Source organism: Faecalibacterium sp. HTF-F, from assembly GCF_023347535.1.
Taxonomy (GTDB): Bacteria; Bacillota; Clostridia; order Oscillospirales; family Ruminococcaceae; genus Faecalibacterium; species Faecalibacterium wellingii.
The window spans coordinates 2694065-2776287 of record NZ_CP094473.1; the positions used below are offsets into that span (position 1 = coordinate 2694065).

General features: G+C 58.0%; 64 protein-coding genes, 4 tRNA genes and 3 rRNA genes (1 of these 71 cut by a window edge). 26 read left to right on the top strand and 45 right to left on the bottom strand.

Annotated features, from left to right (window positions below; translation table 11 throughout):
* The 8 genes from MTP37_RS12715 to MTP37_RS12750 all read left to right on the top strand — a co-directional run.
* Positions 1-592, top strand: partial view of an SLC13 family permease gene (locus tag MTP37_RS12715; RefSeq protein WP_249237583.1) — the end only. The gene continues 677 nt to the left of window position 1, outside the view; the window shows 592 of its 1269 coding nt (coding positions 678-1269); its start codon lies beyond the left edge, outside the window; its stop codon occupies positions 590-592.
* 68 nt (positions 593-660) lie between these two features.
* On the top strand, positions 661-1560 hold the full coding sequence (gene ttdA / locus MTP37_RS12720) for a L(+)-tartrate dehydratase subunit alpha (protein WP_044953528.1): 900 nt from the start codon (positions 661-663) through the stop codon (positions 1558-1560).
* On the top strand, positions 1560-2186 hold the full coding sequence (gene ttdB, locus MTP37_RS12725) for a L(+)-tartrate dehydratase subunit beta (RefSeq protein ID WP_005940583.1): 627 nt from the start codon (positions 1560-1562) through the stop codon (positions 2184-2186). The genes ttdA and ttdB overlap by 1 nt, the downstream gene beginning before the upstream one ends.
* A gap of 359 nt (positions 2187-2545) precedes the next feature.
* A complete protein-coding gene (locus tag MTP37_RS12730; RefSeq protein WP_120080847.1) occupies positions 2546-3820 on the top strand; it encodes an SLC13 family permease in 1275 nt (424 codons plus the stop codon).
* Between the two features lie 674 nt (positions 3821-4494).
* Positions 4495-5742, top strand: coding sequence for a hypothetical protein (locus tag MTP37_RS12735; protein ID WP_249237584.1), 1248 nt, complete (start codon positions 4495-4497; stop codon positions 5740-5742).
* A gap of 53 nt (positions 5743-5795) precedes the next feature.
* The gene (locus MTP37_RS12740) at positions 5796-7088 is read left to right on the top strand and encodes a virulence-associated E family protein (protein ID WP_249238727.1); all 1293 of its coding nucleotides are present in this window, start codon (positions 5796-5798) and stop codon (positions 7086-7088) included.
* A 211-nt stretch (positions 7089-7299) separates the two neighbouring features.
* Entirely contained in the window at positions 7300-7614 is a 315-nt protein-coding gene (locus tag MTP37_RS12745; protein ID WP_156071667.1) for a helix-turn-helix domain-containing protein, read from the top strand.
* A 12-nt stretch (positions 7615-7626) separates the two neighbouring features.
* Positions 7627-9024 (top strand): site-specific integrase, encoded by a 1398-nt coding sequence (locus tag MTP37_RS12750; RefSeq protein WP_249237585.1) that lies wholly within the window; start codon positions 7627-7629, stop codon positions 9022-9024.
* Positions 9025-9180: 156 nt separating this feature from the next.
* Here the strand turns inward: MTP37_RS12750 and MTP37_RS12755 are convergent.
* From MTP37_RS12755 to MTP37_RS12770, 4 genes are all read right to left on the bottom strand, one after another.
* Positions 9181-9256, bottom strand: a tRNA-Lys gene (locus MTP37_RS12755).
* Between the two features lie 38 nt (positions 9257-9294).
* Positions 9295-9411: ribosomal RNA gene (gene rrf / locus MTP37_RS12760) — 5S ribosomal RNA — on the bottom strand.
* Between the two features lie 127 nt (positions 9412-9538).
* A 23S ribosomal RNA gene (locus MTP37_RS12765) occupies positions 9539-12373 on the bottom strand.
* 279 nt (positions 12374-12652) lie between these two features.
* A 16S ribosomal RNA gene (locus MTP37_RS12770) occupies positions 12653-14163 on the bottom strand.
* Together the 16S, 23S and 5S rRNA genes with 1 tRNA gene alongside form the textbook arrangement of a ribosomal RNA operon.
* A 571-nt stretch (positions 14164-14734) precedes the next feature.
* Between MTP37_RS12770 and MTP37_RS12775 the strand changes: the two genes are divergently transcribed.
* Complete coding sequence (locus MTP37_RS12775) at positions 14735-15511, top strand: type III pantothenate kinase (protein ID WP_249237586.1); 777 nt, start codon at positions 14735-14737, stop codon at positions 15509-15511.
* A gap of 389 nt (positions 15512-15900) precedes the next feature.
* Here MTP37_RS12775 and MTP37_RS12780 read toward each other — a convergent pair.
* A tRNA-Arg gene (locus MTP37_RS12780) sits at positions 15901-15977 on the bottom strand.
* A gap of 165 nt (positions 15978-16142) precedes the next feature.
* On the opposite strand from MTP37_RS12780, the gene MTP37_RS12785 reads away from it, so the two are divergent.
* Positions 16143-17522, top strand: coding sequence for an MATE family efflux transporter (locus MTP37_RS12785; protein WP_249237587.1), 1380 nt, complete (start codon positions 16143-16145; stop codon positions 17520-17522).
* 53 nt (positions 17523-17575) lie between these two features.
* Here the strand turns inward: MTP37_RS12785 and MTP37_RS12790 are convergent, their stop codons facing one another.
* The 4 genes from MTP37_RS12790 to MTP37_RS12805 form a co-directional block, all read right to left on the bottom strand.
* Entirely contained in the window at positions 17576-18598 is a 1023-nt protein-coding gene (locus MTP37_RS12790) for an ATPase P (RefSeq protein WP_249237588.1), read from the bottom strand.
* Positions 18599-18824: 226 nt separating this feature from the next.
* Positions 18825-20330 (bottom strand): carbon starvation CstA family protein, encoded by a 1506-nt coding sequence (locus MTP37_RS12795; RefSeq protein ID WP_249237589.1) that lies wholly within the window; start codon positions 20328-20330, stop codon positions 18825-18827.
* Positions 20331-20759: 429 nt separating this feature from the next.
* Entirely contained in the window at positions 20760-22259 is a 1500-nt protein-coding gene (locus MTP37_RS12800) for a carbon starvation CstA family protein (protein ID WP_249237590.1), read from the bottom strand.
* Between the two features lie 312 nt (positions 22260-22571).
* Positions 22572-23489 carry a LysR family transcriptional regulator gene (locus tag MTP37_RS12805; protein WP_249237591.1) on the bottom strand — a complete coding sequence of 306 codons (918 nt, stop codon included), beginning with the start codon at positions 23487-23489 and terminating at the stop codon, positions 22572-22574.
* A gap of 137 nt (positions 23490-23626) precedes the next feature.
* Between MTP37_RS12805 and MTP37_RS12810 the strand changes: the two genes are divergently transcribed.
* The 3 genes from MTP37_RS12810 to MTP37_RS12820 are packed head-to-tail and all read left to right on the top strand — an operon-like array spanning position 23627 to position 25310.
* Positions 23627-23842: a hypothetical protein gene (locus MTP37_RS12810; protein WP_249237592.1), complete on the top strand. Its 216-nt coding sequence runs from the start codon at positions 23627-23629 to the stop codon at positions 23840-23842.
* Positions 23843-23857: 15 nt separating this feature from the next.
* Entirely contained in the window at positions 23858-24760 is a 903-nt protein-coding gene (locus MTP37_RS12815) for a ketopantoate reductase family protein (RefSeq protein WP_249237593.1), read from the top strand.
* Between the two features lie 10 nt (positions 24761-24770).
* The gene (locus MTP37_RS12820; protein WP_249237594.1) at positions 24771-25310 is read left to right on the top strand and encodes a histidine phosphatase family protein; all 540 of its coding nucleotides are present in this window, start codon (positions 24771-24773) and stop codon (positions 25308-25310) included.
* 240 nt (positions 25311-25550) lie between these two features.
* On the opposite strand, the gene MTP37_RS12825 is transcribed toward MTP37_RS12820, so the two are convergent.
* Entirely contained in the window at positions 25551-27257 is a 1707-nt protein-coding gene (locus MTP37_RS12825) for a coiled-coil domain-containing protein (protein WP_249237595.1), read from the bottom strand.
* A 5-nt stretch (positions 27258-27262) separates the two neighbouring features.
* Positions 27263-29320 carry an efflux RND transporter permease subunit gene (locus MTP37_RS12830; RefSeq protein ID WP_249237596.1) on the bottom strand — a complete coding sequence of 686 codons (2058 nt, stop codon included), beginning with the start codon at positions 29318-29320 and terminating at the stop codon, positions 27263-27265.
* Between the two features lie 338 nt (positions 29321-29658).
* Here MTP37_RS12830 and MTP37_RS12835 point away from each other — a divergent pair, with 338 nt between their 5' ends.
* Complete coding sequence (locus MTP37_RS12835) at positions 29659-31008, top strand: MATE family efflux transporter (RefSeq protein WP_249237597.1); 1350 nt, start codon at positions 29659-29661, stop codon at positions 31006-31008.
* Between the two features lie 130 nt (positions 31009-31138).
* Positions 31139-31876 (top strand): Type 1 glutamine amidotransferase-like domain-containing protein, encoded by a 738-nt coding sequence (locus tag MTP37_RS12840; RefSeq protein WP_249237598.1) that lies wholly within the window; start codon positions 31139-31141, stop codon positions 31874-31876.
* A 136-nt stretch (positions 31877-32012) separates the two neighbouring features.
* Here MTP37_RS12840 and MTP37_RS12845 read toward each other — a convergent pair whose 3' ends face one another.
* The 12 genes from MTP37_RS12845 to MTP37_RS12900 form a co-directional block, all read right to left on the bottom strand.
* On the bottom strand, positions 32013-35300 hold the full coding sequence (locus tag MTP37_RS12845; protein ID WP_249237599.1) for an ATP-binding protein: 3288 nt from the start codon (positions 35298-35300) through the stop codon (positions 32013-32015).
* A complete protein-coding gene (locus MTP37_RS12850) occupies positions 35297-35893 on the bottom strand; it encodes a DUF4194 domain-containing protein (RefSeq protein WP_249237600.1) in 597 nt (198 codons plus the stop codon). Before MTP37_RS12850 ends, MTP37_RS12845 begins: the two co-directional genes overlap by 4 nt.
* The gene (locus MTP37_RS12855; RefSeq protein ID WP_249237601.1) at positions 35880-37307 is read right to left on the bottom strand and encodes a Wadjet anti-phage system protein JetA family protein; all 1428 of its coding nucleotides are present in this window, start codon (positions 37305-37307) and stop codon (positions 35880-35882) included. The genes MTP37_RS12850 and MTP37_RS12855 overlap by 14 nt, the downstream gene beginning before the upstream one ends.
* A gap of 137 nt (positions 37308-37444) precedes the next feature.
* Positions 37445-37948, bottom strand: coding sequence for a hypothetical protein (locus MTP37_RS12860; protein WP_249237602.1), 504 nt, complete (start codon positions 37946-37948; stop codon positions 37445-37447).
* Positions 37949-38169: 221 nt separating this feature from the next.
* A complete protein-coding gene (locus MTP37_RS12865) occupies positions 38170-38700 on the bottom strand; it encodes a hypothetical protein (RefSeq protein ID WP_249237603.1) in 531 nt (176 codons plus the stop codon).
* Positions 38701-39066: 366 nt separating this feature from the next.
* Positions 39067-39561, bottom strand: coding sequence for a hypothetical protein (locus MTP37_RS12870; protein ID WP_249237604.1), 495 nt, complete (start codon positions 39559-39561; stop codon positions 39067-39069).
* A 226-nt stretch (positions 39562-39787) separates the two neighbouring features.
* On the bottom strand, positions 39788-40333 hold the full coding sequence (locus tag MTP37_RS12875) for a hypothetical protein (protein ID WP_249237605.1): 546 nt from the start codon (positions 40331-40333) through the stop codon (positions 39788-39790).
* Between the two features lie 658 nt (positions 40334-40991).
* Positions 40992-41501 carry a hypothetical protein gene (locus MTP37_RS12880; protein ID WP_249237606.1) on the bottom strand — a complete coding sequence of 170 codons (510 nt, stop codon included), beginning with the start codon at positions 41499-41501 and terminating at the stop codon, positions 40992-40994.
* A gap of 290 nt (positions 41502-41791) precedes the next feature.
* The gene (locus tag MTP37_RS12885; protein WP_249237607.1) at positions 41792-43039 is read right to left on the bottom strand and encodes a carboxynorspermidine decarboxylase; all 1248 of its coding nucleotides are present in this window, start codon (positions 43037-43039) and stop codon (positions 41792-41794) included.
* Positions 43039-44298, bottom strand: a complete 1260-nt coding sequence (locus MTP37_RS12890; RefSeq protein ID WP_249237608.1) for a saccharopine dehydrogenase family protein — start codon at positions 44296-44298, stop codon at positions 43039-43041. Before MTP37_RS12890 ends, MTP37_RS12885 begins: the two co-directional genes overlap by 1 nt.
* Before the next feature lie 151 nt (positions 44299-44449).
* On the bottom strand, positions 44450-45301 hold the full coding sequence (gene speE / locus MTP37_RS12895) for a polyamine aminopropyltransferase (protein ID WP_249237609.1): 852 nt from the start codon (positions 45299-45301) through the stop codon (positions 44450-44452).
* A 13-nt stretch (positions 45302-45314) separates the two neighbouring features.
* Positions 45315-46772 (bottom strand): aminotransferase class I/II-fold pyridoxal phosphate-dependent enzyme, encoded by a 1458-nt coding sequence (locus MTP37_RS12900; RefSeq protein WP_249237610.1) that lies wholly within the window; start codon positions 46770-46772, stop codon positions 45315-45317.
* A gap of 596 nt (positions 46773-47368) precedes the next feature.
* Between MTP37_RS12900 and MTP37_RS12905 the strand changes: the two genes are divergently transcribed.
* The gene (locus tag MTP37_RS12905) at positions 47369-48040 is read left to right on the top strand and encodes a hypothetical protein (protein ID WP_249237611.1); all 672 of its coding nucleotides are present in this window, start codon (positions 47369-47371) and stop codon (positions 48038-48040) included.
* Positions 48041-48114: 74 nt separating this feature from the next.
* On the opposite strand, the gene MTP37_RS12910 is transcribed toward MTP37_RS12905, so the two are convergent.
* Together MTP37_RS12910 and MTP37_RS12915 are read right to left on the bottom strand one after the other, a co-directional pair.
* The gene (locus tag MTP37_RS12910; protein WP_249237612.1) at positions 48115-48441 is read right to left on the bottom strand and encodes an acylphosphatase; all 327 of its coding nucleotides are present in this window, start codon (positions 48439-48441) and stop codon (positions 48115-48117) included.
* A 222-nt stretch (positions 48442-48663) separates the two neighbouring features.
* Positions 48664-50319 carry a putative manganese-dependent inorganic diphosphatase gene (locus tag MTP37_RS12915; RefSeq protein WP_249237613.1) on the bottom strand — a complete coding sequence of 552 codons (1656 nt, stop codon included), beginning with the start codon at positions 50317-50319 and terminating at the stop codon, positions 48664-48666.
* Between the two features lie 297 nt (positions 50320-50616).
* On the opposite strand from MTP37_RS12915, the gene MTP37_RS12920 reads away from it, so the two are divergent.
* From MTP37_RS12920 to MTP37_RS12935, 4 genes are all read left to right on the top strand, one after another.
* Positions 50617-51984, top strand: a complete 1368-nt coding sequence (locus MTP37_RS12920; RefSeq protein ID WP_249237614.1) for an MATE family efflux transporter — start codon at positions 50617-50619, stop codon at positions 51982-51984.
* Positions 51985-52093: 109 nt separating this feature from the next.
* Complete coding sequence (locus tag MTP37_RS12925) at positions 52094-53242, top strand: DNA cytosine methyltransferase (protein ID WP_249237615.1); 1149 nt, start codon at positions 52094-52096, stop codon at positions 53240-53242.
* A complete protein-coding gene (locus MTP37_RS12930) occupies positions 53229-53972 on the top strand; it encodes a PmeII family type II restriction endonuclease (RefSeq protein ID WP_249237616.1) in 744 nt (247 codons plus the stop codon). Before MTP37_RS12925 ends, MTP37_RS12930 begins: the two co-directional genes overlap by 14 nt.
* 324 nt (positions 53973-54296) lie before the next feature.
* Complete coding sequence (locus MTP37_RS12935; RefSeq protein ID WP_249237617.1) at positions 54297-54959, top strand: phosphatase PAP2 family protein; 663 nt, start codon at positions 54297-54299, stop codon at positions 54957-54959.
* Between the two features lie 46 nt (positions 54960-55005).
* Here MTP37_RS12935 and gluQRS read toward each other — a convergent pair whose 3' ends face one another.
* Positions 55006-55986, bottom strand: coding sequence for a tRNA glutamyl-Q(34) synthetase GluQRS (gluQRS, locus tag MTP37_RS12940; protein WP_249237618.1), 981 nt, complete (start codon positions 55984-55986; stop codon positions 55006-55008).
* Positions 55987-56306: 320 nt separating this feature from the next.
* On the bottom strand, positions 56307-57851 hold the full coding sequence (locus MTP37_RS12945) for a PTS transporter subunit EIIC (RefSeq protein WP_249237619.1): 1545 nt from the start codon (positions 57849-57851) through the stop codon (positions 56307-56309).
* A 252-nt stretch (positions 57852-58103) separates the two neighbouring features.
* Between MTP37_RS12945 and MTP37_RS12950 the strand changes: the two genes are divergently transcribed.
* Entirely contained in the window at positions 58104-58712 is a 609-nt protein-coding gene (locus MTP37_RS12950; RefSeq protein ID WP_249237620.1) for a hypothetical protein, read from the top strand.
* 77 nt (positions 58713-58789) lie between these two features.
* On the opposite strand, the gene MTP37_RS12955 is transcribed toward MTP37_RS12950, so the two are convergent.
* Both MTP37_RS12955 and MTP37_RS12960 read right to left on the bottom strand, forming a co-directional pair.
* The gene (locus MTP37_RS12955; RefSeq protein WP_120081270.1) at positions 58790-59914 is read right to left on the bottom strand and encodes a DUF362 domain-containing protein; all 1125 of its coding nucleotides are present in this window, start codon (positions 59912-59914) and stop codon (positions 58790-58792) included.
* A 318-nt stretch (positions 59915-60232) separates the two neighbouring features.
* Positions 60233-61084 (bottom strand): undecaprenyl-diphosphate phosphatase, encoded by an 852-nt coding sequence (locus tag MTP37_RS12960; protein ID WP_256469109.1) that lies wholly within the window; start codon positions 61082-61084, stop codon positions 60233-60235.
* 227 nt (positions 61085-61311) lie between these two features.
* Between MTP37_RS12960 and MTP37_RS12965 the strand changes: the two genes are divergently transcribed.
* The 5 genes from MTP37_RS12965 to MTP37_RS12985 are packed head-to-tail and all read left to right on the top strand — an operon-like array spanning position 61312 to position 64861.
* Positions 61312-61725: a potassium channel family protein gene (locus MTP37_RS12965; RefSeq protein ID WP_249237621.1), complete on the top strand. Its 414-nt coding sequence runs from the start codon at positions 61312-61314 to the stop codon at positions 61723-61725.
* 15 nt (positions 61726-61740) lie between these two features.
* Complete coding sequence (locus tag MTP37_RS12970; RefSeq protein ID WP_249237622.1) at positions 61741-62406, top strand: potassium channel family protein; 666 nt, start codon at positions 61741-61743, stop codon at positions 62404-62406.
* Positions 62403-62834, top strand: a complete 432-nt coding sequence (locus tag MTP37_RS12975) for a hypothetical protein (protein WP_249237623.1) — start codon at positions 62403-62405, stop codon at positions 62832-62834. The genes MTP37_RS12970 and MTP37_RS12975 overlap by 4 nt, the downstream gene beginning before the upstream one ends.
* Positions 62831-64183 (top strand): YdbT family protein, encoded by a 1353-nt coding sequence (locus MTP37_RS12980; RefSeq protein WP_249237624.1) that lies wholly within the window; start codon positions 62831-62833, stop codon positions 64181-64183. Before MTP37_RS12975 ends, MTP37_RS12980 begins: the two co-directional genes overlap by 4 nt.
* A gap of 21 nt (positions 64184-64204) precedes the next feature.
* Positions 64205-64861 carry an HAD family hydrolase gene (locus tag MTP37_RS12985; protein ID WP_249237625.1) on the top strand — a complete coding sequence of 219 codons (657 nt, stop codon included), beginning with the start codon at positions 64205-64207 and terminating at the stop codon, positions 64859-64861.
* A gap of 361 nt (positions 64862-65222) precedes the next feature.
* Here the strand turns inward: MTP37_RS12985 and MTP37_RS12990 are convergent.
* From MTP37_RS12990 to rpmH, 16 genes are all read right to left on the bottom strand, one after another.
* Positions 65223-65294: transfer RNA gene (locus MTP37_RS12990), tRNA-Glu, on the bottom strand.
* Positions 65295-65386: 92 nt separating this feature from the next.
* Positions 65387-65463: transfer RNA gene (locus MTP37_RS12995), tRNA-Met, on the bottom strand.
* 519 nt (positions 65464-65982) lie between these two features.
* Entirely contained in the window at positions 65983-67314 is a 1332-nt protein-coding gene (gene serS / locus MTP37_RS13000) for a serine--tRNA ligase (RefSeq protein WP_249237626.1), read from the bottom strand.
* Positions 67315-67400: 86 nt separating this feature from the next.
* Entirely contained in the window at positions 67401-68270 is an 870-nt protein-coding gene (locus MTP37_RS13005) for a ParB/RepB/Spo0J family partition protein (protein ID WP_249237627.1), read from the bottom strand.
* A gap of 18 nt (positions 68271-68288) precedes the next feature.
* Positions 68289-69122: a ParA family protein gene (locus MTP37_RS13010; protein ID WP_097774091.1), complete on the bottom strand. Its 834-nt coding sequence runs from the start codon at positions 69120-69122 to the stop codon at positions 68289-68291.
* 623 nt (positions 69123-69745) lie between these two features.
* Positions 69746-70543, bottom strand: coding sequence for a ParB/RepB/Spo0J family partition protein (locus MTP37_RS13015; protein WP_249237628.1), 798 nt, complete (start codon positions 70541-70543; stop codon positions 69746-69748).
* Positions 70544-70701: 158 nt separating this feature from the next.
* Entirely contained in the window at positions 70702-71409 is a 708-nt protein-coding gene (rsmG, locus tag MTP37_RS13020; RefSeq protein WP_249237629.1) for a 16S rRNA (guanine(527)-N(7))-methyltransferase RsmG, read from the bottom strand.
* A 17-nt stretch (positions 71410-71426) separates the two neighbouring features.
* Entirely contained in the window at positions 71427-71984 is a 558-nt protein-coding gene (locus MTP37_RS13025; protein WP_396344511.1) for a prolyl-tRNA synthetase associated domain-containing protein, read from the bottom strand.
* Positions 71985-72168: 184 nt separating this feature from the next.
* Complete coding sequence (gene mnmG / locus MTP37_RS13030; protein ID WP_249237630.1) at positions 72169-74037, bottom strand: tRNA uridine-5-carboxymethylaminomethyl(34) synthesis enzyme MnmG; 1869 nt, start codon at positions 74035-74037, stop codon at positions 72169-72171.
* 235 nt (positions 74038-74272) lie between these two features.
* A complete protein-coding gene (mnmE, locus tag MTP37_RS13035) occupies positions 74273-75643 on the bottom strand; it encodes a tRNA uridine-5-carboxymethylaminomethyl(34) synthesis GTPase MnmE (protein ID WP_249237631.1) in 1371 nt (456 codons plus the stop codon).
* Positions 75644-75863: 220 nt separating this feature from the next.
* Positions 75864-77675 carry a 5'-nucleotidase C-terminal domain-containing protein gene (locus tag MTP37_RS13040; RefSeq protein ID WP_249237632.1) on the bottom strand — a complete coding sequence of 604 codons (1812 nt, stop codon included), beginning with the start codon at positions 77673-77675 and terminating at the stop codon, positions 75864-75866.
* A gap of 304 nt (positions 77676-77979) precedes the next feature.
* A complete protein-coding gene (gene jag / locus MTP37_RS13045; RefSeq protein ID WP_249237633.1) occupies positions 77980-79134 on the bottom strand; it encodes an RNA-binding cell elongation regulator Jag/EloR in 1155 nt (384 codons plus the stop codon).
* A gap of 17 nt (positions 79135-79151) precedes the next feature.
* Positions 79152-80213, bottom strand: coding sequence for a YidC/Oxa1 family membrane protein insertase (locus MTP37_RS13050; RefSeq protein ID WP_249237634.1), 1062 nt, complete (start codon positions 80211-80213; stop codon positions 79152-79154).
* 547 nt (positions 80214-80760) lie between these two features.
* Entirely contained in the window at positions 80761-81075 is a 315-nt protein-coding gene (yidD, locus tag MTP37_RS13055; RefSeq protein ID WP_249237635.1) for a membrane protein insertion efficiency factor YidD, read from the bottom strand.
* On the bottom strand, positions 81072-81488 hold the full coding sequence (gene rnpA, locus MTP37_RS13060; protein ID WP_249237636.1) for a ribonuclease P protein component: 417 nt from the start codon (positions 81486-81488) through the stop codon (positions 81072-81074). The genes yidD and rnpA overlap by 4 nt, the downstream gene beginning before the upstream one ends.
* A 232-nt stretch (positions 81489-81720) precedes the next feature.
* Complete coding sequence (rpmH, locus tag MTP37_RS13065; protein ID WP_005924258.1) at positions 81721-81855, bottom strand: 50S ribosomal protein L34; 135 nt, start codon at positions 81853-81855, stop codon at positions 81721-81723.
* Between the last annotated feature and the right edge of the window lie 368 nt (positions 81856-82223).

An 82223-nucleotide genomic window follows, 5' to 3' on the forward strand; every position in this document is an offset into this window, starting at 1 on the left:
CTTCGTCATCCTCGTGCTCACCCTGCTGGGCATGATCTTTGAAAAGCAGATCGGCATCAAGCTCAACATCATCGGCTGTATCGGTGCGCTGGCTCTGATCCTCACCGGTGTCATCTCCGAGAAAGATGCCCTGAAGTCCATCGACCTCAAGACCATCTTCCTCTTCGGTGGTACGCTGTCTCTGGCCTCTGCGCTGGATAAGACCGGGGCAGGCGCAGAGATCGCAAACATCGTCATTGGTGCTCTGGGCAAGAATCCCTCTCCCTACGTCCTGACTCTGGTGGTCTTCCTGCTCTGCTGCGTCATGACCAACTTCATGTCCAACACCGCAACCACCGCTCTGATGGTTCCCATCTGCCTGAGCATCGCACAGGGCATGGGTGCCGACCCCCGCGCAGTCCTGATGGCTTGTGTCATCGGCGGCTCCTGCGCTTACGCAACGCCCATCGGTATGCCCGCCAACACCATGGTGGTTTCCGCCGGCGGTTACACCTTCAAGGATTATGCCAAGGCTGGCCTGCCCCTCATCCTCATCGCAACCGTCGTCAGCATGGTGATCCTTCCCATCGCATTTCCGTTCTTCCCGCAGTAAAGCGGACAGGAACGTTGAATATGAGTGAACCAACGCGCAAAATGTACCAAAGCTAAGGAGGCATTGGAATGAACAAACAGGAACAGGTGCAGCAGATGACGACCTATATGGCCAACTTTGTGAGCCATATCGCCAAGGTGCTGCCGGACGACATCATCAAAAAGCTGGATGAGCTGGGCGCACAGGAGGATGCTCCTCTGTCCAAGGTCATCTACGAGACCATGAAGCGCAACCAGAAGCTGGCCAAGGAGCTGAACCGCCCCAGCTGCCAAGACACCGGTGTGCTGCAGTTCTGGGTAAAGTGCGGCGTGGACTTCCCCCTCATCGGCGAGGTGGAGGGTCTGCTGAAGGAGGCTGTGGTCAAGTCTACCTTTGAAGCACCTCTGCGCCACAACAGTGTTGAGACCTTCGATGAGTTCAACACCGGTTTGAACGTGGGCAAGGGCACTCCCACCGTGTGGTGGGATATCATCCCGAACAGCGACAAGTGCGAGATCTACGCTTATATGGCAGGCGGCGGCTGCACCCTGCCGGGCAAGGCCATGGTTCTGATGCCCGGTGCAGGTTACGAAGGTGTGACCAAGTTCGTCATGGATGTCATGACCAGCTACGGCATCAATGCCTGCCCTCCGCTGCTGGTGGGCGTGGGCGTTGCCACCTCTGTTGAGACCGCCGCTCTGCTGTCCAAGAAGGCTCTGATGCGTCCTCTGGGCAGCCACAATGAGAACGAGCGCGCAGCCTATATGGAGAAGCTGCTGGAGGACGGCATCAACTCCATCGGCCTTGGTCCTCAGGGCATGGGCGGCAAGTACTCCGTCATGGGCGTGCACATCGAGAACACCGCCCGCCATCCTTCTGCCATTGGCGTTGCCGTCAACGTGGGCTGCTGGAGCCATCGCCGCGGCCACATCATTTTTGATAAAGACCTGAACTACACCATTGATACTCATTCGGGGGTGACTTTGTAATGCTGACCATCAAAGACGGAAAGAAAATTCTCACGACTCCGGTTTCCGCAGAGGACCTGAAGGACATCCATATCGGTGATGTCGTTTACCTGAACGGCGACCTGACCACCTGCCGTGATGTGGCGCACCGCCGCCTCGTGGAAGAGGGTCGCCCGCTGCCTGTGGACGTCAAGGACGCTGCCATCTTCCACGCCGGCCCCATCATTCGCCCTCTGGAGGACGACAAATTCGAGATGGTGTCTGTGGGCCCCACCACCTCCATGCGTATGGAAAAGTTCGAGTATGAGTTCGTGCAGAAGTCCGGTGTCCGCGTCATCGTGGGCAAGGGCGGCATGGGCCCCAACACCGAGCGCGCCTGCAAGGAGTTCGGTGCCATCCACTGTGTTTTCCCTGCCGGTAACGCCGTTGTGGCTGCCACCGAGGTGGAGGAGATCGTCGAGGCCCAGTGGCGTGACCTCGGTATGCCGGAAACTCTGTGGCACTGCCACGTTAACGAGTTTGGCCCCCTGATCGTTTCCATCGACGCTGAGGGTCGCAACCTGTTCGAAGAGAACAAGGTCATCTTCAATCAGCGCAAGGATAAGGCCGTCGAGGAAATTTGCAAGCACGTTGGCTTCATCAAATAAGATCCAACTGCGAAGCCAGCGTTGCCTATACCCTGCGGAGAGCAACCATCCATCAAAAGATTCTTCTCCTAAAATGAACTCACTATCACGTTAATTCTAACAACCATATTTGCTTTCACAGATCCAACAGACTTCTTATCATTTACTCCTATCTTCATTACCCTGTTTATCCTGCTTCTCCGCAAAACACCCCGGATGCTGTCTGCCATATCAGCATCCTGGGTGTTGCTATTTGCGGTCAAATATGTGCACGAAAAAAATGCAGACAAAGAAGATCTTGACCGTTCTTTTTGTTCTGCACACCTTTGCCACTGCTTTGCATCTGCAAGGTGGAAGTAATCCACAGGAGGACAACCCAAATGAGCCCATTGGAGATCACACTGGTCATCCTGCTTGTAACGATCATCGCCTTTGTATCCGGTAAAGTCCCGTTCTCGGTCATTTCTACCGGCATCATTCTGGCGCTGATCCTCACCGGCATCAAGACCCCTGCCGAGGCCTTTGGCGGCTTCATCAACACGAACGTGGTCATGTTCGTAGCCATGTTCGTCATCGGTGCAGGGCTGACCAAAACGCCCCTGATTGACAAAGCCCAGAGTCTGGTCATCCGCTACAAGGACAATATGCGGATGCTGATTTTTCTTTCCTGCGTGGCAGGTGCGTTTCTGGGCGCCATCACCAGTGCCACCGCAACTGCCGCTATCATGATCCCGCTGCTGGTAGGCATTGCGAACGACATCGGCGTGAGCCGCAGCAAGCTGCTGTATCCTTCTATGGCCTGTGCCAACATTGCCACCCAGATGACCTTTCTCGGTCAGGGTGCTTCCAACATGGCATGGAACGATGTCATGATGCAGGCCGGCGCACCGACACCGCTGCACATCTGGGATTTCACCATTGCGCGCATCCCGATGCTGACCATCGCCATCCTGTACATGACCTTTGTTGGCTATAAGCTGATGCCGGATATTCCCAACGAGCAGTTTTCAGATGCAGCACATACGGCTTCTGAGAGCGAAAAACTCAGCCCCTTCAAGCGCAAACTGGCTGTCCTGATTGTTCTGGTCTCCATTGCAATGATGCTGCTGGAAAATGTCATTGGTGTCAAGATGTATCTCACTTCCTGCATCGGCGCTGCCGCTCTGGTGCTGACGGGTGTGCTGACCGAGAGGGAAGCCCTCAACTCCATCCATCAGCCGACCATTTTCCTGTTTGCCGGTGTGCTGGCTCTGTCGGACGCCATCCAGACCACCGGTGCAGGCGATGTGGTGGCAGACTGGATGATCCGCCTGCTGGGCGATACTACCAATCCGTACATCATTATGCTGGTGTTCTTCCTTGTTCCCTTCATTCTGACACAGGTCATGTCCAATCTGGCTACCCTGACCATCTTCATCCCACTGGTCACTTCCGCCTGTATCCGCATGGGCGTAGACCCCCGTGCTGCCGTGGTCGGCGTGATCACAGCCAGCTGTGTGTCCATCATGACCCCCATGGCAGCTCCCTGCCAGATCATGATCATCGAGCCGGGCGGATACACCTTGAAGGATTATCTCAAGTGTGGTACCCCGCTGGCGCTCATCCTCATTGTCGTGTCCGTATTTTTCCTGCCGACACTTTATCCTTTTGCCTGATTCTATTTTCCCACCGCAGTAGTATCCGCAAACTGCATATCATAAATATGCCGTTCTGTTCGGCGCTATTTTTGAAAACCGCAATAAAAGCAGCAGAAGTTTTTGAGCATCTCATAATTCTGTCAAGAGGGCCGGCACCGTCCGGCCCTCTCTCTTTTTGCCAAAGTTTCCCTTGTGTTTTCTTGCAAGCTGCCGAAATCAGCGTGTTTTCAAAAGTTCGCGTTTGCGAAGCGTAGCGCAGCAATGAAAGCCCCAGTGGGGCTTTTAAGCGACAGAACGGTCTTGCGTAGCAAGATGGAGGGGCCTTGCCCCGACAAGTTCACGTTGACATGGCTCGATTTTTGTGGTAACCTATTCCAACAATTTAATATAACATATTTTACTTAGAGTTCCAGCTCGGCTCCCGAAGGAGTCGGAGCAAGTTTTTAACTTTCTGATCGCTACATAACGAACCCGAACCAAGGCCATCCCGGAAGGGATGGTCAGGTTCAGGTTGTTGTGTGGCGATTTTTTATTGCCAAATCCAGCACCGCACCTTGAAAATCGAAAGACCGTCTGCATGGGATACACGGCGATGACCCCGCAAGGGAGAGCCTGGAAACGCCGCCGAGAGGGGGCTGGAAAACCATGCAGGGAGAACGGCTAAACGTTGATTCCTCAGTTACCAGAAAACAATGTGGTCAAATCTGAAACTGACACGACACAACGGACGAGCTGGAGCACACGGCACTTACAACCCCAAGCACAATGACCGCAGTTTCAACCTTGCCAACAGTGAGCACATCGACCCGGAACGAGCCAAGGGCAACATCTACTGGGACTGCTTTCACGGTTTCCGTTCGGCTCTCGACCCACAAGACCCGGATAATCTGGCAGCGACCTTCTCAGATGTGGAACGGCAATTCTATGAGAGCCGCTATTCCAACTTTGTGGAAAGCCAGAACGAGCGCAACGCCAAAATCCGGCACACGGAGCGCAACCGCTCCATTCCCGACCTGTTGTCCAGCCGCAAGACCTGCCCGGAAGAAACTATCTATCAGCTGGGAACAATGGACGACCATGCCCCTGCAGAGGACTTGCTGAACATCGTCACCGAGTTCATTGAGGAGTTCAAGGCCAAGTTTGGCGAACACGTTCACGTGCTGGACTGGGCGCTGCATCTGGATGAAAGCACGCCCCACATCCACGAGCGCCATGTGTTCGACTGTGAGAACAAGTACGGCGAGGTTGCTCCCCAGCAGGAAAAGGCATTGGAAACACTGGGCTTCGAGCTGCCCGACCCGGATAAGCCCCTCAGCCGCCGCAACAACCGCAAAATCACCTTCGATGCCGCCTGTCGAAAGATGCTGTTCGAGATTGCCAAGCGGCACGGGCTGGAATTGGAGGAAGAAGCGGAATACGGTAACCGCAAATATCTGGAAAAACAGGACTTCATCCTCGCCAAGCAGAAGGAGCAACTTGCCGCCCAGCAGAGCAAGCTGAACGAGTTGACCCTGAAAGTTTTGGATATGGAGACCCTGCTGGAGAATGTTTCGACTGCAGCCTATGACAAGGCGGTGGAAATCGTGACAGACGTGGTACGCACCGAAACTCGGAAAGAGGATATGCGGATGATCGAGGACACAAAAAAGTGGGTGCTGTCCCCGGAACGCAAGGCTCCCAAAGCCACGAGGGAATATGCCGCCCACCGTTTGGACACCGTGCTGGACAAGTTCCTCAAGACCATGCAGACCACTGCTGCACGTCTGCAAGAGAAGCTGCTGAAGCCGGAAGTCCGACAGAAGGGTAAGGAGCAGGTCAAGGAGAAAGCACGGGATTCCGTTCTGCACCTGTTGAGCCGTTTGCAGGCGGAACAGGCGCAACGGAAGCCGTCTGCGCCGCCTATTGCCGAGAAATCAGAAACACGAGGTGATGTTTATTGAGCAAAGAAGTCAACGAAGAACGCACTCCCCGAACCGTTGAAGATGTGAAAGAGATGCTGACCAAGCACTCCAATGGAGAGATCCAGCGGACGATCCAAAACTGCATCACGATTCTGCAGAACGACCATGTGCTTGCCGATGCCATCCGGCTGAACCTGTTGAGCGAGCGCATCGACATTGTAAAGCCCGTGGGCTGGCCGAGATCTGGCAAGACGCTGAACGACACCGATATGAAGTATATCCTGCGGCGAATGGAGAAGTACGGCATCTCCAGCGAAAAGAAAATCGAATCCGCCATCCACATCGTAGCCAACGAGAACCGCTACCATCCCATCCGGGACTACCTGAACGGCCTGCAATGGGATGGGACTGAACGGATAGCCCACGTCCTGCACCACTTTCTCGGTGCTGCGGAGGACGAGTACACTTGCGAAGCCATGAAGATCTTCCTGCTGGGAGCCATCAAGCGCGTGTTCCAGCCGGGATGTAAATTTGAAACCATGCTCTGTCTGGTGGGCGGGCAAGGTGCGGGAAAGTCCACCTTTTTTCGGCTGCTGGCAGTCAAGGACGAGTGGTTCTCAGATGACCTGCGTCGGCTGGACGACGACAACGTGTACCGCAAGTTGCAAGGTCACTGGATCATTGAAATGTCGGAGATGATTGCCACCGCCAATGCCAAAAGCATCGAGGAAATCAAGAGTTTTCTCAGCAAACAGAAGGAAACCTATAAAGTCCCCTACGAAACCCATCCTGCCGACCGTCTGCGCCAGTGCGTCTTTGCTGGCACGACCAATCGACAGGATTTTTTGCCCCGTGACCGCACAGGCAACCGCCGCTTCATCCCTGTCCCGGTGGACGCGGAACTGGCCGAAGTCCACATTCTGGACAATGAAGCTGAATCCCGTGCCTATATCGACCAGCTTTGGGCAGAAGCCATGACCATCTACAACAGCGGCAACTACAAGCTGGCGTTCAGTCCCGCCATGCAGGAAACGCTGCAATCCCATCAGCAGGACTTCATGCAGGAGGATGCACAGGCGGGCATGATTTACGCCTTTCTGGAGGACTACACGGGTGACCGGGTGTGTTCCAAGCAGCTCTATGCGGAGGCACTGGGCAACACAAACATCCCGGCAGAGTGGGAGACCCGCGCTATCTGTGAGATCATGAACACGGGAATTTCGCGCGGCGATATACAAGGCTGGCAGGCGCACAAGACTGCCAAGCGTTACCCGGAGTATGGCGTTCAGAAAGGCTGGGAGCGCGTAACCAGCCCCGAAACCGGGGCTGAAAATTTCTCCGAAATAACGGATGCGGAAGCCAAGCAGCTGGGCTTTCCCTTCTGATGAACAGTGGTCACACGTCTGGTTACAGGTTCGGTTACGTTCTAGTTACGGCGAAAAAGCCGCACGACTGCTGCTTTTTCCGTTTTCTGTAACCATGTAACCTTAAAAAGGTAAGAAAAAGTATAAAGCCTACCGAATGCCCTGTGTGCAAAAAAGATAATTTTCCTGCCCGGTTACAGGCGTTCGGTTACAAGGAAACGGAGGTCTGCCTATGAATATGAATCGTCCTGACATGACCGAAGATGTGAAATCTAAAGATTATACGAATAAGTCCTTGCAAAAGGACTCGAACCCGGTTACAATGAAAGCGTCCAAATCCCCTGCCACAGAATCTTCTGACCAGACCAAAGCAGCCAAGCACGAACCGCTTGTTTACCGGGTGGAGGAAATCGCCCAACTTTTGGCGATTTCTCCCCGTGCGGCGTACAACCTGTGCAACACCACGAAGGATTTCCGGGTACTACGCATCGGCACCAGCATCCGGGTGAACAAGCAGAGCTTCGACAACTGGTTTGCAGCGGTCTGAGGGAGGTAATCTATGGCATCTATTATGAAGCGCGGAGATTCCTACTCCGTCCGTTACAAGTACAAAGACCATTCCGGCAAACCCTGCGAGGGATGGGAAAGTTTCAAGACTAGGAAGGAGGCGCAGGAGCGAAAGATCACGGTCGAAAAGGAATTGCTGGACGGCACATTCCTCGTCCCCGATACCATGACGGTAGAGGAAATGCTGTACAAGTGGATCCCGATCCAGTCCACCAAACACAAATGGTCTCCCAAGACCTACACGCAGTCGGTAGCGATGGTGCAGAACCTTATCGTGCCCTATATCGGCAATCGCAAGGTGCAGGAGCTGCGAACCTACGACATTGAGAAGTTCTATGCAACCCTTGCCAAGACCCCCTGCGGGCAGTATGTGCACGGCGTAAAGCAGAAGCTTTCCGAGAAGCAGAAAAAGCGGCTGCTGTCCAGCACCTCCATCCACGAAGTCCACACGCTGCTCAAGACCGCATTTTCCTATGCGGTGGAATGGGACTTGATCCACAAGATTCCCCTGCCCCGTGATGCCCCCAAGGTCAACATCGAAGAACGCACCATCTGGGACGAGAAAACCATGCTGGCAGCCTTGCAGACCATCGAGAACCCTGCCCTGCATCTGGCGGTGCACATGAGCATGATTCTTTCGCTCCGTGAGGGCGAAATTCTCGGCTTACAGCCGAGTGATTTGGATTTTGATGCCGCCGATGGTCGTGGTACCATCTCGGTCAGCAAAACCATGCAGCGAGCCAACAAGGACGCTCTGGAAAAGCTCGACCCCAATCAGGTGTATCACACCTTCCCGGACAGGCGTGAGGGAAGCAAATCCTCTCTCATCCTGAAAAAGCCTACGACCAAGAAGTCCAACCGTGTCCTGTATATGACAAAGCCCTTAAAGGAAGAACTGCTGGCATGGCTGGAAAAGCTGAAGCAGGACGAGAAGAACGCCTCGGAGAAGTACAGCAACTGCGGGCAACTGTTCCGGCTGCCGGACGGCTTGCCCATTGCACCGGAGCTGCTGACGAAATGGTACCGTCTGTGGAGAGCCGAGCACCCGGAGTTTGAGCAGATCGTGTTCCACGGTCTGCGGCACTCCAGTGCCACCTACCAGCTCTTGCAGTCGGATGGTGATTTTAAGTCGGTGCAAGGCAATACAGGTCATGCCACCGCATCTGTCCTGATGGACACCTACGCCCACACGCAGGACAAGCCCCGGCTGGAACTGACCGAGAAGATCGAAGCCAACTTCTATTCCCAAGACCTGGCCCCGGCAGCATCCCAGCCCCGGCAAAACGAAAAGCCGGCGGCAACAAAAATCTCCGGCAGGGAGATCCTTGAAGCCATCCGGCTGATGGATGCAGACGAACGCAGAGAATTGACGAGAGCCTTGTTCGCCTAAAATTTCTTCTTTTTATGCAAAGGAAAGCAGGCTGTGCAAACCTTGCGCAGAAAAGCCCCTGATTCAGGCAAATGTGCAAACGGTGTGCAGAAAGTGTGCAGCCGCTTTCTTACATAAAGAAAGAACGCCAAATCTTACGATTTGACGTTCAATATCTGGTGCACCTCCAGGGACTCGAACCCTGGGCCCACTGATTAAGAGTCAGTTGCTCTACCAACTGAGCTAGAGGTGCATATTATCAGAATGCGGTTTCTTCATTCTGATAACTCAAGTCGGCGACTACCTATTTTCACGCGCCGTTTCCAGCGAACTATCTTCGGCACAAGTGAGCTTAACTTCTGTGTTCGGAATGGGAACAGGTGGAACCTCACCGTCATCGACACCGACCGATCTGACTGGTTCAGTATACCATAACTGGTCTACTTTGTCCAGTGTTTCTTAGAAGGACGTGCCTTCAAAACTGAATAATCACTGCTTACATTTTTTCGTTGACTCTCAGAGTCTCAAGCGAATTGTGGTCAAGCCCTCGACCTATTAGTACACGCTTGCTGAATGGATCGCTCCACTTACACATCGTGCCTATCAACCTTGTAGTCTTCAAGGGGTCTTACTTGTTTGAAACAATGGGATATCTTATCTTTGGGTCGGCTTCACGCTTAGATGCTTTCAGCGTTTATCCGATCCGTACATAGTTGCCCAGCTATGCTCTTGGCAGAACAACTGGTGCGCCAGAGGTACGTCCGCTCCGGTCCTCTCGTACTAGGAACAGCTCCCATCAAATATCCTGCGCCCACGACAGATAGGGACCGAACTGTCTCACGACGTTCTGAACCCAGCTCGCGTACCGCTTTAATTGGCGAACAGCCAAACCCTTGGGACCGAATACAGCCCCAGGATGCGATGAGCCGACATCGAGGTGCCAAACCTCCCCGTCGATGTGGACTCTTGGGGGAGATCAGCCTGTTATCCCCAGGGTAACTTTTATCCGTTGAGCGATGGCATTTCCACTCACATACCACCGGATCACTAACTCCAACTTTCGTTACTGCTCGACCCGTCAGTCTCGCAGTTAGGCTCGCTTCTGCGTTTGCACTCTTTTGCTTGATTTCCGTTCAAGCTGAGCGAACCTTTGAACGCCTCCGTTACTCTTTAGGAGGCGACCGCCCCAGTCAAACTGCCCACCTAACAATGTCCCCCGCCTTGATTCAAAGGCGCAGGTTAGAATTCCAATATCGCAAGGATGGTATCCCAACGGCCACTCCACAAGCGCCAAAGCACCTGCTTCCCAGTGTCCCATCTATCCTGTGCATGCAACATCGAAACCCAATATTAGGCTACAGTAAAGCTCCATGGGGTCTTTCCGTCTTGTCGCGGGTAACCGGCATCTTCACCGGTACTACAATTTCGCCGGGCGGGCTGTTGAGACAGTGCCCAAATCATTACGCCTTTCATGCGGGTCAGAACTTACCTGACAAGGAATTTCGCTACCTTAGGACCGTTATAGTTACGGCCGCCGTTCACTGGGGCTTCGATTCAATGCTTGCACATCTCCTCTTAACCTTCCAGCACCGGGCAGGCGTCAGCTCGTATACGTCATCTTTCGATTTAGCACAAACCTGTGTTTTTGGTAAACAGTTGCTTGGGCCGATTCTCTGCGGCTGCATTGCTGCAGCACCCCTTCTCCCGAAGTTACGGGGTCAATTTGCCGAGTTCCTTAACAACCCTTCTCCCGTTGGCCTTAGAATCTTCTTCCTACCTACCTGTGTCGGTTTGCGGTACGGGCACCGCAGAAATACACACAGCTTTTCTCGCCATCTTCCATCCCGGACTTCGGTACTAACTTCCCTCGATCGCTACCGGAACCAACACCCGGCTCCGAGACTTCATATGTGTCCCTGTGCTTAACTCTTTTGGTGGTGACGGAATCTCTACCGTCTGTGCATCGGCTACGCCGTTAGGCCTCACCTTAGCTCCCGACTAACCTGGAGCGGACGAACCTTCCTCCAGAAACCTGAGGCTTTCGGCCATGCAGATTCTCACTGCATTCGCGCTACTCATTCCGGCATTCTCACTTCTATACACTCCACAGCCGCTTACGCTACTGTTTCACCGCGTATACAACGCTCCCCTACCCAATACATTGCTGTATTGCCTAAGCTTCGGTGTCAGGTTTAGCCCCGTTAAATTCTCCGCGCAAAGACGCTCGACCAGTGAGCTATTACGCACTCTTTGAATGAGTGGCTGCTTCTGAGCCAACATCCTGGTTGTCTGCGTATCTTCACATCGTTTTCCACTTAACCTGACTTTGGGACCTTAGCTGTAGATCTGGGCTGTTTCCCTTTTGACAATGACATTTATCTGACACTGTCTGACTCCCAAGCATCAATACTCTGGCATTCTGAGTTTGATAAGCTTCGCTAACCTCTCGGCCGCTAGGCTATTCAGTGCTTTACCTCCAGGTATCTAACTTGAGGCTAGTCCTAAAACTATTTCGGGGAGAACCAGCTATCTCCGGGTTCGATTGGAATTTCTCCGCTACCCACAGTTCATCCGCCGCCTTTTCAACGGAGGTCGGTTCGGTCCTCCATGGAATTTTACTTCCACTTCAACCTGACCATGGGTAGGTCACCCGGTTTCGGGCCCATTATATGCAACTTAACGCCCTTTTCAAACTCGCTTTCGCTTCGGCTCCAGACCTTAAGTCCTTAACCTTGCTGCATACAATCGCTCGCCGGACCGTTCTACAAAAAGTACCCTATCACGCTTTGACGCGCTCTAGGTGCTTGTAGGCACAGGGTTTCAGGTTCTTTTTCACTCCCCTCCCGGGGTGCTTTTCACCTTTCCTTCACAGTACTATACGCTATCGGTCACTGGGTAGTATTTAGGGTTGGAGGGTGGTCCCCCCGTATTCCGACCAGGTTTCACGTGTCTGGCCGTACTCTGGAATTCGCTCGGCTCTTGTCGTTTTCACCTACGTGGTTTTCACACTCTCTGACCGGCCTTCCCATGCCGTTCGGTTAACAACTTAAGTCCTAAATGCGCTCCGTACCCCGAAAGTATTTCTACTCTCGGTTTGCCCTCTTCCGCGTTCGCTCGCCACTACTTACGGAATCTCGTTTGATGTCTCTTCCTCGCCCTACTTAGATGTTTCAGTTCAGGCGGTTCCCTCGATATACCTATTTTGAAGTTCAGTATAACGTACCTGAGTATGAACCCAGGTGAGTTTCCTCATTCAGAAATCTCCGGATCAATGCTTATTTGCAGCTCCCCGAAGCTTATCGCAGCTTATCACGTCTTTCATCGGCTCCCAGTGCCAAGGCATTCGCCCTGCGCCCTTGTTCGCTTGACCTTTCAAACGTTCTCTTGGAACATTTGGTATCCTCTTGATTCTCTCTTGCCAACGAAGATTATTGTTACCCTTCCTTTTGAAATTGTAATATTTCTTAAAAAGAACTTACTATAATCTTTGTTTCGCAGTTATTATTCAGTTTTCAAGGTACGTCTTTGAAGGTTCTTTCAAGCTTTCGCTCTTCAGGGCCCTCAAAATCGAACAATATCTACTCTGCTTGTTTGTTACCTGTCCGAAAGATCGTCATCTTTGATGTCGCTCTTTCGCCTGACTCCTTAGAAAGGAGGTGATCCAGCCGCAGGTTCTCCTACGGCTACCTTGTTACGACTTCACCCCAATCACCAGTTTTACCTTCGGCGGCGTCCTCCTTGCGGTTAGACTACCGACTTCGGGTCCCCCCGGCTCTCATGGTGTGACGGGCGGTGTGTACAAGGCCCGGGAACGTATTCACCGTGGCATGCTGATCCACGATTACTAGCAATTCCGACTTCGTGCAGGCGAGTTGCAGCCTGCAGTCCGAACTGGGACGTTGTTTCTGAGTTTTGCTCCACCTCGCGGTCTTGCTTCTCTTTGTTTAACGCCATTGTAGTACGTGTGTAGCCCAAGTCATAAAGGGCATGATGATTTGACGTCATCCCCACCTTCCTCCGTTTTGTCAACGGCAGTCTGGCCAGAGTCCTCTTGCGTAGTAACTGACCATAAGGGTTGCGCTCGTTGCGGGACTTAACCCAACATCTCACGACACGAGCTGACGACAACCATGCACCACCTGTCTCCTTGCTCCGAAGAGAAATACTGTTTCCAGCATCGTCAAGGGATGTCAAGACTTGGTAAGGTTCTTCGCGTTGCGTCGAATTAAACCACATACTCCACTGCTTGTGCGGGCCCCCGTCAATTCCTTTGAGTTTCAACCTTGCGGTCGTACTCCCCAGGTGGATTACTTATTGTGTTAACTGCGGCACTGAAGGGGTCAATCCTCCAACACCTAGTAATCATCGTTTACGGTGTGGACTACCAGGGTATCTAATCCTGTTTGCTACCCACACTTTCGAGCCTCAGCGTCAGTTGGTGCCCAGTAGGCCGCCTTCGCCACTGGTGTTCCTCCCGATATCTACGCATTCCACCGCTACACCGGGAATTCCGCCTACCTCTGCACTACTCAAGAAAAACAGTTTTGAAAGCAGTTTATGGGTTGAGCCCATAGATTTCACTTCCAACTTGTCTTCCCGCCTGCGCTCCCTTTACACCCAGTAATTCCGGACAACGCTTGTGACCTACGTTTTACCGCGGCTGCTGGCACGTAGTTAGCCGTCACTTCCTTGTTGGGTACCGTCATTATCTTCCCCAACAACAGGAGTTTACAATCCGAAGACCTTCTTCCTCCACGCGGCGTCGCTGCATCAGGGTTTCCCCCATTGTGCAATATTCCCCACTGCTGCCTCCCGTAGGAGTCTGGGCCGTGTCTCAGTCCCAATGTGGCCGTTCAACCTCTCAGTCCGGCTACCGATCGTCGCCTTGGTGGGCCGTTACCTCACCAACTAGCTAATCGGACGCGAGGCCATCTCAAAGCGGATTACTCCTTTTCCCTCTGCTCGATGCCGAGCCGTGGGCTTATGCGGTATTAGCAGTCGTTTCCAACTGTTGTCCCCCTCTTTGAGGCAGGTTCCTCACGCGTTACTCACCCGTTCGCCACTCGCTCGAGAAAGCAAGCTCTCTCTCGCTCGTTCGACTTGCATGTGTTAGGCGCGCCGCCAGCGTTCGTCCTGAGCCAGGATCAAACTCTTTATAAATGATATTTATCACTTAAAAGTGTTAAATCTTGTTCGCTCAGCACGCAATCGCTTGCGTCCTGTGTGAATTACTTTTGGAATTGTTTTAAGTGTTTTTCCAAACACATAAAGGTTCCTTACAAGTTTTTCGATATTGTTCAATTTTCAAGGTCCTGTGCGCCTCAGCCTTGCGGCTGACGACCTGCTTATTGTACCACCGAAGTGGTTTTTTGTCAAGCCTTATTTTTTAGAAGCTTTTGAACTTTCTGAACTTGGAGCGCTTCAAACATCTCAGTGTCAGCTGGTATTTTCTGCGTCTATTGGTTCTTTTCAAGGGCTTCCTGCTAAGGCTTCGGAAGTCATTCTTTTGCCTCAGCGCTTGGCGCTCAAGTATAATACCACACCCCCGCCTCCTTGTCAACACTTTTTTACAGATTTTTTCCAATTTCTTCGCGATTTCTTTTGGAGGGGAGAAAGTCCCTCAATCGGAACGCCCCTCTCTGTCACCGCTGCACACACTTGCGTATCGGCGGCGGGTGCGCTATTATATATTATAATACATTATATTGTGCCGTGGAGGAGGGCTTTGTTTATGATACTCACCGTTAACATCGGCAACACCCATATCACTGTGGGCGGCTACGAACAGGACACGCTCCGGTTCTGTGGGCGGCTGCATTCTGATATGGATGCAACGGTGGATGAATACGCCATTCGTCTGGTGAATCTTCTCTCACTGCATGGTGCCGCCCCCGACCAGATCGAAGGCGGCATTCTGGGCAGCGTTGTCCCGGTGCTGAGCGGACGGGTGCTTTCGGCGCTGCACATCCTGTGCAAAGCCCGCATCCTGACGGTAGGGCCGGGCCTGAAAAGCGGCATCAAACTGCGGCTGGACAATCCCGCCCAGCTGGGTGCCGAACTTTTGTGCGGTGCCGTCGCCGCGCTGTCAGAGTGTTCCGGGCCGCTGGTAGTGATCTCTGCCGATACCGCCATTTCCATGATGGCTGTCAATGCAAAGCAGGAACTTGTGGGCGGGGTGATCCTGCCCGGGCCGCAGCTTTCGCTGAGCGCACTGGTAAAAAACACCGCTCAGCTGCCGCAGATCGACCTTGCCGCAAAGGCCCCTGCGTCCATTCTGGGCAAGAGCACCTCTTCCTGCCTGCAGAACGGCTTTGTACTGGGCACCGCCAGCCTTCTGGACGGTCTGGCTGAGCGTTTCTGTGCTGAGCTTGGCCCGCACACCGCCTTCTACGCCACCGGCAGCCTGCCCGCCGCCATCCGGGAAGCCTGCCGAACCCCCATTCTATACCGGGAGACCCTTATCACAGACGGGCTGTACCGCATCTGGATGAAAAACAAAAAGGGATAGCTTCATTTCGCCCGGATGAACGGCAGGCCTCTTGTTAGACATTCCTACGCGCTGGGCTGATTGCTTGCCCTGCTGCGCAGGGCCTGACGGGTTGCGTTTGCTGATTTTTCTGCAGTCCCTTGGCAGGGCTTTGAAAAATCAGAACGCGGCCCCAACAACTCCTCCCTGTTTCAGCCGCTGGCTGCGGTCGTCGTCGTTGCTGTTCGAATCCTCTCCGGTCGCACTGTAAATCGCAGCCTGTTGTTAGACATTCCTACAGGTTGGGAACCGCGGGCTATGCAAAGCCGCACTGTGGCTTTGCTTGCGGCGCTGTGCGCCGCCGCCCTGTTCGAATCCTCTCCGGTTGCACAAAAAGAATCCCCGGCACACGAAAGTGTGTCGGGGATTCTTGGTGCGACCGGGAGGATTCGAACCTCTGGCCTTCCGGGTCGGAGCCGAACGCTCTATCCAGCTGAGCTACGATCGCATACATTGACCTGTCGGTGTAATGTAGTATAGCACAGCCGCACAAAAAAATCAAACCTGAAATGTCGAAGCCATCTTGCAAAAGATGCACCGGTCCATATAATAGAGATGTGCCCCGGTGTGCGCGGGCACGGTTTTGTTTGGAACAAAGGATAAGAAAGAGAGTATGAGTTCGAATACCAAAACGCTGACCGAAGGGCCTCTGGCAAAGCAGATCCTTCTGGTCAGCCTGCCGCTGGCATTCTCCAACCTGCTGCAGGTTCTGTTCAACATGTCGGACGTGGCCGTGGTAGGCCGGTTTGCAGGCTCTACAGCGCTGGGCGCCGTGGGTTCCACCAGCATCCTTGTCAGCCTGTTCACCGGCTTTCTGATCGGCCTGAGCGGCGGCATCAACGTGCTGGTGGCCCGTTTTTACGGTGCGCGCCATGCCGGCGATGTGGAAAAGACGGTGCACTCGGCGGCCATCGTCAGCCTGATCGCGGGTGTGGTGCTGCTGTTCGTTGGCCTGCTGGGCTCCCCCTTCATGCTGCGGCTGCTGAACACCAAAGACGACCTGCTTCCCGGTGCCATTCTGTATCTGCGGGTGTACTTTCTGGGTATGCCTGCTCTGGCCCTGTACAACTTCGGCAACGCCGTGTTCAGTGCCATCGGCGATACCAAAAAGCCGCTGATCTACCTTTCCATCGCAGGTGCGCTGAACATCCTGCTGAACCTGTTTTTCGTCATCGTGTGCCAGCTGAGCGTGGTGGGCGTGGCGCTGGCCAGTGCCATCTCCCAGTGTGTTTCGGCCGGGCTCATCCTGCGCGCCCTGACCCGGGTGCAGGACTGCTACGTGCTGGACGTCCATAAGCTGCACCTTGACCCTGACCTGACCCGGAGCATTCTGGGGCTTGGCCTGCCTGCCGGGTTCCAGAACGCCATCTTTGCCATTGCGAACCTGTTCATTCAGGCAGGCGTCAATTCCTTCGACTCCCTCATGGTCAAGGGCAACAGCGCCGCCGCCAACGCGGACGCCATGATCTACGACTGCATGGCCGCGTTCTACATGGCCTGTGCAAGCTTTATGAGCCAGAACTACGGTGCTGGCAAGCCGGACCGCGTGAAAAAAAGCTTCTTCATCAGTCTGGCTTACTCCTTTGGTGTCGGCCTGATCCTGGGCGGGAGCCTGTTCCTCTTCGGGCGCAGCTTCCTTGCCCTGTTCACCACCGAGAGCGCCGTCATCGACGCAGGCATGAAGCGTGTGCGCGTGATGGGCCTTGCCTACTGCATCTCCGCCTTTATGGACTGCACCATTGCCGCGTCCCGCGGACTGGGCAAGACGATCGTGCCTACCATCATTGTTGTGATGGGCTCCTGCGTGTTCCGGGTCATCTGGGTCTACACCATCTTTGCCCACTTCCATACCATTCCCTCGCTGTATGCGCTGTACCCCTGCAGCTGGGCGCTGACCGCCGCCGCAGAGATCGTGTACTACGCGCACTGCTACCGGGAAGCCATGAAGATCTTCCAGCACCCCAAAGCGGAGCAGCTTCCAGATGCTCTGTAACACAAGAACCGGCAGCCCGCGGGCTGCCGGTTCTTGTTGTTTTATGAGGCTCTTTATTGATAATCGTGGTTGAGGAACATGGCCTTGATGACCACCACCTCGTCGTACTCCTCCTGTTCCACCTGCACATCTGCGTTCAGGGACTTCAGGCGGCTTTCCACGGCAGCAAGGGCTTCCGGCACCGTGACGGCGCGGCCCTCTTCAATGGCATCGCTCATCTGCTTGAGCACGATGGGATGGGCATACCGGCTGGGCACCGGGAACGCACCGCTGGGGTAGTGCTTCACGTACTCCGCCATGGCAGCTTCAGCCTTCTCGGCCCGCTTCATGATGGCGCTGTGGTTGTTGTGGGCGGTGGGCAGCATGTTGTAGCTGGAGAACAGGAAGATGGCTGCAAAGCCGAACAGCGCAAAGTAGATGCCATAGCCGCCGGTATGGGTGGTGACGGCATACAGGCCGTAGGCCGCAGAGACGATGCCCATGATAAAGATGGCCAGCGCCACATAGCGGTACACCGGCTTGCTCTGCAGCTGGGCGCGCTTGCGGCGCTCGGCTGCGCTGAGCTCATCGGAGAGGGCAGGCTTTGCTTCCAGATATTCCCTTGCCCTGCGCAGCACCGTGATGCTGTGGCGGGCTTCGTCGGTCAGCTCGCTTTCCGGCAGCTTGCGGGAGGCCTTTTCGGCTTCCTTCTTCTGCAGCATCTGCTCACCGGCTGCGCTGAGCAGATGGATCTGCGGCTGCTCTTTGGCCAGCACCTCCAGCAGCTTGTCCACGTCGCGCTCATCCTTGAAGTTGCACTGCTTCTGCTTGCCGCCGTCGTACTCTACCACAAGGTAGGCCATGGAGGCAAACATGCCCTTGCCGGTAAAGCCGCCGGAGCTCATAGCCACCCGCTTGAACACGCGGCTGATGCTGCCGTAGGGCAGATAATAGCGGCGGTCGATGTAAAAGCTGTTGAGGTACAGCGCCTTTTTGCCAACGCCGCAGGGGCCGATCTTTTTGCAGGACTTTTTGTCCTCCACCAGCTCCTGTTGATCAAGCTTTGCCATACCCAGCTGTGCAGGTTTGAAGATCATGGAAGTTCCCTTCTTTACTGTTAGTTTCCGGTCCGGCCGCAGATGCTGCAGCCATTCCAAATAAGATCACCGGTTCTATTTTCGCACCGCAGCCCTTAAAATGCAACCCCTCCGGCTGCTAAGATTTGCACAAAAGGTTTGTCTGTTATGTCAAAACACCCCCGTCACTGCAAGCACAGCGGCGGGGGTGTCAAAGTTTAAGGCTTATGCGGTGCGGCAGACGTCCTTATGCCTTCTGGGAAGCGGTGTGCTTCTTGGTAGCATGGATGAAGAGTGCCAGCATTGCGATTGCAAAGATGATGCCGATGGGGTATGCAACGGCGGTGTTGTAAGCGACCAGCTTGCCGTCTGCATAAGTATTGATCATCTTGCCCAGGCACTCAGGTGCCAGCACGAAGTAGGTGCAGGACACAGCGCTCATGAAGGTAGCGGGCACAGCGGTGATCCAGAAGTTCTTCTTCTCCTTGAACAGGTACATGGAAGCAGCCCACAGGACGATCATAGCCAGCGTCTGGTTGGTCCAGCTGAAGTAACGCCAGATGACGGTGTAGTTGATGAAGCCCAGTGCGTTGCCGATGCCCAGGAAAGCGCCGACACCCAGAACGGGGACACAGAGCTTCAGGCGGTTTGCGTAGCTGTCCTGATCGATCTTGAGCCAGTCGGACAGGGTCAGACGAGCGGAACGGAAGGCGGTATCACCAGAGGTGATGGGGCAGATAACGACACCGATCATAGCCAGTGCCACGCCAACCTTACCCATGGTCTTGAGGCAGACGTCGTAGATAGCGGCAGACTGACCGGCAGCCAGAGCCTCGGCCAGACCGACCATCTTGCCGTCGGTAATGGTGTACAGTGCGCAGCCAGCAGCAGCCCAGATCAGAGCGATGATGCCCTCGCTGACCATTGCACCGTAGAACACGAAGTGACCCTGCTTCTCACTCTTCATGCAACGAGCCATCAGAGGCGACTGGGTGGAGTGGAAACCGGAGATAGCACCACAGGCAACGGTGATGAACATGAAGCTCCAGATGGGGGTGTTAGAGGGATGCATATTGCTGAAGTTTGCCCAGATCTCGGGGATGGTGTAGGCGGGGTTGGTAAAGATGCCGAAGATAACGCCCACAGCCATGATGATCAGGCAGATGCCGAACAGGGGGTAGATCTTACCGATGATGGCATCGATGGAGATAAAGGTGGCGATGAAGTAGTACACCAGAATGATGATCAGCCAGAACAGGGTGGTGGTCACAACACCGGACATACCGCCGTTCTTGCACAGGGTAACGATCAGGCCTGCGGGGCCCACTGCGAACACGGTACCGACCATGATCAGCAGCACAACAGAGAACACACGCATGATGTTCTGCATGACAGGTCCGAGGTATCTGCCGGTGACCTCAGCGATGGATGCGCCATCGTTGCGCTCGCTCATCATACCGGAGAAGTAGTCATGCACACCACCTGCAAAGATGGTGCCGAAGGTGATCCACAGGAACACCACGGGACCCCACAGAGCACCCTGCAGTGCACCAAAGATGGGGCCCAGACCTGCAATGTTCAGCAGCTGGACGAGGAACAGCTTCCACTGGGGCATCACAACGTAGTCAACGCCGTCGTTGATGCGCACAGCAGGAGTTTCGCGGTCGTCCGGTCCGAACGTGTTGTCAACGATCTTGCCATAGACAAAGTAGCCGATGATCAAGAGCGCCAGACAGAGTAAGAAACTAATCATACCAGAAACCTCCTTTTTGATTCAAACCACAGCCAGCATTTTGCGTGCCCAGCTGCGGCTCTGACCAATCTCTGGCTTCATGTTAACACTTTTTTCATAAAGCAGTTAATATTTTTCTGGTATGGTTCCCATATCAAAAAGTATATGGCAAGATGCTTCCGCGGAATACCTGCAAAGAATTTTTATCGCATTTACGGCAATTTTTCTTAACTCTCCGGCAAAGACCTTTCCCGGAACCGGTCAAAACCGCTGCTGCCAAACTTTCCAGTCTGTTTTTGTGCAAGTTGCTCAATCGTTTTCGATTTTCTCCGCAAATCGTGATTTCTTTGCCTGAAACGCCGAAAAATACAAGGCACCCTCCGCCGAGCCGTTTCAGCGGAGGGTGCCTTATTCAGCAGATCATTTGTATATATGTTTGTATATATCGTGTCATGCCTTCTGGGCTGCCTTCTTCGTTGCGTGGAGGAAGACCGCCAGCATTGCAATGGCAAAGATGACACCGATGGGGTATGCCACTGCAGTGTTGTAAATGGTGGCGCCCTCTGCGGTCTTGCTGTTCAGCAGGCCGCCCAGGCATTCGGGAGCCAGAATGAAGTAGGTAGAAGAGACCGCACTCATGAAGGTGGCAGGCACAGCGGTGATCCAGTAGTTCTTCTTTTCCTTGAAGAGGTACATGGATGCAGCCCACAGAACGATCATGGCCAGCGTCTGGTTGGTCCAGCTGAAGTAGCGCCAGATCACAGTGTAGTTGATGAAGCCCAGCGCGTTGCCGATGCCCAGGAAAGCGCCCACGCCCAGAACCGGGACACAGAGCTTCAGGCGGTTTGCGTAGCTGTCCTGATCGATCTTGAGCCAGTCGGCCAGAGTCAGACGTGCGGAGCGGAATGCGGTATCGCCGGAGGTGATGGGGCACACCACAACGCCGACCATTGCCAGCGCGATGCCCACACCGCCCATGGTCTTGGAGCAGACATCATAAATGGCCTTGGATTGGCCCATGGCCAGCGCCTGTGCCAGACCGGTGTTCAATCCGCCGGTGACTTCGTACAGACTGCAGCCTGCAGCGGCCCAGATCAGAGCGATAACGCCCTCGCAGACCATTGCGCCGTAGAACACGAAGTGGCCCTGCTTCTCACTCTTCATGCAGCGGGCCATCAGAGGCGACTGGGTGGAGTGGAAGCCGGAGATCGCACCGCAGGCCACCGTGATGAACATGAAGCTCCAGATGGGGGTGCCCGATGGATGCATGCTGCCGAAGTGATCCCAGATCTCCGGGATGGTGTAGGCAGGGTTGGTGAAGATGCCGAAGATGACGCCGATGGCCATGATGATCAGGCAGATGCCAAAGATGGGGTAGATCTTGCCGATGACCGCGTCGATGGAGATAAAGGTGGCGATAAAGTAGTACACCAGAATGATGATGAGCCAGAACAGCAGCGAGGTGAGCACGCCGGAAGCACCGCTCTGGCTGCACAGCTCCACGATCAGGCCTGCGGGGCCTACTGCGAACACAGTGCCCACCATGATGAGCAGCACCACCGAGAACACGCGCATGACGTTCTGCATCACAGGGCCTAAGTATTTGCCGGTGATCTCAGCGATGGACGCGCCGTCGTTGCGCTCACTCATCATGCCGGAGAAGTAGTCGTGCACACCACCTGCAAAGATGGTACCGAAGGTGATCCACAAAAAGACCACCGGGCCCCACAATGCGCCCTGCATGGCACCAAAAATGGGGCCAAGGCCGGCGATGTTCAGCAGCTGAACGAGGAACAGCTTCCACTGGGGCATCACAACGTAGTCCACACCGTCATTGATGCGCACAGCAGGCGTTTCACGGTCGTCCGGGCCGAAGGTGTTGTCCACGATCTTACCATAGACAAAGTAGCCCACGATCAGGATCGCCAGACAGAGTAAGAAACTGATCATACCAGAAACCTCCTTTTTCTTTGTGCCGGAAGGATGGAAGCATTTTCCATATTTTCCATCCATCCCGGCCAGCTTTCTGGGTCTATGTTAACATATTTTTCATAAAAGTGATAATATGCTTCTGGTATGGGGGCATATCAAAGGCCATATACCAGCAAAGATTTTTAGCCGATGCTTCGTCTCTTTTTCGTGCGGTTTATCAACAAAAAGACAGCCGCGGCGCATAAAGCGCCGCGGCTGTCGGCCAAATTCCTTTGCTTTCCGGTTTTTCTGCATTCCGATGTTTTGCCAGTTCTTAACCGGTTTCGGCGGTCATTTCACGGTCAGCGCCGCCTGCTTGTGCAGCAGCTGCACAAAGGTCTGTTCCTCCGGGCGCAGGGTCCCCCTGTCCGGATAGACCAGAACATCCTTCATGCGCTGGCGCTGGGCCGGGCACTTCCTGAGCACCAGATGGTATTGTTCCAGCGCCCGCTTTGGCATGGGTGACGCCCACATATAGGCATTGGGCAGGTTCTGCAGGATGGAGAACTGGCTGCACCGCTCGTACACATGGATGCGGCGGTTCGGGTTCGTATGCCAGCGCAGGCCGCTGTCCTCGCCGCCGGGCAGTTGGAAATCACCGTGCAGGACTTCCATATAGCTGTTCAGCTGGGTGATATCGGTCACCTCGCACTTTGCCAGCGGGCCTTCGCGGTTGGTCAGCAGCCGGTATTCAAACTCCATTACCGGCTCCCGGTGCAGGCCGTGACGGTCGCAGTAGCGGCGGTAGTAATCCTCGTCCTCCTCCGCGTAGCGCAGCAGGGCCAGATGATAGCCCCGCCGCAGCACATGGTCCAGCGCTTCCATGGAGCCGGATTCCCGGATATGCACCCGCAGCTGCTGGCTTTCTGCCATCTGCTGCAAAAAATCCACCGTCGCGTAGGAAGCGTAGGTGGCGTGGGGCAGCACCACCCGCAGCTCCGCACAGCTGCTCTGCCGGCTGCGGGCGTCCAGATCCAGCCGGTCCACCTCGTCCAGCACCCGCTCTGCCTGCCGGATAAAATGCCGTCCCTGTTCGGTGGGGATCATGCCGGTGGACGAGCGCTCAAAGATACGGATGCCGTATTCCTCTTCCAGATTCTTGAGCGCCTTGCTCACATTGGGCTGGGCCGCATACAGCTGCTTTGCCGCCGCGCTCACCGAGCCCCACTTGCGGATGGCCACCAGATAACGCAGTTCCGTAATATTCATGTGACTGCCCCCTGTTCCAAAAATCATTCCTATTTTATCAAGCCGGGCGGCCGGCTGTCAAGCCAAATGCGGTTGACGCGCCCCGCGCAGAGCTTTATAATAAAAATGCTGTATTTACAAAAAGGAGTTTAGCTGCTATGGAGACTACCTACCGCGTTCTGCGCATTGACGAACAGCTGTACGGCTGTGAGGAGCTGCCCGCCGGTCAGCCGGTGCTGTGCGATGTCACGCTGGCCGACCCCGCCGGGGAGCGGCGCACCCTGCCCTACCCGGACAAAGAGCTCACCCGCCTTGGCATCGACGAGGGCAGCTCGGTCGTCCTGACCGCAGACGGAACGCTGAAAAAGGCATAAACACAGGAGGAACACATGAAAAAGATCAAAACCTCTGCCCTGATCGGTCTGGGTGCACTGGGCATCCTGTTCGGCCGCAAAATGCCCGGCGTGCAGGTCATCGCCGACGAGGACCGCATTGCCCGCTACTCTGCCGAACCGGTCGTCTGTAACGGCGAAGAATGCAAGTTCTCTTACGTCACCCCCGCCGAGGGCAGGCCGGTAGACCTGCTTCTGGTGGCCGTCAAGGCCACGGTGCTGGAGCAGGCCATTCAGGACATTGCAAAGTTCGTAGGGCCGGACACCGTCATCCTCAGCGTGCTGAACGGCATCACCAGCGAGGAGCACATTGACGCAGCCTATCCCGGCCACACCCTGTGGAGCGTTGCCATCGGCATGGACGCCACCCGCACCGGGCGCACGCTGGTGTTCAATCAGGCGGGCAAGATCCAGTTCGGCGAGCGCAGCGGCGAAATGACCGACCGTGTGCAGGCCGTGGCCGACTATCTGGACGAGTGCGGCATTGCCAACGAGCCCTGCGGGGATATCCTTTACAAACAGTGGAACAAGCTGATGGTGAACGACGGCCTGAATCAGGCCGCAGCCGCCTTTGACCAGCCTTACGGCGGCCTGCGCCAGCCCGGCGAGGCACAGGACATGATGCGCGCGGCCATGCAGGAGGTCATCCGGCTGGCGAACCTTGAGGGCGTGCCCCTGCCGCCGGACAACGATGTGAGATTCATCGACACCATGATGCCCACCTTCAACCCCGAAGGCATGCCCAGCATGCGGCAGGATGTGCTGGCAAAGCGCCCCACCGAGGTGGAGGAGTTTGCCGGTGTGGTGCGCCAGCGGGCCAAGAAGTACGGGATGCCCACCCCTGCCAACGACTTTTTCTACACCCGCATCCGCGAGATCGAGGCGGGATATGACCAGTAAGGAGCCGCCCATGCATACGCTTTATTTCACCCGCCACGGAGAGACCGTCTGGAACGTTGAGAACAAGATCTGCGGTATGACCGACAGCCCCCTCACCGAGCGGGGCCGCCAGCAGGCCCGGGAGCTGGGCGAAGCCGTCAAAGCCAGCGGGGTGCACATCGATGAGATCCTCTACTCTCCCCTGTCCCGCGCCGCCGACACCGCCATGGCCATTGCCGAGGCCACCGGCCTGCCCGCCCGGTGTGAGCCGCGCCTGCGGGAGCAGTGCTTTGGCAAATACGAGGGCACGCCCCGCAACGGCGGCGAGTTCCGCGTTTCCAAGACCCACTTCGCCGACCGCTACGACGGCGGCGAGAGCATGATGCAGCTGGCCCAGCGCATCTATAACCTGCTGGACGAGCTGAAGGCCGACACCGGCAAGACCTATCTGCTGGTGGCCCACAACGGCATCGCCCGGGTGGTGCAGTCCTATTTCTACGACATGACCAACGAGGAATACGCAGCTGCGGGCATCAGAAACTGCGAACTGGTGGAATATCATTTTGAATAAAGTTTCTTCAAAATCTTGCACGGCCTCGCCCTCTCCGTCACGCCTTGCGGCGTGCCACCTCTCCCAAAGTGAGAGGCTTTGGCATTACGGTCAACTTTCTGGTTCTGCCAAGGGCTCTCCCTTTGGGAGAGCTGTCGAACAAATGTGAGACTGAGAGGGCGAGCCCGTTAACAAAAAAGAATCTGCAACTGTCAGCCTGAACTTCGGGCATCACAATTGCAGATTCTTTCTTTTTATGTCTTATCCTTTATACAGCCCAAACAGCTTGAGCAGCTTCTGCCAGAAGGTCAGGGTCACAGCCGCCGGTTCCGGCTGGGCTGCCGGGGCCGGGGCTGTGATGGCGGTGGTCTGCAGCGCAAACTGCACCGCACTCACCTCAGTGTTCTCTGCCGAGGTGAAGCTCTGCACCTCCCCGCCGCCGGAAAGACTGTTCAGCAGGCTGTCCAGCTGGGCACCCATGTCGATGCTGGAAACGCTGCTGCGCAGCTCGCCGGTGCCGCCGGTCAGCTGAGATGCTCCCTCAGCCAGCTGCGCAACGCCCGCTTTCAGCTGGGCTACACCGTCGGTGTAGGCGTTCAGGCCGTCGTCCAGCTGGACGTACTGGGACGCCAGCTGGTTCACGCCGTCGGTGAGCACCGAGAGATTGCCCAGCATCCCGGTCAGCACACTGGCCAGCTGCCGCACCCCGGCGTCAAACTCGCCGTAGCTGCCGTTCAGGGTGCTGCTGCCCTCGTGCAGCTGGGCGATGCCGCCGTTCACGGTGTCCAGATAGGTCTGCATGGCGTCGATGTTGGCCGTAGACCCCTGCAAAAGCAGGATCACATCCTTGAGCTGGGGCATCATCCACACCATGCCCTGAAGCTGCTGGATGGCCTTGGCGTTGCCCTCCTTCACCACATCCAGATCAAGGCCGTTCTCCCGGAGGATGGCCTTGTAGGCTTCAAAGCTCACCTGCTGCTCCAGCTGTGCCGCGCCCTCATCCAGCCGGGCAATGCCGTCCCGGATCTGGGTGGAAGCATCCAGCAGGGTGTTCAGCTCGTCGGTGGAGGCCGAGATGCCATTCAGCGCGGTCTGCATCTGGGTGAGGGCGGCACGCACCCGGGCTGAGCCGCCGGTCAGAGCGGCAGAATTGCCGTTCAGGGTGTCGATGCCCGCCTGCACCTGCGCAATGCCGCCTGCCAGCGCGTTGGCACCATCGTCCAGCTGAACGGAACCGCTCTGCAGCTGTTCCAGCATCCCGGTCAGGTCCATATCCCCGAGGTCGAGGTTCAGGTTCAGCCGCACACCGTTCAGGGAAACGGCCTCCATGACAAAATCCGTCACATCGGCGGTGACGGTCACGTCGCTGTCCGCGCCCGGCAGCAGGATGTAGGAGAGCTGCTTTTTGCTGCCCACATTCGCCGCCGTAGCGCCCGGTGCGCTGATGTTCCGGGCAAGGCCGGTGTCCAGACTCATGGTCACCTGCAGCGCGTAGTCGTCAAAAAAGCTGCCGGTGCAGTCCGGGTTGCGGCTCACCTGCAGCCGGATGGAAAGCGCACCGCTTTTGCCGCCCAGCTCGTCGGGGCTGATCTCTGCCCCGTCCAGCGTATAGGTCAGCTTTACCACCCACGGCAGGGCCGTGGTGGCGTCCATAGTGCCCTCGTAATAGAGCTTGCCGTCCTCGGTCACATGCACCGTGACCGTATCGCCGCTCTGCTCCACGGCATCGCTCGTGGTCATGTTGCGCACGGCAGTGTAGCTGCCGTGGTCCGCAACGGTATCCCCCGCCTGCACGGAAAAGCTGTTCACGGCGTACACGCCGGTCACAGCACCGGAGGCCGTAAGGTTTGCATAAATGACCTCTTCCTTGGCAGCGGAGGCTGCTGCAAAAGCCGGCAGACTGCTGCCCGCCAGCAGGCAGCCTGCCAGTGCCAGCGCCGACACCCGGCGCACAAATCGATGTTTCATCTCGGTCAAGCCTCCTTCGGCTGTTTTTTCTTTTTTATAATGAGCGGGTCGGCCAGATACAAAAAGCCCGGCAGTGCCGAAAGCACGATGGCCAGCGACACCAGACTGCCCACGCCCAGAAAATTGCCCAGCTGGCCCAGCAGCTGGTTTGTGGAAATGGCTCCCATCAAAAAGCCCACCACCGCCATGGCGCTGCCGGTGGTACTGACCGAGGTGGTCACGGCAGACACCGTGGCCGCAACGGCTTCTTTGCGGCCCAGCGTCTCCCGGAACTCCTGATAGCGGTCGGAGAAGAGGATGGCGTAATCCACCGTAGCGCCCAGCTGCACCGAGCTGATGATGAGGTAGGCAATGTAGAACACGTACTGGCCCCGGAAGTACGGAATGGCCAGATTGATCCAGATGGCGGTCTCGATGCTGAGCACCAGAATGATGGGCAAAAGCAGCTGGCGCTTCATGAGGAGCAGGATCAGGAACACCGCGCCGATGGCCAGCAGGTTCACCTTGACCATGTCGGCCGTGATGGTGTCCATCAGGTCATAGGTGCTCACGCCCTGACCGGCCAGATAATAATTGTCCGGGTAATATTGCTGCACCGTGGCGCGCACCCGCTCCACCAGCGCAAAGGCCCCATCGCCCTCGGTGTCGGCGTCCACGGTCAGCACCATGCGGGTGTAGCCGCCGGAGACCAGCAGCCCCAGCGTGTCCCCGGGCACGAACTCCGGCGGGATGGACGCGCCTGCGTTGTCCACATAGGAAAGGATGCCGGTCACCTCCGGGATGGCGTGCAGTGCATCCGAAAGCTTTTGCTGCGTGGCGGTGTCGCCCTCCGGCACCAGTACAACGTAGGTGTCGCTGCGGCCAAAGGTCTCCTCGATGGCGGCGGTGTCCGCACCCAGACGGGTGTTCTCGCCAAACATGTGGGCGGCACCGTAGTAATACTGGTTCGAGTTGGAGGCCAGATAGCTGGGCACCATCAGGATGACCAGCACCAGTGCCATGGGCAGCATGATGCGGGCCACAAAGCGGCCGAACTTGTCAAAGCTGGGCAGCAGGGGCCTGTGGTGGGTCTTATCCATCCACTTGTAGCACGCCAGCGTCAGCGCGGGCATAAAGGTGAACACGGTGACAAGGCTCAGCACCACGCCCTTTGCCAGCGCAAGGCCCAGATCCGGGCCGATCTGGAACTGCATGAGCACCAGTGCCAGAAAGCCGATGACGGTGGTCAGGCCGCTGGACAGGATGGAGCCGGTGGATCTGCACAGGGCGTCCACCATGCACTCCTCCGGGCTGGCACCGGGGTTTTCGGCCCGGCACTCCGCAAAGCGGTGGATCAGGAACACCGAGTAGTCCAGCGAAACCGCCAGCTGCAGGATGCTGCCCGCCGCATTGGTGACAAAGGAGATGGTGCCGAAGATGAGGTTCGTGCCGTTGTTGAGCAGGATGGCCGCCCCCAGACCCGTCAGCACCAGCAGCGGCTCTGCCCAGGAATCGGTGGTCAGGATCAGGATGAACAGCACATACACCACCGCGATGGCGGCGATCTTTGCCACCTCGGTCACGGTGGAGTTGGTGGCAACGGCAGTGGAGACCGCCGCGCCCTCCAGCGCGTTGCCCTCCCCGATCAGATCCCGCACGGCAGCCACGGCTTCCAGACGCTTCTCGTCCTCCACCGTCACGGTGAACAGGGCGCAGCCATCCTTATAATAGCTCTCCACCGTGGCGGTGTCCTGCATCTGCAAAGGCACTGTCACATCCAGACTGTCGTCCAGCCATGCAACGGAGGACACTCCGTCGATGGCGGCAAGCTTTTCCTTGTACTCCAGCGCCTGCGGCACCGTCACATCCCGCACCATGACCCGCATGTTGGGGATGCCGCCGGTGAAAGCACCGTTCATCACCTCGATGGCGGTGGTGGAGGGGGATTCCGGCGGCAGATAGTCGTTGATATCATAATCCACCTGCACCCGGCTTGTGGCAGCCATGCTCAGCACAGCCGCCAGTGCAAACACCGCCAGCACCAGCCTGCGGCGGCGCACGATGGCGGTATAAAAACGTTTCATCAAAACAGGAGTTCTCCTTTCCGGATCTATGAAAAAACTTTTATCATTCTAACAGGTTTGATAAACGTTGGGAAGAGACAGTTTATGAATTTTGGCCCCGAATGCCGATTTTTTTGATTTTTCCGCCTTGACAACAAAAATAAATTCTGATATGCTCTTTTTTGGTTCATCGGAGGACCGTTTTCAACGTAATTTGAAACGGGCCGGATAAGATGCCGTGCAGACAGCGCCCCGCCGGAGGTTTCGTTGCCGTAGTGACGAAGCAGATCGAGGCAGGGCGTGCACTCGCGGACATTTATCCGGCCCGTTTTTGCACCTTGTGCAGAAAGGAGGACGCCATGTCCAAGCAGCGGATCCAGCTTTCCGATCACTTTACCTATTCCCGCCTTTTGCGGTTCGTGCTGCCCTGTATCGGCACCATGCTGTTCACCTCCATCTACGGCATCGTGGACGGCCTGTGTGTCTCCAACTTTGTGGGCAAGACGGCCTTTGCGGCGGTCAACCTCATCATGCCGCTGCCCATGCTGCTGGGCACCATCGGCTTTATGCTGGGCACCGGCGGCAGCGCCATCGTGGGCATCACGCTGGGCGAGGGCGACCAGAAAAAGGCCGACCGCTATTTCACCCTGTTCCTGCTGGCGGCTCTGGTCTCGGTCAGTGTGCTGGCAGTGCTGGGCATTGTGTTCCTGCGGCCCATTGCCGTGCTGCTGGGCGCAAAGGGAGAGCTTTTGGACTACGCGGTGCGCTATGGACGCATCCTGATGGTGTCCCTGCCCACCTTTGCGCTGCAGAATATGTTCCAGAGCTTTTTTGTCACCGCCGAAAAGCCGCACCTCGGCTTCTGGTTCACCGTGGGCGCAGGCTGCACCAACATGGTGCTGGATGTGCTGATGGTGGGCGTCTGGGGCTGGGGCGTGGAGGGCGCTGCCATTGCCACCTTTATCAGCCAGCTGGTGGGCGGCGTGCTGCCGGTGTTCTACTTCATCGACCGCAGCAACACCAGCCGCCTGCACCTGTGCCAGACGAAAGTTTATGGCGGCGTGCTGCGGGACGCCTGCATCAACGGCTCTTCCGAGCTGATGACCAACCTTTCCATGTCGCTGGTCAATATCCTGTACAACTTCCAGCTGCTGCGTCTGGCCGGTGAGAACGGCGTGGCCGCCTACGGCGTCATCATGTACGCGGCCTTCCTGTTCGTGGCGGTGTTCGTGGGCTATGCCGTGGGCAGTGCGCCCATCGTCAGCTTCCACTACGGTGCCCGCAACCACGCCGAGGTGCACAACCTCTACCGCAAGAGCCTGCGGCTCATCGCCGTGGTGGCTGTGACCCTGACGCTGGCTTCCATGTTCATCATCCCCTGTGTAGCGCGCGTTTTCGTGGGCTACGACGCGGAGCTGCTGGCCTTGACCAGCCGGGCCTTCCGGCTGTATGCGCTGAGCTTCCTCATCATGGGCTTCAACGTGTATGCGTCCTCCTTCTTCACGGCGCTGGGCGACGGCGTGACCAGCGCACTGATCTCCTTTTTGCGCACGCTGGCGTTTCAGGTGATCGCCATTCTCCTGCTGCCGATGCTGCTGGGCATCGATGGCATCTGGCTGGCCGTCACCGCCGCCGAGCTGGCGGCTCTGGCCGTGAGCGCCGCCATGCTCCTCACCAAGGACAAGGTGTTCCATTACCGAAAGGCCTGATAAAATCCCCTGCTTTCTGCGAAACGGCGAAAAGCAGGGGATTTTTTTGGTGATTCTGGCTCTGCCGCTGCAGGGCAAATCGTGTTAGAATGGACACAGCTTCTTATTCACTGTTTTACGAGGGATCATTATGACATTGTTTTTGACCAGCAGCCCCAGCGGCTGCCCCTTTGAGCCGGGGCCTGCAGTGCCGGTGCTGGACACCCGCAACCACTTTGTGGCGAACCTGCGGGCCGTCTGGCCGGACCACGCCGTGCTGGGCCTTGCCATTGCGGCAGACCCCCACGCCTACGAGCAGAACGACGAGATGTGCCGGGTGTTTGCCCAGAGCTTTGCGAATGCCCACCTGCCCCTGACGGCGCTCATTCCCTGCGACGCCCGCAACGCCGAGGAAATCGGTTCTCTTCTGTCCCAGAGCGGCTTTGTGATGCTGTGCGGCGGGCATGTGCCCACCCAGAACCACTTTTTTGCTCAGCTGGGCCTGCCGGGGCTTTTCCACAACTACCACGGCATCGTGCTGGGCGTGAGTGCCGGCAGCATGAACGCCGCCCACATCGTGTACGCCGCGCCCGAGGAACCGGGCGAAGCCGCCGACCCCCATTACTCCCGCTGGATGAACGGCCTTGGCCTGACCGAGACCCGCATCCTGCCCCACTACCAGTTCATCCGGGACCATCTGCTGGACGGACAGAAGGTGGAGGATATCGCCCTTGCCGACAGCAAAAAGCGGCATTTTCTCGCTTTGCCGGACGGCTCGTATATCCTGTGCGCCGACGGCAGCGAGGCACTGTACGGCAAAGGCTGGTACTTTGCGGACGGGATGATGGAAGAGATCAACGAAGATGAAGATGTGCTGCCCTTGCGGTAAAGCATGACAAAAAGAGAACACCCGCTGCATCCGCAGCGGGTGTTCTCTTTCTTGAGCAAGGGTGGGGTGACGCTTCCCACATCTCCTAACGCTGGGCGACGGCTGCCTGTTCCGTCCTCCGTTGCTCATATCTATATTACTCCAATTTGATAAACGGCGCGATGGCGTTGGCGTCGCCGTGGCGGACGATGGAGTAGGTGATGTCGCAGTAGGGCTGGATGGCGGTGCTCTTTTCCACGGTGGAGATGAGCAGCACCTGCAGCTGCAGGCGGCGGAACAGCTCCATCATGGGGCGGATGCGGTCGCTGGTCATCTTGCTGAAGGCTTCGTCCAGCAGCACAAGGCGGATGCTGTTCTCGCTCTTCTCATAAATTTGCAGCAGAGACGCGCAGATGGCCACATAGAAGGGGGCCTGATTCTCGCCGCCGGAGGAATCGCGGCTGACCCGGGACAGGTACGCCTGCTGGCCGGTGACCCGGTTGGTCACCTTGATGTCGTAGTCCAGATAGGTGCGGTAATCCACATAGTCCGAGAGGGTCACGCCGCCGGTGCGGCCCTCCTGCCGGGCGCGGGTGTTCTCGTCCACGTCCGCCATGATCTTTTCCATCAGCTCGTCCACCTGCCGCTCATAGGCCGGGTCGGCGGTGGCGGCAAGGTTGTCCAGCGAGTCGCCCTCGGTCATCTGCTGGTTGCCCTTGTCCACGATGACCTGATAGAAGGCCGCCAGTTGCGGGTCGCGGCTGGGCTCCAGCTCAAAGCGGTAGACCTCCTCGCCGTAGGTCAGCTGTTCCATCACCTTGTTCAGCTCCCGGAACTGCCGCCGTGCGTTGAAGATATCGTCCTTCATGCGGAACAGGATATCCTTGCGGAAGCGGTCCTTGCAGTCCCGCTGGGCCTGCTCCAGACGGGCGGCGTAGCGTTCCAGATCGATGCGCACAAGGCTCTCGTGCTGGGCGCGGTACTGGTCCAGCCCTGCAAGGCCCAGCGGATAATCGCACACATAGTGCTCGTTGTAGGCCTTCTGGGCCGGTTCCAGCGTACCGGTCAGATAGACGGCCAGCGCATCGTCCAGCTTGGCCTGCGCCTTTTCCGCAGCCTGTGCGGCGGCGCAGGGCTTATCTGCCGGGGCCAGCGCCAGCATCCGGGTGCGGGCCAGCGGCTCCACCAGCGGGTGCGCCGCAAAGAAGCTCCGGGCAGCATCGGCGCTCTGCTGTGCCGTCTCCCCTGCCTTTTTCTGCTCCGCTTCGCAGGAGGCGATCTGCTTTTCGCACACGCGGATGTCACCGCCCGCCTGCTCCACGGCGGCGCGGGCAGCCTCCCACGCGGCTTCGCGGGCTTCTTCCTCCTTGTAAAGTTGCTGCAGCAGCGGGTTCTCGCGGCACTCGGTGAGCTTTGCTTCCTGTTCGGTCACAGCATTCTGTGCAGCAGTCAGGGCGGCACGGGCGTCCCACAAAGCAGCCAGCTCATCCAGCGCTGTGCCCCGCAGCAGGGTCTGGTACTGGTTATAGGCGGCTTTCAGATTCTGTTCTGTCTGGGCGGCAGCACGGGCGCTTTCTCCCAGAGCTTCCAGCTCGGCCGACAGCGCACCGGCGCGGGCGCGGCGGGCGTCCAGACCGATGTACCGCTGGGGGGTGCGCAGCCGTTCCAGCCGGAAAGGATGGTGGCGCAGAAGGTCGCGGGTGGCGCTGTCAGGATGCTGTTCCAGCGTATCGGGGGTGTCGCAGCAGACGATGCGGCCCAGAATGGTCTGGGCATACTGTGCAGCCAGCGGATTTTCGCTGCTCACCTGCGCAGCAAGGCTGTCCGGGCCGTATTTGTCGGCGCGGCGGTTGGCCTTGCGGATGCCCGGGGTGTCCAGCAGGCTGATAGGCCCGACTTTATCCTTCAGGGCCACAAAGGCGCTCTTGGCGGCTTCGTAGTGGGTGGGCGGCACAAGGATATCAAAGCGGCGGTCCCCAAGGCAGGCTTCCACGCAGTCCTGCCAGCTCTCGTCCTCCACGTTCAACAGCTCGCAGAAAATTTTCGCGTCCGGCTGCATGCCCCGGCTCTTCAGTTCGGCGTTGACCGCATCCCGCACCCGGGTGGCGGCATCGTCGTGGGGGTAGACCCACTTGCCGCCGGACACGGCGTCCAGCTCCGCACGCTTGCCGGTCTGCTCCCGGTGCAGGGCGGCGGTGTTCTGGCGGGCGGCAAAATAGGCTTCTTCCAGCGGCTTTTCCTGCGCGGAGAGCCACGCCGTCAGCTGCGGCAGCTCCTCGGCGGTGAGCGTTTCGGCCCGGATGCCGGACGCAAAGCCGCTGCGGCGCAGCACTGCCAGCAGGCTCTGGGTGCGGGCAAGGGCGCTTTCTGCCTTTTCGGCTTTGCGTGCAGCGGCGTCCCGCGCCGTTTTGCGGCGGGAAAGCTCCTCGGTCAGGGCGTCCAGTGCCCGGCCCTCGCCGCTGGCGCTGGCGGCACCGTGGGCGGAAAGATAGGCCCGGCGGGCTTCCGCTTCGGCATTTTTGGCGTCCGCATAGCGGGCGTTCAGCTGTTCCAGCTGGCGGCGGCCTGCGTCCAGATGCTCCTGCCAGACCGTCTGTTCGCCGCCGTCGGCAGCGGCGCGGGCCAGCAGCGCCGCGCCCCGGTTCACAAGGGTCTGGGTCTGCTTTTCGGCAGCTTCGCGGCCAAAGTTCACGATCTCTTCCAGCGCGTCGGCGCGGGTCTGGGCCTCGGCCAGCACGGCGTGCAGATTTTCCAGCTCCAGCCGGTCGCCCTGCAGCGCGTCCAGATCCAGCTCCGGCTGGGGCAGGATGTACTGGTACAAAAACTCCCGGAAGTTGGGGATCTCGTCCATGCTGGTGCCCATCTGGAACACCTCGTTGAACTTTTTGCCCAGCGGGCTGGACGCCCGCCCGATGCCCAGCGCCCGGCAGATGCGGTCCCGCGCTTCGCTGGGGCTGCGGGTGTAGGAAAGGCGGCCTGTTTCGGGCTTGAAATCCTCCTTGGCGCTGGGTGCGCCGGTGCGCGGGTCGATGAAGGGCAGCTGTTCCAGCGTGATGCCGTCCTCGGAGAGGTACCAGGTCTGGTCGCCGGGGTGCAGCTCCTGCATGGGGCCTTCGGACTCCACCCGCACCGCGATGACAAAGGGGGTGCGCTTGACGCTGTCCCAGAACTCGGCCCCGATATAGGCCACGGTATGGCCCGGGCGGCGGTAGGCGTTCTCGCCGCGCTGCTTGGCGTGGACAGAGCCCTGCAGGGTGCGTCCGCTCTTTTTGTTGCCCAGCGCATTGAAATTGCGGTTGGTGGTCAGGCAGTAGCGGATGGCGTCCAGAATGGTGGTCTTGCCCACGGCGTTGACGCCGATCATATAGGTCAGGCGGGCGCAGTCAAAGGTGACGTTTTCAAAGTTGTGCCAGTTGATGAGTTTCAGCCGTTTGAGTTCGATCATTCTTCACCCTCCCCTGCTTCGTCTGCACGTTCGTATAAGCCAAGCTCTGTGCGGGTGCGGCCGCTCTCGGCGGCGGCATCCGCAAGGTCGGCGTCCGGCAGGGCCAGCAGCACAGTGGGAAATACTTCAATGCGGCTGTCCAGCCCGGAAAGCCGCCCCACAGGCCGCGCCAGATTGTACCGGCGCAGGGTGCGCATGAGGTTTTCCAGCGTTTTCTGGTCCAGACGGCGGGGCAGGTTCATCTTCTGCAGCTCGGTCTGCACCTCTTCCACCGTCACCAGTACTTCGTCTGCATTGACGGCAAGGCTCTCGCGCTTTTGCAGGTACAAGAGCCGCAGCACCAGCAGCAGGATGCTCTCGTATTTCAGCAGCCGGGCCTGACTGCCCTCGTGGCCGTTGACCAGAGCCGCCGCCTGCAGGGGTGCCGGGTACAGCAGCACCAAATAGCCCAGCGGCGCGAACACGGCGCGGACCTCGTCCAGATGGTCCTGCACGTAGAGATATTTTGCCCGCTGATCCTCCACGCTGCCCAGCAGAAAGCAGTGGTTCAGCAGGTAGTTTGCGGTTTCTTCCAGCATGTTAATGGTTGCCATTTTCTTCCTCCCTGCGGCGGGTGAGGACAAAGTCCTCAAAGCGGAAGCCGCCGCGCTCCACCCAATTGCCGGTGAGCTGAATGTCGTAGTCCCGGTGCGGCGACTGCGAGTAGGTGTGCAGGCCGATGATGCGGGCAAAATCGCCCGGGTATTCCTCTGCCAGCGACGATGCGTTCACCTGCGGGCGGGCGGCAAGGGCCTGCCGGGCCAGCAGGGCCACGTTCTCCTCGGTGACGGCAAGGCGGGCGTAGTCCAGCAGCAGCTGCTGTTCTCTGCGCAGCTGTTCCGGGTCAAAGGCTTCAGTGCGCACGGGGGCCAGCGGCTCAGCGGTGCGCTGGGCGGCGGGCGGATAGAGGAATTTCTCCCCGAACACTGCCGCCGGGTACAGGTGCAGCCGCTTTGCCACCGGGCCGTCGTCCGGCTCAAACAGCTGCTCCGGGGTGCGGATGTCCTCGGCGTAGCGGCGCAGCAGGGCGGTGACGCTGCCCTGCGACGAGCGGTCGCTCAGCAGCAGGAACTGTGCCCGCTGCACGGCCCGCTTGCGGTAGCGGATGTGGCTGGCATCGATCTGGCGCATGAGCAGGCTCATCTCTTCCAGCGCGTCCCGCTGCTTCTGCAGCAGGGCTTTCACCCGGGGCGTGGCCTCGTTCGGGGCGCAGCGCTCCACCCGGGCGTAGTCCAGCGCCAGCCGGGGCAGCTGGTTTTCCTCGCAGTCGTCCAGTTCTTCTTCCAGATAGGCGCGGTAGTTGAACAGGTTGTCGCTGGTCTTGAAGCGGTGGTAGGCCGCCGCCACCACCTTTTCCTCGTACTGGTCGAACAGTTCCAGCACCTCCTGCGGGGTGCGGTTGCGGGTGAGACGGTCAATGTAGTGGCCGATGGAGGCGTTGAGCGCCCGGAGAGAGCGGTTCAGGGCGTCAAGGTCGGAATCCACCTCCCGCAGAACGTTCTCATAGGGGCTTTTTTCCTGCCCGATGCCGCCCAGCAGCTGCCATGCCTTGTACAGCTTGCCGGTGTAGGTGACTACGCGGGGGTTCAGGATCTCTTCCAGCGCTTCCAGCAGCGGAGCCACCTCCGGCACAAAGGCAAGGGACGCTTCGCCCTCATAGCTGCCGGGGGTCTCTTCCAGCCAGCCGGTGCGGCGCAGCCGCAGCAGAAAGCCCACCGCCAGCGTGTGGGGGTCGCGGGTGGGCTGCTCGTCCTCATCGCCCGCACCGTCCGCGTCCAGCGCAAGGGGCTTTGCCAGCGCGGCAAAGTAATCTTCGGCACGGCTCACCGCCTCTGCCCGGGAGATGCTGTAGTCCGCCGTATGGCGGCATTCCTCCCAGAGCAGAAGCAGCAGCTCGGCATAAAACGCCCGGTTCGGCCCCGCCAGCGGGCGGAACAAGCGCGGGGACACCAGTTCAAACAGCTGCATGGAAACGTCCTTTCTGTCTTGGTTCGATACCCTTTTATTGTACCACAGCAGGCGGAGTTTGTCACAAAAAGGCGAAAAAAAGCCCCGGAGGGCGATTGCTCTCCGGGGCGGGTATGCAAGTTTTGAGAGGGTGCGCTTTATTCGCTGACCACGAAGAAAATCAGAGTGTAGTCCTTCTGCTCGGTAACGGTAACACCGAACTTGGTCGGTTTCTCAATGCCAGCCTTCATCAAAGCGTTCTGAATATCATTCATTTTCACCTGAACAACCTGGGCCAGAACCTCCTTGGTGAGTTCCGCTCCGTTCAATTCAAGCACCATATCCACCCGCGCAACCTTCGTTCCTACAGCAAAAACATCATCCAACTCATTCTGTGCGGCACCAAAAGCCTCCCAATCCTCAGCCATAATAGCATCCCGCCGCTTGACTTCGGTGGGCAGGTACTTAGCGCTCATCGCCATCAATTCATCATCAACGGTCAGCTCCAGATTTGCGTCCTTGCCCAGTTCCACAGTCCATTGGGCAACGTTCTTTCCCAGCGCTTCATCGCGCGTTACAGGAGTACCGTCGCAAGCGGTGAGCACTGCCAGTGCCATGATGCCGGCCAGAAGAACGGCCACAAGACGTTTCATCTTTTTCATGTTAGATTCCTCCATAATAAAATAAATTACAGGCCTTTCCAGCGCTCCAAACGCCCGGACGGCCTATGTTTATTTTACAACACACCCCCACCCCCGTGTCAATGTGCAGACTGCCTATATTTTCCAGTTATTTTCGGGCAGATAAGTCCGTTCCTTGGACACAAAAAGCCCCGGAGGGCGGGAGCTCTCCGGGGCGGGATGTGATTCAATTACTGTGCAGATCAACCTTCCACTCTAAAGCCGATAGCAACATAGGTCTTGCCGTTGATGGTCTTTGCGCCAACGCCCAGCGCGGTAAACTTGGCTGTATTACCAACTTGCCCTCTCTTCATCTGAGCAAGGTTCAAAAAGGCCTTAATGGTCGTCTCGTCCGGCGTGATCGTTTCTGCCTTACCCGCCTCATAGGAGGACTTCACATACGCTTTGCCGTTGCTCTGGCTCACATCGTAACAAATCATTACCCAATTCTGGGTCTTTTCAGTCAGTTTTTCTTCCGCCCAAAGTTCATCCATGCTCAGAGTTTCTTTGCTGGCCATTGCTTCAATATGCTTGACAGCCAAATTCTTAATGGCGTCATCGTTTTTGAACTCCTTACCAAAAGCATCATTCAGTTTTGCCATATAGACCTGCTCGGCCTTGGCTTCAAACTTCGCGGTGGCTGCATCGTTGCCGGTACCGCCGCACGCGGTGAGCATTGCCAGTGCCATGATGCCGGCCAGAAGCAGGGAGGTCAGTTTTGTAAGCTTCTTCATAGGGTACTTCCTTTCTTTGGCGCCGAATGCGCAACTGCTTTCTTATACTATAAGCATAACAGATATTTTTCCGGCGTGCAAGCGTTATTCACGCTGTTTTCAGGGGCATTCACGCAGAGCTGCCAAAGTTTTTTCGCCGTTTTTGTAAAGGGTGCACAAGGGTTGACCCTCTCCGTCATCGCTGCGCGATGCCACCTCCCCCGAAAGGGGGAGGTTTTACTCTGCTTACCGCCAGATAGCGAAAAGCTCCCCTTTCGGGGGAGCTGGCACGGCGTAAGCCGTGACTGAGAGGGTTCATGCAAAAAAGCCCCGGAGGGCGGGAGCTCTCCGGGGCGGGGCGTCAAATATTATCGGATACTTCTGTTTTTACTTCATCAGGTTCATATCCTTCGTCATGGCAATGGCAACATAGACTTTGTCGCCTTTCTTTACAGCACCAACGGCGAGACCGGTCGTGACCTTCTTGGTGGTTTGGTCAACATTAACAATCACTTTGTCCTTATTAGCCAGCTCCTCGCTGGTAATACCGTAGGGGACTTTTTTGTTTCCCTGCTGTGCAAGAATCGTGACAACTCTATAGACCGAGTTGCCGGCATCCTCGCTAAAGATCATTCCCTTGCCGTTCTTCAGGGTGCCATCCTCATTCAGGCTGTCATCCAGAACCTGCTTCGCCAGCTTTTCCAGATCTGCATCATTCTCATAATTGGTGCCCAGCGCAGTATTGAAAGCATCCATATACAAAGCTTCTGCCTTTTCCACGTCACTTGTCGGCGTAAACGAACCGCCGCCGCACGCGGTGAGCATTGCCAGTGCCATGATGCCGGCCAGAAGAACAGCCACAAGACGTTTCATCTTTTTCATGTTAGATTCCTCCATAATAAAATAAACTACAGGCCTTTTCCGCGTCCCAAACGCCCGGACGGCCTATGTTTATTTTACAACACACACACCCCCGTGTCAATATGCAGACTGCCTATATTTTCCAGTTATTTTCGGGCAGATAAGTCCGTCCCCTGGACACAAAAAGCCCCGGGGAGCGGGGTGCTCCTCGGGGCGGTATTTCAGATGTTATTGAATGATTTTTTCGTTACTGCAGCACACCCGAAAGGTCCATAGTCATAGCGACTGCAACATAGGTCTTATCGCCCTTCTTGACAGCGCCAACGGCCATCTTCGTTGTGCAATTCTTAATCATTGCCAGGCTGTTGCCAGTCTGAGCTTTGAGTTCTGCAATTGTAGCATCCTTTTGCGCCATTGCCTGAGTCAACTGCTCGCTGGTAAGACCAAGGGGGGTGGAACTGTTTGCGTCTGCAGGAAGAATCGTAATAGCGGTCTGAACAAAAATATTGTCAGACTCCTGAGTAACAGTCATTTTCTTACCGCTCTTCAAGGCGCCGTTATCATCCAGACTGTCTTCCAGAAGCTTTTTTGCCTCTGCCTTCAAGGTTGTATCGTTCTGATATTCGGCCTCCAGCATAGCATTGTAGACATCCATATAAAATGCTTCTGCTTTTTCTACATCGCTTCCCGGTACAATCGGGCTTCCGCTACCGCTGCCACCGCAAGCGGTGAGCATTGCCAGAGCCATCACGCCGACCAGAAGGGCGGCTGCGAAACGTTTGAACATTTTCATTGTAATGTTCCTCCTGCTTTCAAATTCTGACGGTTTGGGCGACCCCAAATCGCTTTACCCGTCTGAGTTTATTTTAGCCATACCCCCCCCCGCATGTCAACAGGCATATCGCCCAAATTCCGCAGTTCTTTTTGGCAATTGTCCCCAAACGCAAAAGCCCCGGGGAGCGGGGGTGCTCCACGGGGGATATGAAAGGTGCACTTTACTTGACAAACCAATCAAAAAACACTATACTACAAACAGAAAAGGTGCTGGCCGCATGGTCAGCTTCCTTCGGCTGAGATAATCAAAAAGAATGACCGCTCAGGGTTGGAAGTCTGGGGCGGTCATTTCTTTTTGCCGTTAGAAATTGTCCATGTAATCTGGAACGTGACATAAATTGCCCCGCCAATCAGCGAGAGCAGCAATACGACCTGTTCAAACGTCATGAATCATCCCCCCTTTCCGCTTTCGCGTCAAGGGGAAGCAAAAGAGATTTTCGTCCCCGCCGACGCGCAGCCGGAGGGAGCATGACCACCTGCACTTGCAGACAGCACCTTAACGCCGCCTTTGAAGGACGGCGTTTTTATTTTAACACACTCCGCTGAACATTACAACGCAAAAAAGCCCCGGAGGACGGCCATGCAGCCACGCTCCGGGGGAAAAAGGTGAGGAGTTTTTACTTGTTGGGGTTCTCGATCTGGAATGCCACTGCGATGTAGCTGTGAGTGCCGTCCGACCGGACAACAACGCCAAGCTTCGTCCAGCTGCCCTTGCCCTTCACATCAACTTTTGTGCCGGGGATTTCCTTGCCGACCTTTTCCTGGATCTCATTCAGGATCGTGTTCACAATATAGCCATACTCATAGTTGCCAGTCACCGTGATGGTCAAGTATTCCTGATCCTTGCCATCCACATGGACTTTGCCGACCAGCTTTGCGCCAAGGAAGTCAACTCTGGAGTTCAGGTCCTTCTGCAGATATCCATCCGCAACAGCCTGCAGGCTCTTATCGTTTTCTTTCACGCTACCTGCCTGTGCCATGCTCGTAAACTTGCCAAAGGCTTCATCTTCTTTATCCTGGTCTCTGTGACCAAAGCTGCTGCCGCCACCGCCGCTGCAGGCGGTGAACAGGAGCATGGTCAGCGCGCCTGCCAGAAGCAGGGCAACGATCTTGGAAAGCTTCTTCATAGGGTATCCCTCCAGTCTGATGATTTTGTGGATATGTTTCGCAGTTCAGAAGGCTGCGTCCCTTTCGGGGCGCTCCTCTTGCCTTGATTATATCCAACTGGAGTCGGAATTGTCAATGGGGAAGTTTCCCAAAAACAGGAAGGCTTCTTCGTGAAAAAGGCACGAAAACAGGTGCTATTTGTTGCGGTATTGTAATTGTTATACCGGACTTCGCAAAGAATCTTTGCCGTCTGCCATTTCCTGCCAGACGCCGGAGACGGAACCCTGTTTTTATGGCAGAGACCGCCCGCTTAAATTTGGACGGATGTTGTGGGCTGGGCGCTGCCGCCCCGGCTCCCCAGACGGTACTTGAAATCCCCGTAGCCAAAGTGCGCCAGACGCCGGAGCGTCCCATCCGCGCACAGCTGCCAGATGTCCGGCAGGGGCATCCCGTTGAAGGTGTTGTTCTTGCAGGTGGAATAGATGGCCATATCGCCGAAGATGAGCCGCTGCCCCTCGGTGAGGGGGGCAGCAAAGCTGTAATCGCCGATCACATCCCCCGCAAGGCAGGTGGGCCCGCCCAGACGGACGGTGCAGGGCTTCTCCCCCGGTTCGCCCGCGTCCAGCAGCGGCGGGCGGTAGGGCATCTCGATGACGTCCGGCGTGTGGCAGGCGGCAGACAGATCCAGAATGGCAAGGCTGGTGTCGCCGTTTTGCAAAGTGTCCAGCACCGTGGTGACGAGATAGCCCGCGTTCAGCGCCCATGCCTCGCCCGGTTCCAGATACACCTGCACGCCGTATTTTGCCTGCATCACGGTGATGCATTTTTCCAGCAGGGACAGGTCGTAATCCGGGCGGGTGATATGGTGCCCGCCGCCGAAATTGAGCCATTTCATGCGGGGCAGAAGGTCGCCGAAGGCGGCTTCCACCGCCGGGAGCGTCTCGGCCAGCGCATCTGCGTTCTGTTCACACAGGGTGTGGAAGTGCAGGCCGTCCAGCAGGGCGGGCAGCTCCGGGTGCTGCTGCACAGCGGCGTCCCACTGGGCGCGGGTGGTGCCAAGGCGGCTGCCCGGGGCGCAGGGGTCGTAGATCTCATGGCCGTCCTGCGTGGAGCGCTGCGGATTGATGCGCAGGCCCACGCTTTTGCCTGCCGCCTTTGCCGCCGGGCCGAACTTTGCCAGCTGGCTGGGCGAGTTGAACACGATGTGGTCGGCGTACTGCAGCAGCTCCGGGAACTCGTCTGTCCGGTAGGCCGCGCAGAACACATGGTTTTCCTTCTCCGGCAGCTCCTCCCGGCCAAGGCGGCTCTCGTACAGGCCGCTGGCTTCGGTGCCTGCCAGATAGGGCGCCAGCACCGGGTAGAGATCAAAGTTGGAAAATGCCTTCTGCGCCAGCAGGATGCGGCAGCCGGTGCGCTGCTGTACCCCCAGCAGAATTTCGCCGTTGCGGCGCAGCTGTGCTTCGTCCAGCAGATAGCAGGGCGTGGGCAGAGAGGCCAGTGCTTCGTCCGTCAGGTTCGCAAGGCCCGCAAAGGGCGGGCGGCTGTCGTGCACCTGCATCAGTCCACCAGAGCCGGGCTGTGGCTCTCGGAGCGGGGCAGGCCGTACTTGTCCAGAGCGTCCAGATACGGGTCCGGATCAAACTCTTCCACGGTGTGCACGCCCTTGGTGGTCCACTTGCCGGTGAGCAGCATCAGTGCGCCGCACATGGCAGGCACGCCGGTGGTGTAGCTGATGGCCTGACTGCCCACCTCCTTGTAGCACTCCTGATGGTCGCAGACGTTGTAGATGTAGTAGGTCTTTTCCTTGCCGTCCTTTTTGCCGGTGAAGATGCAGCCGATGTTGGTCTTGCCCTTGGTGCGGGGGCCGAGGCTGGCGGGGTCCGGCAGGAGCGCTTTCAGGAACTGGATGGGCACGATCTCCTGACCATTGAAGTTGACCGGGGTGGTGGACAGCATGCCCACATCCTCCAGACAGCGCATGTGGTCGAGGTAGCTCTGGCCGAAGGTCATGAAGAAGCGGATGCGCTTTGCCTCCGGGATGTTCTTGGCAAGGGACTCGATCTCCTCGTGGTGCAGCAGGTACATATCCTTGTCGCCCACCTGATCGAAGTTGTACTCCCGCTTGATGCTCATGGCCGGGATCTCCACCCAGTGGCCGTTCTCCCAGTAGCTGCCGGGAGCAGACACCTCGCGCAGATTGATCTCCGGGTTGAAGTTGGTGGCAAAGGCATAGCCGTGGTCGCCGCCGTTGCAGTCCAGAATGTCGATGGTGTCGATGGTATCGAACTCGTGCTTCTTTGCGTAGGCGCAGTAAGCCTGGGTCACGCCCGGGTCGAAGCCGCTGCCCAGCAGGGCAGTCAGGCCGGCTTCCTCGAACTTCTTGGCGTAGGCCCACTGCCAGCTGTAATCAAAGTAGGCAGAGAAACCTGCCTCCTTGCAGCGCTTCTCGTAGATGGCGCGCCACTGGGGGTCGTCGGTGTTCTCCGGCTCGTAGTTGGCGGTATCCATGTAGTTGACGCCGCAGGCAAGGCAGGCATCCATGATGGTCAGGTCCTGATAGGGCAGGGCGATGTTCATTACGAGGTCGGGCTGATACGCCTTGATGAGGGCAATGACCTCTTCCACCTTGTCGGCGTCCACCTGTGCGGTGGTGATCTTGGTGGCGGTCTTGGGAGCCAGCTCTGCAGCCAGCTTGTCGCACTTGGACTTGGTACGGCTGGCGATGCAGATCTCGGTGAACACCTCGGGCACCTGACAGCACTTGTGGATGGCAACGGAGGCCACGCCGCCGCAGCCGATGATCAGAACTTTGCTCATTGTGATATCTCCTTTACTGGTTTGGACCCTCTCAGTCATCGCTGCGCGATGCCAGCTCCCCCGAAAGGGGGGAGCTTTTACTTTTTGAGGGAGAAGTATTCTTCTATTGAACGATATTTTTTATCGAGATCGCTTTGAACCTGAGAGGTTTTTATTCCACTTCTTCCAGCATCTGTTCCAGAAATGCCGGCAGGTAAAATGCACCCACATGCAGCTTGGTGGTGTAGTAGCGGGTGCGCATGTTCAGGGCCTTCCATGCCGCCGCATCCAGATCATCGATGGGATGATACTTCTTGCTTGCAAAACCGAACAGCCAGTAGCCCGCGGCAAAGGTGGGGATGTGGGCCTGATACACCCGGCTGATGGGGAAGGTGCTGGCAATGCGCTTGTGGCTGCGCTGCATGGCGCTGGCGTCCTCGGCGTAGAAGGGGCTGCCCTGCTGGTTGACCATGATGCCGTCCTCTTTCAGGGCGTTGAAGCAGCTGCCGTAGAACTCGCGGGTGAACAGACCCTCGGAGGGGCCGAAGGGATCAGAGGAGTCCACGATGATAAGGTCGTACTCCTCCTCGCAGCGGCGGATGTACTTGAGGGCGTTCTCAAAGTAGATGTGCACCCGGCGGTCATCCATGCGGCAGGCATTGCCGGGCAGGTAGGCGCGGCAGGCTTCCACCACCTGCGGGTCCATCTCCACAAGGTCGATGCGCTCCACCCGGTCGTAGCGGGTCAGCTCCCGCACCACGCCGCCGTCGCCGGCACCGATGACAAGGATATCCTTGGCCTCCTTGTGCACCGCCATGGGCACGTGCACGATCATTTCATCGTAGATGAACTCGTCCCGCTCGGTCAGCATCACGTTGCCGTCCAGCGTGAGCACCCGGCCAAACTCCGGGGTCTCAAAGATGTCGATGCGCTGGTAATCGCTCTGCCGGGAATAGAGCTGTTTGTTCACCCGGATGCTGTGCTTTACGTCCGGGGTGTGAAACTCCGAAAACCAAAATTCCATCTGCGTTCCCTCCTTATGCCAGAACGTTCAGCCGCTCGATGTCCGGGTCCTCGGGGCCGGTCATGCTGCAGCCCTTGGCCTTGGCGTACTCGATGTAGTTCAGGATCTCCTTTGTGATGCGCTCGCCGGGGGCCAGAATGGGGATGCCCGGCGGGTAGCACATGACGAACTCGCTGCACACCATGCCCTCGGTCTCCCGGAGGGGCAGGCTCTTTTTGGGGGCATAGAAAGCCTCCTGCGGGCTGGCAGCCACAACGGGGTCGATGTATTCCTGACTCAGCAGGCCGGAGCCGTCGGTCTGGTAGCGGCGCTTGATCTCGGCCAGTGCGCTGACCAGACGCTCCACCTCCTGCGGGCGGTCGCCGATGGAAAGATAGGCAAGGATGTTGCCGATATCGCCGAACTCGATCTGGATATCGTACTCGTCCCGCAGAATGTCGTAGACCTCGATGCCCGCAAGGCCGATGTCCAGCGTGTGGACGCTGAGCTTGGTGGTGTCAAAGTCAAAGACGGAGTTGCCGTTGCACAGCTCCTTGCCAAAGGCGTAGTAGCCGCCCACGGCGTTGATCTCCTCACGGGCATACTCGGCCATGTCTGCCACCTGGTGGAACACCTGCCGACCCCGCAAAGCAAGGTTGCGGCGGGAGATATCCAGACTGGACATGAGCAGGTAGCTGCCGGAGGTGGTCTGGGTCAGGTTGATGATCTGCCGCACATAGCCCGGGTGCACGTTGGGGCCGATGAGCAGCAGGCTGGACTGGGTCAGGCTGCCGCCGCTCTTGTGCATGGAAACGGAGGCCATATCCGCGCCCGCCGCCATGGCAGACACCGGCAGGCCGCCGCCGAAGTAGAAGTGGGTGCCGTGGGCTTCGTCCGCAAGGCAGAGCATCCCGGCGTCGTGGGCCATCTTGACGATGGCGCGCAGGTCGGAGCAGATGCCGTAGTAGGTGGGGTTGTTCACCAGCACGGCCACCGCATTGGGGTGCTCCCGGATGGCCTTTTCCACCTGTTCCCGCTTCATGCCCAGCGAAATGCCAAGGCGCTTGTCCACCTCGGGGTTCACGTACACCGGCACCGCGCCGCACAGCACCAGCGCGTTCAGCACGCTGCGGTGCACGTTGCGGGGCAGAATGATCTCATCGCCCCGCTTGCAGGCGGTGAGCACCATGCTCTGCACGCTGCTGGTGGTACCGCCCACCATGAGGAACGCGTGGGCAGCGCCAAAGGCGTCTGCGGCCAGCTCCTCTGCTTCCCGGATGACCGATACCGGGTGGCAGAGATTATCCAGCGGCTTCATGCTGTTCACGTCCACACCCACGCACTGCTGGCCCAGAAAGGCCGTCAGCTCCGGGTTGCCGCGGCCCCGCTTGTGTCCGGGCACATCAAAGGGCACCACCCGCATCTTCCGGAACCGCTCCAGCGCCTCGTAAATGGGGGCGCGGTTCTGGTTGAGCTTTTGTTTTTTGTTCATCCATTCCACCTCTTTTTTACGACCCGGCACACAAAAAAACACGGGCCGGCTGAACAGCACAAAGACCGTTCTGCTGACCCGTGAAGGCAGTTCCCAATGTTCCCCTGCCCAAAGCGCGCCAAATTTCCCGGCGCATTGCGCGGGAAACAGAAGCAGGCTATTGCGGCAGGACATCGAGATGAAGTTTTGTCAGAGTCTATATAGCACTTACTACTTTTACTACTCTTATTGACCGTTTCACAAGTCAGCGCAGCGGGCGCTGTTCGGTTTGTAAGAAACCAACTTATAAAATTTGAGCTTTGAACTCAATCAATAATGGCAGCTTGCGCCGCCGGTCGGCAGTGAACCCGGCTGTCCGTATGGCCTTGACTCCCTGACGGAGTGGTTCGAGTGTAATGCTCCTGGAAAGACCCTGATAGCTCTTCATCTCTCCAAAATCGTGTTGATTTTAGCATACCCGGGGGCCTGTGTCAACAAAATTTTATCAACTGCCCTCGATTTTACAAAATTACGCCCAAAAACTTTGCTTGTTTACACATTTTTAACATTTTTGCGTGGTAAAATGAGGTCGTAAAAAGAAAAAGGATGTGGAACACATGCAACACTGTCCCGCCCGCGCGGCACAGCGGCTGGCGGCGGCAGTTCTGGCGCTGTGCCTTGTGCTGGCTCTGGCCATTCCCCATGCTCATGCAGCTGCCCTGCAGGAGACACACGGTATCCGGATGCTGGAGTTCAACACCAGCCATATCCTCTCCATCGGCAACCAGACCTCCGGCAAATGCAGCTGGTACGCACTGCGTTACGCACGCACCATTCTGGACGGAAAAACCTGCTCCGGCAGCGGCATGTGGTCGAACGGGGCGGTCTGGTCGGCAGGCGGGTACTACGGTTACTCCGGCAGCCTGTCCGAGTGCCTGCAGAAGCTCTACACCGAGCTTTCCGCCGGGCGTCCGGTGATCGTACATCTGAAAAACACTGCGGTGAGCGGCGTAAAACGGCACACGAACCGCACTTCTACTTATGAATATCACCTGACCGGCTCCGGCTGGAACGAGGTGAACTACCCCCATATCGCCACCAGCGCTGCGTATGGCCACTGGGTCTGCGTGGTGGGCATCCGTGCGGATGCAGACCCTGCAAACCTGAAGGAAAGCGATTTCTACGCGCTGGACCCGGCACGCGTCTCGGCAAACGGCACACTGGCTGTGACCCGACTGCTGGACGGCACCATCTGGACTGACAATTCTCCGCTGAAAACAGCAGGCTGACAAAATTAGAAAAGCAAAAAAGCTGACGCTTCTGCGTCAGCTTTTTTGTTTGTACAGGCCCGCTCGGTCTCGCATCAATATCCCCGTACCGAGAAGCCGCGCTCCCACGGGTCGGGCGGCAGATCCTTCTGGCGGATGCCGGTGATCCGGATGTAATCGCTTTTCTGGATCATGGCGAACAGCCGCATGAATTGATCCGGGTCGCCCTGCACTTCCAGCGTCACACTGCCATCGTCCTCGTTCTCCACCCAGCCGGTCAGCTCCAGTGTCTGGGCCGCATAGCGGGCACGGTAGCGGAAGCCCACCCCCTGCACCTGCCCTTCGATGGAATAGCGGCGGCGCACCGTTCCCTGCGGCAGAGCAGGCGGCGTGCGGTCTTTTTTGTTTAAAAAGTTAAACATAGCATTTAAACCTTTACCGGGCTCGCCCTCTCCGTCATTGCTCCGCAATGCCACCTCTCCCAGAGTGAGAGGCTTTGGCAGTCCATACAACGTTTGCGGTTTTGCCAAGGGCTCCCCCTTTGAGGAAAGACTTCCCCCGCTCCGGGGGAAGATGTCGCGCAGCGACAAAAGGGGGAATCTGGCGCGTTAGAGACTGAGAGGGCGAAGAAGCTTTCCTTTCCCTCAAAGCTCCTGATAGGCAGTCATCAGCGCCGGGATGAACTGCTTTTTGCGGCTCACCACACCGGGCAGCGTAAAGCTGCCGTCCTCGGCGGGCTGGGTCTCAAAGCCGTCGGCCAGCACCTCGGAGGCATAGCGGCCATCGCTGATGACCACGCTTTCTTCCTTGGGCACGTCGGTGAGCAGCATGTAGATGTCCTCCACGTTCTGCTTGTTGCGGGCTTCTTCCAGATAGGGCTGCAGCAGCGCTTCGGCGGCCTGCAGGTTCTTGCGGGTCATGTAGCTGCCCTGTGCCACGCCAAAGCGGATATCGCCGCACATGAACACCTTGAAATCCTGCAGGAACACTTCCTCGGCGGTCTTGCCGTCCAGCTTTTCGCCTGCCTCAAACATCTCGCTGGCAAACTCGTCGATCTCCACCCCGGCGATCTTTGCCAGACGCTTTGCAAGGGCCTCGTCCAGCGGCGTGCAGGTGGGGCTGCGGAACACCAGCGTATCCGACAAAATCGCCGCCAGCAGAAGACCTGCGATCTGCGGCGGGATCTCCACGCCGTTCTCGTCGTACATCTGGGTGATGATGGTGGCAGTGCAGCCCACCGGCTGGTTGCGGAAGTACACCGGGCCGCTGGTCTCCAGACTGCCGATGCGGTGGTGATCGATGATCTCCAGGATCTCGGCCTGATCGAAGCCCTCCACGGCCTGCGTGGCTTCGTTGTGGTCCACCAGAATAATGCGGCGCTTGCGCAGCGCAATGATGTTGCGGCGGCTGACCATGCCGCAGTATTTGCCGTCCTCGTCCAGAATGGGGAAATAGCGGTGGCGCACCTTGGCCATCACACGGGTAACATCGGCCACCGGCGTGACGAGGGTGAACTTCATGATGTCGCTGCGGGTCATATAGTAGGAAATGGGTGCGCACTGGCTGATGAGCTTACCGGCAGCATAGGTATCCACCGGGGTGGTCATGATGGCAACGCCGGTCTCCTCGGCAATGCGCTGGATGGTGCGGCCCACCTTGGCGTTGTTGCACAGGATGAGCAGAGAGGCTTCCTTCTCAATGGCGCACAGCTGGCTCTCGTAGCGGTTGGTCAGGATGACGATATCGCCCTTTTCCATGCTGTTTTCCAGCATTTCCGGGGTGGCGGTGCCAATGCGGATGTGCCCGGTGGTGCACACCGCGTCCTCGCTGCCCACCGCCATGGTGGCCCCCAGTGTTTCCAGAATGTTCTTGTAGCTGGTGCGGCTCTTGGCAAGGATACCGGTATCGAACAGGTCCATGTTGGCGGTGGCGATGTCCTTCACCGTGATCAGACCTTCCAGCTCGTTGTCCGCTGCCGTCACCGGCAGGGTGTCGATCTTGCGGTCGCGCATGATCTCCCACGCCTTGCGCAGGCTGGTGGAGCCGGGGATGCCGGGCATTTCGCGGTAGTCCACATCCCGGATCTTGGGGTTGACGTCCGTGCACATGCGCGGGGGCCTGACCCCGAATTTTTTGAGCACGAACTCGGTCTCCTGATTCATTTTGCCTGCACGGCGGGGTTCGCAGACCAGATCACTGGTCTTGTTTTTCAGTTCTGCATAGGCAATGGCCGAGCAGATGGAGTCGGTGTCCGGATTGCGATGTCCGATGACAACGACCTTATGGGCTGTTTTGGGCATATTGTTCCCCCTTTGGGTCCTGGTTTACCTTCTATGTTGATCTCATTTACCATGGTGCACTCCCCGCTCCTGCACAGCGCGGTGCACCTCAGATTTATTTTAGCACAATTGCCTGCACGGGTAAAGCGGAACAAACACGCTGCGGTGCGGCTTTCGGCTCCCGGACAAGGCGGTGTTCCATGCTTATAAAAACAGCTTCTCCGATTTGTTGTATCCATCTCTTGTAATTCTGCGCGTTCTGCTGTATGATATAGGTCATGTATCCAAGTGCATCTCGTTACCGTTACGGAGGAACCTATGACAGCAACCAAAACGCCCTCGTTCCATAAGCCGCCGCTGTTCACCCGGCAGCAGCTCATTGCCCTGCTGCTGCCGCTGATCGCAGAGCAGGCGCTCAGCGTGACCATCGGTCTGGCGGACACCCTGATGGTGTCCTCGGTGGGAGAAGCCGCCGTGTCGGGCGTGAGCCTTGTGGACAGCTTCAACACCCTGATGATCCAGATCATGAGCGCACTGGCCACCGGCGGCGCGGTGGTCACCAGCCAGTACATCGGCCGGCAGGAACCCCGTGACGCCCGGAACGCCGCCGCGCAGATCCTGTTCATCCTGTCCAGCTTCAGCCTGCTGGTGGCCGCCGTTGTGGTGGCGGGCCGCCATGCCATCCTGCAGGGCATCTTCGGCTCCATCGACGCGGACGTGATGCGCTATGCCGAGACCTACTTTCTGCTCTCGGCCCTGAGCTACCCCTTCATCGGCCTGTACAACGCCGGTGCGGCCCTGTTCCGGGCGCAGGGCAACAGCAAGATCAGCATGCTGTCCAGTCTGGTGATGAACGTGGTGAACATCGGCGGCAACGCCGTGCTGATCTACGGCTTCAGAATGGGCGTCATGGGCGCAGCGCTGGCAAGCCTTGTATCCCGCGCCATTGCCTGCTTTGCCGTGCTGTACCTGCTGCAGAAGCCCGACTGCCCGCTGCGCGTGGACGGCCTGCGTGCACTGGCCCCCAAAGCACGGCTCATCCGGCAGATCCTGCGGGTGGGCATCCCGGCCGGCATCGAGAACGGCATGTTCCAGATCGGCAAGCTGTCCGTTTCCAGCCTGACCTCCACGTTGGGCACCGCCGCCATTGCGGCCAACGCCGTGGCAAACACCACCACCACCTTTTTGAACATCCCGGCCAACGCCGTGGGCATGGCCGCGCTGACCGTGGTGGGCCAGTGCCTTGGCGCAGGCGAAAAGGATCAGGCCGTGTATTACTCCCGCCGCCTGATGCTGTTTGCCTACTGCGGCGCATGGTTCATGAACCTTTCGGCCTTCCTGTTTGCCAACAAATTCGCACTGGGCCTGTTCAGCCTCTCGCCCGAGGCCTACGCCATGGCGCTGGAAGTGATGGTGTGGTTCAACATCGTTTCGCTGTTCATCTGGCCTTCCAGCTTTACCATGCCCAACATCCTGCGTGCGGCAGGCGACGCCCGCTTTACCATGACCGTGAGCATCGTGTCCATGTGGGCCTTCCGGGTGGGCTTCTGCTACCTGTGTGTGCTGGCCTTCCACGGCGGCCTGCTGGCCATCTGGATGGGCATGTATCTGGACTGGGCGTTCCGCTCCCTGTGCTTCTTTGTGCGCTTCGTGCGCGGCAAGTGGCTGGAACAGAATGTGATCTGAAATTTCTCAAAAGGCTGTCAGCATGACAGTCTTTTTTAGTTTTTGGCTGTTATCTGTCTTTCAATTATGCTATAATTTAAGCAAAGTTTTTCACGCATAGGAGTTTATTGTGAAAGATACCAAAAAATCTATTTCTTTATTTTCCGGTGCCATGGGTTTAGATATTGGCCTACAGCAAGCTGGAATCGATATTCAAATCGGGCAGGATTTTAACAAAGCCTGTGTCAACACTATGTTTCAAAATGGGCATAAGGCTATTTTAGGTGATATTTGCAGAATCGAGCCAGAAGAATTACTTTCTGCTGCAGGGCTAACGTTCGGGGAACCGTTCCTTATCTGTGGTGGTCCACCTTGTCAGCCTTTTTCGACCGCCGGAAAGCGTCTTGGCATCAATGATCCACGTGGAAGCCTTTTTCGCGAATATGTACGAATGATCGATGTTATCCGGCCTCGCTTCTTCGTAATGGAGAATGTAAAAGGTTTAATGAGTTCTCCTCTAAAAGATGCTGATGGTAAAAACACAGCTGGTAAGGTTATCGACATTATCCTAGAAGAGTTTGCAAAACTAAACTATAAAACAGTATATGGTGTTTTAGATTCTGTAAATTATGGTGTTCCCCAATTTCGCGAACGTTTTGTTATGATTGGCAGTCGGGATAATGAAGATATATTTTTACCTATTCCTACCCATTTTCAAATGCATCAAAACGCGGCATACCGTTGGAGTACCCTTGGCGATTGTATACGTGATTTAGAAAACACTCCTGGTGAGTGCGCAGATTTCACTCCTCTTCGTCTAAAGTATTTGAAAATGGTTCCCGAAGGAGGAAATTGGAAAAATCTTCCTCCCGACATTTTAAAGGAAGCCATGGGTGGAGCTTATTCGTCCGGCGGTGGAAAGGTTGGTTTTTATCGACGACTTTCTTATTCTCAGCCTTCACCTACTGTTGTCACAAGCCCTATTCAAAAGGCAACTATGATGTGTCACCCTACGAAAGATCGGCCTTTAAGTGTTGCTGAATATGCTCGTATCCAGCAATTTCCAAATGATTGGAAGTTTACCGGAACACTTGTAGATAAATATAGACAAATTGGAAACGCTGTTCCTGTTGGGCTAGCCAAAGCTATCGGCGAAGCCATTGTTGCCACAGCCGATAATACTGCAACTGTTAAAGTAAAACGTATCCGTGGAACCGGCATTCACGAAAAGATTCAGGAAGCTATTCGATTGGGAGGTATAAATCATGCTGACGATTGAACCATTAAATTCTTCTTACGATGAAAAGCAGGTTCTAGCTGCCATTTCTGTTGCACTGAATGATTTTTATTCTTCTCTCACCGAAAACCTCAACAATATCAATCTTAATAAAATTCTAAAACGTAAAAATCCGTATTTATATCGAGCAAAAGGAATCAACAACGCTACTCAAGTCGTGGATAACATTCTTTCTGCCTATGTTTCTTCAAGTGAAGAAACCATTTTCGGCAATACATTCTTTGAACCAATTGCTATTGTTGTTTCTGGCGGACAAAAGGCTGTTACAGAAGGTGTTGATATTACAGTGGATAAAAACAACACAATTTATAGCATCGCTGTAAAGAGTGGTACATCTGTTTTTAACGCCGACAGTCGAAAGCGTCAGGAACAAAATTTTCAATCCGCACAGAAGCGCGCCCAACAAGCTCATCGTGCATTTATGCCCGTTGTCGGATATGGTTATGGAAAGAAAAAAGTTTCATCAAAAAACGAAAAATTTTACAAAGAGCTTGCCGGAAAAGATTTTTGGGAATGGTTAACCGGTGATTCTAGTTTTTATACCAAGATCATCGATTACATGGGGCAGAAACCCGAACAATTTGCAGCCTCTTTTGAAGATGCGTATAATAAAGCCCAAAATCGCATGGTGCGAGATTTTACTCTTACATATTGTAAGGAAGATGGTTCCATCGATTGGGAAAAACTCATCCAATACAATAGCGGTGATTAAACGCTTTCAAGTGCCTGCCTTCGTGGCGGGCACTTTTTTCAATTCTGTGCAGTATTTCGGTGTTCTGATCCGTATTGTAACCAAAGGCCCGTCGGGTTCCGTTTTAATCCCCGTCGTGTCTGTCTGTGGTGCAGCAGGAACATTGGGTCGGGGAACCGCCCGCGGTTGCGCTGCGGATTTACCCCATTTTTTACGCAATACGCACAAATAATTCATTTGTTTTTCAGCAATGTTGTCCGCTTTCCTTCTTGTTTTTGTCACATTCCCGGCGTATAATTTCTCAATGCTAAGAGATTTTGCTTCTGCAAAAAGGAGGCTTTTTCAATGAAGCGCAGTTGGTTTTCGCGCCATCCCATCTGTTTCATGGCGCTTTATCTGTTATTTTATCTTTCCGCATTCAATTTTCTGGAGACGCGGATCTCCATGCCCCATCTGGTGCTGGTGCACTGCCGGCTGGACGACCTGATCCCCTTCTGCAAATATGCCGTCATCCCCTATTTTGCATGGTTTGTGTGGATCCCGTTCACACTGTTCTATCTGCTGTGGCGTGCCCCGCGGGAGGACTTCTGGCGGCTGTGCCTGCCGCTGTTTGCCGGCATGACCATCGCACTGGCCTGCTATGTCATTCTTCCCACCGGCCTTGCCCTGCGGCCCTATTATGTGCCGGGCAACGACTTTTTTGCCCGCACCGTGCGGACGCTGTACCGCACCGATACCCCCACCAACGTGTGCCCGTCCATCCATGTGTTCAACTCGGTAACGCTGCTGCTGGCGTACTACCGCTGCCGTATTTTTGAGCAGCCGCGCCGCCGCTGGATGCGTCCGGCCGCTGCCGTGCTGTGCATTTCCATCGTGTGCTCCACCGTGCTGCTCAAGCAGCACAGCTGCATCGATGTGGCGCTGGGCGCCTTGCTGGCACTGGCACTGGATGCCCTGTTTACCCGCTCCGAGGAGCGCAGCGAAGTGCCGCAGATGCGGTGGAACTGATACGCAAAAAGAGAGCGCCGTCCAACGACGGCGCTCTCTTTTTGCTTTAAAACAGCCCTTCCGGCAGGCAGACATCCTGCTTTGGCACCTTTGCCCAGGAAAACTCTCCGATCAGGCTTTCCGGCGTGCGGGGCGCAGGTTCCGGCTGCAGACCGTAGGCGTAGGCAAGCTTGCCCACGATCTCCTGCGCGGTGTATTTTGTGCGCAGGTTTTCCAGGCTCTGGTCGCCGTCCCGCTTGGACAGCCGCCGCCCATCCGGGGCCAGCAGCAGCGGGCAGTGGGCAAACCCCGGTGCCTGCAGGCCCAGCAGGCGGTACAGGTACAGCTGCCGTGCCGTGGAGGACAGCAGGTCTGACCCGCGCACCACTTCGGTGACGCCCATGCGGGCATCGTCCACCACCACGGCCAGCTGATAGGCAAACACGCCGTCTGCCCGGCGCAGGTAGAAATCGCCGCAGTCCCGCAGCAGGTTCTCGGTGTGCAGGCCCATGCAGCCGTCCACGAATGTGATCTCTTCATCCGGCACCATCAAGCGGTAGGCCGGGGCTTTCTTTTTGCGTTTTTCTGCAATTTCGGCGGCGGTCAGGCCCCGGCAGGTGCCGGGGTAAATGACATTGCCGTCTGAGGTATGGGGCGCACTGGCCGCGTGCAGCTGGGCGCGGGAGCAAAAGCACGGGTACACCAGCCCCCTGTCCTCCAGCTTCCGGAAGCTGGAGGCGTAGATCTCCGCGCACTCGCTCTGGTAATAGGGGCCGTTCGGCCCGCCGGTGCTGCCGCCCTCGTCCCAGACAAGGCCCAGCCAGTCGAGGTCCTGCTCCAGCAGGTCGGCGTAGACTCGCGGGCAGCGCTCGGCGTCCAGATCCTCAATGCGCAGTACGATGCGTCCACCCCGGCTTCTGGCACTGAGCCACGCCAGCAGGCTGCAGGCCAGATTGCCCAGATGCAGCCGACCGCTGGGGCTGGGGGCAAAGCGGCCGGTTGGCGGTACAGGCTCTGTTTTTTGCGTAAAAACTGCTTGTTCTTGCATGTGTATCCTTTCAGCCGCCGGACGATTTAAAATTGCCGACGCGTCCGCTTTGGCAATATCAGCGGAAATATTATTTTATATATTCGCGTTTGTCGCGCTCTGCGGAGCGCTCCAAACGCATTTTCACGGGAAGGGGTCGTAACGGGAAACGGCATATGCTGACGCTGGCTCCCTGCGGGAGCATTCGCGTCAGCATGAAAACATGCTGTTGCCCTTACGTTTCGTCACGCAGCGACTTAAAACCGGCGGAACACAAAAAATCCTTTCGCTCTGCGCGGGAAGCCGCTTTTTCCCTATTATAGTTGCCCGTCCGCCAAAGGTCAACAGACCACCCTGTCCAGCCGCTGCTCCACCGCCTGCCGGACCTGTGGCGCACGGATGCCGAAAACGATCTGCACATTGCAGCCGTTTTGCACCACCCCGCTGCAGGGCAGCTCCCTCAGCGCCTGCTCCCGGACAAAGGCCGCATCCTGCACCGTGACCCGCAGGCGGGTAAAGCAGTTGTCCACCGTGCAGATGTTCTCCCGCCCGCCGAGGGCGGCGATGAGCTTTTCCACCCCGGCATCGTCCAGCGGTGCCGCTTCCGGCCGGACAGGCTCCTCCGGGCGTCGGCCCGGCGTGGGCAGGTCCAGCGCTTTGATAAGCGCCGTGAAGACCACAAAGTACACTGCGATCTGGGCAAGGCCCAGCAGATAGAGCACCGGATAATGGGTGCGGGCCACACCGGCAGAGAGGTTCATTGCCAGCGAACCCAGAAGGTTGGAGGTAAAGGCGGTCACATGGCACAGGTGCAGCAGCACGATGAACGCACCGGAAATGGCCGCGTGAGCCAGCCACAGCACCGGTGCCGAAAAGCAGAACAGAAAATCCATCGGCTCGGTGATCGAGGCCAGCGATGCCGTGAAGGCCAGCGGCAGCAGCTGGGCCGCCGTTTTGCGGCGGCTGCCGCGCCGGGCACAGAAGATGAATGCCGCCGCAATGCCAAAGTAACCAAACGTCTTGGTAAAGCCGGTGTACATCCACACGATGCCATCGGAGAAGGGCAGGTTCAGATTGTACTCGGTCATCATGACCACATAGGCACCGGTATAGGTGACGCTGCCCACCGTGAGCTGACCGCCCAGCTGCGAGAACTGGAAGGGCATATACACCAGATGGTGCAGGCCTGTGGGGATGAGCAGCCGCTCCAGAAAGCCGTACAGGAACAGACCGATATTGCCGGACGCCGCAAGGAAGCCGGTAAGGGCAGCAATGGCCTTTTGCACCGGAGGCCAGACAAAACAGGCCCCAAAGCCCAGCACCGCCGCCAGCGCTGCCATGCAGGTAAAGGACCACCGCTCCCCGGAAAACACGCCGCCCAGGATCCCCCTGTGGGCCTTTTTACAGGTGTGGTCATACACATGGGCCGTCAGCAGGCCCAGCAGCACGCCGCCGAATACGCCGGTATCCACGGTCTGGATGCCCAGCACACTGGTCTGGCCTGCACCGTACAGGCCGGTCAGGCCGTCCGGCTGCGCCAGCAGGCCCAGCTCGGCAAGGGTGACATTGCCGGCGGTGAGATAGATGAAGTAGCTCATCAGCGCAATGAACGCCGCCTGATGCTTTTCCTGCTTTGCCAGCGACGCCGCAAGCCCGGTGCAGAACAGCACGCTGAGGTTGGAGATGACCGCCGACAGGCATTTGTAAAGGATCCTGCCCATCAGCCGCACCGGCCCCCACTGCAGCAGCGGCAGCGCCCCGGACAGCGCGGTGCTGGTGAGCAGGGCCCCTGCTGCCAGCAGCAGGCCCGCCGCCGAAAGATAGGTCAGCGGGGCCAGCATCGCGCGGGAAAACCGCTCCAGTGCGGCCGTGAACCGGTGTTTCATGGCGTTTCCTTCCTTTCCGGCCGCCGATGCGGCAAAGTCCTATCTGTAGTCAACCGATTTTTGCGGAAAATGTCAAGAATGCAAAGCTCCTAAAAATGCCGCCGTTCTTTGTGCAGGGTGCCGATTCCCCCACTTGAAATTCGTTCTGCCCCGTCCGATTGACAACCGCTGCCGCAGAACGTATACTTAGGGTGTATCGTTTTGAGGTGCTGCGGCCTCTGCGCCAAGGCACTGCTCATGGAGGACACTGCTATGAAATCAAGATATACCCGCATCCTCTCTGTTCTGCTGTGCGCCGCACTGGCCTGCAGCATTCTGGCCGGCTGCAGCACTGCTGCCAGCAGCTCCGAAGTGCCCAGCTCTGCCAGCAGTTCTGCAAGCTCCGCTGCTTCCGGCGAAGTGCTGCCCGATTCCACCACCCGGGCCGACACCTCCGGGCTGAACCCCGGTGATTTTGACGAGAACTCCATCTTCTCCATCACCGGCACCTCTGCCGCCTTCGAGCCCTGCCTCGGCTGGGGCCCGGGCGTGTCCGGCTGCTCGCTGAAATCGGTGATCGCAGCGGCATCCCTGCTGCAGTGGGCGGAAGACGCCCGTCTTGCCTCCCGCACGCCGGATGCTGTGCAGGAAGCCTTCTACAACTGGTACGACACCCTGGACGCCGACGAGCAGGAGAGCTTTGCCGAGGCCTGGACGATGATCGAGCCGGACGCGCTGAGCCTGCTGAGCGACAAGGAGAGCATGACCGGCCGCATCGAGGACGCCGGCCTTGACCCGGACGCTTTGCCCGGCTGCACCCTGAAGAACTGGCAGGCCCTGCAGACCGTGCTGGACGACTGCGTGCCCGCAGTGGGCCAGTGAACCCAACATAAAAAGAAGCTGACCGGACTGGTCAGCTTCTTTTTGTTTTTGCGAAAAGGCCGGGGCCGCCTGCGGCATCAGACCTTCTTCAGCACATACTGGCGGGTGCCCATGCCGATCTTTTCGGCCTGCTCCAGCGTGGCCTTCCACTCAATATTGGGGTTGGAATCCTTGAAGTTGTCATGGTGGCAGTTCCAGCCGGGCTTTGCAAGGTTCTGGCCCAGCTGGCTGTTCGGCAGCGGCTGTGCATTCAGGCAGGCGTCCGCGCAGGCCTGATCCAGCGCCACCGGGTCAAAGGACGCAAAGATGCCGATATCCGGCAGGATGGGAGCATCGTTCTCGCAGTGGCAGTCGCAGTTGGGGCTGATGTCCTGCACCAGAGAAATATGGAAGCAGGGACGACCGGCGCACACGGCAGCCGCATACTCGGCCATCTTGCGGTCCAGCATCTCATTGGCGCTGTCGCACTGGGAATAGATGGCGTCAAAGTTGCAGGCACCGATGCAGCGGCCGCAGCCCTTGCACTTGGTCTGGTCAATGACGGCCTTGTTGTTGGCATCGTAGGTGATGGCATCGGAGCCGCACTCCTTGGCGCAGCGGTGGCAGCCGCGGCACAGGCTCTGCTGCACCTCCGGGTGTCCGGCGGCGTGCTGTATCATCTTGCCCGCGCGGGAGCCGCAGCCCATGCCGATGTTCTTGAGAGTACCGCCGAAGCCGGTGGATTCGTGGCCCTTGAAATGGGTCAGGCTGATAAAGATATCCGCATCCATGATGGCGCGGCCGATCTTTGCCGTCTTGCAGTATTCGCCGTTCGGCACCGGCACCTCTGCCTCATCGGTGCCGCGCAGGCCGTCCGCAATGATGACCTGACAGCCGGTGGTCATGGGCCAGAAGCCGTTCAGCTGGGCACAGGTGAGGTGCTCCAGTGCGTTCTTGCGGCTGCCCGGGTACAGGGTGTTGCAGTCGGTCAGGAACGGCAGACCGCCCTGCTCCTTGCACAGGTCAGCCACCACCTTGGCGTAGTTGGGGCGCAGGAATGCCAGATTGCCCAGCTCACCGAAATGCATCTTGATGGCAACGAATTTGCCATCCATATCAATGTCCTTGATGCCGGCAGCAATGCACACGCGGCGCAGCTTGTCCAGCAGGCTGGTGCCCACGGGACAGCGGAAATCTGTATAATAAACTTTGGATGCTTCCATAGCAGTTTCCTCCATTTTGCTTTGTACGGCACGCTGCCGCATACTCTCTCTTTTACCAGTATAGCACAAAGTTTTTCAAAGAAAAAGAGCGGGATAAAGGCGGCGGGCACCCCTCTGTGTCCCACGATCAGAATGGCCTCCGCTGATCGCTCTGGCCATATTTAGCGGAACTATTATTTCATAAGGAAAGAAAGCCGGAAATCTGCGGATTTCCGGCTTTCTTTTTTCACGGGAAAGAGCCGTGGCGGGCAGCGGCATCTTGCAAAAGGCATGAAACCTTAAACACGCGACTACGCTCTGTGCGGGAAGCATTCCAAATCAGAAGATTGCCGTCACAGCCGCCACTGCCAGCACGATAATGCCCAGCACAATGCGGTAGACGCCAAAGAACTTGAAATCGTGGCGCTTCACATAGTCCATCAGGAAGCGGATGGCGGCAAGGCTGACGCCAAAGGCCACCACACAGCCCACTGCCAGCACGGCCACCTCGGTGCCGGTCATCACGGAGCCGCTGACGGCGAACTTGACCACCTTGAGCAGGGATGCGCCCGCCATGACCGGGATGGCCAGATAGAAGGTGAACTCTGCCACGCAGGCGCGGGACAGGCCCAGCAGCAGGCCGCCCACGATGGTGGCACCGGAGCGGGAGGTGCCCGGGATGATGGCCAGACACTGCCACAGGCCGATGATGAGGGCATCGCGGTAGGTGATCTGCTCCAGCTTTGTCACATGGGGCGTGATGCGGCGGTTTTCCACCACGAAGAACAGGATGCCGTACAGGATCAGCATGGCCGCAACGGTGATGTAATTGTAAAAGTGATCTTCCATCCAGTTGTCCAGCGGGCTGATGACAAGCACCGGCAGGGTGGCGGCCACCACCTTGAACCACAGGCTCCAGACGCTGGGCTTGGAAATGACGCGGCCCCGCTTCATGCCAAAGGGCCACAGCTTGCCCCAGAACAGCACCACCACCGCCATGATGGCACCCAGCTGGATGACCACCCGGAACATGGACATGAACTCTTCACTTGCATTGAATTTGATGACCTGCTCCAGCAGGATCATATGACCGGTGGACGAGATGGGGAGCCATTCGGTAATGCCCTCCACAATGCCCATCAGGATCGCTTTGATGATCTCGAAAAACGTAAAGACCCCTCCTTGTGCCAAAGCACAGCGCTTATTTTGTACCAGTATACCATACTATGCCTTTCTGCGCACGCCGAATGCGAAAATTTTACCGGAAGGCCCTCTGCCGCTCTGCGGGCTGTAACTGCGCCCCAAAATGTGATATACTGATGCAAAGACCCTTTGTCTCCGGTTTTATCCGCAGAACCGAGCAGAAAGCAAGCACTGCTCGTATTTTTATCAGGTTATTTTACAATGAGGTGAACTGCATGAACATTCTGGTGATCGGCTGCGATCAGGTGGGCGCTTCTCTGGTCCGTGATCTGGAGCACATCGGACACGATATCTCCCTGATCGAAAAAGACCCCGAGCAGCTCAAACGGCTGGATGCTTTCGACGACTACCGCTTCCGTGGCACGGCACTGGTGGGCGACCCCACCGACCCGGATACCCTGCGGCAGGGCGGCATCGACAACTGCGATGCCGTGGCCGCTGTGAGCGAGGACGACTCGGTGAACCTGATGGCGGCACAGATCGCAAAAAGCATCTTCCGCCGGGAAAAGGTCATCTGCCGCGTGTCCGACCCGCATCTGCAGGTGTTGTACCACAAGGCCTACGAGATCGACACCATCTGCCCCACCGTGCTCACCGAGCAATCGGTGTTCCGCGCACTGGCAAAGTAAAAGCGAGGGAAGCATATGAAAGTTTGTATTGCAGGCGGCGGCAAAGTGGGCATGTATCTGGCCCAGAGCCTGCTGGCCCACCACCACAAAGTGACCATCATCGAGCCGCAGGAGATGCTCTGCCGCACGCTGGCGGATTCGCTGGATATCCCGGTGATCTGCGGCGATGCCATCAGCTTTGACACCATGCGCACGGCCGACGTAGCCAGCTGCGACGCCTTTGTGGCCGTGACCGGTGCGGACGAGAACAACCTTGTTGCCTGCCAGATCGCAAAGCGGGAGTTTGGCGTGAACCGCACCGTGGCCCGGGCCTCCAACCCCAAGAACCGGGAGCTGCTGCACACGCTGGGCGTGGATACCGTGGTGTGCGGCACCGACAACCTGAGCCACATCCTCGAGCGCGAGATCGAGACCGACACCATCCGTCAGCTGCTGTCGCTGGGCGGCGGCACGGCCAGCCTGAACGAGATCCTGCTGCCGGAGAACTTCCAGTTTGCAGGGCAGGCGGTCAAGGACATCCCCATGCCGGGCGACGTCATTCTGGTGTGCATCACCCGCGATGCGGAGTTTATCATCCCCCACGGCAACACCACCCTGCTGCCATGGGACCGCATCCTCTGCCTGACCCAGGATGACACCCTGCACCTGCTGATGGACGCATGGGGCCTTTCCGGCAAATGACCGAGGGGGATCTGCTGCGCACCGCGCTGATCATCCCGCCCAGGGGCCGGGCCGTTGTGTGCAGCTGGGCCAGTGTGCCCGGTGTGTTCTGCGCGCCCTTCGTGTTCTGGCAGAGCCGCTTTGCCGGATGTATTTTCTGCGCCCTGTGGGCGGGCCTGGTCTTCGCTGTGTGGGCACGGGCCTGCAGCTTTGCAGCACTGCTCACGGCACAGGATCTGGCTGTGCAGGCAGGCATCGCCTTTGCCGTCACGCGGCAGCTGCCCCGCCGGGCCGTGACCGGCGTGTGGGCCCTGCGCACGCCGCTTCTGTGGCTGGCGGGGTGCAGCGTGCTGGTGGTGCGGGGCCCGGGCGTACAGCTGTTCCTGCCGGGCGTGGACGCCCTGCAGGCGCAGGCCCTTGCCGCTGTGCTGATGGAGGACACGCCATGACCGAACGCAGCTTTCACCCGTTTGCGGTGCTGCATTTTCTGCGCAAGACCATCCTGCTCTATCTGCTGCCGCTTTTGCAGGTGCTGTTTGCCCGCAACTGGGCGGCGCTGCGCACGGCTCTGGTGCAGGGCGCGGCACTGCTGGCGGTGATTGCTGCCGTGAGTGCTGCCGTGCTCCATACAAGCCGCTGGCAGGTGGATGAACACGGGACCCTGCGGGTGTGCTGGCGGCTGGGTGTGCGGCTGGACCGCTGCCTGAAGGCCGGGCAGCTGGCAGCGGTCACGCTGGAACGGCCCCTGCTTTACCGGCTGGCCGGTGCAAGCCGGGTGGTGCTGTACCCTGCCGGGCAAAAGCGCACCCTGACCCTGCTTTTGAACGCACAGGACGCACAGCTTCTGGCCGACTGCATGATGCCGCGCCGGGACGCCGTGGCCCACACCCCGCGCGGCGGCGAAAAGCTGGCCTTTGCGGTGCTGGGTGCCAACGGCCTTTCCACCCTTGCCCTTCTGGCGCTGGCCGTCAGGCAGAGCAGGCCCTATGTGCCGGACGCACAGACGGCCGCCTTTGCCCACCTGAACCAGCTGGCAGCGTGGGCGGCACGCTGGCTGCCCATGGGCACGGCATGGCTGCTGGTGCTGGGCGGCGTGCTGTTCTGCGCAAGCCTTGCGCGCAGCGCGGCCCATGCAGCCCACTACACCGTGTGGCGCACCGAGAGCCATCTTGGCAGCCGGGGCGGCTTTGTGCACCGGTACGAAATGCGCCTTGCGCTGGAGCACCTGAGCTATGCAGACCTGCGCCGCTCGCCTGCCACCCGGGCGCTGGGCTGCTGTCCGGTGTTCGTCACGGCAGGCAGCTGCCGACCCGAGATCCCGCTTCTGGTCTGGCGGGAGGACAGTCCCTTTCTGCAGGAGCTGCTGCCCGGCTTTGCCCTGCCGCCCAAAGCGCCGGTGGACACAGCAGGCCGCAGCATCCCGGCGTATTTTCTGCCTGCCGGCATCCCCTGCGGGCTGTGTCTGCTGCTGACGGCGGTATCCCGCTACACCCTGCCCGCCCTCACGGTGCCGCTGCTGGTGGTCACCGCCGTGTTTGCGGCCCTGCTTGCAGGTGCGGCTGTCGGCTACCGCAGGGAGGGCATCTGGCTGCAGGACGGGCATCTGACCCTGCGCCGGCAGCGCGGCTTTCACCTGCACGAGATCTGTGTGCTGTGCCCTGCACCGGCCCTGACGGCCCTGCGCTCCCCCTGGGCAGCGGCGGTGGGGCGCACCGATCTTACCCTCACCTTTCCGGGCGGGGTGAAGTGCAAGGTGCGCAGCGTGAAGTGCAGTGAATTGCCTTTTTTGCTTTTCTGAAACTGTAAGGAGTCTTTTTCTGTGATAAAAACTGTATTATTCGATCTGGACGGCACCCTTCTGAACACCATCGACGACCTTTCCGATGCGGGAAACTGGGTATGTGAACAGCACGGCTGGCCCACCTTTACGGTGGAACAGTTCAAGCACATGGTGGGCAACGGCATCCCGAAGCTGGTGGAGCGCTTCTCGCCGGAGAATGCCCGCACGCCGGAGCAGCTGGCGGCCACGCTGGCTGAGTTCACCGCCCGGTACGACGCCCACAAGGAGGACAAGACGGCCCCCTATCCCGGCATCCCGGAGCTGCTGGACGCGCTGCGGGCAAAAGGCATCCAGTGCGCAGTGTTCTCCAACAAGGCCGACCCTCTGTGCGGCAAGATCATCGCCCACTATTTCGGCACCGGCCGCTTTGATGCTGTGCGCGGCAGCAGGCCCGGCGTGCCCACCAAGCCGGACCCCGCCGGGCTCTATGCGCTGATGGACGAGATCGGTGCGGACCGCTCTGCCACCCTGTTCGTGGGCGACAGCGATGTGGACATCCTCACCGGGCACAATGCCGGACTGCCCGCCATGGGCGCGCTGTGGGGCTTCCGGGGCCGTGCAGAGCTGACCGCTGCCGGTGCGGATGCACTGGCGGCAGTGCCGGAGGATATTTTTACCTATATCCAGAAGAGTTGACGATTTAAAATTGTCTCCGCTTCGCTCTGACAATATCAGCGGAAAAATCATTTTTGATATTGCAAATCCGGAATGACTGCGGTCATTCCGGATTTGCTTTTTCACGGGAAGGGGTCGTGGCGGGAAGCGGCATCTGCTGCTGTCGGCCTGTTTCCGCCGCTGGCGGCGGTCAGCTCAGCTGCAATTCCCGTATGGGTTGCATGAAACAGCAACCACATTAGACATTCCTAGCCGTTGGGACCCGCGGGCTAACCAAAGCCCCACCGGGGCTTTGGTTGCGGTGCTGCGCACCGCCGCCCTGTTCGATTCCCGTATGGGTCAAATTAAAAACGCCCTTGCGCAATGCGCAAAGGCGTTTTTATGACCCGTACGGGAATCGAACCCATGTTACAGCCGTGAAAGGGCCGTGTCTTAACCGCTTGACCAACGGGCCTTAGAAATACAGAGCTTCGCTAAAACCTCCGACATCCATCGCCCACTACTGCGGACGACCGTCCCCCTAACCTTAGCGAAACTCTGTAAAAGTGGTAGCGGTAACTGGATTTGAACCGGTGACACTTCGGGTATGAACCGAATGCTCTAGCCAACTGAGCTATACCGCCACATATTGTTTGTGCACTTGAACAGTGCTCTATTATTATATCCATAGATAGGCCTTTTGTCAACACATATTTTCAAAAAATTTTGCGTTTTTTCAATATCTCGATTTTATTCACGCAGCTTCGTTGAAATATTGCATTTTCCTTCATTTTTGCAGAGGTTTGCGGCAAAAAACGATTTGAAATGGCCTCCGCTGTGCTCTGGCCATAATCAGCGGAAAGATTATTTTTATTTGTAGTTCCGAAACACCTGCGGGCGTTTCGGAACTACTTTTTCACGGGAGGGGCCGTAAAGGAAAACGGCATTTGCAGCGCCGCTTTCTGCGAAAGCGCGGCGCTGCGGTCAGCATCCTCGCCCTCTCCGTCACCTGCGGTGACACCTCTCCCTTTGGGAGAGCTGCCGAGCAAAGCAAGGCTGAGAGGGCAAGCACCCTTCCCACGCAAAAAAGCACCGCTTTCCGTGAGGAAAGCGGTGCTTTTTTCAACCCTTTTCTGTCCGGATGTGGAAAACCCGGTGCAGTTTTAGTTCTTCTTGTGGGTGGGGACCATGACCTTCAGGCCGCCCATATACGGCTGCAGCACTTCGGGAATGGTCACGGTGCCGTCGGCCTGCAGGTGGTTCTCCAGGAAGGCGATCAGCATACGCGGAGGTGCCACGCAGGTGTTGTTCAGGGTGTGGGCCAGATAGGTCTTGCCGTCCTTGCCCTTCACGCGGATGTGCAGGCGGCGTGCCTGTGCATCGCCCAAATTGGAGCAGGAGCAGACCTCGAAGTACTTCTGCTGGCGGGGGCTCCAAGCCTCGATATCGCAGCTCTTCACCTTCAGGTCGGCCAGGTCGCCGGAGCAGCAGTTCAGCTGACGCACCGGGATCTCCATGCTGCGGAACAGTTCCACAGAGTTCTTCCACAGCTTCTCGTACCAGTCAGCGCTCTCGTCGGGGCGGCAGACCACGATCATTTCCTGCTTCTCGAACTGGTGGATGCGGTAAATGCCGCGCTCCTCGATGCCGTGAGCGCCCTTTTCCTTGCGGAAGCAGGGGCTGTAGGAGGTCAGGGTCAGGGGCAGAGTGGCCTCGTCCAGAGTCTGGTCGATGAAGCGGCCGATCATGGTGTGCTCGCTGGTGCCGATCAGGTACAGGTCCTCACCCTCGATCTTATACATCATGGCATCCATTTCCGGGAAGGACATGACGCCCTGCACCACGTTGCCGTGCATCATGAAGGGAGGGATCACGTAGGTGAAGCCCTTATCGATCATAAAGTCGCGGGCATAGGCCAGCACAGCCTCGTGCAGGCGGGCGATGTTGCCCAGCAGATAGTAGAAACCGTTGCCGGCCACGCGGCCTGCGGCGTCCATATCGATGCCGTCGAAGCTCTCCATGATCTCGGTGTGGTACGGGATGGGGAAATCGGGGACCACAGGCTCACCAAAGCGCTGTGCTTCCACGTTGTAGGTATCATCCGGGCCGATGGGCACGCTGGGATCGATCATCTGCGGGATGGTGTACATGATCTCCTGAATGCGTGCGGACAGGGTCTCTTCTTCCTTTTCCAGCTCAGCCATCTTGTCGGCGTCGGCCTTGACGGCGGCATTGTTGGCATCGATCTGAGCCTGCAGCTCAGCCTTCTGTGCCTCATCCGTGCACTTCTTCAGCTGGCCGAACAGGGGGCCGTTGGCCTTGCTCAGCTTGTTGCGGGCAGCCTTGAGGGCTTCCACTTCCTTCAGGCATGCGCGGTACTTGGCATCCTTCTCGATGACCTCGTCCACCAGCGGGAGCTTTGCATCCTGAAACTTCTTCTTGATGTTTTCCTTGACAGCGTCCGGATTTTCACGGACAAATTTGATATCAAGCATGATTGACTCTCCTTGCTCTATTTCGGTTCGCGCAGAGGATCCCCTCCCCTGCGCCGTTCAAAGACGGTCGCCCGCCTTGGATCGCTTTATTCTTCGTTCTGGTACTGTCCCAGCAGGTTGGCAAAGGCCCGCAGCTGCTCGTCTGAATAGAAATGCACGGTCAGCTTGCCCTTGCCGTCGTGGTAGGCCACGTTCACCTCGCTGCCCAGCACCTGCTTGAGGCTTTCTTCCACCTCCACCGGCAGAGTGCCGCGCGGCTGGGGCTCTCTGGGCTCCTTTGCGGGCTTTGCCAGCTTTTTGCACAGTGCCTCGGCCTGACGCACGTTCAGCTGGTTGTCCGCGATGATCTGCGCCGCCTGCTCCTGCAGCTCCGGCGTGGGCAGGCTCAGGATCACCTTTGCATGGCCGATATTGATGAAGCCGCTTTTCAGCAGTTCCAGCACGTTTTCCGGCAGGTTCAGCAGGCGCAGGCTGTTGGCCAGTGCGCTGCGGCTCTTGCCCAGCTTCTGTGCCGCCTGCTCCTGCGTCAGGCCGCAGCGGGTCATCAGCTCCCGGATGCCGGCCGCTTCTTCCACCGGGTCCAGATCCTCGCGCTGCAGGTTTTCCACCAGAGCCAGCTCCATGGCCTGCTCGTCGCTGACCTCCTTGATGACCACCGGCACATCGTTCAGCCCTGCCATACGGCAGGCACGCCAGCGGCGCTCACCCGCCACGATGCTGTAGCCGCCCCGCGGACGTGGACGCACCGCGATGGGCTGCAGCAGGCCGTGCTCTGCAATGCTTGCGGCCAGCTCGCCCAGCGTTTCCTCGTCAAAGGTCTTGCGCGGCTGTTCCGGGTCCGGTTCGATCTCACGCAGGGGCAAGGTATCTACCTTTGCGCCGGACTCAAAAACCGGGGCGGCATCTTCAAACAGACTGTCCAGCCCGCGGCCAAGCCCTCCTTTTCCTCTTGCCATTCATGTTCCCCCTGAGGTTTAATCTTCCAGAGCATTTTTCGTCTGCTCTGCGACGGGTGCACTTTTGCTGCGGGCCTTTTTGGGCTCGTGCGGGCGGTTGTTCTTGACAAATTCGATTGCCAGATCCATGTACGCTTCGCTGCCCTTGCCCTTGGGCTCATAGAAATTGATGGGCTGGCCGTAGCTGGGCGCCTCCGAAATGCGGATGGAGCGCGGGATGGTGGTCTTGTACACCTTGGAGCCGAAATACTTCTGCACCTGCTCCACCACCTGCACGGTCAGGTTATACCGCAGCGAGAACATGGTGAACACCACGCCCTCGATATCCAGATACGGATTGTACTTTTTGCGGATGGTCTTTAAGGTGCTGATCAGCTCCGAAAGGCCCTCCAGCGCGTAATACTCACACTGCACCGGAATGAGAACGCTGTCGCAGGCACTCAGGCCGTTCAGGGTGAGCAGGTCCAGACTGGGCGGACAATCGATAAAGATGAAGTCATAGTCCTTCTGCACCTCGGCCAGCGCCTTGCGCAGGCGGCTCTCGCGAGCGGGCAGGTCGATCATTTCCAGACTGGCACCGGCCAGACGGGTGTTGGAGCCGATGACATCGGTGCGGTACTCGGTCTTACGGATGGCCTCGGAGGCCCGTGCCTCACCGATCAGGATCTCGTAGGTCCCCTTTTCCACGCTGCGCTTCGGGATGCCGTAGCCGGTGGTGGTATTGCCCTGCGGATCAAGGTCTACGATGAGCACCCGCTTGCCCAGCGCCGCAACGCAGGACGACAGGTTGACGGCGGTGGTGGTTTTGCCAACGCCGCCCTTCTGGTTCGCAATTGCTACAATTTTTGCCACGCACAATTCTTCCTTCCGGGAAAATTTAATTGTTCCATGTGGAACATTCGCAGTCATGCCTGCCGGTTTCCCGTCCATACAGGCACCTTAACACCTAGTATAGCACATCCAAATCGGTTTTTGAACCATCTGAAGCGTTTTTCCGCTGGATTTTTAACTTTTAGAGGTGGGAAAATCAAAAAACGCATGGTTTTGGGAGCCGAATCAACGATTTGGAATGCGCGGCGGGAAGCTGGCTAGCCCTCTCAGTCACGGCTTACGCCGTGAGAAACTCCCCCAGTCATCTCGCTTTGCTCGATGCCAGCCCTCTCTGGGATGGGGCCCTTGACATGGCGGCAAAGCTACCGGGTAAACTGCAAAGTTAGCCGTACCGGAAAGGACGGTTACCCTCTCAGTCACGGCTTACGCCGTGCCAGCTCCCCCGAAAGGGGGAGCTTTTGGACATCTTCCGGTCAGCGCGAATAAAGCTCCCCCTTCGGGGGAGCTGGCTGCGACCAGCGGGAGCAGACTGAGAGGGTCGGCTCCCTCTCCGGGGGAGCTGGCAAACCCGCAGGGTTTGACTGAGAGGGTCAAACCACTGCCGTTTTTCCAGTCCCTCCGCCCCTGTTCCACATGGAACAATTTTACCGTTCGGCGGCCGCAGTGGGAATGCGCACCGTATACTCGATATACCCGTCCTTCTCTTCCCGATGAGCGGTAGCGGGCACGCCGTTGTCGGTCATCAAGCGGATGGCATGGTCGATGGTGTTCACAAAAATGCGCACATCCTTGACCATGGAAACACGGTGCCTGCCTTTTGCAGGGGTGTTGAGCAGCTGTTCAATGTAGAGGTCGGTCTGCCGGGCGTTCATGCGGCGCTTGGCAATGTTGATCAAGGCTTCGCTGCGGCGGTTCTCCGGCAGACGCAGCACCGCCCGGGCATGGCGCTCGGTGAGGTTGTTGTCCAGCACGAACTGCCGCTGATCGGCGTTCAGCTGCAAGAGCCGCAGCTTGTTGGCAAGGGTGGGCTGCGCCATGCCCAGACGTTTGGCGGCCTCGGCCTGGGTGCAGTCCCACAGCACCATCACATCCTTCATGCCCTGTGCCTGTTCAAAGGGGTTCAGGTCGGCCCGCTGGATGTTTTCCAGCAGGCCCAGCGCCGCGGTCTGCTCGTCGCCGTAATTGCAGAGGATGGCCGGGATGGTGGTCATCTTTGCCAGCCTGCAGGCACGGAGCCGCCGCTCCCCTGCCACCAGCTCATAGCCGCCATCCGACAGCTTCCGCACCGTGACCGGCTGCAGCAGGCCGTTCTCCCGGATGCTCTGCGCCAGTGCCGCAAGCTCCTGCTCGCTGAATTCCCGCCGTGCCTGAAATGGCGACGGTCTGATCTGGTCGATGGGCAGGAAATAAATTTTGCCCGCCTGCTTTTTGCGTTCAAACATGAATGTACTCCCCCTTTGCAGTTTTGCCGGGTCTGTTTTCCACATTTTCCCGGGAAAGCGTGGAAAATCTCAGGCTTCAGCCACAGTGTACCACACAAAGAAAGACCCTGCCAGACAAATCGTTCGGCAGGGTCTTTCAGAATACGTTCATTGCTGCGTTATTTCAGCGGACTTTTCGCGATTTTACCGCCGTTTCTGGGGTAAGCTGTCGGAGTCTGCGAAATCTTTTTGCACAGGATCAGGGTGCGGGTATCGCCGCCCGGCAGGTGCAGGGTGCGGGTCTCCCTGTACTCACCGCCCAGCTTTTTGATGGCACCGCGCGCTGCGGTCAGTTCTTCCTCACCGGAGGAGCCCTTCATGGCAAGGAAGTTCCCCCCTACCTTTACCAGCGGCAGGCAGTATTCGGCCAGCATGGGCAGCGCAGCCACAGCCCGGGCAGATGCCAGATCGAACTGCTCACGCCACGCCTTGCGGGCGGCTTCCTCGGCGCGCTCCTTGGCAAACTCCACGCCGACAAGGCCCAGCTGGGCGCAGGCGTACTTCAAAAACTCCACCCGCTTGCCAGTGGGCTCCATCAGGGTCAGCTGCAGCTCCGGCTTGAAAATTTTGGTCACGATGCCCGGGAAGCCTGCGCCTGCGCCCACATCCACCATGCGGCCTGCCACTTCCGGCTGGCTGGCAAAAAGCAGGCTGTCGAGGAAGTGCTTATCCTCAATCCCCTCGGGGTCGGTGATGGCGGTCAGGTTGACCTTCTGGTTGTAATCCACCAGAATTTCGGCAAAGGCATCCAGCTGGTCCAGCTGGGTGCCGGTGAGGGTGATGTTCCATGTGGAACATTTTGCTTCCAGACGCTGTTTGTCGATCATGGGTGTTGTCCTTTCTTTCATTCACCGGTCAGCTGGACGAAAATGGGCTCGTGGTGGACGGCAGGCAGGAAAATTTCCAGCACATCTGCCGTGCGCAGCTTGAGCGAAGAGGTGTTGATGCAGGGGTGGCAGCCAAGGTACTCCCCCTTCTTCACATCCTCGTCCATCAGCAGCTGCACCTTGTTTTCGGTGTCGTTGGCAAGCCCCATGATGGAGGAGGAGCCGGGCGTGCAGTCCAGATACTGCTCCATATCCTCGGGCGAAGCAAAGCTCAGGCGGGCAATGCCCAGCTGATGGGAGAGCTCTTTGGTCTTGAAGGGCTTGTTCCCGGGCATCATGAGCAGATAAAAGTTCGTCTTCTGCCGGTTGCACAGGAACAGGTTCTTGCAGACGGTGGCATTCAGACAGGCATCGATCACATGGCAGTCCTCCATGGTGTCGGCCTTCATCCAGCCGTGGTCGGTGCGCCAGAATTGGATGCCCAGCTTGTCCAGCAGGTCATAGGTGCGGATCTCTTTTTCCAGCCGCCCGGTGCAGTCGGCGGGACGGCCCTCGTAAAGCTTCAGTTCTTCCATTGGTTGCAGCTTCTTTCTATGGGTACGATTTTAAATTGCATTTATAGAGAAACCCTCTCAGGCCGCTTCGCGTCCAGCTCCCCCGAAGGGGGAGCTTTTTGCATCTGGGGGAACGCTCATAAAGCTCCCCCCCTTGGGGGAGCTGGCAAAGCCGGCAGGCTTTGACTGAGAGGATTCAGCAAAGTCATTTCCTCGCTGCCAGCGCAATGCTCAGCTGCGCCACATCGGAGGGCGATACGCCCGGGATGCGGCCCGCCTGACCGAGGTTCTTCGGCCGGATGCGGGCCAGCTTTTCGCGGGCTTCCAGCGTCAGGCCAGCCAGATCCGCATATTCAAAGTCGTCCGGGATCAGGGTCTTTTCATGCCGGGCCACGTCCCGGATCATCCGGTCCTGCCGGGCAATGTAGCCCGCATACTTGATCTCGGTCTCCAGCCGCTCGGCCAGCATGGGGGTGATCTGTTCGCCCCAGCCGATGACACCGGCCAGCAGCGGATAGCTGATCTCCGGGCGGCGCAGCAGCTCTTCCGCAATGCCGCCCTCGGCAGCAGGGGCAAGACCGGCCGCTTCCATGGCGGTGCGCAGGTCGGCGGTGCGCAGATGCGTCTCGTGCAGGCGGCGGCGCTCCGCTTCCAGAATGCTCTGGGTGTGCTGGTACTTGGCCCAGCGGTCATCCTGCACAAGGCCGTATTCCCTGCCGATGGGGGTCAGCCGCTGGTCGGCGTTGTCCTGACGCAGGGTCAGGCGGTACTCGCTGCGGCTGGTCATCATGCGGTAGGGGTCCATGACTCCTTTGGTGACCAGATCGTCCACCAGCGTGCCCAGATAGCTGGTGTGGCGCGGCAGGATGAGCTGCTCTTTGCCCAGCGCATTGCGGGCGGCGTTCAGTCCAGCCAGCAGGCCCTGGGCGGCGGCTTCCTCGTAGCCGGAGGTGCCGTTGAACTGACCCGCACCGTACAGGCCCCGCACCACCTTGCTTTCCAGCGTGGCTTCCAGACTGGTGGGGTCCACGCAGTCGTACTCGATGGCGTAGGCCGGGCGCATGATCTCGATGTTCTCAAACCCTTTGATACTGCGGTAGAAGGCGTTCTGCACATCCTCCGGCAGGCTGCTGGAGGCTCCCTGCAGATACATCTCCTCGGTGTTCTCCCCGCAGGGCTCCACAAAAATGGGGTGGCGATCCTTGCCCGCAAAGCGCACCACCTTGTCCTCGATGGAGGGGCAGTAGCGCGGGCCAACGCCCTCGATCATGCCGCCGTAGAGCGGGCTGCGCTGGATGTTGTCCAGAATGATCCTGTGGGTCTCGGGGTTGGTATAGGCGATCCAGCACTCCACCTTGTTGTGCATGGGGGCGTCGGTCAGGAAGCTGAAGGGCTGCAGCTCGCTGTCCGGGTCGCCGGGCTGGCATTCCAGCTGGCTGAAATCAATGCTGCGGCGGTGCACCCGGGCAGGGGTGCCGGTCTTGAACCGGCGCAGCGGCAGACCGGCGGCCTTCAGGCTGTCGGTCAGGGCGTTGGCGGCGTGCATCCCGTCCGGGCCGGAAGCGTACCATGCATCACCCACAAAAATTTTGCCGCCCAGATTCGTGCCGGTGGCAATGACCACGCACTTGGCGCTGTATTCGCCGTTCAGCTGGGTCACGACGCCCTTCACACGGCCGTTCTCGGTCTCAATGCCCACGACCTCTGCCTGATGGATGGCAAGGCCGGGCGTCAGCTCAAGGGCGTGCTTCATATATTCGTGGTAGCGCTTGCGGTCGGTCTGCACACGCAGGGCGTGGACAGCCGGGCCCTTGCCCCGGTTGAGCATCCGGCTCTGCAGATAGGTGGCATCCGCAGCAAGGCCCATCACGCCGCCCAGTGCATCCAATTCACGTACCAGCGTGCCTTTTGCAGTACCGCCAATGCTGGGGTTACAGGGCATGTTGCCAATGGCATCCAGACTCATGGTAAACACGGCCGTTTTTGCGCCCAGTGTCGCGGCGGCGTGGGCGGCTTCGATGCCGGCATGGCCGGCACCGATGACGATAACGTCATAATCTCCTAAGTGGTTCATATACTTTCGGGTTTCCTCTAACAAATGATTTGAAATGCAAATTTTACCTTGGGCTTAACCCTCTCAGTCACGGCTTCCGCCGTGCCAGCTCCCCCGAAGGGGGAGCTTTATTCGTGCTGACCGGAAGATGCCCAAAAGCTCCCCCTTCGGGGGAGCTGGCTGCGACCATCGGGAGCAGACTGAGAGGGTTCGCTCCCCCGGGAGGAGCTGTCGAGTGGATGCAAGGCTGAATGGATCACTTTCCCACGCAGAAACGTTCAAACACCTGTTCGATCACGGCTTCCGAGGCGTTCTCGCCGGTCAGGTCGCACAGGGCGGCCAGTGCATCGTCCACACAGACAGACACCGCGTCCAGTCCAAAGCCGCCTGCGGCAGCATCCAGTGCACCGGCCACGGCATCCCGCGCACGCAGTGCGGCGGAAAGCTGACGCTGGCCGGACAGGCTGGCGGCATGGGCGTCGATCTGGCTGGTGCCCAGCAGCCGGGCCACCGCAGCGGAGATCACCCTGCGGCTCCCCTCCTCCTGACAGCACACCGGCAGCACCATGGCAAAGAAGGGTGCGATCAACTCTGCGTCAAATTGCGTTGGTTTATCCTCTTTGTTGATAAGTGCAATGGCCGGACGGCCCTCACAACGCTGTGCAAGCGCCAGATCTTCCCTTGTGGGCGGCTCGGAGCCATCGAACACGGCAAGGATCAGGCCCGCTTCCTCCAGCTTCTTCCAGCTGCGGCGGATGCCCTCCGCTTCAATGGCGTCCTCCGTCTCCCGCAGGCCGGCGGTATCGAACAGGTTCAGCCGGACATCCCCCAGCTGCACCGCCTGCTCCACCACGTCGCGGGTGGTGCCAGCCACCGGCGTCACAATGGCCCGGTCGAACCCGGCCAGCAGATTGAGCAGCGTAGACTTGCCTGCGTTGGGCCGGCCCACGATGGCGCAGTCCACGCCCTCGCGCAGGATGGTGTCTGCCTGATAGTTCCGGATCAGACCGTCCAGCTCTGCCTTTACCCCGCTCAGTACCCGGTGCAGGTGGTCATCGTCCAGCTCCGGCACATCCTCCTCGGGAAAATCCACCCATGCGGCAAGGTGTGCCTGAATGGCGGTGAGCTCCTGCTTTTGAGCATCGATTTTTTTGGCCAGCGCACCGCCCAGCGCCGCATTGGCCAGTGCGGCCCCCTGCCGCCCGTCTGCCGAGATCAGGTCCATGACGGCTTCGGCCTGAGTCAGGCCCAGCTTGCCGTTCAGGAAGGCGCGGCGGGTGTACTCGCCGGGAGCGGCAGGCTGCGCACCGGCAGCAAGGCAGGCTTCCACCAGACGGCGGGCCACCGCATTCCCGCCATGGCAGGAAAGCTCCACCACATCCTCGCCGGTATAGCTGTGGGGCGCACGGAAAAACAGGGCCACCCCCTCGTCAAAGGTCTCATTTCCTTCCCGGAAGGTCCCGTACATGGCCGTATAGCCTTTGGCCTGTTCCACTTTTTTTGCGGCGTTGGCCGGGCAGAACACCCGGGCCGCCACCTGATAGCTCTCCGCACCGGAGAGCCGCACCACGGCAATGCCGCCTGCGCCCGGTGCTGTTGCAATTGCTGCAATGGTCGCTTCCTGCATGGTTTTTTCTGGCTTCCTTTCCGCGCCCGCTCTGGCCGCTTGCTCCCATCTGCCCACAGCAGCGAGACCAATACAGTTTCATTGTACCACGAAATGCGGCGGAATGGTACTGTTTTTTCAACCAATTCCCGGGAAACGGTTGAAAATCCGCCCGTTTCTCACGCAAAAAAGGGGCTTTCCGTCCCAACACGGAAAGCCCCTTTTTACAGGAAACTGATTTTTAGAACTTGGCGATCTCTGCCGTGGTGATGGCCTTGCCGGGCAGCGTGCGTGCATCGGCATTCTCATTCAGGGCCAGCTTGCCCTCGCGCAGCAGCTGCACAGCCTTCTGGTGATCGGCGGCCTTCCAGTTGTTGCCCACGATCTTCCAGTTGTTGTTCACGTGCGGCTCGATGGTGCCGCCCTTCACGGTGCGGATGTACTCGCCCAGCAGCTCGCGGACGCCGCCCACATCGCCGCGCACATCGATCTCCAGCAGCTTGGGCAGATCCTCACCGGGCAGGAAGATGTCCGCAGCCGTCAGCAGCTGGGTGGTGGCGCGGTAGTTGTTCACTGCCACAACAAAGATGTCGGTGTCCTTCACGGCCTTGCCGTTCGGCCACTTGAGGTTCTTGATGCGGTGGCCCGGCTCCTTGGAGATGTCCAGCTCATAGTTGACGCCCTCAAAAGCATCGTACAGGTAGTAGCGCACCGAGGGGTCAAAGGCAATGGTCACTTCATCCGGCTTCCATGTCTTGAAGAAGGCTGCGGACCACTCCATAAAGCGGCGCAGCTGCTCGCCGGTCATCTGCAGCTTGTACAGGGTGTTCTGGTAGGTGTAGATGCTGGCCATATCGCACTTGCGGATGGTGCCCGCGCGCATCTGGGAGGTCATGGAGGTCAGGGCCGTTGCGGAGACCTGTGCACCGGTGTAGTACATCTGCACTTCGTTGATGAAGTCCAGCAGCGCGGTGTCCTGCACCATGGCCTGCGGCAGGCAGTCGATCTCGTTTTCGGGGGCCAGATCGCCGCCCTTCAGCTCGCCGATGGGGGTGACAGCGTCTTCCTTGGCGCGGGTGTCGTAAGAAGCCAGCAGAGCGGTCAGCTCCGGATCGGGCTCGTACTCCTTGATCTGCAGGTTCTCCGAGGTGCGGTTCACGACCTTCCACTTGCCGTCCAGCTGGCGCTCCAGATAGACGTGGATCTCGGACAGGGTGGCACCGGCGTTCTTGTTCTCCACCACCAGCACGTTGTTGATCATCATGTTGGGGATGCTCCTGTGGCCGTGGCCGCCCACGATGACGTCGAACTCAGGGCAGGCATTGGCCAGATCGGTGACGCCGGAGCCATAGACACCGTACTCGTTCTCGGTATCCATGTGCATGACGCCGATCAGAACGTCCACCTGATCCTTGATCTTATCGATGATCCTGCGGCTCTCGTCCACAGGGTTGGTGACCTTCCAGCCCTCCAGATTCTTGGCATCCCAGCGGATGATGTTGGGGGTGACCATGCCAATGACGCCGATCTTGACGGTGCCCTTTTTGATGATGGTGTAGCCGTCGGCCAGCGGGGTGCCGTCCGGTGCGTAAACGTTGCCGGTGAGCACCTTGGCCTTCTGCTGTCCCATGACCTTTTTCAGCACATCCATGCCGTAGTTGTACTCATGGTTGCCGGTGGTCCAGATATCATAGCCGATGGCATTCATGGCAGCGATCATGGGATGCAGGTCATCGTTCAGGAACAGCTCTGCGGAGTTGGCCTGAATGGTATCGCCTGCATCCACCACCAGCGTGTTCCGGGTGCGGCACTGCTTGATGGCGGTCGCCTGCTGGGCCACACTGCCGGAAGCATCTGCCTTGTTGGCGGCGTAATCCCAGGGATCGAACTTGCCGTGGGTGTCGCTGGTGGCAAGGATCTGCAGATCCATGCTCCACAGGGACTTGATGTCACAGGCGGCTGCAGAGGGTGCCATGCAGCTGGCGGCTGCGATGGTGGCGGATGCCCCTGCACCACGCAGGAAGCTGCGGCGGGAGATCTTGTTCTGAGCCATAGTTGATTACCTCTCTTTTCATCATTCTGTCTGTTCTTCACGAACAGAGCGCTCTTGACTACAGTATAAATCCTTGACCAATTGTTTTACAATTGCCATTTGAGAGAAAGATTTCGGCAAAAAACAGGCAGTTTCTCCAAATTTTGAGAAGAATGACTTTTGGCAGGCTCCGTATACCGCAACGGCTGCCCGACCCAAAACCACCTTGGCGTCAGTTTTGGGTAAAATCCTTTTTTGCGTGAAAAAAGGTCTCCGGAAAATCCGCAGATTTTCCGGAGACCCTGATTTCAAAAGTAATTCCGTATTACAGCTCGATCTTGCCAAAGCTGAAATCGGCAAAATCATCCACCCGCTCGGTGCGCTTGGGTGCTACCGGTGCGGCATTCTCGGCATCGCGGGGTGCATAGGTGCGCTCCGGCACGCCGGAGGGACGGGGGCCGCGGGGTGCACCACTGCGGCTGCCGCGGTAGCCGCCACGGCTGCCATTGCGGTCGCCGTGATCGGAACGGTTTCCGCCGCGATAACCGCCGCTGCGCGGACCGCCGGGACGACGGCCATTGCCGCGTCCGCCGCGGGGACGGCGCTCGCCGTAGGTGTTCTCGGTCTGTGCATCGGGTGCGGTGGAGTAGATGACCACACGGCGGTCACGGCCTTCGCCCTTGCTCTCGCTGCGCACGCCCTCCATCTTGCTGATGGCAGAGTGGATGATGCGGCGCTCGTAGGGGTTCATGGGCTCCATGGCAAAGCTGCGGCCGGTCTTGCGCACCTTGGCACCAATGCGCTGTGCCAGTGCGGTCAGGTCGCTCTCGCGCTTGTCGCGGTAGCCGGCAACGTCCAGACCCAGCTTGATGTAATCGCCCTCCAGACGGTTTGCCACAAGGCTTGCCAGATAGGACAGGCTCTCCATGGTCTCGCCGCGGCGGCCGATGAGGGCGCCCAGCTTTTCACCGTCCAGACGGATGATGGTGGCCTCGCCCTTCTGCACGGCGCTGAAGGAGACGTTCTCCACGCCCATCAGGGCAATGACCTCACGCAGGTAGTCCACTGCGGCCTTGACCTTGGCGTTTTCCTCAATGTTGATGGGCTCCTCGGTCTCCTCTTCCTCGGCAGCAGGCTGCTGCACTGCGGCAGCTTCCACAGCGGGCGCAGCAGGCTCCTCGGCCTTGGCTTCCGGCTCTGCCGGTGCAGCGGGTGCTTCCACTGCAGGAGCAGGCGCGGCCTTCTCCTGAACAGGAGCCTTCTTTTCCTCAACGGCGGGTGCTGCCGGAGCGTCCGGCTCCTCCACGCTCACGCACACCTTGGCGGGGGTGAGCTTCAGGCCCAGAAAACCAGTCTTCTGGGGCATTTCCAGCACTTCGCAGCTGACATTCAGATCATCGGCCTGCACGCCCAGCAGGGCACAGGCTTTTGCGCGGGCTTCATCGACCGTTTTGCCGGTCGCTTCCTGCTTACGGATCATAACCGTTCTCCTCCTTCTTATTCTTTATCCTGCTTGTTCAGCTCGCTCAGCGGCACGGTGCGCTCGTCCTTGTAGCGCTCCTCGTCCAGCTTGCGGGCATACTCCAGCCGGCGCTTGTTCATCTCGCTGGCGGAAAGGTTCTTTTCCGTGGTCTCGCCGGTCTTGGGATCGGTGACCTTGACGGTGGTGTTCTTCACACCGCGCTTTTCCTGCTTTTTCTTTTCTGCGATCTGCGCTTCGATCTCCTTGCGCATCTTATCGGGGTCGTACACCTTGCGCATGACCTGGGTCTGCGCGGTCATCACGATGTTGGAAATGACGTAGTACAGAGAGAATGCCAGAGGATAGGTGAAGCAGAAGAACAGGTACATCAGCGGCATCATATACATGGTCACCTTCATGCTGCCCTGCATCTGCTGGCCGCTGGCCTTCATGCTGATGTGGGTGGACAGGAGCATGGTGATGACCGACAGCAGCGGCAGCACGATGTCCAGCGACAGGCCCAGCTTGGGCACGCGGGTCAGGTCGATGCCGAGGAAGGTCATATGACGGCTGAACTCGGTGACAGTCGCGATCTGCTCCGGGGTAAAGCAGGCAGCCAGACTGCTGTTGCCTGCCACCAGCTGAGAAATAATGGTGGTATCGCGGGTGATGGCGGTAAAGGCGACACCGGAGGCAGTCAGGGCCTCACCGGCAGCGGTCAGGGCAGCAGCGCTGATGTGGAAGATGCGCTCCAGCGGATTGTACACGACGCCGATAACGCCAAACATGACCAGGAAGTTCAGCAGCATGGGCACACAGCCTGCGGTGGGGTTATAGCCGTAGTTCTGCTGCAGCTTGAGCATTTCTTCCTGCTGCTTTTCAGGCTTGTCCTTGTACTTGTTCTGGATCTCCATCATCATGGGCTGGAAGGCCGACATTTTAGCCATGCTCTTCTGCTGGCTCAGCTGCAGAGGGATCTTGACGATGTTGATGAGCAGCGTGAAGATGATGATGTCCCAGCCATAGCTCGGGAGCAGCTTGTAGATCCACTCCATGACATAGCCGAGAGGACCGCTCAGGATGTAAAAGAAGTTCATACCTTTGTCCATTCTGCCCCGTCTGTGGCACGGGACTTGTTATTTTTTATCGTAGGACACGCTGCCCACAGTGCACCGCGTCACAAGAAGCTTTATGATCTAAAATGCCCTCCGCGTTGCTCTGGGCATATTCAGCGGAAAAATTATTTTATATTTGCGTTTGTCGCGGCCTGTGGGCCGCTCCAAACGCATTTTCACGGGAAAGGTCGTAACGAAAAACAGCATTTGCTGCCGCTGGCTCCCTGCGGGAGCATTCACGTCAGCATGAAAACATGCTGTTGCCCTTACGTTTCGTCGCGCAGCGACTTAAAACCGGCGGAACACAAAAAATCCTCTAGCGCAGCGGCTTGGATTTTTTGTATGGAGCCCAACAGCTTTGGGGTTACTAGGGGCGAGCAGCCCCTAGTTCGTGCCTCCCGCGCCTCGAAAGTAGCGGGTGCTTTTCTGGTTCTCTTTTGGCACGCAAAAGAGAACATACCCGGCGGTGCTGCATTTTGCAAAAACCATGAAACTTTAAACACGCGACTACGCTCTGCGCAGGAAGTCTCTATTTTTCCACCTTTTGCCTGTGCCGTGTGGAAAACAGCTTTGCGGGCTGCAGGCGGCGGGCAGGGTTCTGCCAGCGGCCCGGCTCCGGCACCGGGTCGTAGCCCCATTTGCCGAGGGGATTGCACCGGGCGATGCGCCATGTCCCCAGCAGGATGCCTTTGATGCACCCATGGGTCATGATGGCCTGCATGGTGTAGTTGCTGCAGCTGGGCGTAAAACGGCAGCTACGGCCGATCCACGGGCTCAGGGTGTACTGATACACCCGGATCAGCCCGCACAGCGCCTTCCTGCAGGCGTTTTGCAGCCCTGTCATGCGGTGGGCTCCGCCTTTTCCGCCTTTGCCCTGCGTGCCGGGGGCACTGTGGCGGGCGGCGGTGCATCCGGACGCTTGGCCTTATCGGGCAAACCGGCCTGTGCGAACAGCTTTGCCACTACGCTGCTCAGCTGCCAGCTCTTCAGCCGCGGGGTCATGCCCCGGGCCACGAAGACCAGATCATAGCCGCCGATGTTGTAATCCAGATGTTCGTCGATGGCCGCCTTCATTACGCGGCGGGCCCGGTTGCGCTGCACGGCGTGGCCGATCTTTTTGGTGGCGGTCAGGCCCACGCGGGTCTTTTTGCCGCGGGTCTTCAGCACGTACATCACAAGGGCCGGGTTCACGTAGGACTTGCCGCGGGCATACACTCTGCCAAACTCGCTGTTGCGGCGGATGGGACGATAGCGCATGATTCCGCGCCTCCTTTCCGTGACTGGGAACGCACCCGGAAGGTGCATTCTTCAGCCAGTATATCAAAAATTTTTCTACTTTGAAAGCCCATGCGGGCATTTTTACAAAAATTCTTTCAAGAATCCGGCAGTTTTCCGTTTCTCAAAAAAAAAATAAGACCGCCAATCCAGTATCAGCGGTCTTTTGTGCGCATATTCATTTCTGCGCCGGATCCCGTCATAAAGGCAGAGATCAGACAGTCAGGCTCTTGCGGCCCTTTGCACGGCGAGCATTGATGACCTTGCGGCCGTTCTTGGTGCTCATGCGGGTCAGAAAGCCATGAACTTCCTTGCGCTGACGCTTCTTGGGCTGAAAAGTTCTCTTCATGGTTGTATCCTCCGTAAAAACTTATCCCCGGTATGGGGTCTGATGCGGTCCCAGATTTGGGGACAGGCTTGCAATTCAACAGTATATCGCATAGTATGGCGTTCTGTCAAGCATTTTTTTCGCTTTTCCGCAAACTTTTTGCGGATTTTTCTGTGAAAAGATTTTCAACTTTTTCACCATTTTGCCGTGGAAAACTCTATTGCCACAAGATATTGTGGCCCGGTTTTGCCCCGGACACAACGGCCCTGCAGGGGCTTTTCTTATGTATTATAAATTACATTATAGAAATATGGACGCACAGCCATTTTTGTGGTATACTAACCTGGTATCAGCAGCATTGTTGAAAACTTTAACGGAGTGGATGTTTT

Excerpts from the sequence above, each read along its gene's own strand:
- MTP37_RS12850 (WP_249237600.1), bottom strand. The coding sequence starts at position 35,893 with ATGGCAACCATTAACATGCTGGAAGAAACCGCAAACTACCTGCTGAAC.
- mnmE (WP_249237631.1), bottom strand. The coding sequence starts at position 75,643 with ATGCAGGAAGCGACCATTGCAGCAATTGCAACAGCACCGGGCGCAGGC.
- MTP37_RS12815 (WP_249237593.1), top strand. The coding sequence starts at position 23,858 with ATGAAAAAGATCAAAACCTCTGCCCTGATCGGTCTGGGTGCACTGGGC.
- MTP37_RS12800 (WP_249237590.1), bottom strand. The coding sequence starts at position 22,259 with ATGATCAGTTTCTTACTCTGTCTGGCGATCCTGATCGTGGGCTACTTT.
- yidD (WP_249237635.1), bottom strand. The coding sequence starts at position 81,075 with ATGACAGGGCTGCAAAACGCCTGCAGGAAGGCGCTGTGCGGGCTGATC.
- MTP37_RS12820 (WP_249237594.1), top strand. The coding sequence starts at position 24,771 with ATGCATACGCTTTATTTCACCCGCCACGGAGAGACCGTCTGGAACGTT.
- MTP37_RS12775 (WP_249237586.1), top strand. The coding sequence starts at position 14,735 with ATGATACTCACCGTTAACATCGGCAACACCCATATCACTGTGGGCGGC.
- MTP37_RS12920 (WP_249237614.1), top strand. The coding sequence starts at position 50,617 with ATGACAGCAACCAAAACGCCCTCGTTCCATAAGCCGCCGCTGTTCACC.
- MTP37_RS12945 (WP_249237619.1), bottom strand. The coding sequence starts at position 57,851 with ATGAAACACCGGTTCACGGCCGCACTGGAGCGGTTTTCCCGCGCGATG.
- MTP37_RS12930 (WP_249237616.1), top strand. The coding sequence starts at position 53,229 with ATGCTGACGATTGAACCATTAAATTCTTCTTACGATGAAAAGCAGGTT.
- MTP37_RS13005 (WP_249237627.1), bottom strand. The coding sequence starts at position 68,270 with ATGGCAAGAGGAAAAGGAGGGCTTGGCCGCGGGCTGGACAGTCTGTTT.
- MTP37_RS12790 (WP_249237588.1), bottom strand. The coding sequence starts at position 18,598 with ATGATCTTCAAACCTGCACAGCTGGGTATGGCAAAGCTTGATCAACAG.
- MTP37_RS12970 (WP_249237622.1), top strand. The coding sequence starts at position 61,741 with ATGAAAGTTTGTATTGCAGGCGGCGGCAAAGTGGGCATGTATCTGGCC.
- MTP37_RS12880 (WP_249237606.1), bottom strand. The coding sequence starts at position 41,501 with ATGAAGAAGCTTTCCAAGATCGTTGCCCTGCTTCTGGCAGGCGCGCTG.
- rpmH (WP_005924258.1), bottom strand. The coding sequence starts at position 81,855 with ATGAAGAGAACTTTTCAGCCCAAGAAGCGTCAGCGCAAGGAAGTTCAT.
- MTP37_RS12905 (WP_249237611.1), top strand. The coding sequence starts at position 47,369 with ATGCAACACTGTCCCGCCCGCGCGGCACAGCGGCTGGCGGCGGCAGTT.
- MTP37_RS12750 (WP_249237585.1), top strand. The coding sequence starts at position 7,627 with ATGGCATCTATTATGAAGCGCGGAGATTCCTACTCCGTCCGTTACAAG.
- MTP37_RS12875 (WP_249237605.1), bottom strand. The coding sequence starts at position 40,333 with ATGAAAATGTTCAAACGTTTCGCAGCCGCCCTTCTGGTCGGCGTGATG.
- MTP37_RS12910 (WP_249237612.1), bottom strand. The coding sequence starts at position 48,441 with ATGTTTAACTTTTTAAACAAAAAAGACCGCACGCCGCCTGCTCTGCCG.
- MTP37_RS12855 (WP_249237601.1), bottom strand. The coding sequence starts at position 37,307 with ATGCAGCTGTTTGAACTGGTGTCCCCGCGCTTGTTCCGCCCGCTGGCG.
- MTP37_RS12865 (WP_249237603.1), bottom strand. The coding sequence starts at position 38,700 with ATGAAGAAGCTTACAAAACTGACCTCCCTGCTTCTGGCCGGCATCATG.
- mnmG (WP_249237630.1), bottom strand. The coding sequence starts at position 74,037 with ATGAACCACTTAGGAGATTATGACGTTATCGTCATCGGTGCCGGCCAT.
- MTP37_RS13015 (WP_249237628.1), bottom strand. The coding sequence starts at position 70,543 with ATGTTTGAACGCAAAAAGCAGGCGGGCAAAATTTATTTCCTGCCCATC.
- MTP37_RS12810 (WP_249237592.1), top strand. The coding sequence starts at position 23,627 with ATGGAGACTACCTACCGCGTTCTGCGCATTGACGAACAGCTGTACGGC.
- MTP37_RS12955 (WP_120081270.1), bottom strand. The coding sequence starts at position 59,914 with ATGGAAGCATCCAAAGTTTATTATACAGATTTCCGCTGTCCCGTGGGC.
- MTP37_RS13050 (WP_249237634.1), bottom strand. The coding sequence starts at position 80,213 with ATGAACTTCTTTTACATCCTGAGCGGTCCTCTCGGCTATGTCATGGAG.
- MTP37_RS13025 (WP_396344511.1), bottom strand. The coding sequence starts at position 71,984 with ATGGAAGAACTGAAGCTTTACGAGGGCCGTCCCGCCGACTGCACCGGG.
- MTP37_RS12845 (WP_249237599.1), bottom strand. The coding sequence starts at position 35,300 with ATGATCGAACTCAAACGGCTGAAACTCATCAACTGGCACAACTTTGAA.
- MTP37_RS12835 (WP_249237597.1), top strand. The coding sequence starts at position 29,659 with ATGTCCAAGCAGCGGATCCAGCTTTCCGATCACTTTACCTATTCCCGC.
- MTP37_RS12735 (WP_249237584.1), top strand. The coding sequence starts at position 4,495 with ATGTGGTCAAATCTGAAACTGACACGACACAACGGACGAGCTGGAGCA.
- speE (WP_249237609.1), bottom strand. The coding sequence starts at position 45,301 with ATGGAATTTTGGTTTTCGGAGTTTCACACCCCGGACGTAAAGCACAGC.
- MTP37_RS12795 (WP_249237589.1), bottom strand. The coding sequence starts at position 20,330 with ATGATTAGTTTCTTACTCTGTCTGGCGCTCTTGATCATCGGCTACTTT.
- MTP37_RS12890 (WP_249237608.1), bottom strand. The coding sequence starts at position 44,298 with ATGAGCAAAGTTCTGATCATCGGCTGCGGCGGCGTGGCCTCCGTTGCC.
- MTP37_RS12900 (WP_249237610.1), bottom strand. The coding sequence starts at position 46,772 with ATGAACAAAAAACAAAAGCTCAACCAGAACCGCGCCCCCATTTACGAG.
- MTP37_RS12915 (WP_249237613.1), bottom strand. The coding sequence starts at position 50,319 with ATGCCCAAAACAGCCCATAAGGTCGTTGTCATCGGACATCGCAATCCG.
- MTP37_RS12935 (WP_249237617.1), top strand. The coding sequence starts at position 54,297 with ATGAAGCGCAGTTGGTTTTCGCGCCATCCCATCTGTTTCATGGCGCTT.
- MTP37_RS12730 (WP_120080847.1), top strand. The coding sequence starts at position 2,546 with ATGAGCCCATTGGAGATCACACTGGTCATCCTGCTTGTAACGATCATC.
- rnpA (WP_249237636.1), bottom strand. The coding sequence starts at position 81,488 with ATGCGCTATCGTCCCATCCGCCGCAACAGCGAGTTTGGCAGAGTGTAT.
- serS (WP_249237626.1), bottom strand. The coding sequence starts at position 67,314 with ATGCTTGATATCAAATTTGTCCGTGAAAATCCGGACGCTGTCAAGGAA.
- jag (WP_249237633.1), bottom strand. The coding sequence starts at position 79,134 with ATGATCCGTAAGCAGGAAGCGACCGGCAAAACGGTCGATGAAGCCCGC.
- MTP37_RS12860 (WP_249237602.1), bottom strand. The coding sequence starts at position 37,948 with ATGAAAAAGATGAAACGTCTTGTGGCCGTTCTTCTGGCCGGCATCATG.
- MTP37_RS12980 (WP_249237624.1), top strand. The coding sequence starts at position 62,831 with ATGACCGAACGCAGCTTTCACCCGTTTGCGGTGCTGCATTTTCTGCGC.
- MTP37_RS12840 (WP_249237598.1), top strand. The coding sequence starts at position 31,139 with ATGACATTGTTTTTGACCAGCAGCCCCAGCGGCTGCCCCTTTGAGCCG.
- MTP37_RS12745 (WP_156071667.1), top strand. The coding sequence starts at position 7,300 with ATGAATATGAATCGTCCTGACATGACCGAAGATGTGAAATCTAAAGAT.
- MTP37_RS12965 (WP_249237621.1), top strand. The coding sequence starts at position 61,312 with ATGAACATTCTGGTGATCGGCTGCGATCAGGTGGGCGCTTCTCTGGTC.
- MTP37_RS12805 (WP_249237591.1), bottom strand. The coding sequence starts at position 23,489 with ATGAATATTACGGAACTGCGTTATCTGGTGGCCATCCGCAAGTGGGGC.
- MTP37_RS12870 (WP_249237604.1), bottom strand. The coding sequence starts at position 39,561 with ATGAAAAAGATGAAACGTCTTGTGGCTGTTCTTCTGGCCGGCATCATG.
- MTP37_RS13040 (WP_249237632.1), bottom strand. The coding sequence starts at position 77,675 with ATGGCTCAGAACAAGATCTCCCGCCGCAGCTTCCTGCGTGGTGCAGGG.
- ttdA (WP_044953528.1), top strand. The coding sequence starts at position 661 with ATGAACAAACAGGAACAGGTGCAGCAGATGACGACCTATATGGCCAAC.
- ttdB (WP_005940583.1), top strand. The coding sequence starts at position 1,560 with ATGCTGACCATCAAAGACGGAAAGAAAATTCTCACGACTCCGGTTTCC.
- MTP37_RS12975 (WP_249237623.1), top strand. The coding sequence starts at position 62,403 with ATGACCGAGGGGGATCTGCTGCGCACCGCGCTGATCATCCCGCCCAGG.
- MTP37_RS12825 (WP_249237595.1), bottom strand. The coding sequence starts at position 27,257 with ATGAAACATCGATTTGTGCGCCGGGTGTCGGCGCTGGCACTGGCAGGC.
- rsmG (WP_249237629.1), bottom strand. The coding sequence starts at position 71,409 with ATGATCGACAAACAGCGTCTGGAAGCAAAATGTTCCACATGGAACATC.
- MTP37_RS12740 (WP_249238727.1), top strand. The coding sequence starts at position 5,796 with ATGCTGACCAAGCACTCCAATGGAGAGATCCAGCGGACGATCCAAAAC.
- MTP37_RS12950 (WP_249237620.1), top strand. The coding sequence starts at position 58,104 with ATGAAATCAAGATATACCCGCATCCTCTCTGTTCTGCTGTGCGCCGCA.
- MTP37_RS12885 (WP_249237607.1), bottom strand. The coding sequence starts at position 43,039 with ATGCAGGTGCACGACAGCCGCCCGCCCTTTGCGGGCCTTGCGAACCTG.
- MTP37_RS12785 (WP_249237587.1), top strand. The coding sequence starts at position 16,143 with ATGAGTTCGAATACCAAAACGCTGACCGAAGGGCCTCTGGCAAAGCAG.
- gluQRS (WP_249237618.1), bottom strand. The coding sequence starts at position 55,986 with ATGCAAGAACAAGCAGTTTTTACGCAAAAAACAGAGCCTGTACCGCCA.
- MTP37_RS12830 (WP_249237596.1), bottom strand. The coding sequence starts at position 29,320 with ATGAAACGTTTTTATACCGCCATCGTGCGCCGCCGCAGGCTGGTGCTG.